Origin of the sequence: Streptomyces sp. NBC_00989, assembly GCF_045162655.1 — a bacterium.
GTDB lineage: Bacteria > Actinomycetota > Actinomycetes > Streptomycetales > Streptomycetaceae > Streptomyces.
The window spans coordinates 9,771,802-9,884,719 of sequence record NZ_CP108728.1; the positions used below are offsets into that span (position 1 = coordinate 9,771,802).

110 protein-coding genes, 4 pseudogenes and 1 riboswitch (1 of these 115 cut by a window edge) are annotated in these 112,918 nt (G+C 70.2%); of the genes and pseudogenes, 45 read left to right on the forward strand and 69 right to left on the reverse strand.

Translation table 11 applies throughout. From position 1 onward, the window contains the following. Positions 1-477: 477 nt before the first annotated feature. From OG714_RS43920 to OG714_RS43955, 8 genes are all read right to left on the reverse strand, one after another. Complete coding sequence (locus OG714_RS43920) at positions 478-2,256, reverse strand: IS1182 family transposase (protein WP_406129590.1); 1,779 nt, start codon at positions 2,254-2,256, stop codon at positions 478-480. Positions 2,257-2,603: 347 nt separating this feature from the next. Continuing rightward, positions 2,604-4,040, reverse strand: a complete 1,437-nt coding sequence (locus OG714_RS43925; RefSeq protein ID WP_406129592.1) for a flotillin family protein — start codon at positions 4,038-4,040, stop codon at positions 2,604-2,606. 116 nt (positions 4,041-4,156) lie between these two features. After that, on the reverse strand, positions 4,157-4,672 hold the full coding sequence (locus OG714_RS43930) for a hypothetical protein (protein WP_406129594.1): 516 nt from the start codon (positions 4,670-4,672) through the stop codon (positions 4,157-4,159). Positions 4,673-5,689: 1,017 nt separating this feature from the next. Further along, positions 5,690-6,013: a GNAT family N-acetyltransferase gene (locus OG714_RS43935; protein ID WP_406132152.1), complete on the reverse strand. Its 324-nt coding sequence runs from the start codon at positions 6,011-6,013 to the stop codon at positions 5,690-5,692. A 1,079-nt stretch (positions 6,014-7,092) separates the two neighbouring features. Continuing rightward, a complete protein-coding gene (locus OG714_RS43940; protein WP_406129596.1) occupies positions 7,093-7,893 on the reverse strand; it encodes a hypothetical protein in 801 nt (266 codons plus the stop codon). Beyond that, complete coding sequence (locus OG714_RS43945) at positions 7,880-8,539, reverse strand: ABC transporter ATP-binding protein (RefSeq protein ID WP_406129598.1); 660 nt, start codon at positions 8,537-8,539, stop codon at positions 7,880-7,882. Before OG714_RS43945 ends, OG714_RS43940 begins: the two co-directional genes overlap by 14 nt. Continuing rightward, positions 8,536-9,195, reverse strand: coding sequence for a TetR/AcrR family transcriptional regulator (locus tag OG714_RS43950; RefSeq protein WP_406129600.1), 660 nt, complete (start codon positions 9,193-9,195; stop codon positions 8,536-8,538). Before OG714_RS43950 ends, OG714_RS43945 begins: the two co-directional genes overlap by 4 nt. Before the next feature lie 547 nt (positions 9,196-9,742). Then, positions 9,743-10,249, reverse strand: coding sequence for a nitroreductase family deazaflavin-dependent oxidoreductase (locus OG714_RS43955; RefSeq protein WP_406129602.1), 507 nt, complete (start codon positions 10,247-10,249; stop codon positions 9,743-9,745). Positions 10,250-10,418: 169 nt separating this feature from the next. Between OG714_RS43955 and OG714_RS43960 the strand changes: the two genes are divergently transcribed. From OG714_RS43960 to OG714_RS43970, 3 genes are all read left to right on the forward strand, one after another. Then, a complete protein-coding gene (locus tag OG714_RS43960; protein ID WP_406129603.1) occupies positions 10,419-11,507 on the forward strand; it encodes a PP2C family protein-serine/threonine phosphatase in 1,089 nt (362 codons plus the stop codon). Between the two features lie 34 nt (positions 11,508-11,541). Next, positions 11,542-12,078: a MarR family winged helix-turn-helix transcriptional regulator gene (locus OG714_RS43965; protein WP_406129605.1), complete on the forward strand. Its 537-nt coding sequence runs from the start codon at positions 11,542-11,544 to the stop codon at positions 12,076-12,078. 252 nt (positions 12,079-12,330) lie between these two features. Continuing rightward, positions 12,331-13,011 carry a hypothetical protein gene (locus OG714_RS43970; protein ID WP_406129606.1) on the forward strand — a complete coding sequence of 227 codons (681 nt, stop codon included), beginning with the start codon at positions 12,331-12,333 and terminating at the stop codon, positions 13,009-13,011. Here the strand turns inward: OG714_RS43970 and OG714_RS43975 are convergent, their stop codons facing one another. The 8 genes and pseudogenes from OG714_RS43975 to OG714_RS44010 all read right to left on the reverse strand — a co-directional run bounded on the left by OG714_RS43975 (position 13,012) and on the right by OG714_RS44010 (position 20,670). After that, positions 13,012-13,752: a DUF4142 domain-containing protein gene (locus OG714_RS43975; RefSeq protein WP_406129608.1), complete on the reverse strand. Its 741-nt coding sequence runs from the start codon at positions 13,750-13,752 to the stop codon at positions 13,012-13,014. Positions 13,753-13,868: 116 nt separating this feature from the next. After that, positions 13,869-14,642: a DUF4142 domain-containing protein gene (locus OG714_RS43980; RefSeq protein ID WP_406129610.1), complete on the reverse strand. Its 774-nt coding sequence runs from the start codon at positions 14,640-14,642 to the stop codon at positions 13,869-13,871. Positions 14,643-14,759: 117 nt separating this feature from the next. Beyond that, positions 14,760-16,694, reverse strand: coding sequence for a kelch motif-containing protein (locus OG714_RS43985; protein WP_328934998.1), 1,935 nt, complete (start codon positions 16,692-16,694; stop codon positions 14,760-14,762). Positions 16,695-16,856: 162 nt separating this feature from the next. Next, on the reverse strand, positions 16,857-17,570 hold the full coding sequence (locus OG714_RS43990) for a DUF4396 domain-containing protein (protein ID WP_328934999.1): 714 nt from the start codon (positions 17,568-17,570) through the stop codon (positions 16,857-16,859). After that, a complete protein-coding gene (locus tag OG714_RS43995; RefSeq protein ID WP_328935000.1) occupies positions 17,567-17,812 on the reverse strand; it encodes a hypothetical protein in 246 nt (81 codons plus the stop codon). The genes OG714_RS43990 and OG714_RS43995 overlap by 4 nt, the downstream gene beginning before the upstream one ends. A gap of 109 nt (positions 17,813-17,921) precedes the next feature. Beyond that, positions 17,922-19,601 (reverse strand): chloride channel protein, encoded by a 1,680-nt coding sequence (locus tag OG714_RS44000; protein ID WP_328936199.1) that lies wholly within the window; start codon positions 19,599-19,601, stop codon positions 17,922-17,924. A 162-nt stretch (positions 19,602-19,763) separates the two neighbouring features. Further along, a pseudogene (locus OG714_RS44005) lies at positions 19,764-19,973 on the reverse strand (hypothetical protein); the annotation flags it as partial. A 58-nt stretch (positions 19,974-20,031) separates the two neighbouring features. Further along, positions 20,032-20,670 carry a class I SAM-dependent methyltransferase gene (locus tag OG714_RS44010; RefSeq protein WP_328935001.1) on the reverse strand — a complete coding sequence of 213 codons (639 nt, stop codon included), beginning with the start codon at positions 20,668-20,670 and terminating at the stop codon, positions 20,032-20,034. 89 nt (positions 20,671-20,759) lie between these two features. Between OG714_RS44010 and OG714_RS44015 the strand changes: the two are divergent. Further along, positions 20,760-21,361, forward strand: a pseudogene (locus OG714_RS44015) (helix-turn-helix domain-containing protein). Positions 21,362-21,412: 51 nt separating this feature from the next. Here OG714_RS44015 and OG714_RS44020 read toward each other — a convergent pair. After that, entirely contained in the window at positions 21,413-22,012 is a 600-nt protein-coding gene (locus tag OG714_RS44020) for a hypothetical protein (RefSeq protein WP_328935002.1), read from the reverse strand. Positions 22,013-22,345: 333 nt separating this feature from the next. On the opposite strand from OG714_RS44020, the pseudogene OG714_RS44025 reads away from it, so the two are divergent. Continuing rightward, positions 22,346-22,465 (forward strand): annotated as a pseudogene (locus OG714_RS44025) (universal stress protein); the annotation flags it as partial. 41 nt (positions 22,466-22,506) lie between these two features. On the opposite strand, the gene OG714_RS44030 reads toward OG714_RS44025, so the two are convergent. Further along, the gene (locus OG714_RS44030; protein ID WP_328935003.1) at positions 22,507-23,907 is read right to left on the reverse strand and encodes an amino acid permease; all 1,401 of its coding nucleotides are present in this window, start codon (positions 23,905-23,907) and stop codon (positions 22,507-22,509) included. 227 nt (positions 23,908-24,134) lie between these two features. Between OG714_RS44030 and OG714_RS44035 the strand changes: the two genes are divergently transcribed. Continuing rightward, the gene (locus tag OG714_RS44035) at positions 24,135-25,322 is read left to right on the forward strand and encodes an FAD-dependent monooxygenase (RefSeq protein ID WP_328935004.1); all 1,188 of its coding nucleotides are present in this window, start codon (positions 24,135-24,137) and stop codon (positions 25,320-25,322) included. Positions 25,323-25,409: 87 nt separating this feature from the next. After that, on the forward strand, positions 25,410-25,823 hold the full coding sequence (locus tag OG714_RS44040; RefSeq protein ID WP_328935005.1) for a hypothetical protein: 414 nt from the start codon (positions 25,410-25,412) through the stop codon (positions 25,821-25,823). 24 nt (positions 25,824-25,847) lie between these two features. Here OG714_RS44040 and OG714_RS44045 read toward each other — a convergent pair whose 3' ends face one another. The 11 genes and pseudogenes from OG714_RS44045 to OG714_RS44095 all read right to left on the reverse strand — a co-directional run bounded on the left by OG714_RS44045 (position 25,848) and on the right by OG714_RS44095 (position 35,544). Then, entirely contained in the window at positions 25,848-26,480 is a 633-nt protein-coding gene (locus OG714_RS44045) for a hypothetical protein (RefSeq protein WP_406129613.1), read from the reverse strand. A gap of 70 nt (positions 26,481-26,550) precedes the next feature. Beyond that, entirely contained in the window at positions 26,551-27,519 is a 969-nt protein-coding gene (locus OG714_RS44050) for a cytochrome c oxidase assembly protein (protein ID WP_405881749.1), read from the reverse strand. A gap of 10 nt (positions 27,520-27,529) precedes the next feature. Further along, a pseudogene (locus OG714_RS44055) lies at positions 27,530-27,787 on the reverse strand (deferrochelatase/peroxidase EfeB); the annotation flags it as partial. A gap of 262 nt (positions 27,788-28,049) precedes the next feature. Beyond that, positions 28,050-28,853, reverse strand: coding sequence for a hypothetical protein (locus OG714_RS44060; protein ID WP_406129614.1), 804 nt, complete (start codon positions 28,851-28,853; stop codon positions 28,050-28,052). 107 nt (positions 28,854-28,960) lie between these two features. Continuing rightward, positions 28,961-29,569: a copper resistance protein CopC gene (locus OG714_RS44065; protein ID WP_406129616.1), complete on the reverse strand. Its 609-nt coding sequence runs from the start codon at positions 29,567-29,569 to the stop codon at positions 28,961-28,963. After that, positions 29,548-30,162, reverse strand: coding sequence for a superoxide dismutase family protein (locus OG714_RS44070; RefSeq protein ID WP_406129618.1), 615 nt, complete (start codon positions 30,160-30,162; stop codon positions 29,548-29,550). The genes OG714_RS44065 and OG714_RS44070 overlap by 22 nt, the downstream gene beginning before the upstream one ends. A 161-nt stretch (positions 30,163-30,323) precedes the next feature. Continuing rightward, positions 30,324-31,106 carry a hypothetical protein gene (locus OG714_RS44075; protein WP_328935010.1) on the reverse strand — a complete coding sequence of 261 codons (783 nt, stop codon included), beginning with the start codon at positions 31,104-31,106 and terminating at the stop codon, positions 30,324-30,326. Positions 31,107-31,222: 116 nt separating this feature from the next. Beyond that, positions 31,223-33,007: a copper resistance CopC/CopD family protein gene (locus OG714_RS44080; RefSeq protein ID WP_406129620.1), complete on the reverse strand. Its 1,785-nt coding sequence runs from the start codon at positions 33,005-33,007 to the stop codon at positions 31,223-31,225. Positions 33,008-33,120: 113 nt separating this feature from the next. Beyond that, positions 33,121-33,495, reverse strand: coding sequence for a hypothetical protein (locus OG714_RS44085; RefSeq protein WP_406129621.1), 375 nt, complete (start codon positions 33,493-33,495; stop codon positions 33,121-33,123). 852 nt (positions 33,496-34,347) lie between these two features. Then, a complete protein-coding gene (locus OG714_RS44090) occupies positions 34,348-34,470 on the reverse strand; it encodes a hypothetical protein (RefSeq protein ID WP_328935013.1) in 123 nt (40 codons plus the stop codon). 45 nt (positions 34,471-34,515) lie between these two features. Further along, complete coding sequence (locus OG714_RS44095) at positions 34,516-35,544, reverse strand: DNA-directed RNA polymerase subunit alpha (RefSeq protein ID WP_406129623.1); 1,029 nt, start codon at positions 35,542-35,544, stop codon at positions 34,516-34,518. Between the two features lie 332 nt (positions 35,545-35,876). On the opposite strand from OG714_RS44095, the gene OG714_RS44100 reads away from it, so the two are divergent. The 18 genes from OG714_RS44100 to OG714_RS44185 all read left to right on the forward strand — a co-directional run bounded on the left by OG714_RS44100 (position 35,877) and on the right by OG714_RS44185 (position 56,027). Beyond that, on the forward strand, positions 35,877-36,140 hold the full coding sequence (locus tag OG714_RS44100; RefSeq protein ID WP_328935015.1) for a hypothetical protein: 264 nt from the start codon (positions 35,877-35,879) through the stop codon (positions 36,138-36,140). Further along, on the forward strand, positions 36,140-38,437 hold the full coding sequence (locus tag OG714_RS44105) for a heavy metal translocating P-type ATPase (protein ID WP_406129625.1): 2,298 nt from the start codon (positions 36,140-36,142) through the stop codon (positions 38,435-38,437). The genes OG714_RS44100 and OG714_RS44105 overlap by 1 nt, the downstream gene beginning before the upstream one ends. After that, the gene (locus OG714_RS44110) at positions 38,434-38,973 is read left to right on the forward strand and encodes a copper chaperone PCu(A)C (RefSeq protein WP_406129626.1); all 540 of its coding nucleotides are present in this window, start codon (positions 38,434-38,436) and stop codon (positions 38,971-38,973) included. Before OG714_RS44105 ends, OG714_RS44110 begins: the two co-directional genes overlap by 4 nt. A gap of 134 nt (positions 38,974-39,107) precedes the next feature. Continuing rightward, entirely contained in the window at positions 39,108-39,788 is a 681-nt protein-coding gene (locus tag OG714_RS44115; protein ID WP_406129628.1) for a hypothetical protein, read from the forward strand. Positions 39,789-40,000: 212 nt separating this feature from the next. Next, positions 40,001-40,609, forward strand: coding sequence for a sigma-70 family RNA polymerase sigma factor (locus tag OG714_RS44120; RefSeq protein WP_406129630.1), 609 nt, complete (start codon positions 40,001-40,003; stop codon positions 40,607-40,609). A 232-nt stretch (positions 40,610-40,841) separates the two neighbouring features. Further along, positions 40,842-41,471 carry an ATP-binding cassette domain-containing protein gene (locus tag OG714_RS44125; RefSeq protein ID WP_406129632.1) on the forward strand — a complete coding sequence of 210 codons (630 nt, stop codon included), beginning with the start codon at positions 40,842-40,844 and terminating at the stop codon, positions 41,469-41,471. Between the two features lie 95 nt (positions 41,472-41,566). Further along, the gene (locus OG714_RS44130) at positions 41,567-42,319 is read left to right on the forward strand and encodes an aspartyl/asparaginyl beta-hydroxylase domain-containing protein (RefSeq protein ID WP_406129634.1); all 753 of its coding nucleotides are present in this window, start codon (positions 41,567-41,569) and stop codon (positions 42,317-42,319) included. Between the two features lie 207 nt (positions 42,320-42,526). Beyond that, a complete protein-coding gene (locus tag OG714_RS44135; RefSeq protein WP_406129636.1) occupies positions 42,527-43,897 on the forward strand; it encodes an MFS transporter in 1,371 nt (456 codons plus the stop codon). 72 nt (positions 43,898-43,969) lie between these two features. After that, on the forward strand, positions 43,970-45,079 hold the full coding sequence (locus OG714_RS44140) for a beta-ketoacyl-ACP synthase III (RefSeq protein ID WP_406129637.1): 1,110 nt from the start codon (positions 43,970-43,972) through the stop codon (positions 45,077-45,079). Then, a complete protein-coding gene (locus OG714_RS44145; protein WP_019072994.1) occupies positions 45,076-45,315 on the forward strand; it encodes an acyl carrier protein in 240 nt (79 codons plus the stop codon). Before OG714_RS44140 ends, OG714_RS44145 begins: the two co-directional genes overlap by 4 nt. A gap of 70 nt (positions 45,316-45,385) precedes the next feature. Further along, positions 45,386-46,276, forward strand: coding sequence for a TauD/TfdA dioxygenase family protein (locus OG714_RS44150; protein WP_406129639.1), 891 nt, complete (start codon positions 45,386-45,388; stop codon positions 46,274-46,276). Beyond that, positions 46,273-46,830, forward strand: coding sequence for an FcoT family thioesterase (locus tag OG714_RS44155; RefSeq protein ID WP_406129640.1), 558 nt, complete (start codon positions 46,273-46,275; stop codon positions 46,828-46,830). Before OG714_RS44150 ends, OG714_RS44155 begins: the two co-directional genes overlap by 4 nt. A gap of 17 nt (positions 46,831-46,847) precedes the next feature. Then, positions 46,848-48,434 (forward strand): fatty acid--CoA ligase, encoded by a 1,587-nt coding sequence (locus OG714_RS44160; RefSeq protein WP_406129642.1) that lies wholly within the window; start codon positions 46,848-46,850, stop codon positions 48,432-48,434. A 63-nt stretch (positions 48,435-48,497) separates the two neighbouring features. Next, a complete protein-coding gene (locus OG714_RS44165; protein ID WP_406129643.1) occupies positions 48,498-48,755 on the forward strand; it encodes a phosphopantetheine-binding protein in 258 nt (85 codons plus the stop codon). Beyond that, positions 48,742-53,022 (forward strand): amino acid adenylation domain-containing protein, encoded by a 4,281-nt coding sequence (locus tag OG714_RS44170; RefSeq protein WP_406129645.1) that lies wholly within the window; start codon positions 48,742-48,744, stop codon positions 53,020-53,022. Before OG714_RS44165 ends, OG714_RS44170 begins: the two co-directional genes overlap by 14 nt. Positions 53,023-53,115: 93 nt before the next feature. Continuing rightward, a complete protein-coding gene (locus OG714_RS44175; protein ID WP_406129647.1) occupies positions 53,116-54,159 on the forward strand; it encodes an ABC transporter substrate-binding protein in 1,044 nt (347 codons plus the stop codon). Between the two features lie 65 nt (positions 54,160-54,224). After that, positions 54,225-55,190: an iron ABC transporter permease gene (locus OG714_RS44180; protein ID WP_026179484.1), complete on the forward strand. Its 966-nt coding sequence runs from the start codon at positions 54,225-54,227 to the stop codon at positions 55,188-55,190. A gap of 6 nt (positions 55,191-55,196) precedes the next feature. Then, positions 55,197-56,027 carry an ABC transporter ATP-binding protein gene (locus OG714_RS44185; protein ID WP_328935029.1) on the forward strand — a complete coding sequence of 277 codons (831 nt, stop codon included), beginning with the start codon at positions 55,197-55,199 and terminating at the stop codon, positions 56,025-56,027. Between the two features lie 8 nt (positions 56,028-56,035). On the opposite strand, the gene OG714_RS44190 is transcribed toward OG714_RS44185, so the two are convergent. Continuing rightward, complete coding sequence (locus tag OG714_RS44190; RefSeq protein ID WP_328935030.1) at positions 56,036-56,647, reverse strand: DJ-1/PfpI family protein; 612 nt, start codon at positions 56,645-56,647, stop codon at positions 56,036-56,038. Positions 56,648-56,753: 106 nt separating this feature from the next. Here OG714_RS44190 and OG714_RS44195 point away from each other — a divergent pair, with 106 nt between their 5' ends. The 3 genes from OG714_RS44195 to OG714_RS44205 all read left to right on the forward strand — a co-directional run bounded on the left by OG714_RS44195 (position 56,754) and on the right by OG714_RS44205 (position 58,141). Further along, positions 56,754-57,314 carry a DUF5134 domain-containing protein gene (locus tag OG714_RS44195; protein WP_328935031.1) on the forward strand — a complete coding sequence of 187 codons (561 nt, stop codon included), beginning with the start codon at positions 56,754-56,756 and terminating at the stop codon, positions 57,312-57,314. A gap of 332 nt (positions 57,315-57,646) precedes the next feature. After that, complete coding sequence (locus tag OG714_RS44200; RefSeq protein WP_328935032.1) at positions 57,647-57,862, forward strand: hypothetical protein; 216 nt, start codon at positions 57,647-57,649, stop codon at positions 57,860-57,862. A 3-nt stretch (positions 57,863-57,865) separates the two neighbouring features. Next, positions 57,866-58,141 carry a hypothetical protein gene (locus OG714_RS44205; protein ID WP_328935033.1) on the forward strand — a complete coding sequence of 92 codons (276 nt, stop codon included), beginning with the start codon at positions 57,866-57,868 and terminating at the stop codon, positions 58,139-58,141. 11 nt (positions 58,142-58,152) lie between these two features. On the opposite strand, the gene OG714_RS44210 is transcribed toward OG714_RS44205, so the two are convergent. Then, positions 58,153-58,560 (reverse strand): hypothetical protein, encoded by a 408-nt coding sequence (locus tag OG714_RS44210; protein WP_328935034.1) that lies wholly within the window; start codon positions 58,558-58,560, stop codon positions 58,153-58,155. A gap of 310 nt (positions 58,561-58,870) precedes the next feature. Between OG714_RS44210 and OG714_RS44215 the strand changes: the two genes are divergently transcribed. The 4 genes from OG714_RS44215 to OG714_RS44230 all read left to right on the forward strand — a co-directional run bounded on the left by OG714_RS44215 (position 58,871) and on the right by OG714_RS44230 (position 62,651). Next, positions 58,871-59,524 (forward strand): hypothetical protein, encoded by a 654-nt coding sequence (locus tag OG714_RS44215; protein WP_406129650.1) that lies wholly within the window; start codon positions 58,871-58,873, stop codon positions 59,522-59,524. 175 nt (positions 59,525-59,699) lie between these two features. After that, on the forward strand, positions 59,700-60,344 hold the full coding sequence (locus tag OG714_RS44220; protein ID WP_328935036.1) for a superoxide dismutase family protein: 645 nt from the start codon (positions 59,700-59,702) through the stop codon (positions 60,342-60,344). Then, a complete protein-coding gene (locus OG714_RS44225) occupies positions 60,323-60,910 on the forward strand; it encodes a copper resistance protein CopC (RefSeq protein WP_406129652.1) in 588 nt (195 codons plus the stop codon). Before OG714_RS44220 ends, OG714_RS44225 begins: the two co-directional genes overlap by 22 nt. Positions 60,911-61,187: 277 nt before the next feature. Beyond that, positions 61,188-62,651 (forward strand): PepSY-associated TM helix domain-containing protein, encoded by a 1,464-nt coding sequence (locus OG714_RS44230; protein ID WP_406129654.1) that lies wholly within the window; start codon positions 61,188-61,190, stop codon positions 62,649-62,651. Positions 62,652-63,207: 556 nt separating this feature from the next. Here the strand turns inward: OG714_RS44230 and OG714_RS44235 are convergent. Together OG714_RS44235 and OG714_RS44240 are read right to left on the reverse strand one after the other, a co-directional pair. After that, positions 63,208-63,924 (reverse strand): DUF5134 domain-containing protein, encoded by a 717-nt coding sequence (locus tag OG714_RS44235; RefSeq protein ID WP_328935039.1) that lies wholly within the window; start codon positions 63,922-63,924, stop codon positions 63,208-63,210. Between the two features lie 253 nt (positions 63,925-64,177). Further along, complete coding sequence (locus tag OG714_RS44240; RefSeq protein WP_019075006.1) at positions 64,178-64,543, reverse strand: helix-turn-helix transcriptional regulator; 366 nt, start codon at positions 64,541-64,543, stop codon at positions 64,178-64,180. Between the two features lie 81 nt (positions 64,544-64,624). Beyond that, a riboswitch (cobalamin riboswitch) is annotated at positions 64,625-64,854 on the forward strand. A gap of 35 nt (positions 64,855-64,889) precedes the next feature. Here OG714_RS44240 and OG714_RS44245 point away from each other — a divergent pair. The 5 genes from OG714_RS44245 to OG714_RS44265 all read left to right on the forward strand — a co-directional run bounded on the left by OG714_RS44245 (position 64,890) and on the right by OG714_RS44265 (position 69,461). Next, entirely contained in the window at positions 64,890-66,017 is a 1,128-nt protein-coding gene (locus tag OG714_RS44245) for a HoxN/HupN/NixA family nickel/cobalt transporter (protein ID WP_328935040.1), read from the forward strand. A gap of 240 nt (positions 66,018-66,257) precedes the next feature. After that, a complete protein-coding gene (locus OG714_RS44250) occupies positions 66,258-66,791 on the forward strand; it encodes a hypothetical protein (RefSeq protein WP_406132154.1) in 534 nt (177 codons plus the stop codon). Between the two features lie 39 nt (positions 66,792-66,830). After that, entirely contained in the window at positions 66,831-67,586 is a 756-nt protein-coding gene (locus OG714_RS44255) for a YcnI family protein (protein ID WP_406129657.1), read from the forward strand. A 484-nt stretch (positions 67,587-68,070) separates the two neighbouring features. Further along, positions 68,071-68,688 carry a hypothetical protein gene (locus OG714_RS44260; protein ID WP_328935041.1) on the forward strand — a complete coding sequence of 206 codons (618 nt, stop codon included), beginning with the start codon at positions 68,071-68,073 and terminating at the stop codon, positions 68,686-68,688. A gap of 155 nt (positions 68,689-68,843) precedes the next feature. Then, complete coding sequence (locus tag OG714_RS44265; RefSeq protein ID WP_328935042.1) at positions 68,844-69,461, forward strand: sigma-70 family RNA polymerase sigma factor; 618 nt, start codon at positions 68,844-68,846, stop codon at positions 69,459-69,461. Positions 69,462-69,921: 460 nt separating this feature from the next. Here the strand turns inward: OG714_RS44265 and OG714_RS44270 are convergent, their stop codons facing one another. From OG714_RS44270 to OG714_RS44335, 14 genes are all read right to left on the reverse strand, one after another. Next, entirely contained in the window at positions 69,922-70,137 is a 216-nt protein-coding gene (locus tag OG714_RS44270; RefSeq protein ID WP_328935043.1) for a heavy-metal-associated domain-containing protein, read from the reverse strand. A gap of 540 nt (positions 70,138-70,677) precedes the next feature. Beyond that, the gene (locus OG714_RS44275) at positions 70,678-71,859 is read right to left on the reverse strand and encodes a GTP-binding protein (protein WP_328935044.1); all 1,182 of its coding nucleotides are present in this window, start codon (positions 71,857-71,859) and stop codon (positions 70,678-70,680) included. A 5-nt stretch (positions 71,860-71,864) separates the two neighbouring features. Continuing rightward, entirely contained in the window at positions 71,865-72,035 is a 171-nt protein-coding gene (gene rpmF / locus OG714_RS44280) for a 50S ribosomal protein L32 (protein WP_019065309.1), read from the reverse strand. A 283-nt stretch (positions 72,036-72,318) separates the two neighbouring features. Next, positions 72,319-72,741 carry a hypothetical protein gene (locus OG714_RS44285; protein WP_406129659.1) on the reverse strand — a complete coding sequence of 141 codons (423 nt, stop codon included), beginning with the start codon at positions 72,739-72,741 and terminating at the stop codon, positions 72,319-72,321. Positions 72,742-72,839: 98 nt separating this feature from the next. Next, a complete protein-coding gene (locus OG714_RS44290; protein WP_328935046.1) occupies positions 72,840-74,411 on the reverse strand; it encodes an ATP-binding cassette domain-containing protein in 1,572 nt (523 codons plus the stop codon). Beyond that, a complete protein-coding gene (locus tag OG714_RS44295; RefSeq protein WP_328935047.1) occupies positions 74,408-75,268 on the reverse strand; it encodes an ABC transporter permease subunit in 861 nt (286 codons plus the stop codon). The genes OG714_RS44290 and OG714_RS44295 overlap by 4 nt, the downstream gene beginning before the upstream one ends. Beyond that, the gene (locus OG714_RS44300) at positions 75,265-76,218 is read right to left on the reverse strand and encodes an ABC transporter permease (RefSeq protein ID WP_328935048.1); all 954 of its coding nucleotides are present in this window, start codon (positions 76,216-76,218) and stop codon (positions 75,265-75,267) included. Before OG714_RS44300 ends, OG714_RS44295 begins: the two co-directional genes overlap by 4 nt. Then, the gene (locus tag OG714_RS44305; RefSeq protein ID WP_406129662.1) at positions 76,215-77,798 is read right to left on the reverse strand and encodes an ABC transporter substrate-binding protein; all 1,584 of its coding nucleotides are present in this window, start codon (positions 77,796-77,798) and stop codon (positions 76,215-76,217) included. Before OG714_RS44305 ends, OG714_RS44300 begins: the two co-directional genes overlap by 4 nt. Positions 77,799-77,821: 23 nt before the next feature. Continuing rightward, positions 77,822-78,625 carry a class I SAM-dependent methyltransferase gene (locus OG714_RS44310; protein WP_328935050.1) on the reverse strand — a complete coding sequence of 268 codons (804 nt, stop codon included), beginning with the start codon at positions 78,623-78,625 and terminating at the stop codon, positions 77,822-77,824. Between the two features lie 13 nt (positions 78,626-78,638). Continuing rightward, positions 78,639-79,904, reverse strand: coding sequence for an MFS transporter (locus OG714_RS44315; protein ID WP_328935051.1), 1,266 nt, complete (start codon positions 79,902-79,904; stop codon positions 78,639-78,641). After that, entirely contained in the window at positions 79,888-80,946 is a 1,059-nt protein-coding gene (locus tag OG714_RS44320; RefSeq protein WP_328935052.1) for a dipeptide epimerase, read from the reverse strand. The genes OG714_RS44315 and OG714_RS44320 overlap by 17 nt, the downstream gene beginning before the upstream one ends. Continuing rightward, a complete protein-coding gene (locus OG714_RS44325; RefSeq protein WP_328935053.1) occupies positions 80,943-82,031 on the reverse strand; it encodes a pyridoxal-phosphate dependent enzyme in 1,089 nt (362 codons plus the stop codon). Before OG714_RS44325 ends, OG714_RS44320 begins: the two co-directional genes overlap by 4 nt. Beyond that, entirely contained in the window at positions 82,028-82,891 is an 864-nt protein-coding gene (locus tag OG714_RS44330; RefSeq protein WP_328935054.1) for a Rossmann-like domain-containing protein, read from the reverse strand. The genes OG714_RS44325 and OG714_RS44330 overlap by 4 nt, the downstream gene beginning before the upstream one ends. After that, a complete protein-coding gene (locus OG714_RS44335) occupies positions 82,888-84,144 on the reverse strand; it encodes an ATP-grasp domain-containing protein (RefSeq protein WP_328935055.1) in 1,257 nt (418 codons plus the stop codon). The genes OG714_RS44330 and OG714_RS44335 overlap by 4 nt, the downstream gene beginning before the upstream one ends. 147 nt (positions 84,145-84,291) lie before the next feature. Between OG714_RS44335 and OG714_RS44340 the strand changes: the two genes are divergently transcribed. After that, positions 84,292-85,776: an alpha/beta hydrolase gene (locus OG714_RS44340; protein WP_328935056.1), complete on the forward strand. Its 1,485-nt coding sequence runs from the start codon at positions 84,292-84,294 to the stop codon at positions 85,774-85,776. A 51-nt stretch (positions 85,777-85,827) separates the two neighbouring features. On the opposite strand, the gene OG714_RS44345 is transcribed toward OG714_RS44340, so the two are convergent. The 6 genes from OG714_RS44345 to OG714_RS44370 all read right to left on the reverse strand — a co-directional run bounded on the left by OG714_RS44345 (position 85,828) and on the right by OG714_RS44370 (position 90,883). After that, positions 85,828-86,706, reverse strand: a complete 879-nt coding sequence (locus tag OG714_RS44345) for a metal ABC transporter permease (RefSeq protein ID WP_328935057.1) — start codon at positions 86,704-86,706, stop codon at positions 85,828-85,830. Further along, complete coding sequence (locus OG714_RS44350) at positions 86,703-87,509, reverse strand: metal ABC transporter ATP-binding protein (protein ID WP_328936203.1); 807 nt, start codon at positions 87,507-87,509, stop codon at positions 86,703-86,705. The genes OG714_RS44345 and OG714_RS44350 overlap by 4 nt, the downstream gene beginning before the upstream one ends. An 86-nt stretch (positions 87,510-87,595) precedes the next feature. Next, the gene (locus OG714_RS44355) at positions 87,596-88,537 is read right to left on the reverse strand and encodes a metal ABC transporter solute-binding protein, Zn/Mn family (protein ID WP_406129666.1); all 942 of its coding nucleotides are present in this window, start codon (positions 88,535-88,537) and stop codon (positions 87,596-87,598) included. Between the two features lie 153 nt (positions 88,538-88,690). Next, entirely contained in the window at positions 88,691-89,134 is a 444-nt protein-coding gene (locus OG714_RS44360) for a transcriptional repressor (RefSeq protein ID WP_328935059.1), read from the reverse strand. A gap of 326 nt (positions 89,135-89,460) precedes the next feature. Further along, positions 89,461-89,853: an SCO5389 family protein gene (locus OG714_RS44365; protein WP_328935060.1), complete on the reverse strand. Its 393-nt coding sequence runs from the start codon at positions 89,851-89,853 to the stop codon at positions 89,461-89,463. A gap of 70 nt (positions 89,854-89,923) precedes the next feature. After that, on the reverse strand, positions 89,924-90,883 hold the full coding sequence (locus OG714_RS44370; RefSeq protein WP_406129668.1) for an ATP-binding protein: 960 nt from the start codon (positions 90,881-90,883) through the stop codon (positions 89,924-89,926). Between the two features lie 370 nt (positions 90,884-91,253). On the opposite strand from OG714_RS44370, the gene OG714_RS44375 reads away from it, so the two are divergent. After that, on the forward strand, positions 91,254-91,394 hold the full coding sequence (locus OG714_RS44375; RefSeq protein WP_328935062.1) for a hypothetical protein: 141 nt from the start codon (positions 91,254-91,256) through the stop codon (positions 91,392-91,394). Positions 91,395-91,398: 4 nt separating this feature from the next. Here OG714_RS44375 and OG714_RS44380 read toward each other — a convergent pair whose 3' ends face one another. Both OG714_RS44380 and OG714_RS44385 read right to left on the reverse strand, forming a co-directional pair. Continuing rightward, positions 91,399-91,719, reverse strand: coding sequence for a helix-turn-helix transcriptional regulator (locus tag OG714_RS44380; RefSeq protein ID WP_019063700.1), 321 nt, complete (start codon positions 91,717-91,719; stop codon positions 91,399-91,401). Positions 91,720-91,779: 60 nt separating this feature from the next. Continuing rightward, a complete protein-coding gene (locus tag OG714_RS44385; protein WP_328935063.1) occupies positions 91,780-92,082 on the reverse strand; it encodes a hypothetical protein in 303 nt (100 codons plus the stop codon). A 144-nt stretch (positions 92,083-92,226) separates the two neighbouring features. On the opposite strand from OG714_RS44385, the gene OG714_RS44390 reads away from it, so the two are divergent. Both OG714_RS44390 and OG714_RS44395 read left to right on the forward strand, forming a co-directional pair. After that, entirely contained in the window at positions 92,227-92,832 is a 606-nt protein-coding gene (locus OG714_RS44390) for an MFS transporter (protein ID WP_328935064.1), read from the forward strand. A 27-nt stretch (positions 92,833-92,859) separates the two neighbouring features. Beyond that, positions 92,860-93,453 (forward strand): hypothetical protein, encoded by a 594-nt coding sequence (locus OG714_RS44395; protein WP_406129671.1) that lies wholly within the window; start codon positions 92,860-92,862, stop codon positions 93,451-93,453. 309 nt (positions 93,454-93,762) lie between these two features. Here the strand turns inward: OG714_RS44395 and OG714_RS44400 are convergent, their stop codons facing one another. The 11 genes from OG714_RS44400 to tsaD form a co-directional block, all read right to left on the reverse strand. Next, on the reverse strand, positions 93,763-94,185 hold the full coding sequence (locus OG714_RS44400; RefSeq protein WP_406129672.1) for a hypothetical protein: 423 nt from the start codon (positions 94,183-94,185) through the stop codon (positions 93,763-93,765). Positions 94,186-94,216: 31 nt separating this feature from the next. Next, the gene (locus tag OG714_RS44405; protein WP_406129674.1) at positions 94,217-94,903 is read right to left on the reverse strand and encodes a hypothetical protein; all 687 of its coding nucleotides are present in this window, start codon (positions 94,901-94,903) and stop codon (positions 94,217-94,219) included. A 96-nt stretch (positions 94,904-94,999) separates the two neighbouring features. Further along, a complete protein-coding gene (locus tag OG714_RS44410) occupies positions 95,000-95,425 on the reverse strand; it encodes a hypothetical protein (protein WP_406129676.1) in 426 nt (141 codons plus the stop codon). 93 nt (positions 95,426-95,518) lie between these two features. Beyond that, positions 95,519-95,965 carry a hypothetical protein gene (locus OG714_RS44415; RefSeq protein ID WP_406129678.1) on the reverse strand — a complete coding sequence of 149 codons (447 nt, stop codon included), beginning with the start codon at positions 95,963-95,965 and terminating at the stop codon, positions 95,519-95,521. A 341-nt stretch (positions 95,966-96,306) separates the two neighbouring features. Continuing rightward, complete coding sequence (gene atzF / locus OG714_RS44420; RefSeq protein ID WP_406129680.1) at positions 96,307-98,049, reverse strand: allophanate hydrolase; 1,743 nt, start codon at positions 98,047-98,049, stop codon at positions 96,307-96,309. Next, on the reverse strand, positions 98,046-101,630 hold the full coding sequence (gene uca / locus OG714_RS44425) for an urea carboxylase (protein WP_406129682.1): 3,585 nt from the start codon (positions 101,628-101,630) through the stop codon (positions 98,046-98,048). The genes atzF and uca overlap by 4 nt, the downstream gene beginning before the upstream one ends. A gap of 62 nt (positions 101,631-101,692) precedes the next feature. Beyond that, complete coding sequence (locus OG714_RS44430) at positions 101,693-103,348, reverse strand: purine-cytosine permease family protein (RefSeq protein WP_406129683.1); 1,656 nt, start codon at positions 103,346-103,348, stop codon at positions 101,693-101,695. A gap of 112 nt (positions 103,349-103,460) precedes the next feature. Further along, on the reverse strand, positions 103,461-104,219 hold the full coding sequence (locus OG714_RS44435; RefSeq protein ID WP_406129685.1) for a GntR family transcriptional regulator: 759 nt from the start codon (positions 104,217-104,219) through the stop codon (positions 103,461-103,463). A gap of 104 nt (positions 104,220-104,323) precedes the next feature. Next, entirely contained in the window at positions 104,324-104,656 is a 333-nt protein-coding gene (locus tag OG714_RS44440) for an antibiotic biosynthesis monooxygenase family protein (RefSeq protein ID WP_406129687.1), read from the reverse strand. A 121-nt stretch (positions 104,657-104,777) separates the two neighbouring features. Next, a complete protein-coding gene (locus OG714_RS44445) occupies positions 104,778-105,344 on the reverse strand; it encodes a GNAT family N-acetyltransferase (RefSeq protein WP_406129689.1) in 567 nt (188 codons plus the stop codon). Beyond that, entirely contained in the window at positions 105,344-106,393 is a 1,050-nt protein-coding gene (gene tsaD / locus OG714_RS44450; RefSeq protein ID WP_406129691.1) for a tRNA (adenosine(37)-N6)-threonylcarbamoyltransferase complex transferase subunit TsaD, read from the reverse strand. Before tsaD ends, OG714_RS44445 begins: the two co-directional genes overlap by 1 nt. 152 nt (positions 106,394-106,545) lie before the next feature. Between tsaD and cbiE the strand changes: the two genes are divergently transcribed. Beyond that, a complete protein-coding gene (cbiE, locus tag OG714_RS44455; protein ID WP_406129693.1) occupies positions 106,546-107,808 on the forward strand; it encodes a precorrin-6y C5,15-methyltransferase (decarboxylating) subunit CbiE in 1,263 nt (420 codons plus the stop codon). Next, on the forward strand, positions 107,805-108,554 hold the full coding sequence (gene cobM / locus OG714_RS44460; RefSeq protein ID WP_406129695.1) for a precorrin-4 C(11)-methyltransferase: 750 nt from the start codon (positions 107,805-107,807) through the stop codon (positions 108,552-108,554). Before cbiE ends, cobM begins: the two co-directional genes overlap by 4 nt. A 36-nt stretch (positions 108,555-108,590) precedes the next feature. On the opposite strand, the gene OG714_RS44465 is transcribed toward cobM, so the two are convergent. Then, complete coding sequence (locus OG714_RS44465) at positions 108,591-109,115, reverse strand: cupin domain-containing protein (RefSeq protein WP_406129697.1); 525 nt, start codon at positions 109,113-109,115, stop codon at positions 108,591-108,593. Between the two features lie 132 nt (positions 109,116-109,247). Then, positions 109,248-110,384: a cobalt-precorrin-5B (C(1))-methyltransferase gene (locus OG714_RS44470; protein ID WP_406129699.1), complete on the reverse strand. Its 1,137-nt coding sequence runs from the start codon at positions 110,382-110,384 to the stop codon at positions 109,248-109,250. Between the two features lie 18 nt (positions 110,385-110,402). On the opposite strand from OG714_RS44470, the gene OG714_RS44475 reads away from it, so the two are divergent. Continuing rightward, positions 110,403-111,167 carry a cobalt-precorrin-6A reductase gene (locus OG714_RS44475; RefSeq protein WP_406129701.1) on the forward strand — a complete coding sequence of 255 codons (765 nt, stop codon included), beginning with the start codon at positions 110,403-110,405 and terminating at the stop codon, positions 111,165-111,167. 110 nt (positions 111,168-111,277) lie between these two features. After that, entirely contained in the window at positions 111,278-112,441 is a 1,164-nt protein-coding gene (locus OG714_RS44480; protein WP_406129702.1) for a HoxN/HupN/NixA family nickel/cobalt transporter, read from the forward strand. A gap of 47 nt (positions 112,442-112,488) precedes the next feature. Here OG714_RS44480 and OG714_RS44485 read toward each other — a convergent pair whose 3' ends face one another. After that, positions 112,489-112,918: the final stretch of a precorrin-2 C(20)-methyltransferase gene (locus OG714_RS44485; protein WP_406129704.1), read on the reverse strand. It continues 1,058 nt past the right edge of the window; only the last 430 of its 1,488 coding nucleotides appear in the window; its start codon lies off the right edge, out of view — the gene reads right to left on this strand; the stop codon is at positions 112,489-112,491.

Sequence of the window (112,918 nt, forward strand, 5' to 3'; positions counted from 1 at the left end):
CTGGAGCCGGGTCGCTACTAGGATCCTCGCCTGAAGTCGATCCCCCGGCTGAACTGGACGACATAAGCCCTCCTCCACGGACGGTCGTTCCGGGATACAGCCCGGTATTCCGTCCAAGCTTCAGCCGGTAGTGGGGATTCCGCGGAACCGTGTCTGGGGCGCGCAGCAGCGCGTAGGGGCGCACAGTCACAAGCCGTGCAGGAGACGCGGGACTTGTGGGGCACCTCTTCCCTGAATCTCGCGAGACAACGAAGCATTTCCTGTTGCAGTGCGGCCCAGGATTTATCGGCGGGACGGGTGGGGAAGACGCGTTGACCGCCACGGTCAGCCAGCTTCCCCGCTCTGTGCCGCCGGGGGTGAAAGGGACTCGGCGAATCACAGTACGAGGGGCGAGAGGCGACCTACGAAAAGACCGTCAGTCGAACACCGCAGTGGCCCTCCGCGACCGCTCCCCAAGATCGATGCTGTTGGTGATCTTCACCGATCGCGTGTGGTGCTGAACATCAGCTTTCGGCAGAGGAGTTGGAATGGGCTGGTGGGTCGGGTTGGTCGTGACGGTGCAGCGCCGGGTGGGAAGCAGTCGCTGAGCCTGATGATGTTGGTTCCGACGGCGGTCAGAACGTGTTGCACATGCGTCTTGGCGATTCCCCGGTAGCGGCAGTTGCGCAGGCCGTGAGCATGGACGGTCTCGGAGACCGTGGCCTCGCAGCCGGCCCGCATCGCATATCGCTCGCGCCAGGCGCTCGTCTCCTGCTCCTGGCGCGCCTGATTCTGGATCTCCTCCAGGGGGCGCGGAAGGAGCATGACGTGTCGGCCTCTGTTGACCGTGTTGCCTGTGCACAATGCGCGGTCCTCGCAGGCTCGGCAGACAGCCGTCGGGAAGCGCACCGAGTACTGCGGACGGCCGTCCAGATAGGTCTCATTCCAGGGAGAGCTGGTTTCGCCGCGCGGGCAGGTGAGGGTGTGCTGCTCCCAGTTGGGGCGGAAGTCGCGTTTGTCGAAGCCGGGATGCTCTCGATTGCTGGACACCGTGCGAATGGGTCCGGTGAGCCTGATTCCGTATCCGGTGAGCGCCGTGTGAATGGTAGAGGGACTGATGTAACCTCCGTCGACCAGATGCTCCACGGGGCGGAACCCGCCGGCCGCCAGGCCCTCATGGATCCGCGGGAGAGCATCGATGTCCTGCTCCGGCGCGGGAGCCGTGACAACCTGGACGATCACGTTCGGGCCGGTGCCGTCACACGTCTCCGTCTGGTGATCGCGGTAGCCGATCCACGATCGGGCCCCGGATGAGACGACCTTCCGGCTGAAGCGGGCCTCGGCGTCATGCGGGGTAATGATCTCCACGCTGGCCCATGGCACCCGCGCGACCGCGGGATCCGGCCGCCCCTGGGCCTCCGCGACGGTAGAGCGGCGTGGAGTCTCCCGCCTGGACCGCCGGTCATGTGTGGACTTCGGCTCACGCCAGCGCAGTTGCCCCTCTTCGTCGAACCAATACTGCTGTAACCACACCTGCCTCAGGACCTGCACCGCTGGCAATTCCCGCAGCCGGTGTGGCGCATCATCGCCGTACACGGCGCTCAACAGCTGGACGCCGTCTGCACCAACCTGAAGGGCGTACTCCAGGCGGTCCTCCGCGCTGCGCGGTAGCCGCTCGTAGCGCACCGGCCGTCCATAACGTCGCGCCCAGTCCGCGGTGACCAGCGGTGCAAGCCAGTCCTCACCGGCCTCGCTGAGTTCCTCCAGCCCGCTGCGCATCGTCTCACCGACCAACTCGACTCGGTTCAGCGTGCGCACGGCGGCCAGCACATGCGTCGAGTCGGTCCGAACTCGGCCGCGCCGCCCCACCAGACCGGCGGCCACCAGCCGGTCGACCACCACCGCCAGGAGGCGATCCGCCCGATCGCCCTGGGCCATCCGGTCCCGAAACTCGCTGAGCACCGAATGATCGAACCCCGGGTCGTCCAACTCCATGCTCAGGCAGTACTTCCAGTCCAGCCTGCAGCGGACCGCCTCGGCTGCCTGCCGATCAGTGAGATTCTCCGCATACTGCAACACCGAAACCATGGCCAGACGGGCCGGCGACAGCCCCCGTCGGCCGTTGCCCGGGTACCAGTCGGCGAAGTCATCGTCCGTGAAGAGCTCGTCGAGCCGGTCGCGTACCCACATCGCCGCCGTGCCCCGCGGGTTACTCGCCCGCGCCACCCGCACCGTCAACGCCGGGATCACCCGCCCCGAACTCACGCCCATAGCCATCGCGGTCCCCCTTCGACCGCCGAAGCCGCCCCGCTCCCACCAGCGGAGCACAACCCCCAGCGCAGTAGGAGCAGCACCCGAACGATTCACCTCTCCGGATGAAGATCACCAACAGCATCCAAGATCTGTGCCAGAGCCCAAAACTAGGGAACATCACCCCTCACGACACCAACCCGCCTCCCGCACCCACCAACAAACGCCTCCCCCACTCACGTACATAGCCAGAGGTACACACAGGCGGCTGACGGACGTGCACCTTCTTGCGCACCCACTGGAGAGTCGCGTGTGCGGGAGCCCGGGCAGCGCGCTCCCTGCCCGGGCTCTGTGCTGGTAGGAACCGAAGAGGGTCAGCCGGCGATTTCGATCTTCCCGTTGGCTTCGGCGGGCGCCGGGGCCGAGGGAGCTTGGACGGACCCCTTGCCGGCGGTGATGCCCTTCAGGAGTTCGGCGAGGTCGACTCCCGTGGTGGAGTTGAGGAGTTCGACGCCCTGGGCGACGTTGTCCGCGACGGTGCGTGAGAGCTGGCTCGCGCCGTCTGTGGAGATGACCGTCATCTTGTCGATGGCGCTCAGCGGCTCGGATGCCTTGGCGACGACCTGCGGCAGTACCTCGACGAGCATCTGCAGCATGGCCGCGTCGCCGTACTGGCTGAAGGCATCGGCCTTCTTACGCATGGCCTCGGCCTCGGCGGCACCCTTCGCGCCGATCGCGGCGGCCTCCGCCTCGCCCTCGATACGGACGGCGTCGGCGAGCGCGGCGCGGTGCGCCTTCTCACCCTCACCGGTCAGCCGGGACCGCTGGGCGTCCGCCTCGGCCTGCTTGACCAAGCCGATACGGCGGGCCTCGGCCTCCTGCTCGGCCTGGTAGCGGGCCGCGTCCGCGGGCTTGCGGACCTTGGTGTCCAACTCGCGGTCGGTCAGCGCCGCCTGACGCTCCGCAACCTTCTCCTGCTCACTCAGCACGTCCTGCTGCCTGGCCGCCTCGGCGAGCGGCCCCGCGGCATTTGCCTGGGCGGCGGCCTGGTCCGTCTCGGCCTTGATCTCCGCCTGCTTCAGCGCAAACGTCCGCTGCGCAATCGCGATCTCCTCCTCGGCCTTCAGCCGGGCCTGCTCGGAAGCACGCCGGGCCACGGCCTCGGCGATGTCGGCTTCCTGCTTGGCCCGCGCGGCTTCCGGCCGGCCCAGGTCTTCCAGGTAGGAGCCCTCGGTGGTGATGTCCTGGATCTGGAAGGCGTCCAGTACCAGGCCCTGCCCGGACAGGCTGGCCTCGGCCTCCTCGGCGACCTGACCGGCGAACGCGGCTCGGTCGCGGATGATGTCCTCCACCGACATGCGGCCCACGATGGAGCGCAGCGCGCCGGAGAGGACTTCCTGGGTGAAGCCGACGATGCCGTTCTGCTGCATCAAAAACCGCTGGGCCGCGGCCCGGATGGAGTCCTCGCTGCCGCCGACCTTGACGATGGCGACACCTTCGAGGTGCGCTTTCACTCCGCGCAGGGTGACCGCACCGCGTACCGCGACCGGGATGTGCCGCGAGGACAGGTCGAGGCTGAACTTCTGCTGCACGAACGGCACGACGAACACGCCGCCCCCGACCACGACCTTCTGGCCGCTGTTGTCGGTGAAGACCCGGCCGGTCTCCGGGTCGGTGGCCTTCTTGCCGCGCCGCCCGGTGACGATGAACGCCTCGCTCGGGCCGGCGACCTTGTAACGCGTGATGACGACCAGCGCGAGCAGGACGAGGAGTACGACGACTCCTATTACGGCGATGACAACCGAGCTCATGGTGTTTTCCCCTCAGCCCTCCCGGGGGACGGCAGATCGATACGGGTCATGTGGACGAGAAAGGGCGGGTAGGAATCGACGGGGGCGGTGCCGGGCGGGGTGAGCGGAGCGGCCGGTCAGCGTTCCACCGGACGGACGGAGACTGCCGTGTGCGACAGCGTCTCCTGCACCCAGATCTCCGCGCCGCGTGCCACAGGGACCGGGCTCTTCGCCGCGAGCTTGACCGGCTGCCCGGCCAGGTGAACCAGCACCTCGCCAAAGCCGTCGGCCGGGATGGCGGTCACCACGGACCCCGGGGCGCCGATCAGGTCGTCGTTGCGTGGGGCGGCGCCGGACCGGTCGTCCATCAGCGCGCGGCTGAGGCGATAGGCGAGCCAGCCCGTGGCGACTCCGGCAGGCACCCCGACCGCAGTGGCGCCGACGGCGCCCAGATCGGTGGTGCCCATGACGATCGCGCCGGAGAAGCCGAGCATCGACACGAACCCGGCGATGACCGGCAGCGACAACAGGCCGTCAAAGAGACCCTCCAGAACGCCGACGCCGTCGAAGAGCCCCTCAAGGACTCCGTCGAGGACCAGCGACAGGACAAGGAGGACGACCCCCGCGATGCCGAGCCCCAGAAACCAGGTCATTCCCAGTCACCGCCTCTCCCCGTTGCCACTCGTCGTTGCACCGGCATGCTCACACGTCCACGCCGTACGGAACATTGCCTGATCCTGGCAATCTTTACGAAGATTTGATGCCGCCCTCCTCCCCAGTCGGCCATTCGTACTGCTCCGGTCCCGGGGAACATGGGAGCGAAGTCATGCCATGCGCAGGACAACCGCAGCAAGAGACCTTCACTCTTACTATTCAAAAACCGACTGTGCGCATTGCTCTCCCCACGGCTCCGCCTCCCCCGTAGGCGAAGCCGCCACCTAGCTCACCGCCCACAGCCCCTGTCTCGGCGCAGTCTCCGGGCGCTGGGGCCTCGTGCGCATCCACGCAACGACACGAGCACCCACGTCTGTTGACCAGCGGCGCGTCCCGAGCCGGAGCAGCCAGGGCCAGATGACTCTCATCAAGAACCCGGTGCTCCGCGCTACCTTGGCGGCGACCTCAGCCGCCCCGAAAACGGTGAGGCCACCGCACCGGCCCCAGTCCCGTACCTCTGTACGCTGCCGTGCCGGGTCCCGCCGTCTCTGGCGGCCGGGCCTTCGACGGGCCCAACCCGTTCGTGTGTCCGTTGCACAACCGAGGCATCCTGGGCCGCGCTGGCCAGAAAGGGGTCACTCCGTGGTCGGACGCTGCAGGTGCTGAGCCAGATGGGGCAGGCCGGAGGAAGTTGACCCAGTTGTATGGCGACGCTGTGGTCGCAGGACGGGGATGATCGGCGCTGTCCTCAGCGGCGGCTTGGCACCGGCCTGGGAGTTCTGGGTGACCTGGAGGCTCGGCAGTCAGCTGGCCTTCGCTGGAACCCGGACTCGTCCTGCGGCCATCAGGGCGAAGGGCAGCACGGCGAGCACCGTCACGCGGCGGATTTCTCCTTCCCACCCCAGCCCTCCTCGGCACGTCGAGACCCGTGCAAGCGCTGTCCTTCGTTGCAAGCGTCCCTATGGGCCCCGTCGGCAGATCGGCTCAGCGGTTCGAGTGTGTCTGCCCCTGCCGGGTCACAACGAAGCGCTTCGTCTCATCATGTGGTGCCAGAGCCGACTCGGCCATCCCCTGAGATGGGAGCAGAGCGGACCGCCGGGTGGGAGGTCCGTGGTCGTCTCCTGGGTCATTGCCAAAAGGAACGCACGCCCCGGTCGGGACTGCGTGGTAGTGGTCCACCGGTAGTTCGGACAGCGAGTCAGCAAGCAGCAGAGGGCCTCGCGCCCCAGCCCCTGGCGTTGACGCGCCTCACTGACCCAGATGTCCAGGATCTGGCCCGTACGGCAGGGGGAACAGACCCGGAAGCGCAGCCGTCCGACCACCTTCTGCTCGCCGTCCATGAGGACGATCTCGAACGGCCGACCGGTGTCCTGCGGGTCGCTGGGGGCTGATCGCACCGCCAGGTTCCTCTGCACACCATCACACTAGGACCGGGTCGTACCCGACCGCTCTTGTTCGTCCGTATCCGGCCATCGCACGGCATCGCCGGGCGTGGAACCGCCACACGGGCCAGCTGCCGTGGGCGGCAGGCATCCCGCCCACTCCCACGCGAACGCATTGCCGCATCCTGGCCGTCGCGGCGGGCGGGCGGGACGACAGCCACCGCGCTGACGCCGAGCCCGACAGCGCTCGTGACGGAACTCACCAGAATCCTCCGAGGCAGGACAATACGACGCGGCACAGCTACCGCGCTCGCGCCGGATCGTAGCCGCCCGCGTGCCCCGTCGGACCAAGAGCAGGCGTCCGGCGCTGGCTGCGCGGCACTCGCGAGCCGGGGATCGCAGACGGCGTAGACGCAGGCGGCGACAACTGCTCCAGTCCCACAATCCGCTGTTCTTGCCCCACGGGGCTGAATGCACCCACTCCAGCCGCCGGGCTCCCCAGCTCCGCGCCCGCTTCTCGCTCCTGTCGCGGCGTTCCCCTCACACGCTGTTCCCCGTAATGCAGGCTCAGCTACCAGTCTCCACATTCACCCGCTGCAGTCCGCCGGACCTGTGTGAATCTCCCACGCGTTTCCGAGTTGGAGAAGGCCCGTTCATGGGACGACATGAGATAAGGCCCTGACCTGCGGGTTCGTAATTGCCCGCGAGGTCCGGCAGGGCGGGTCGGTGGAGTCGACCGGGTGACGGCCGCTGGTGATCCAGGCGGCCGGTTCGTGGATGAGGATCTGGGGCAGAGCGCGTCCGGAGTCCATGACGGCTTCGGCGTGGGCGTCTTCGGAGCCCCACGGGCGCGTCGATGGGGCGTTGGCCAATGCTGTGGTGTCCTGCTGGGTCGAGAACGCCCGCGAGGGCGAAGACCTCGATGAGAGTCATGGCTTGCCCGATCGGGCGGGCCGTCGGGGTGGTCGTACGGGAGGAGCGGGTTGGGGTTGCTCCGAGGGGAGTGCAGGGCTACTGCGGCGGGAGTACGGCGGTCCTCAGCCACCGGTGCGCGTGCGGTTGCGGGTCCTGATCCGGAAGATCACCAGTCCGACCGCTGCGAACCCGGCCGCCCAGCTCAGGCCGAGCGCGAGGTGACCCCACAGCAGGGTGTGGCCGAAGGAGCCGCCGACGGCGAACTGCATGGGCCCGAAGGAGGGGAACCATGCCAGCACGGGCTTGTTGGCGAGTGGGTTGCCCAGTGGGTTTTGCAGGAAGGTGTCCATCAGCCCGCCCATGATGATGAGGAAGAAGCCTTCCAGGTCGTGCTTGACCAGGACGCCGAGGAGCAGGCCGAGCGCGCCGTAGGTGAGTGCGATGGCGGTGAAGCCGGCCAGCACGGCGAACCAGCCGCCGGGATCCGGACGCCAGAAGGGAAGCATCGCGAGCGCGGTGTAGAGGGCGATCGCGCTGGCGACTGCGGCGATGGACAGGGACTTGGCGCCGATGAGGGTGCTCTGCCGGTAGCCGGCGAACACCAGGCGGCGGTCGAAGGTGAGGGCCTTGCGGACGGCGTCGAAGACGACGAACCCGGCGATCATCGTGACGGAGTTGAGGCCGGCTGAGATCAGGGTCAGCTGGCCGCCGTCGACGTGCAGGACCCGGCCGGTGGCGTAGAGCTTGAAGTCCAGTGGCGTGTGTCCGGCCAGGGCGTCCATCATCAGGTACCAGGCGGGGACGAAGAGGACGAGCAGCAGTGCGGCGAGCCGGTTGCGGGTCTGGTCGCGCACGCAGAAACGCAGGGCGGTGGGGAACTGGCCGTACAGCGGCCGAAGTCGGAGTGCGTCAGGCGCCGACATGGTGGTCCTCCCTCGACGTCGTGCGCGGGGTGAGTCGGCCGTCGGTGAGGTCGGCCAGCAGGTCGAAGCGCTCCTGCTCGAAGACGAGGTGGGTGATGACCACGATGGCCTTGCCACGGGCGCGCAGGTCCTCGACCAGGTCCCAGAAGCGCAGGTAGGTCTCCCAGTCGAAGCCCTGGTACGGCTCGTCGAGGAGGAGGACGTCCGGGTCGTGCAGGAGAGCCAGGGTGAGGTTGAGCTTCTGCCGTGTGCCGCCGGACAGTTCGCCGGCGGGGGACGCTCCGTACTGCTCGTAGCCGAGGAGGCGGACGAGTTCACGGCCGCGGTCCAGTTCGGGCAGGCGGTGGGCGGCGGCGAAGTAGCGCAGGTGCTGATCGACGGTGAGGCTCGCGTTCAGGACGGGCTCCTGCGGGCAGTAGCCGAGGGCGCCGGACAGCGTCACCTCGCCGCTGTCGGCGGGCAGACTGCCGGCCAGGATCTTCAGCAGGGTCGACTTTCCGGCGCCGTTCTCCCCGACGACGGCGACAAGCTGGCCGGGCGTGACGGTGAGGTCGGCGCCGCGCAGGACGGGGTGCTTGCCGTAGGACTTGCGGATGTCGCGGGCCTGAAGTGCGGGTGCTGGTACGGGGGTTGATCCTGGCGTCATGTGCGGTCTCCCTGGGGGGTGTCTCCTTGTGGTTCTGGTGGGGGCGCGTTCAGTCCGCCGGCGTAGATGCTGAGCATCTCCGGTGCCCAGCGGGCCATGCCGTCGGCTGACAGCGGGTCCGTGTCCAGGACTTCGGTGAGCCGGTCGCGCAGCAGGAACAGGGCGAGATCGTTGGCGAGGAGGAAGGCGGCGCGCACCGCCGGATCCCTTCCGGGGGCGGCCAGTCCCGCTGCCGCCAGACTGTCCAGCGCGGCCCTGCTCAGTTCGTACAGGCGCCGGAACAGCAGCTGCGCGGCGTCCGTGTCGGACAGCAGGAGTCGGCGCAGGTAGCTGGGCAGCGGTGAGTCGTCGGGAAGGTGCCGGGCGAACAGCTCGCTCAGCGAACTCGCCCCGGCCCCGGGATCGAGCAGCTCCGCCCCGCCGCCACCTGTCAGCTCACCGAGCATGGCCTCGAAGACGTCCAGGACGTACTGGTCGACCTCCTCTCGCAGGCCCTCCTTCGACCCGAAGTGGTGCATGACCAGCCCTGGCGACACGTCGGCGGCTGTGGCGATCTGCCGCATCGTCACCGCCTCCCATCCGCTCGCGGAGAACAGGCGCAGGGCCTCGTCACGGATGACTGCGCGGGTGGTCCGGTCGTCACGGATTGAACGCATGTACAGGATACTAAACGAGCGTTCAATCGCCGTCGAGGGGGAGGCGGAACTCCCTGTGTCTACGGGCGTATCACCCGGTCCGGCGCCTCGGCGGGGGCGCGCCTGCGTAGGCCGGAGTGGCCGGATGGGCGTTCGCGGTGGGTGCGCCGTCCGGCAGCACCTCATCGGACACCACATGGTGCGCGGGGTGGGCGGAACACCAACCCCTCGTCCGGTGTTCCGCCCTGGCCTGGGTCTTCAGCGGCCATGGCCCCCGTCCTGCTCGTTCCTTTTCGGCCGGGTCCATTCCGCGGGCCGCAGTGGACCGCGCGGATCGGTGGAGAGGGTGCGCAGTGCGCGCATCTCCGAGAGCCGAGTGGTGGGGGACCTGTCGGCGGTCGGTGTGTCGCCCCCACTCCGGATAGCGTGCCGATCACTCCTGGGCGCTGGGCGACCCCGACCGCCGACCCGGTCCCCGAGCGCAAGTTTTGCATAGTGCAAAATGTGTCGCCAGGGCTTTGGCGTGGTCTTGGTCTGGAGTTGAACCGGCGCGGTGTCCGGACAGGCTTTACGGCAGCCGGCTTCCTGGGCCGGCGTCCAGGCGTACGAAGGGGATGTTCCGGCCGGCCTCGCGGAATCCGGCATCGGTGCCGTCGGGCGGGAGGCCCATGAACGCGCAGAGGCGTTGTGCGGTCCGTGGGCGGCGTCGGGCGTAGCGGGCCATGACCTCGGCACCGTCGTCCGGTGTGAGGAAGCGGGCCGTGACGGCGTGATGGCGGGTGCCCACCACGATCAGGGTCTTCGGCTGTGCGCGCAGATTGCGGTACCAGGCCGCCTGCGGACCGAAGCCGGACGCGATGGTCCAGCTGCTCTCGTCCGCTGCGCACTCCACCACCTCCAGGACCACGTGGCGGTCGACTCCGGTGATGCGGCCCACATGATGGAGCAGGAGCAGCCGGCCGCCGAAGATCCACCCCAGCCCGCAGCGGAAGAGGGGTATCGGCAGGCGGGCGAGGAGCCGCCGCCAGCCGACGGGGAGTTGAGGCATTTCCGGTGGAGCCTGTCTGTGGGGCATCTTCGCCTTCCGACGTCGGACTTGTCGGCTCCCGGCCTCTATTGGGTAAAAGGCTGGGTCGTGAGCCTCTTCCTCGCAGGAACCTTTGCATAGTCTAAATCCGGGGAGGGGTGTCTGTGCCACAAGCGGTCAGACGGCTCTCATGCGCTGGAACATCTCTGGAGGACGCATGAACGGGCAGAAGCCGACGCAGGGTTCTGCTGTGCTGTCCTGGATGCCGGTGGCGGCCATGGCCGTGGTGGCCGCGGTGGACGTCGTCGCCGGTCCCGGGGTGGGGCTCCTGCCGCTGGTCTCGCTCGGACCGGCGTTCTCCGGGCTGGTCGGCGGGTGGCGGCGTACGACGCTGATCGGTGTGCTGGCTCTGCTCGTGTGCGTGGCGCTCGGGATGTACGACGGGCTCTTCGAGGAGCGGCGGGGGTTCACCGCCATGGCATCGGTGGCGGGCGTGACAGGGGTGGGTATCGCGGCGGCCGTGACACGCTCGCGCCGGGAGGCGGAGCTGGCCAGTGTGCGGTCGATCGCGGAGGTCGCCCAGAGGGTGCTGCTGCGGCCGGTGCCGCGCACTGCGGGCCCCTTACAGGCGGCGGTGTCGTACACCTCGGCGGTCGCGGAGGCGCGTATCGGCGGTGACCTGTACGAGATGGTGGCCTCGCCGCACGGGATCCGGGTGATCGTGGGGGATGTGCAGGGCAAGGGGCTGGCAGCGGTGGAGACGGCTGCCGTGGTGCTTGGCGCCTTCCGGGAGGCGGCGCACGACGAAGCCGACCTGGTCGGGTTGGGGGAGCGCCTGGAGCGCAGTGTGGCCCGGGAGCTGGAGGGCGAGAAGTTCGTCACCGCGGTTCTTGCCGAGATCGGTGCGGAGGGTGAGGTCGTCTTCCTCAACTACGGTCACCCGGCTCCCATGGTCGTACGCCAGGACGGCACGGTCGACTTCCCGCAGCCGCCTGTGTACGCCCTCCCCCTGGGACTCGGTGCCCACGGCACCGAAGGGCCGAAGCCCTACCGGGTGGACTTCGCCCCCGGCGAGCAACTGCTCTTGTATACCGACGGGGTCACCGAGGCCCGGGACGCGGGCGACTCCTTCTACCCCCTCGGCGAGAGGGCGGACCTGCTCAAGGAACCGGACACCGGCCGCGCCCTGGAGGCGCTGCGCGAGGACCTGGTGCGCCATGTCGCCGGGCCGCTGCACGACGACGCCGCGATGCTCCTGCTGCGCTACCACGGTCATGGGGAAGGAAAATCTGTTCCCATCAGGTGAGGGGGCACCACCTTCGGCAAGGTAGAAAGGACGCATGCAGGAGCGTGAGAACCCCGCGGGGACGATGGACGACGTCGATGCGGTCACCCGGGCGGTGCTGACCGCGTCCCGGCTGCTGGTGGCGGTCTCGGCCCGCTCGCTCGCCGAGGTCGAGGAAGGGGTGACCCTGCCGCAGTTCCGGATGCTGGTCGTGCTGTCCACTCGCGGTGCCACCAAGCTGGTGACTCTGGCCGACCTGCTGCAGGTGGCGCCGTCCACGGCGATGCGGATGGTGGACCGGCTGATCGCGGCAGGTCTCGCCGACCGGCAGACCAATCCCGGCAACCGTCGCGAAACGATGTTGCAGCTCACCGAGGAGGGTCGGCGCACGGTCGAGGACGTCACCGCCCGGCGCCGCTCCGAGATCGTCGCCATTGTCGAGCGGCTCTCCCCGATTCAGCGCCTGGCGCTCGTCGAGGCCCTGGGTGCCTTCAACAAGGCCGGAGGCGAGCCTCCTGCCCCCGCACTGGACGACCCTGAACCGCACCCTCTCGGCTGGGTCGTCGACGGAGTGATGGCCCACGACGCCTGACGGCTCCCGACCGCTCGTCACGATTCCCGGACGGCACTTTTCCGACCCCGGAATATTTTGCATAATGCAAGGGAATTGTGAACGTCAGCCGCGTGGTCCTGCCGCGGCAACACGCGCGACGTGCGGTCGTCCTGTCGCGGGGTGCTCCTCCGGGCGGCGGAATGAACGGCCGCCGACGGACGGGAAAGATACGGGGGTGTGAGAGGCGTGCGCCTGAGGGGTTACCACTCGTCCTCGTCCGAGCCTCACCTGATGGCGTACATGCGCACCATGGTGTGGGGCCCGGCGGAGTTCGTCGGGCGGCCACCCTGGTGGCTCGTGGCGGAGGGGCTCCTGGCCGGGGGCCTCGGTGCCGGGGCGATCGTCGGCACCGTGCTCTTCGGGGCCTGGACGGGGAAACCCTCGCTGGCCGACGGCGAGGCGGGCCTGGTGTGTACGGGGGCATTGACTGTATATCTGTCCGTCGTGGGGGCCGGACGTGCACTGATCGGCATCGTCGCGCTGCTCGGTGTGTGTCTTGCGCTCCAGGCCCCGCAAGCAGCGGCCGGGGTGGTGCTTGCCGAACGAGGGCAGCTGCAGTCCGTGGTGGTGACCTCGGTCGAAGACGGCCGCGCGGCCGAAGGCGGGCACGCCCGCTACCTGTGTTCGGTGGCGGACCGCGACGGCGTCCCCCTCAAGGTCCGCATCTGGCGTGGCTGCGGAGCGGCCACCCGGCCCGGAGACGCGCTCGCAGTCGTGTCCGACCCCGAGGGACGGGTATCCCCGCGCGGTGCGCAGACGGGGGCCGGTGTGCCGGGGCCGCTGCGTGACCTGGCTCCGTGGACCATTGCCCTCGTGGCCGCGAGCGTGATCGCCGTCGTCCGCTCCTACCGGCTCTCCGCGCCTTCCACAGCCTTGGCGTCTCCCGGGCGGGGCGTTACCACACATCGTTGATCATCCGGCCGTGGGGCTGGGGGTGGGCGAGGCGGTGTTGACGTTCAGGTCGGGGCGGGGAGTGAGGGCGACGAGGGGTGCGCCGGCCTGCGGAGGGGGCGGGGTGACCTGGTCCTTGGGGAGCTTGGGCGGGGTGCTCTGCTGGAAGTTGACCTGGTCGAAGTTGACCACGCCGGTCTTCTCCAGCACGGTGATGTGGTCCAGGACGGTGTCGTTGGCCAGGTCGGCGAGTGCGCGGACCATGGTGTTCGTGGTGGTGGCGCGGATCTTGGCGATGGTCGGGAAGATCTGGCCGTGGGTGACGCGCATGATGTTGGCGGCCGTCGTGTCGAACTGTGTGCCCGACTGGGCCGCCGAGGTCGCCACGAACTGCTGCTGCTGAGGGCTGGCCTGGTTGGGCAGGGTGATGTTCAGCTCGGGCGCGATCTTGCGGCACAGCTCGTCGAGGCCGGCGTGCCCGACGATCAGGTGCCGGCCGGCCTCCCTCATCTCCTCCGTGGAGCCCTTCTTGAGCGCCAGTTCGCCCAGGGGGTACTCCCACAGTCCGGCGGCGCGGACCTTGACGACGAAGTCGCGGTCGGCTTCGGTCAGCGGGCCGTAGCGGGTGTTGGCGATGATGCGTGAGGGGTTGCCGGAGGTGTTCTGCACGCCGAGCATCGCGGGATAGGCGAGGGCGCTGAGGGTCAGGCCCAGGGCGCCGACCACGAAGACGGTTCCTGCCATGTTGCGGGAGAGGGGCATGCGGCCTCCAGGTGTGAGCGGCTCGTATGCCAGGGGGTACGGACAGGTCGGAGGATCCGATCATTGCGCTGGGTAAATTTTGCATGCTGGGGTATGGCGTGCGTCACATAGATGGGTCATCCGGTGGTGGGGGAGGCGGACGGGGAGGGTGTCGCGGCAGGGTCCGCCGGGCCTGTGGGTACTCCGTCGGTCGGCAGTCCGGGGGGCACGGTGAGGGCGACCATGGGCGCTCCCGGTTGCGGCACCGGTGGTGTGACCTGGCTGGCGGGCAGCTTCGGCGGGGTCGTCTCCTGGAAGTTGACCTGGTCGAAGTTGACCAGTCCGGTCTTCTCCATCTGGGTGATGTGGTCCAGGACCACGTCGTTGGCCTGGTCGGCCAGCGCGCGCACGAGGGTGTTCTCGGTGGTGGAGCGGATCTTGGCGATGGTGTTGAAGATCGAGCCGTGGGTGATGCGCAGGGTGTTGGCGAAGTCGGTGTCGAACTGCTTGCCGGTGTCCGACTTGAACTTGTCCAGGAAGCCCTGCTGCTGCGGGGTGGGCTGGTTGGGGATGGTGATGTTCAGCTCGGGGGCGATCTTGCGGCAGGAGGCGTCGAGTGCGGCGTGCCCGATGACCAGGTGCCGGCCGGCCTCGCGCACGGCCGCGGTCGTGCCCTTCTTCATGGCCAGGTCTCCGGAGGGGCCCTCCCATAGTCCGGCGGAGCGGACGAAGACGACGAAGTTGCGGTCGGCTTCGGTGAGCGGACCCCACTGGGTGCTGGCGATGATGCGGGACGGATTGCTGGACGCGTTCTGCACCCCGAGCATGCTCGGGTAGGCCAGGGCAGCGAGCGTGACGCTCAGGGCTCCGCCCACGAAGACGGTTCCGAGCGTGCTGCGCGAGATGGGCATCGTGCCTCCTGGAGCGGACAGCCGGTACGCCGGCAGGTACGGGCCCGCTATGGAAAGAGAACCCTTGCTACAGGTAAAGATTGCACTATGCCATCCTGTGCCTGGCGATGGTGGCACCTAGCGGATGTGCAGCCACACGGCCTTCGACGGAGTGCCTCGGCCGTCCGTGGCGATGGTCATGTACCAGCCTGACGGCACGAGCGACGGGTCGTCGGGGATCCGGACGGTCAGCGACCTGCCGGTGCGGCGGATCAGGTCGAGGGCGACGGAGCGCTGGTCGAAGTCGGTGACGTGGGTGGCCGATCCGGGCCGCATGAGCCGGATGTGGGTGATGCGGGCGGCGTCCGTGGAGTCGAACGTGACCTCCTTGCCCCGCTCGGCCTCGGTGCTGCCGCCGTGGGTGAGGGCGGGCCGTGTGCCGTGGAAGAGGGAGGGCGGTGAGTAGACCTCGACGCGCTGTTCGAAGTGGCCGGGGCGGGTGTCGGCTTTGTCGGCGAAGAGGGGGTCGGAGCCGAAGACGGCGACGCGGCCGTCGGGCAGGAGCAGGGCCTCGGTGTGGTAGTTGCGGCCGACGGTGGGGTCGGCGGCGGGTTTGAAGGCGTTGGTGGCGGGATCGTAGAACTGGGCCGTGAGGAGGTCGCTGGCGCCCTTGCCGCGGTAGCGGCTGCTGCCGCCGGTGGTGAACACGGTGTCGTCCGGCATGATCACGCTGTTCAGGTAGCGGGTGTTCGCCGGCAGACGGGGGCCCGGAGTGAAGGCGGGGCGTGCCGCGTCCAGGTCGGCGATCGCGGTGCGGGAGGTCGCCGCGCGTGACTCGCCGACGCCTCCGCCGCCCAGGACCATGACCTTCCTGTCCTGCGCGGGCGGCAGCAGCACCGAGGACGAGGTTTCCAGGATGTCCGAGTCCGTGAGGCCCGTGACGGGGGTGAAGGTGTTCGTTCCCAGGTTCCACAGGCCGGGCTCGCGGCCTTTGTCGGCCGGCCCGTAACCGGCGTTGGAGCCGGAGTAGGAGACCCTCTCCTTGCCGGTGAGGAAGAGGGAGGGGTAGGTGGGGAAGTAGCGGGTCGGCGCCTTGGACCAGGTTCGGGTCTTCGGGTCGTAGATCTCGTTCTTGCCCGGCACGACCTGCCCGATGTCGTCGAGGCCGGAGACGGCCAGGACGCGGCCGTCGGAGAGCGTGGTCAGCGTGGGGTACCAGCGGGCCTCCGTCATGGAGCCGACCTTGGTGTATTTCTCGGTGGCCGGGTCGAACTCGTAGGCGTCCTTGATGCCTTGGAAGTCCTTCTTGTCGAGGCCGAGCTTGTTGGCGATGCCGTAGAGGTTGTTCGCGTCCGTGCCCTTCAGGCCCTGGATCTCGTACTGCTCGGTGGTGTTGGTGATGCTCAGGGGGCCTTCTTCCACCGCCTCGACGAAGACGCGGGCCTGGCTTGCGGTGACCGTGACGTTGCCGCCGCGGCCGGTGGGTGTCTTCTTCGCGGCGGGCACGCGCACGGGGAACTGGGAGCGGTACTCCACGCCCGCGGGGGAGCGGAAGACGGTGCCCTTGGGGAAGATGTGCGGATGGTCGGGGTTCTCGTTCTTGATCAGCATGGCGCCGCCCGCCCGCTTCACGTCGCCCCTGAGGACTTCGTAGCGGGCGGTGCCGCCGGCGATCAGGATCTTGCCGTCGGGGAGCTGGGTGTGGCCGCTGCAGAACAGGTCCGCCGGGGTGTCGATCTTTTTGAAGGCGTCGGTGGCCGGGTCCCACAGGGTGCTTTTGAAGGCGCCGCCGTTGAAGTGCTCGACGTTGTTGCCGGAGCCGGCGATCAGCAGCACCTTGCCGGTGCGGAGCAGGATCGCGTGGATGGAGTTGGGCTCGTAGCCGTCCGGCAACGCGGCAAGGGCCCAGTGGCCGTACTTCGCCCTGTACGCGGGCTGGTTGATCTCGTAGTGGCGGTAGGCGTGCTGGGCGAAGCCGGCCACGGCAGGCGCGTTGAGCACGGCGAGGGCGACGATGGCCGCGGTACCGAGCAGGGTCTTGCGGGTCGTGACGCGTGAGGGTCGCTTGGCCATCGGGACGTGCCTCCGTGGGGACGGGGCGGGTGTGGACGTACCGACGACTACCGCACCCGCTACGGAGGATTGTGGCGACACACTTGTTTGCACTGTGCAAAATGGCCCGATGTGAGCAATGTGCTCGCCCTTACAGGGGGTGCATCGCCCAGAGGGGTTGAGTTACATCCGCTCCTTCCAGCCGGCGCGGACCAGCCAGCCGTTGACCGGCCAGGCCGTGGAGAGGCCGACGATCATGGCGAGCTGCATCAGCAGCCAGTACGAGGCCGTGGTCTTCGCCAGTCCTGGGGTGAAGAGGATCGCCTGGTAGTCCCACATGCCCGCGAACATGCCGATCTGGAAGGCGACGATGGAGAACGTGTCGGCCTTCACCGCCGCCCACAGGCCCTGGGTAGGCCCGATGTCACGCATGGGGGCGATGGTGAAGTACTGGAACCCGATGCCCAGCAGCCAGGCGAAGGTGAAGTCCAACAGGAAGTCGGCGTACAGGGCTTTGCCCGCGATCGTCAGGCCGGTCGCCCGCACCAGCCACTCGCCGCCGACGTCGCCCAGGACGCATCCCGCGCCGCAGTGGCTGACGGCCTTGGCGGACGTGACCCACTCGGGCAGTTTCTCCGCATCAGGCTCGCCCTCCCGCTCGATCACCGGACGGGAGGTGCGCCGACCGTGACGGACGTAGAACCACAGGGCGGCCGGACCCCAGTACAGGGCCGTGACCGGGTACACCAGATGCATGATCCACATCCGCTGGCGGTATCCACGCAGTGCCATGTCGGCTGCGATCGCCACAGCGCTCGCCCCGGCCGCGGCCAGGCCGGCCCAGCCGAGCATCTCCAGCCAGACCGGAGGGTTGTGGTGGGGTTCCACGATGGTCACGTCTCGTGGAGGCGGGCGGTCGCCACGCGTCCGGGCCGCATGATGCGAATCTTGCGGCCCTCGCAGGCGGGGCAGCAGGGTGACTGCAGTGGTGACGGCACCCGCCTGCCGTCGAGGCGGTAGACGGCGCTGATCCGCGCATGCTCGTCCACGGTCACGTCGATGTCGTAGGTGTCCTCCCAGCCGTGGCCGCAGTCGAGGCACACGAACGAGTAGGAGCGCTGGACATGGTTTGTACGCATGGCCCACCTCTTGGGGAACGATCCGGGCGTCCAGCCCCCGCGTACCCAGTTTTGCATAGTGCAAAAGTGTGCGCCGGGTTCGGTCAGGGAGGGGCGGGGCGGGGCGTCCTCAGGGGGCCGGGTGCACCGCGCGCAGCGCGCTCTGGTGACTGAGCCAGCCGACCGGCTTGCCGTGCTCCGAGTCGAGGACCGGAACGCCGGTTCCCGCGGCCGACAGCAGCGCGTGCAGGGCCTGGGCCAAGGGCTGGTCGGCGGTGACGGGGGCGGGAGGCTCGGCGAGCTGTCCGACCTGGGTCGGCGCGTCTTCGGGCTGTTCGGCGAGGGCCTCGGCCACCGCCTGCGCGGTGACGACCCCTGCGTAGGCACCTGAGTCGTCGATCACCGGAAGGGCGCCGTGCCCGGACAGGCTCAGCAGGTCGGCTGCGTCCGCCAGTGCAGTGGAGGTGGCCAGGGGGGAGGGCAGCGGCTCCATCACGGCGCCGACGTGCTGGGTGCCGATCCGGGCGCCGGGTGCGGGGCCTTCGAGGTCGATGCCTCGCCGGCGCAGCTTCAGGGTGTAGATGGTGTCCCGGGTCAGCAGGCGGCTGGTGGCGGTGGCCAGGACGATCGCCAGCATCAGCGGCAGGATGATCGAGTACTCGCCGGTGAGCTCGAAGAGGATGACCACGGCGGTGATCGGTGCGCGGGCGGCGCCGGCGAACACGGCACCCATGCCGACCAGTGCGTACGCGCCCACCGCGCCGGCGGAGTGGGGCAGCAGGTGGTGGACACCGATGCCGTACGCCGAGCCCAGCATCGCCCCGATGAACAGGCTGGGGGCGAACACTCCGCCCGAGCCGCCGATCCCGATGGTCAGGCTGGTCGCCAGCATCTTCCCTACCAGCAGCAGGAGCAGGAAGCCGACGGCGTAATGGCTTTCGGTCGCCTTCTGCAGCACGGGGTAGCCGACACCGTACATCTGCGGCAGGGCCAGCAGGAGCAGGCCGAGCGCGAGGCCGCCGACGGCCGGGCGCAGCCACTCAGGGCCGCGCCAGACCCAGTCGCAGGCGTCCTCGATCAGGTACAGGAACCGCGAGAAGCCCACCCCCACCACGGCGGCGCCGACGCCGAGCGCGGCGAACAGACCGTACTGGGCGAGGTGGTCGACGTGGAAGTCGGGGAGGCTCAGGAAGGCGGCGTTGCCGAACGCGGCCCGTCCGATGACGCTCGCGGTCACGCTGGCCAGCACGGTGGCGCCGAAGGCTTCAGCGGTGAAGGTGCCCAGGATCAGCTCCATGGCGAAGAACACGCCGGCCAGCGGTGCGTTGAAGGTGGCGGCGATGCCGCCCGCCGCACCGCATGCGACCAGCAGTTTCATCCGGCCCTCGGTCACCTTCGTCACCCGGCCGAGGGTGGAGCCGAGCGCCGAACCGATCTGCACGATCGGCCCCTCGCGGCCGACCGAGCCGCCGGAGCCGATGCACAGAGCGGAGGCGAGGGTCTTGACGACGGCGACCTTGGGGCTGATCCGCCCGCCGCGCTGGGCGACGGCCAGCATCACCTCGGGCACCCCGTGCCCGCGTGCCTCCTTGGCGAACCGGTTCACCAGCGGCCCGTACAGCAGACCACCTACCACCGGCGCCAGGAGTACGAAGTACGGGCCCAGCCACGGCACGTGCGGATTGTCCGCGCCGGGGGAGGCCGCGTAGTCGGCGTGACCGGAAAGAAGGTGCGTGAAGGTCTTGATACACCAGCGGAAGACGACCGAGCCCGCTCCGGCTCCGGCGCCGACCACGACGGCCAGGGCCATCAGGCCCCAGGGGGCGTTCCGTAGTCCCGCGAGACTCGGTGCGGGGGTGAAACCACTGGTTGTGCTGCTGGACACGTGCTTCCCGTCAGTCGCTGCCGGTATGGCGCTCATCGCCTCCCCTTCCTCACCTTTGCATTATGCAAAGCGAGTCAAGGGTGTGCGTCACAGGCCGGCGTCTGCCGATCTGGGCTGAAGGGCCTCCTGCGCGGAATGACTTGCAGGATCGTTAACACGGTTGATGGGTGGCTGGCCATCGAGCGCGATGCGGCCGTGGTGATGGTTGTAGATGTAGAGGAAGCGCGCGAGGGTTTCGGTGCGTTGGGCGGTGCTGGAGTGCGGGCGCACGTAACCCCATTCGTCTCGCTCCGTTCGCCAGTGTGCGGCGGGCGTTCTTCAGCAGGACTTCGATGACGAAGAGGCGAAGGGGCGCTCACGGCAGGTGCAGTGCTCGCAGGACGGTGTCGTGGGTGTGGTGTGTGCCGACGGGTGCCTGGGCGGCACGGGGGCGGGTCTCGTTGACCAGGACGTTCCAGGTGGGGTCGAGGAGTTGGGCGATGTCGTCGGGCTGGTAGTAGTCGGCGGGGTCGAAGTCCTGGCGCAGGGTCAGGCCCGAGGGGGCGTGGGTGGCGAACAGCAGCGTGCCGCCGGGGGCGACCGCGTCCAGCAGGCCGCACAGCGTGGCGTGGTGGGGACGGTGCATGAGTGGGAAGTAGTGGAGGGAGACCAGGTCGAAGGCTCCCGCTGGGGGCGGCGTGGTGGTGAGGTCGGCCCGTGTCCACGTCACGCGGTCTTTGAGGTCAGTGGCAGCGGCGGCGGCATGGCGCAGGGCGGTCTCGGAGATGTCGACCGCGGTGACCTGCCAGCCGCGCCGGGCGAGCCAGAGCGCGTCGGCGCCTTCACCGCACCCGACGTCGAGCGCCCGGCCCGGTGGCAGGTCGATGGTCTCGGCGACGAGCACTCCGTTGGGGTTGCCGCTGAATATCTGGTCCCGGCCGCGATACATCTCGTCCCAGCGTTGGGCTGCGGCGTACTGATCGTCGCTGCTGTCGACCTGGGGATTTCCGGTCATCATGACCACCTCCGACGCCAAAGTGCGCCCACATTGGCAATCGGGCAAAGTTCTTTGCAGGAAATGCAAAACGCGGGCACGGTAAGCGCGTGAGCGATGACGTCGATGCGGTGCTGGCCGCAGTCGGGCCCCGGCTGCGTGCGTTGCGCCGTCGCCGTGGCGTCACCCTGACCGCTCTGTCGCAGACCACCGGCATTCCGATCAGTACGCTGTCCCGACTGGAGTCCGGGCACCGTAGACCGGGCCTGGAACTCCTGCTGCCCCTGGTCAGGGCCCACCAGGTGCCGGTCGACGAGCTGATCGGCGCTCCGGCCGATCTCGACCCCCGGGTGTATCCGCAGCCGTTCACCCAAAACGGCATGACCGTCGTGCCGCTGACGCGTAAACCCGGCGGACTGCAGGCGTTCAGCACATCCTGCCCGCCGGTCTGACCGACGGCCGCGAACCCGACCCCCGCTCACACGAGGGCTACCACTGGCTGTACGTCCTGCGCGGCCACCTCCGCGTCGTCCTCGGTGGCGAGGACTTCGTCCTCGCCGAGGGTGAGGTCGCCGAGTTCGACACCCACCTCCCGCACTGGTTCGGCAACGCCGACGAACACCCCGTGGAATTCCTCAGCATCCTCGGCCCTCAGGGCGAACGCGTCCACATCAAAGCCCGCTACCGCCCCGACGACCCCCACCCCCTCTGAACAACCCCGCTGGGATGTACCACCTAGGGCGGGACCACAGTTCACTGGGACTCACTGAGAACTGCGTCGCTGGAGCCGGGCCTGCATGAGGTGTTGCCGTTCGGATTCGGCGTCTGTGACGTGTTCCTTCGGGGGTGCTGGCCTGCCGGGCTGGCCGCGTAGTTGAGCGCCGTAGCGGTCGGTCTGCTTGTGGACCTGGTCGGGGCGAAGCTCATCGGGCCACACGATGAGCAGATAGTCCTCGCCGGGATCGACGACGTGGCCGTCGGGCGCCGTGTCGCGGCCTCGGGCGTGCACCCGAACGCGGTAGGAGCCCGGCCCGAACGGTGTCAGCGGGGGCAGTTCCGGCGGATCGTCCATCACGCAGGTGACACGCAAGTGGCCTGTGCGAGTTTCGACGCTGTGGTCGACGACTTCGTCCCAGGCGCCGGTATCCGCCCGTTCGGGCGGATACCGGCGCAACTGGATGCTGACGTTGACCGGGCCGCTGTTGATGCCGGTGCAGATGACGGCGTGTCCGGGTCGGGAGAAGACCAGTCCGTTCGAGGTGTCGAAACCCATCGGCACACGCACGTCGGAGTCTGTGAGTTCGAATGTGTGGTAGTCGACGTGGACCGGGCTGGAAGCCGTTGTGGGCGCTGGCTCAGTCATGCGGCCATGCTATGAGCGCGAGATGTGGAGCGGCTGGGTCAGGTGTGGATGCGTGAAGTGTTGCCCTGGCCGATGATCTACGCCATGGCCATCGGCCGCCGACCGGCACGAGTACTCACCTCGCCATTCACGCCAGACCTGCGACCTGTGACCTTACGATGCACGCCGCTCACTCACCGGACAGCTCGCCTGCGGGACAACGTTCGTGGTCAATGCACCTAGGGTGCGTGTTGGCTCGCGGGAGAGTGGGGGAACGCGCGGAGTGCGGAGGTGAGCAGTGATCGTTGTGGGACCGGCGGGTCCGAGACGAGCCGGGTGGCCCTGTGCGCGGTCGTGCCCTGTGCAGGTGCGGCGGCTGCCGGCGATCTACGGAATGCCCGGCGCGGACCCTTCGCCGGGATGTTCCTCGGATCGGTCAGCCAGCGCTGCGTGCATCACGCCACCTGCCCGGTCCTCGTCGTCAGGGCCGACAGTTCCCGGCCCTCCCGAGGGTGTCAGTTCGCTTCGGCATGCGTCTCGACGTCTTCGATGCCGCTGGGGCGCCCGGCCCGTGTCCACCGGATGTACAGTCCGGCCGCGATGAGCAGGGTGGCGGCCAGGGAGAGCATGGGCCAGCCGCGCAGCAGGTTCACTGCGAGGGTGAAGGCGACGGCCGCGGCGGCCAGGCCGTTGACCCAGGCCAGGGCCGCCTTCTGTTCCCGGGTGGCGAAGCGGGCCATGGCCATCAGCCCCACCAGGAAGCTGACGAACACGGCGACGGCGTAGAACAGGACAAGTTCCTGTTCCTGGCCCGCGGCCGCGACGATGATCAGCGCGGCCGCGGCGAGGTAGACGACGACCGACCAGTACGGGGTGTGGTGCCGGTTGGTCCGGCCGAGTACCGGGGGCAGAACACCGGGCTGTTCGGCCGTGCCCGACAGCGCCTTCAGCAGCCCGGGTCCGGCTTGGAAGGAGGAGCTGGCGGCGGCGAGCAGCAGCAGTGAGCTGGTCAGCTGGAAGGCGCCGTAGAGCCAGCCCGGTCCGGCGGCGGCGTGCGCGATGTCGGCGATCTGGGTGGAGTCGGCGCCGGGAATGCCGATGTGCAGTTGGACGGCGAGCGCGGTCAGGGCCAGGGTCAGGCCGCCGACGATCACGACCAGCAGGGCGAGGGTGCCGCGGCCGAAGCGGCGGCGGTGGGTGTCGTCGAGCTGGCCGAGCTGGGCGATGGCGGTCGACGGTGCCTCGATGCCGGTGGCCAGGGCCATCGCGACTGGGAAGGCCAGGACCACCGCGAGTACCGCCGAGTGGCCCGGGTCTGTGGCAGTAGCGGCGTGACCGGTTGCGTGGGGAGAGACGAAGCCCAGGATCAGCACGGCTACGGAGATGACGACGAAGGCGACGGTCATGACGGCGAACAGCAGGCGTCCGCCGTGCCCGAACCAGGTCAGGCCGGCCACCACGACCAGCAGGACCAGGGCCAGCGGGATGCGCCACGCGGCCAGGCCCGGGAACAGGGCGATCACCGCGCTGGTCGCCGCCGAGATCGAGATACCGATGGTCAGCACGAAGTCGACGACGAGTGCGCCGATGGGCAGGAAGGTCCAGCGCGCGCCGAACGCCCGCCCGGCCGCGGCTGCCGCGCCTCCGCCCTTGGGGAAGCGCCGCACCAACTGCCAGTAGTTCGCGGTGACGACCACCACGAGTCCGATGACCAGGCTCATCGTCGGCAGCAGCAGCGCGAGGTCGCCGTGCAGGGCGCGCAGCGCGGCCTCGATGGCGTACGCGACCGAGGAGACCGGATCCGCGATCACCGCGAAGGCGAACGCGAAGAAGAGAACAGACCGGCGCGGGCCACGGCCGCGCACGGCGAAGGACGGGGCTGCCGCGACGGCGGCAGCCGGCTTTGACGAGGTCACGCGAAGACCTTCCTGGGATGGTTCGTTCAGGACACACTTCGCCGACCCGTCTTCCCGGCACACCGCTCATGAAGATACGTCAGGAGACCATCAGTGAGGCGTTAGGGAAGTATCAAGATTCCCCGCCTCCGGGTGGCCCGGACAGGACCTTCTTGCCCTGAGCTTTGCATAATGCAAAAGTGGTGGAAGGGATGTACGCCCGGGGAGTGGAGAGGCGAAACACACCGATGAGAGCAGTGATCTGCGGAGCCGGTATCGCCGGGCTGTCGCTGGCCGGCCGCCTGCACAACGTGCTCGGCTGGGAGGTCGTGGTCCTGGAGAAGGCTCCGCAGCCCCGCACCGAGGGATACATGATCGACTTCTTCGGGCCGGGCTACGACGCGGCCGAGGCTATGGGTGTGCTGCCCTGGCTCGAGGAGCTGGCCTATCCGGTCTCCGAGGCGGCCTTCCTCGACAACGACGGCCAGTGTCGCGCGCGGCTCGATTACGGCCGGTTCGCCCGCTCCCTGAACGGGCGCCTGCTCAGCATCATGCGGCCGGACCTGGAACTCGCCCTGCGGGAACGGCTGTCCTTCGCCGTCAGCCTGCGCTTCGGCGTCGGCCCGGCGCGCATCGACCCGAGTCCCTACGGCGTCCACGTCACCCTCACCGACGGCACTTCCCTCGACGCCGACCTCCTCGTCGGGGCCGACGGACTGCACTCCACCGTGCGGGCCATGGTCTTCGGCGAGGAGCAGCGGTGCGTGCGCTATCTCGGCTACCACACCGCCGCGTTCACCTTCGACGACCCCCACGTCCACGCGGAACTCGGCGACCGGTTCTGCCTCACCGACACCGCAGGGCGGCAGATGGGCCTGTACGCGCTCAGGGACGGCACTGTCGCCGCCTTCGCCGTCCACCGCAGTGCCGATCCCCGCCGTCCAGAGGACGCGCGGGCCGCCCTCTACCGCGAGTACGGCTCCCTCGGCTGGCTCGTACCCCGCGCCCTGGCCGGGTGCCCGCCCTCCTCGCGGGTCTACTACGACCAGGTCGCTCAGACGGATCTGCCCCGGTGGAGCCGCGGGCGGGTGGTGCTGCTGGGTGATGCCTGCCAGGCCGTGTCCCTGCTTGGCGGGCAGGGCGCCTCCCCGGCGGTTGCGGGGGCCTATGTCCTGGCCGACCAGCTCGCCGGTACGCGTCGCATCGAGGACGCGCTGCACGGCTACGAACGCCTGTGGCGCCCGGTCATCAGGGACAGGCAGCGCGCCGCCCGGAGAACGGCCGGCTGGTTCGTCCCCGGCTCGGAGCGGCGGCTGCGCGTCCGCCGAGCCGCCCTGCGCTTCGCCGGCCTGCCGGGCGTGAGCCGCCTCGCCGGCACCTCGCTGGCCGGGAAGCAGCGGCCCGCGCTGCGGCAACTCGCCGCAGTGCCCGTCTAGTTGGACCGGGGCGGTACCGCTCAGAGTGCCGTGATCTCTCGGACAGAGGAACCACTCGCCGGCACTTCGCACACTTGGGAGACCCGCATGTCACCACGTTCCCGGCCCGGTCCCGGTGCCCTGACCGCTCGGCTGCGCGAAGCCCTGGACACCGCCGACTGCCGGTCGCTGGCCGACGTCCTGCACCCTTACGTGTGCTGGACCCCGTCCGACTCAGGCGGGAGGGGCTGTCACACCCGCTCCCACGTCCTCAGCCGGTGCGCCCGCCTGCACGCTCTCGGGCTGTGGGCCCAGACAGAGGAGACCTTCACCTACCCGGCGGCTGTGGTCCTCGGCCTGCGGATCCACGGCACCGTGCCTCCGGCCGATCCGCAGACCGTCGTGTACCACGTGTTCGACATCTCCGACGGACTCGTCACCCGCATCACCGGCTATACCGACCGATCGCAGGCCCTCGACGCGGCCTTCCCCGGCGCCACGGCGGCGGGCCCGGGGCACTGACCCGCCCGGGAAGCGGCGGTCAGGTCAGGACGAAGCCACACGTACCTGGAGGCGGACCAGCCCGGCCACTGCGAACTGGAGGGACACCGGCAGCGTGTGTCCGGCGGTGATGCCGCGGACGGGATGCAGTTCCACGCGCGGCCTCTTGCCGTGGAAGGCGACAGTGGTGCCGGACAGCAGCAGGATGCCCGCGGTGGACAGCGACCCGTTGCCCTCGGCGGACCGCCTGCCCACCAGGACACCCCGTCCCTCGTCCGGAGTCGCGACCATACCGAGGTGCTCGGGCACCGCACCGCCGTTGCGCACCGACATCGAGAGCGTGCCGTCGCCGGAACGGTCGAGGTGCACGACGGCACTCGTGATCGTCAAGTCGATGTCGGCGGTGTGCACGCTGAGCCGGCCAAGGGCCGAGGTGACGCCTGGCGTTGCGGCACGGGACGTGCCGCTCCCGGGGCTGCTGGGGTGGCCGGCGCTGCCGCAGCCCGCGGCCAGAACGATGAGCGCCGCGGAGAGGGCGGCTGCCAGAGCGGTGCGGTGGCGCGTGGCCGGTCCCTTGATCCTTGCGTTGCGCCAAGGCCGGTTGCGGTTCTGCTGTCGGCCGCGCGCACGGGACAGACGGTGCACGGGGTGGAGCCTGCTGAGTTCGCATGTGTTCACGTGAGTTGTTCCTCCAGGGTGAGTCAACGAGTCGGTCGGGGTGCGGCACGGGCGCGAGGACCGCCGGGTCTCAGGCGGGGTGGTCGCGGGCGGCGAGGCGGGCGAGGTAGGCGTTGTAGGCGGCGAGTTCGGCGTCGTGGTCCCGGTCGGCCTGGCGGTCGGTGCGGGCGGCGGTGCGGCGATCGCTGCCAGCCCACTGGACGAGCACGGCCATCAGCACGAGCAGGGTGGGGATTTCGCTGAAGGCCCAGGCGATGCCGCCGCCGGTGTTCTGGTCGGCCAGGGGGCTGAGGTGCCAGGCGGCCGGAGGGTGTGCGAAGAACGCGGCGACCAGGGTGGTCGACATCATCACGGCGATGCCGAAGAAGGCGTGGAAGGGCATGCCGATGAACAGTTCCAGCATCCGCAACAGGTGTGAGGGGCGCCGGGGTGACGGGTCGACGCCGAGGATGGGCCAGAAGAACAGCAGACCGGTCATCAGGAAGTGGGCCAGCATCCACTCGTGGCTGAGCCAGCTGCCCATCAGGAGATCGAACAGAGGCGTGAAGTACAGGCCGTAGAGGCTGGCGATGAACAGGGGCAGGGTGAACAGCGGCGAGGAGAACACCCGCGCCGCGCGGCTGTGCAGGAACAGGGTGAGCAGTTCCCGGGGGCCGGTGCGGCCACGTGCGGCGGTGGGCAGGGCCCGCAGAGCGAGCGTGACCGGCGCTCCGAGCAGCAGCAGGATCGGGGAGAGCATGGACAGCACCATGTGCTGCACCATGTGGACACTGAACATCTCCATGCCGTAGCCGCCCACGCCGGTGCAGGTGACCGCCCCGGCCGTGAGCACGCCCGCGGTCCACCACAGGGTGCGGGCGAGCGGCCAGCCGTCGCCGCGCCGCCGCAGCCGCCATACACCCAGACCGTAGGCGGCCAGTGCGAGGAGACAGGCGAGGGGCTCCACCGGCAGCGGCTGGGGATGCCAGGCCAGCAGCCGTCCCAGGGTCGGTGGAGCGGTCGGCATCCACATCGGACCGGTCATGTTCATGTGCTGCATTCCTGTCATGTCATCCCTCCAGCAGGCTCTGGCCGACGTACTCGCCCGGTGCGGCGCCGCCCGGCACGGCGAAGACGGCACTGGTCTCGTGGCGGATGAAACGGGTGAGGTGGTCGGCGCCGTCGAGTTCCGTCTGGACCTTGATGAAGGCGGCTGGGTCGGCCTGCCAGACGATGAACAGCAGCCCCGCGTCCGGCTGTCCGTCTGCGCCGTAGCCGTCGTGGTAGGAGAAGCCGCGGCGGAGCATTGCCGCTCCAGGCGACGCGGCGCGCGGAAAAGACGTGCATGAGGGGCCCCTGCGTGTGAAGCGGCGGGCATACGGCGCTCTCCGGACAGGGCAGAGCGGCGTACACACGGGTGGGAGAGGCGAGACGCCCTCGCCGTGCCGACGCTTTGCGAGCAGCCGGACGGCATACGTACGGGGTGGAGTCCGAGGCCGTCACCGACAGCCGGACTGTCCGCCGTGGGGGATCTCACCCGATGGCACCGGGACGGCCTCGCCCGCCCCGCCTGTTGGACGCGAGGGAGGTTCAGGCCGCCGGGACCACCGTGGGCGGACCACGCCGGACGACGCACGCCGACAGGAGCGAGGAAAGCAACCGGCGGATGTCGGCCCGCACGGCGGATGCGGCGAGCGCGCGCCGTATCCGCCTCAGCAGCGCGGCGAGCGGAACCAGGACCGAAGGGGCGGTGACGAGCAGGACGCACAGCGTCCACAGCAGGACGCGGCAGGCCATCTGCCACGCTGTCACCGCCGGGAGCCGGACGGTCTGCCACACGGCGATCTCACTGCGGCGCAGCACCCACCCCGTCACGACGACCGCGGCCACGTGCGCGGCGAGCATCGGAGGTGTGAGCATCGAGCCCAGCGTCATCGCGTGCCCGCTGTGACCGGTCATCCCCGCCATGGCCGGCACACCGTGTGCGGCGCGGGCCGGATCGATCCGTGCCTGCCGCAGGATCCGTGCCGCCCGCTCCGGCGTGAGCTGTACCGCTCCGGCGCCGCACAGCAACCGTTGGGCCAGAGCCACCACCTGAGCGGACCGGTCGGCGGGAGCCGGCGCCATGGAACCCTGGCCCAGGGAGAAGAGCAGGTGAAGACCGGTCTCACCGGCGAGCAGGCTGAGCGCGATGCCGGGCAGCGAGCGTTCCCGACCGGCCAGCGGGCCCACCACGCACACCACGCCGACCCAGCCGGCGGCCAGGGACCACATCGGGATCGCGGCGCCGGAGACCAGCGCGTGCCCGCTCGCGGACAGCGCCACGCACACCGCCGAGAACACCGCGGCCCTCAGCAGTCTCAGATCGGTGGCAGCCCGTACCGGGACGTTCATGGCGCACGCCACTATTCCAGCCGCCCGCGCGGCGGCGAACGCCGGGGGTGTTCTGTGTCGGCGGGCGGTGGCCCGGCGCGGCTGTCCGCCGCGCCGGGCCCGGTGGTTCACCCGGTGGCTCGTCTCCTTCCTGTCGGACGTGTCCCGCGCGTCCTGCGTACGGCGACGAGGCCCCCGCCCACGACCGTGACGGCGACCGCCATCAGGACGACGAGCGCGGTGGTGCGACCGAGCCCGAGGATCGTGTCGTCCGGGTCCGGGTCCGTGCTCGTCGCTGTGACCGGCGCGGCCAGGGTCAGGCCCTTGCAGGCGGTGGGAGTGGTCGCCGCCCGGGCGCTGTCGGTGACCTGGTACTGGAACGCGTTCGTCTGGGTGTCGCCGTCGGTGGCGGTGACGGTGTAGGTGAGGGTGTTCACCCCCGTCTGCAGGGGGCTGACGGCGGCGCAGGTGACGGAGCCGTCGGCCACCACGGGCGGCCCGACCGGCACCACGGTGCCGGTCGGGCCGATCAGGCTGACCTTCGGGGTGGTGCCCGGCTGCAGCTGGGCGAAGGTCAGCTCGACGACGCTGGTGCCGGTGCCGACCGTGGAGCCGGGTGCCGGTGTCGCGTCCTTCAGCGCGGTGTGGGCGTAGGCGGGCGTGCCGCCGGACAGCAGCAGCACGCCCAGACACCCCAGCAGGGCGGCCGGCGCCCTCAGAAGTCGAAGTCCGCGCATGCGATCCGGTTGTCCATCGCTTCCATGGGGTGGACGACGAGGGCGACCGCGCCCTTGCCGGTCTTCTTCGCGTTGTTCACCGTCGTCATGCCCATACCGGACTTGTCGGCGGTGAAGGTAAGCCACACCTCGTTCGGCGGCTTGGCGGGCCCACTCTTGGTGAACTGGAAGTGCTCGCCTCCGTCGGCGGCGGAGCAGTGCTGGGCGTGGAGATGGGCCATGTAGTGGTGGCCGGGCTTCAGGCCGGTCAGGGACACCGTCACCGTGGTGCCCTTGGAGCCCTGGGCCAGCCAGGCGGTGCCCTTGACGTCGTCCATGCCGGGCGGACGGGTGTCCAGCAGCTTGAACGCGCCCTTCACCACGGAGGCTCCGGACACCTTGTAGGCGGGGGTGGCCTTCGGGTCCCCGTACGACATGTTCATGTCGGACATGCTCTGGGAGGGGGACATCGAGGACGAGGCGGCGGCCTTCTGCGACGTGCTGCCCGAGGAGTCGCCTCCGCAGCCGGAGAGCAGGGCGGCCGTCGAGGCCACGGTGACGCAGCAGGTGACGAGACGGGCGAAGACGCGGCCCGTGTGTGGGTACGTGGACATGGAACTCCTGATCGATGGCGGGCGGGGCCGTGGCCTGCATCGGCACGTCGAAACGGCCGACATCAGGACCCGGCCCGGGCCGGAGCTGGAGAGAAGGGGGCCGACGGCATACGGGCACGTCGACCATCCGCCTGTCCCCAGGCCCCCGCGGCCCGCCGGATTCAGACCGGGATCACGGTCCTACGGCGAGCAGGGATCGGGAGGGAGACGGGCGGCTGACTGCCGAACAGGCCCGGCGGCGGACCTCGGCGCACGACCGCGTACCTCAACGAGGCGGGCGTCGGCCGACAGCGCTCCTCACCGCCGGAGGCGGGCCCGCACGACGAGGGCCCGGGCTCGGGCACCGTACGGAAGAGGACCCGGCAGACCCGGCGCAGCGGCGCGAACACGACCGCCGCGAGAGCACCGCCGATGCGGTGGGCCGCCGTCTCACCCCGCCACAGCCACAGCCCGCAGACTGCGGCGGCCAGCAGGTGCGCCAGAAGCATCCCGGTGGAGCCCAGGCGAGGCAGACCGGACGCGAGCGGTGAGCCGGAGGGCATCGTCATGGATGCGGAGGGCATTCCCATGGACCCCGAGTGGTGCATCGCCGTGTCCATGTGGAGGGATGCCGCGTCGGGGGCGTGGGCCAACTGGTGGGCGAGGGCGAACAGCAGGTGCAGCAGCCCCTGGGCGACGACCGTGGCGCCGACCACCGCTGCGGCGCCCCGCTCCCGCCCGGTCAGCCACCAGGCGCCCGAGACCGTTCCGGCGAACGCGTAGGCGATGGCCCACCAGGGCAGCGTGTCCCCGGACATGAGCGCGTGGCCCAGCGAGGTCGTGGTCACGCAGACGGCCGCGAACATCGCGGCCCGCATCAGCCGCGGGACGTCGACGGCACCTCCGCCGGCAGTGGACGCACCCGGCCCGGGGCTCGGTCCGCCGCGGCGGCTCCCCTGGGGCATCCGGTCACTCCTCGACATCAACGGCCTTGTTCCGGCTCGCCGTTACGTACGGACGGCCGGGCGGTCGTGTTCACGCGGCGCTACCAGGACACCCCGCGTGCTGAGGTGCCGGTGGGTCACCGGGCGACCTTCACGGTCTTCGACACGGTGACCTGGTCGATGTCGGAGACGCGGACCGTGGCCTTCATGGTCCAGGTGCCGGCGATCGGGAGGTTGAGGGAGTCGCTGCCCCAGTAGCCGCGTTCGTCGACGAGGTGGGCGTCCAGCGGGCCGATGTGCTGGTCGGCGAGAGTGAAGGTCAGCCGTAGTTCGGGGATGGAGACGGGACTGTCGTCGGCGCCGTAGACGATCGCCTCCACCACGTTCCGGCCGACCCGGCCCGGTTCCAGCGTGACCTGCACCTTGCCGCGTCCGGACAGGGTGTTCTTTCCGGTGTCGTACGGGATCAGGGTCAGGGACACCTCGGGCTGCCCGGCCACCGAAGCGGCAGAGGCGGTCTCGGTGGCACGGCCCGTCTCGGTGCCGGTCAGCGCCGTCGTCAGCACGAGAACCAGCACACCGACCGCCACCTCGGCCAGGACGGACCTGCGCAGACCGCGCCGCTGCGTCTGCGGTCCGGCGGAACCGTCGTCGCCCCCGTGAGCGGTGGGAAGGCTCTCGCCGTGTCCCACGGCCACCAGCACCCGCTCCTGCTGCGGAGCGTGAAGGAGGCGGGCGGTCCAGCGCCGCGAGTACGAGGCCGCCAGCAGCATCACCAGCACGCCCCAGATCTTGAAGACGAGGATCCTGCCGTAGGTCGTGGAGAACGCGTCCCAGGAGCCCAGCCCGCGCCAGGACTGGTAGACACCGGTGACGGCCAGCACGGCCACCGAGACCAGGGCGATGCGGGAGAAGCGGGCGACGGCAGCGGGCGGGAGGGGATCGTCGTCCGGCGCCCGGTACAGCGCGAGCAGGAGCGCGGCCAGCCCTCCGAGCCATACCGCCATGGCCAGCAGATGCAGCACGGCGGAGGCCACGGCCACGGGTACCTGGATCCCGACGGACGCGTGCTCGGCCGCCGCCCACGTGGCGGCCAGGCCCAGGACGAGCACGCCAGCACCGGCGAGGGTGCTGCGGCCGGGCATCTGCTCCACCCGCCGGTTCCGCACCGCCACGGCCACCACCACAAGCAGCATCAACCGGGCCAGCAGCGCGAGTCCGGGCCGGCTGTCTGCCGTCTGCCGCAGCGCGCCCGGGTCGAACACGCCGCTCAGCCCGTCACCGCTGTCGTAGGGCCCGCGCAACAGCACCAGCAGCACCGTGGACACGGACAGCGTCCACCAGCCGATCAGGAACGGGCGGCGCACCACGCGCGCGGCCGTGGCCGAACGCCAGCAGGCCACGACGAACACGGCGAGACCGATCAGCAGCGCCAGCCCGGCGTAGGCGACGTAGCGGCCGACGCCGTACAACGCGCCGACGGTGGGATCCACGGCCGGCGGGGGAGTGGCGGCGGCGCGGGTCGCCGACGGCTTGCCGACGGAGAAGGTGAAAGCACCGGACACCGCGTGGCTGTCCGCCGACACCACCCGCCAGGACGCCGTGTACGTGCCCTGCGCCAGTCCGCTCACCAGCGGCACGCTGTCTGTGTTGCCCCGCCCGCCCGCGTGCCGGGGATCGCCGTCCGTCACCGGCCGGTTGTCGGGGTCGAGCACCCGCAGGGAGTCCTCCACGAGGGCGACCGACTCGTCGAATGTCACGGTGATCTGCCTCGGCGCGGACTTCAGCACGCTGTTCTCGCGAGGGTCGCTTCCGGTCAGCACCGCGTGCGCCGAGGCGGGAGCCGCACCTTGGAGGAGGGTACAGACAAGGACGGCGACCACCACCAGGAGAGAGCCGAACGTGCGCCGTCGGTTGGTCACTTGTCCTTGCACCACGCCATGTCTCCGGGGCCGGTTGCTGTGTCACGGATACGTACGCAGGTGTATGGCGCCACGCTCACTTCGGCGATGCCCGACCAGCGGGCATTCTGCGCTCATGTGCGGTGACGGTCCGGCGAGCCTGGTTCCCGACTGCGCGCGGGTCGGTCGCGCCGCGCTCGCGTTACCCGCCTGGCGACCTTGAACGCGAGCGCCGGGGAGCCGACGAGAAGGGCCGACGCCGCCAAGGTGTGCCAGGGACCAGGGAGCCCGACGCCGCGCAGGATGAGCGAGCCCGAAACGCAGAGGAACCAGGACGTGCCCACGAGGGCGGACGAGGCCGCAACCACCGGGAGGCTCAGGGCGTCGTACGAACTGTCGCGTCCGGCCGTACCCAGTAGCACCAGCAGCCACAACCCCACCAGCACCACGAGCACGGCGGTGAACACGGCGGTGGGGAAGCCGACCGCGATGTCGGCGATCTCGCGCACTGGTCAACTCCGAACTGCCCGGGCTCCCGTCGTTGACGCACCGATCGTGCCTCCGACACCGGCACGATTGCACCTTCAAGAGCCGACGGCGCTTAACGAGTGGCCATCCGGCCTGCTGGACGCTATGCGCAGCAGCCATCGACAGGCCCGGGGACACCGGTGGAAACCTGAGGATTGCCTGAGGAAGGCATGAGCCCGCCCATCCCGCACACACCGTCGTGCAGCAGCCACCGCCGCGAGGGAACTGACTTCCCCAATGCCCCGACACCCACGGCGACGGGCGGCTCGACCTCTGGACCGAGTTGGACGAGTCGGTCGACGATGGACGGTCACTGCCGCACCGCTCCCTGCCGGAATCCTCACCGGTCCTGGTGGGAGGCGGTGCGCGTCGCGCAATGGGGGTGGAGGCTCTGGCATGAGTGGCGGGAGCCTGGAACATGATCGATTGCGTGATGCAGGCCGGGCCGCTGGAGCGTGCATGATGGCCGCCGAGGCGAGACCGTCTCCACAGCGGCTGATGCGCTCAGGATCGGGTCCCCTTCGCATTCCGGCACGCTTCAAGATCATTTGATGGATCCTTGTTGTCCATCTGCTTCACCACGCCAACCAGTGCTTGAACGGAGGTGACGAACTGACCTGCCGTGCCCACTGCGCACGCCAGGTCCTTGCTCGTCCCGGCAATGGCGTTCGCTCGCCCTCCTCGCCGACGCGGCCCCGGCCTCCGCCCACTCCGGTGCACCTGCCTGACGACAGCGGGAGGTCCGGGGCATGCCGGTGCTGCCCGTGTCCCGCCGTTCGGAGGGCTGGGTCATGGCACCGGCACGGTCTCCTGGCGGGTGGTGACCCGGTGGGTCACCCCATCAGTCCCTCGGTGCTGCTTGCGGCCTTGCCCTTGTCGGTGCGGGCGGTCTTGGTCGGGGAGCCGACGAGCGTCGTGCGGAAGTAGTGGTGGGAAAAGTCGCCCCACTTGCTCATCCTCTAAGGCGCCACCAAGCATCATCGACGTGACAAAGTGCCCATTCAGTACTTCTCGGTCTCAAGGAAGTCCGTGTCCGTATCGTCACCGGGACTCAGGGCAGTACTACCGAAGGCAGCGCGCGGGTCGAATCCGGGGGGGCTGTCTTTGAAAGCCAGGCCCATGCCGGCCAGCTTCGCCTTGACCTCGTCGATGGACTTCGCACCGAAGTTGCGGATGTCCAGGAGGTCGGCCTCGGAACGCGCCACGAGCTCACCCACGGAGTGGATGCCCTCGCGCTTGAGGCAGTTGTAGGAGCGGACGGTGAGTTCCAGCTCCTCGATCGGCAGGGCGAGATCAGCGGCTAGGGCGGTGTCCACGGGGGACGGGCCCATGTCGATGCCCTCGGCGTCGATGTTCAGCTCGCGGGCGAGACCGAACAGCTCGACCAGGGTCTTGCCGGCCGACGCCATGGCGTCGCGCGGCCGCATGGCCTGCTTGGTCTCGACGTCGACGATGAGCTTGTCGAAGTCGGTGCGCTGCTCGACACGCGTGGCCTCGACCTTGTACGTGACCTTCAGCACGGGCGAGTAGATCGAGTCGACCGGGATGCGCCCGATCTCCTGACCGACCTGCTTGTTCTGCACGGCGGAGACGTAGCCGCGACCGCGCTCGACGGTCAGCTCCATCTCCAGCTTGCCCTTGCTGTTGAGCGTGGCGAGGACGAGGTCGGGGTTGTGTACCTCGACACCGGCCGGGGGCGCGATGTCGGCGGCGGTGACCAGACCCGGGCCCTGCTTGCGCAGGTACATCACGACCGGCTCGTCGTGCTCCGAGGAGACGACCAGCTGCTTGATGTTGAGGATCAGGTCGGTGACGTCCTCCTTGACGCCCGGCACGGTGGTGAACTCGTGCAGGACACCGTCGATCCGGATGCTGGTGACAGCAGCGCCGGGGATCGAGGAGAGGAGCGTACGACGCAGGGAGTTGCCGAGGGTGTAGCCGAAGCCCGGCTCCAGCGGCTCGATGACGAACCGGGATCGGAACTCGTCGACGACCTCTTCGGTGAGGGACGGACGCTGAGCGATCAGCACGTGGTGTTGCCTCCATTTTCGGCGCCCGCTATTTGACGCCGTAGACACCACGAAGGGTACGTCCGCCGCCTCCGACAGCAGTGACTGCACCACGCGCGGCCTCGGGATCGCAGGCTTGATCGTGGGTGCGCCGGGGTTGGCCGCAGCCGCGTTGGCCGTGGTGCGCGTGGGTTCGATCCGAGGGGCGGGGCGAGCGGAGCAATCGCCGCTGGTGTGACGTACGCCATGGTTAGACGCCGGAACTTGGTGCTTCGCCCTGCCGACTATTGGAGCGGAAGGGCTTCAACTGCCTTGTTTAGCAGGACGGTTCGATGCGACTAGGAAGGCTGGGCATGGCCGAGTTCCGACGGTCTTTGCGTCTCGTGGGTGTGATGCCCCGCAGGCTGCTGCCGCCGCCCGCGCTCTGCGGCTTCGTGCTGTTGCTCGTGCTGGTGTTCTCGGTGTCGTACGCCGTCGGATCGGCCGCCGGGCCGGTGGCGCCCGGTATGCGTGGCGCCGGGAGCGCTGGGACGGGCACCGGGGGAGACGGCGGCACCGGTGGCGGTAGCAGTGGTGGCATGGAAGACATGCCGGGGATGCACGGGAGCGGTGAGTGATGGCGGGCGAACCGGTGACGAGCCTGGTGGTCACGACGGACATCACCGTCGGCGGGATGACCTGCGCGGCCTGCGTCCGGCGGGTGGAGAAGAAGCTCGCCAAGCTGGAGGGTGTCACCGCGACGGTGAACCTGGCCACCGGGCTTGCCCGGGTCAGCCATCCCGAGAGTGTTCCGGTGGAGGACCTCGTCGCCGCGGTCGAGCAGGCCGGATACCAGGCCGCCCTGCCCCCGCCGCCCGCGCGAGAGGACGAGCCGACGGCTGTGGACGGCACTGACGGCGCCGATACCGCTGCCCGGCAGGAGCGCGAGCGGCTCATCGTCACTGCCCTGCTCGCGGTGCCAGTCCTGGTGCTGTCGATGGTGCCGGCCCTGCAGTTCCGCAACTGGCAGTGGCTGTGCTTCGCGCTGGCCTCCCCGGTCGCGGTGTGGAGCGCCTGGCCCTTCCACACCCGTGCGGTACGGGGGCTGCGTCATTCCACGGCCACCATGGACACGCTCGTCTCGCTGGGCGTCGTGGCGTCCTTCTCCTGGTCGGCGTACGCGCTGTTCCTCGGGGGAGCGGGCGATCCCGGGATGCGGATGCCGTTCAGTCTGCTGCCGTCCGCGTCGGTCGGGACGGCGCACGTCTATCTCGAAGCGGCGGTGAGCGTACCGCTGTTCGTGCTGACCGGGCGGTTTCTGGAGGCGCGCGCACGGCGCGGCACCGGCGCGGCCCTGCGGTCGCTGGCGGAACTGGCGGCCAAGGAGGTGTCCGTCCGTGACGAGCGCGGTGAGCGTGCCATCCCCATCGAACAACTGCGGGTCGGGCAGGTCTTCGTCGTGCGGCCGGGTGAGCGGGTGGCCACCGACGGGTGTGTGACGGAGGGCAGTTCCGCCGTGGACTTGTCGCTGGTCACAGGGGAGAGCGAGCCCGTCGAGGTGAGTCCAGGTTCGGCGCTGGTCGGCGGGGCCGTCAACGCCGGCGGGCTGCTGCTGGTGCGAGCCACCGCAGTCGGCGCGGACACCCAACTCGCCAGGATCACACGGCTGGTCACCGACGCGCAGGCGGGCAAGGCCCGCGCGCAGAGGCTTGCCGACGCGGTGGCCGGAGTTTTCGTACCCGTCGTGCTGAGCATCGCGGTGACCGTCCTCGGCTTCTGGCTCGGCGCCGGAGCCGACCCGCAGGCGGCGCTCACCGCCTGCGTGGCCGTCCTCGTGGTGGCCTGCCCGTGCGCGCTGGGTCTGGCCACGCCGACGGCGCTGATGGCAGCCACTGGACGCGGGGCCCAATTGGGCGTGCTGGTGAGCGGTCCTCAGACGCTGGAGGCGCTCCAACACGTGGACATGGCCGTGCTGGACAAGACCGGGACCTTGACCTCCGGCCACATGAGCGTTGCTCAAGTCACCGCGGCATCCGATGAGTTGGGGCAGGAGGACGTGCTGCGGCTGGCCGGGGCGGTAGAGCAGGGGTCCGAGCATCCGCTCGGCCGGGCGATCACCGCGTACGCGCGCCGCTCGGTGGGAGACGAACCGCTGCCCCCGGTGCGGGACTTCGTGGCCACACCGGGCCAGGGCGTCGAGGGCCTGGTGGACGGCCGTACGGTCGAAGTGGTCGTGCCGGACGGCGAGTTGCCCCATGTGCTGGCCGAGGCCCTGACGGCGGCCGAGGGCGCCGCGCACACGCCCGTCCTCGTGCGCGTCGACGGCCACGCCACTGCCCTGATCGCGGTTGGCGACCTCGTACGGCCCGGAAGCTACCGTGCCGTGGAGCAGCTTCGGCGCCTTGGTATCCGCCCGGTGCTCGCCACCGGCGACCGCAAGGCGCCCGCTCAGGCGGTGGCCGCCGCCCTCGGTATCGAGGACGTGCACGCCCGTTGTTCTCCCGAGGACAAGGCCGCTCTGGTACGGCAGTTGCAGGAGGAGGGCTACCGGGTCGCGGTCGTGGGTGACGGCGTGAACGACGCCGCCGCGCTCGCCGGCGCCGACCTGGGTATCGCCATGGGCACCGGCACGGACGTGGCCATCGGCGCCGCCGACCTGACCCTGGTGCGCGGGGATATCGAGGCGCTCGCCGACGCCGTACGGCTGGCCCGGCGCACTCTCGGCACGATCCGCGCCAACCTTGTGTGGGCCTTCGGCTACAACGTCGTCACCGTGCCGCTCGCTATGGTCGGGTTGCTCAACCCCATGGTCGCCGCCGCCGCGATGTCCGCCAGTTCCGTGCTCGTGGTGTGCAACAGCCTGCGGCTGCGCGCCTGGCAGCCCTCTCCCGCACGCGGACGCGGGGCCCGATCGAGGAAGACCGGTGCCCGATGAGGCGGATCCTGACCCGGGTGTCGTCGCGGCTCGGCGACCGGCGGAAGCTGAGAGACGCCGCGCTGGCCGCCCTCGTGCCCGTCGCCGCGTGCAGTGTGGCTCTGGCGGGTCTGACCGCGTGGACGGGCACGGGCAAGGCCGGTACTCCGGCGCGCATACGCGTCACCGAGGGACGTCTCCTGCTGCCGTCCGCCGGCGCCGAGGAGACGGCGGCGTTCTTCCGCGTAGCCAACGAGGGCGGCTCGGCCGACCGCCTCATACGGGTCACCTCACCCCGCGCCCCCGGTGGCATCGCCCTCTCCCGGCACCGTATGACCGAGGGGAACGGGGCCTACAGCACCGCGGTCGACTCCGTCGACATTCCGGCGGGCGCGAGCCTCGCTATGTCGCCGACCGGAGTCGACCTGACGGTCTCTTCGGCCTCGGGCAAGTGGCGCTCGGGCGATCTCGTGCCCTTCACCTTGGAGTTCCGGCGCAGCGGGCGGATCACGGTGCTCGCCGTAGTCGTGCGTCCCGGCACCATCTCGTTCCAGTAGTCGTCCGGCATGGCCATCGAGTTCCCAGCGCTGTCATGTGACATGAGTCACTGCTTCTGGGGTGAGTAGAGAGCCCGGTGTGCGCCCGTACCCCCTGATGACGATCAGACGTCGGGTGCAAAGATGGGCGCGCTATGACTGTCGGAGGGTGGTTCCGCACGCTGCGGGCGGGTGTGTTCGCCGCCGCCTGCGTGCTGCTGGCCGCCCTCGGTCACGTGATGATGTCCGGCACTCCCGTCCCCTGGTGGACCATGGGCGGCGGCGCCGCCGCGACCGGCATGGCCGGCTGGTTCCTGGCCGGCCGTGAGCGCGGGCGCGGGCTGATCGTCACGGTCGTGGTCGCCGCCCAGACGGTGCTCCACGAGACGTTCTCCCTGGGCCAGAACCTGATGCCCGGGAGTGGTAACGCGCCGGCAGGCATGGGCGGAATGGACATGGGTTCCTCGGACACCATGTCCATGGATTCCATGGACATGAGCGGCATGGCTCACATGGCGCACGGCTCGGGCGGAATGGGGCACGCGCACACGATGACGGGCAGTGCCTCGCTCGGCATGCTCGCCGCGCACCTCCTCGCCGCTGTCCTGTGCGGGCTGTGGCTCGCGTACGGCGAACGCGCCGTCTTCCGCGTCCTGCGGGCGGCGGCTGCACGGCTGGTGGCTCCCCTGCGGATGCTGCTGGCGCTGCCGGTACCGGCTCGTCGCCCGTCCGTGCGCAGGCGCCGCACCGCCGCGTACCGGTCGTCTCTGGCCCATTTCCTTCTCTGCTACTCCGTCACCTCCCGGGGACCGCCCACGGGCCCCGCTGTCGTCTGAGACAGCCGGACCCACCGGGGGCTCACCCGCTCCTCGTCATACCGCGCTCCGGCGCGGATCTCCCCAGGGCTGCACACCTCTTCGTGCGGCCGACGAGCGCGCGACGAGCCCCAGGCATCGCCGTACCCATCGCGTACGGCCGCACCCCATGTGCCGGAGAGCCGTGCCCCATTGCGGGACGTCGGCCCCGGACGACCCGAGAAGGACACCACGTGATCACTTCTGTGCTGCCCCCTCCCCGCCGGGCGGAGCGTGCCGAGGCGGACGCCTCGGCCACCGCCTGGGCGCTTGCCGCCCGAAACGGCGATCCCCACGCGACCGAGCACTTCGTCCGTGCGCTCCATGGCGACGTACTGCGCTACGTCGCCCATCTCAGCGGCGACCCCCAGACCGCGCACGACCTCACCCAGGACACGTTCGTACGGGCCCTCGACAGCCTCCCGGGTTTCGAGGGCCGCGCCTCGGCCCGCACCTGGCTGCTGTCCATCGCCCGTCGCGCCGTGGCCGACAGTTTCCGCCGGGCCGCGGTCCGCCCGCGCCTGGCCGACGCGCACGACTGGCAACTGGCCCTGGAACGCACCCAGCCCTGCGACCTACCGGGCTTCGACGACGGCATCGCGCTCCTCGACCTGCTGGAGGCGCTGCCCGACGAGCGACGTGAGGCGTTCGTACTGACCCAGGTGGTCGGTCTGCCGTACGAGGAGGCGGCACGCTTCATCGGCTGCCCCGTCGGCACGATCCGATCCCGGGTCGCCCGGGCGCGGACCACCCTGGAACGCCTGCTGCGCGAAGCCGAGACCCAGGCCGTCCAGGCGGCGTGACGTGAAGGCCGGCGCCTCCCGGCAGGCGCCGGCCCTCACATGATCCTGTCGGCGATGCGGATACCAACGTGCTCACGGGAACTCGACAGATCGGCAGCACGACTACTGGGACGTGCGACAGAACAGAAGGCGATCCCCACGGCTCGCACCGACGTACACGGTGTCGCCGTACGACGTACCCGCGTTGGACGTACATCTCAGGGCGGTGATCTGGGCGCCGAACGTGCCGAGCGTGTCTCTTGACGTACCTGCCGGAGAGCGGGTGGCGCTGTCCGGTACGGCCGCCGGGACGCTTACGGCGCTGCTGCGCGCGGTGACCGGCCTGCACCCCGTGACCGGCGGAGTGATCACGGTGGGCGGTCGGGACACCCGGACGCCCGCCGAGCGGGCGTGGCGGAGCAGGGCGTGCGCGTGGCTGCCGAGTGACCCTGGCGTGACCGGGCGCACGGTGCCGGCCGCCACCGTACTGGCGCGCAGCGCACACCCGGCCGCGGCTGCGCAGGCCGCCGAACGGCTGGGAGTGGGGAGGCTCGTGGCCCGCCCGCTGCGCAGTCTCACGCGACGTCAGGTGAAGCTGCTGCACCTGGCGCGTGTCATCGGCTGTGTGGCTCTGGGCGCGGGCGTACTGCTGGCGGACGATCCGACCGCCGGGCTGACCGCGGCCGACCGGGAGACACTGGCGGATCTGCTCGCAGGGCTGCCCGTGACCCTGATGGTGTCGACCGACGACCCGGTACTCACCGTGCTGTGCGGCCTTCGGGTGGACATCGCCATGCCGCTACCGGCGCAGGGCACCGCGCCGCCCGTCCCGTGTGCCGAGCCACCCGGAACTACCAACTCCCTTTCATTTCAGTTGAGTTGATGGAAAGTTGCGGGAACTCATCCCGCCCCGCCCCCGACTACTAGTGCGACGGCTCGACCCCGCGCAGGGCCGTGGCACCGGTCAGGGAGGTCCGTATGACGCCAGAGATAGAGGACGCCTTCGCGGCGATCAGAGCCGAGCACGGCGCGGACGCGATCACCCGCGTCGAGCGCATGCTGGAGCCCGGCGGAGGCGGACCGCGGCACCCGCTCCAGAAGGGCGCCAAGTGGATCATGCCGGGACTGTCTCAGGCTCCGTGGCACGACCCCTACGCCTATCCCGAACTGCTCCCGGTGGTCGAGGCACTGGAATCGGCCCACCCGGCCGTCAAGGAAGAACTGAACTCCGCCTGGACGGTCCGGCGTGAGGTGTTCTCCGACTACGAGCACTACCTGACCCGGCAGGAGGACTGGCAGGCCCTCTACCTCTACCGGGGTGGAAACCTGGTCGAGGAATCGGCCGACACGGTGCCGACCGCGTACAAGGTGCTCAAAGAGTTCGCCGTCGACACCGGGACGATCTGCCCACTACTGGAATCCCATTTCTCCACACTGCTGCCCGGGGCTTCGATCGCCCCGCATTGCGACCTGTGGAACTTCAGCATCAACCTGCATCTCGCCGTCGACATTCCGGACGGGTGCAGCATCACCGTGGCAGGTCAGACCCGCACCTGGCGGGAAGGCTGCTGCCTGCTCTTCGACTACTCCTTCGAGCATGAGGCGCGCAATGACGGGAAAAGACCGCGGACGTGCCTGCTCGTCGACCTGTGGCACCCGGAAACGACCCTTCCCGAACGGCAGGCTCTGGTTGCTCTCATCACGGAGATAAGGCGCCTGATGGGGGAGTGACAGATACCTGAAAAGGCTCAGGAAAAGCAACCGGCAGTTCTGTGCTGCTGGTTCGGAGTGCTGCCCGAAAGGCAAATCAATGCCTCTCTGTGACTTTCCATTTCGGCCATTCTCAAGCCTTCTTCCGGCTGTTATCGTGGCCGAAATTCCTCGACGCATTCGATATGCGTCGGCGTTTTCCATCCATGCCTGGGGAGGGATCGACTGATGCACGCCCGGCTGTCCCTGCTCGTGCTGGCACTGGCCCAGCTGGTCATCGCGCTCGACTACAACATCGTCTATGTGGCGCTCCCCGAGATAGGCGCGGGCCTCGACTTCTCCGCCCATGACCTGCAATGGGTGGTGAGCGCCTACGTCGTGACGACGGGTGGCTTCCTGCTGCTGGGCGGACGGGCGGCGGATCTGCTCGGCCGCCGTCGGACGTTCGTCACGGCGGCGCTGATCTATGCGGGCTCCTCCCTGGTGGGAGGGTTCACGGAGTCCCCCGGCGCGCTCGTCGCCGTCCGGGCCGTGCAGGGCATCGGCGGATCGCTGCTGTTCCCGGCCACGCTCTCCCTGATCAACACGATCTACGAGGAGGGGCCCGCCCGGAACCGCGCTCTGGCGGTGTGGGGCGCGGCGGGGGCCGGCGGCCTGTGTTTCGGATCCCTGCTCGGCGGTGTGCTCGTGGAAGCGTTCGGCTGGCCGTCGGTGTTCTTCGTCAACGTCCCCATCGCGGTGGGCATCGCCTGGGCAGGACGGGCCCTGTTCCCCGCGGACGCAGTGCGGACCGCCACTCGGCGGTTCGACGTGGCGGGCGCTCTGGCCGCGACCGGCGGCATCACCCTTCTGGTGTTCCTGCTGGTGCACGCGCCGGAAGCCGGCTGGACCAGTACGCCCGCCCTGGTGAGCGCCGGTCTCTCGCTCACCCTGCTGTGCTGCTTCGCTGTCGTCGAGACCCGCTCGCGCGATCCACTGGTCCCGGCGAGGCTGTTCGCCCACCGGGGTCTGTTCTCCGCGATGGCCGTCACCGCGCTCTACAGCGCGACCTTCAGTTCACTGCCGTACTTCCTGACCCTCTACTTCCAGACCGTGCGCGGCTACAGCGCGCTCCTGACCGGGCTCGCCTTCCTCGTCCCGGCCGTGGTGACCGCCATCGGCACCCAGGTCGGCGAACGGGCGGTGGCGCTGATCGGCGTGCGCCGCATGCTGGCCGCCGGCATGGCCCTGGGGGCGGCCGGGGCCGTCGCGCTCGGACTCGCACTCACCGGCGAGGGCTCGTACCCGCTGCTGCTGCCCGGCATCGTGCTGCTGGGCCTCGGCCAGGGGGCCGCGTGGACCGGCATGTGGATCGTCGCCGCGTCCGGGGTCGCGCCCGAGGACCAGGGCGTGGCGTCCGGGCTGGCCTCCACCAGTCTCCAGGTGGGCGGCGCGGTTGGCCTCGCCCTGCTCGTGGCGCTCGCGGGCGGCGTCGGACAGAGCCCGCCCGGTGACGCCCTGCTGAACGGGATCCGGATCGCCGTGTTCGCGATAGCGGCCGGTATCGGCTGCGGCGTGCTGCTGACCTTCGCCCTGCGCAGAACGGCTCCGGCCGGATAGGCCGAGTCCGCCCCTCGACATCCCGGGGCCGACGGCCCGTCACCCCCGTACCGCACACTCAGGAGAACCGTTGTGCCCGTACACACCTCCAGCACGTCCGCTCCGGCCGCCGTCCTGTGCGGAGTGGCCGGATGGGTGCCGCCCCGTGTCGTCACCAACGACGAACTCGCCGAACGGCTGGACACCGACGACACCTGGATCCGCACCCGCACAGGGATCCGCTGTCGCCACATTGCCAAACCGGGCCAGGCCACCTCCGACCTGGCCGTCGAGGCCGGCCGACTGGCCCTGCGCAACGCCGGACTCGACCCGGCCGAGACGAACCGTGGTGGGACGGATCCGGTCGACGCCGTGATCGTCACCACGACCACACCCGACCGCCCCTGCCCGGCTACCGCGCCCGCGGTCGCCGCGCGACTCGGTCTGAACGGGGTGGCGGCCTTCGATGTCGGCGCGGTGTGCACCGGATTCGTCTACGGCCTCGCCACGGCGGCAGGGCTGATCGCCTCCGGTGTCGCGGCACGGGTCCTGCTGATCGGTGCCGACACCTACTCCACCATCGTGGACCCGCTGGACCGGGCCAACGCGATCATCTTCGGGGACGGCGCCGGAGCCGTCGTCCTGCGCGCCGGAGACGAAGACGAACCGGGCGCCATAGGCCACTTCGACCTCGGCAGTGACGGCACGCACGAGGACCTGATCATGGTCGCAGCGGGGGGCTCCCGCGGGCGCTCCGCCGAAGGCGAACCCACCCGCGCGGAGCGGCACTTCGCGATGCGCGGCAACGAGGTCTACCGGCACGCGGTGACCCGCATGGCCGCCTCCGCCCGCGCCACCCTGACCAGCGCCGGGTGGAAGACCGACGACGTCGACCACTTCGTGCCCCACCAGGCCAACCTGCGCATCCTGCACTCAGTCGCCGACGACCTCGGCCTGCCCCGGGAACGCTGCGTCGCCAACGTCGACGCCGTGGGCAACACCGGTGCCGCCTCCATCCCGCTCGCCCTCGCCGACGCCGCCGCCCGGCGCGTGCTCCGCCCCGGCGACCGGCTCCTCCTCACCGCCTTCGGCGGCGGACTCACTTGGGGCTCTTGCCTGCTGACCTGGCCGGAACTGCCGCCGCCCATCCGAACCCACGACCCCTTCGTCCCGCATCACACAGGAGATGACACCCTGTCATGAGTGCTACCACCTATGACCAGTTGGTCGAGATCATCACCAGACTCCACGACACCTCGGCCGACCGGTTCACGCCCGAGGCGACCTTCGCCGACCTCGACGTCGACTCGCTGACGATGGTCGAGATCAGCATCCGCATCGAGCGCGACCTCGGCGTCACCGTCCACGACAGCGAACTGCGGCCCACCCTCACCCTCGCGGACACAGCGGAGTTGATCGACGCGAGACAGACCGTCTGACCCCCCGACACAGGTCGCCCGAACCACTCCGACCTCCTACGACCACCATGCACCCGAAAGGCACCCTCACGTGAAGATCACCGACCAGCCCGGCACGTTTCTCGGCGCGAGCGTCGAGGGCTTCGACCACGCCACCGCCTCCGACGTCGACGTCGAGTGGCTCAAGCAGACCGTCTACACGAAGAAGATCGCGGTCCTGAAGGGCCAGGACCTGACTCCCGAGCAGTTCCTGGCGCTCGGTGAGCGCCTCGGCCGCCCCGAGACCTACTACGAGCCCATGTACCAGCACCCGGAGGTCCCGGAGATATTCGTCTCCTCCAACGTGCCGGAGAACGGCAAGCAGATAGGCGTGCCGAAGACCGGCAAGTTCTGGCACGCCGACTACCAGTTCATGCCCGACCCCTTCGGCCTCACCCTCATCCACCCGCAGGTCGTCCCGGAGAAGAACCGCGGCACGTACTTCATCGACATGGGCCGGGCGTACGAGAAGCTGCCGGTCGAGCTGAAGAGGGACATCGAGGGCACCTTCTGCCGGCACTCCGTCCGCAAGTACTTCAAGATCCGCCCGCACGACGTCTACCGCCCGATCTCCGAGATCATCGAGGAGGTCGAGACCAAGACCCCGGCCGTCCGCCAGCCCACCACCTTCACCCACCCCCTCACCGGCGAGACCGTCCTCTACATCAGCGAGGGCTTCACCGTCGGCATCGAGGACACGGACGGCAACCCGCTCGACGACGAACTCCTCAAGCGCCTGTTCGACGCCACGGGCCAGCTCGACGAGACCTTCGAGCACGACAACATCCACCTGCAGAGCTTCGAGAAGGGCGACCTGCTGGTCTGGGACAACCGCAGCCTCATCCACCGCGCCCGCCACACCACCACACCCGAGCCGACCGTCTCGTACCGCGTCACCGTCCACGACGACCGCAAGCTGCACGACGGGATCCAGGCCGCGTGAGCGCGCCCGCCGCCGACCGCACCGGGACCGCCTCGCCGCGGCGCTCGTACCCCACGGACGAGGAGCTGCTGACCCGCGTGCTCGTGCCCTACAAGGCGCACTGCAAGTACCTGAAGAGCGCCCTCGTCACGGCGGGAGCAGGAGCCGGACTCGCCTCGGCGCGCTGCGAGTTCGCGATCCCGGAGTCCTGTTACATCGACGACACCGGCCACCTGAACTCGGTCGAGGCCAACATCGCCTACAACCAGATGATGTATTACCTGGTCGCCAAGTCCGTAGGGGAAGGACTCCTGACCGGGTTCGAGACCTGGACCCTGGACGACTTCTGGCGCCACCAGCTCCCGGACATCCTCATCGCCCGTTTCGCCGGCACCTTCCGCCGCCCGGTCACCCCCCGTTCTTTCCAAGGGGAGTTGGCGTTCCGCTCCGTCACCCGGCGTGCCCCCGGTGGCGCCAGCCCGTTCCTGCACGCCGAGACGTCGTACCGCTACTGGGACGCCGACGGCGGCCGGAGCGACGGCGAGGCGACCCTCGCCTTCGTCAACATCCCCTGAACACCGAAGGACTGCCCATGGAGACATCCACGGCGACACAGCCGCCGGCGGCCGACCGGATCCATCACCCCGAACTGCGCACCCTCGTCCAGACCGCCCGCTTCCACGCCGAGCACCAACCCGACATCCTCGCCGTGCTCTGCGAGGGCCGCAGCCTGACGTACGGCGATCTGCACCGCGAGAGCAACCGCATCGCCCGCGCTCTGCAGGCCGCCGGACTCGCACCGGGCGACCGGGTCGCCTACCTGGGCAAGGAGTCCGAGCACTACTACGAGATCCTCTTCGCCTGCGCCAAGAGCGGCACCGTGCTCGTGCCCGTCAACTGGCGGCTCACCGCGCCAGAGGTCAGCCACATCCTCCAGGACTCCGGCACCCGACTCCTCTTCCTGGAGGACGAGTTCAGACCGGTCGTGGCGGGTATGCCGACCGCGCCACCTGAAACGGTCGTACCGCTCGGGGAGTTGGAGCAGTGGCGTCAGCAACACCCGGTCGATAAAGCGGAGTTCGATCCGACTCCCGACACTCCTGTTGCCCAGCTCTACACCAGCGGCACCACCGGCCTGCCCAAGGGGGTGGTGCTCGCGCACCGTAGCTTCTTCGCGATCCGTGACGCCCTGGCGAGCGAGGGTCTCGACTGGATCGACTGGCGTTCCGGAGACATCGCCTTGGTCGGCATCCCTGGCTTCCACGTCGGCGGCCTGTGGTGGGCCACCCAGAACTTCAACGCGGGCACGACCGTCGTCGCGATGCGCGCGTTCGCCGCCCGCCCGGCCGTCGACCTCATCCGCGACCTCGGCATCACCACCGCCTGTGTCGTCCCGGCCATGCTCCGCATGATGCTCACCGAACCGGGCGTCAGCGCCGAGGACTTCGCCACGCTCCGCAAGACGGTCTACGGCGGCTCCCCGATCTCCGAGGCGCTGCTGGAGCAGAGCCTCGCCGTCCTGGACTGCGAGTTCGCCCAGATCTACGGCCTGACGGAGACCGGCAACACCGCCGTCTGCCTGCCCCCGGCCGCCCATGTCCCCGGCGGTCCTCTCATGCAGGCCGCCGGTCACCCCTACCCCGGCGTGCGCTCCAAAGTCATCGACGACCAAGGGCGCGAACTCCCGCCGGGCCAGGTCGGCGAGGTGTGCCTGCACACCCCCGCCCGCATGGTGGAGTACTGGGGCCTGCCCGAGAAAACGGCGGACACCCTCGTCGACGGCTGGATCCACACCGGAGACGCGGGATATGTCGACGAGGACGGTTACGTCTTCATCCGCGACCGGATCAAGGACGCCATCCTCGTCGCCGGCGAGAACGTGTACCCGGCCGAGATCGAGAACGTACTGGAAGGCCACCCCGGCGTCGCGGAGGCCGTCGTCGTCGGCGCCCCCGACGAACGCTGGGGCGAGTACGTGCACGCCTTCATCGTCCCGGCCCCTGACCAACAGCCCAGCCCCCGGGACCTGCACACCTTCCTCGTCCCGCAGCTCGCGAACTTCAAGCTGCCCGCCCGCTACGAGTTCATCGACAGCGTCCCGCGCAACCCCAGCGGCAAGATCCTCCGCCGCGAACTGCGCGACCGCCTCTGGACGGACGCCGACCGCAAGGTCAACTGACGTGCCGCACAACGCCCGTTCCTCACCCCCGCGCCCTCGTCGAGCCACCGAGAGAGAACCCGCATGCCTGAACCCCTCACCCCGGACAGCTTCCGCGCGGACCTGGCGGAGTGCCTGTTCCTGCCGCCCGACGAAATCGACCTGGAGGAGAGCCCGTTGGACGCGGGTCTGGACTCCCTGCGCATCGTCACCCTGCTGGAGCGGTGGCAGGCCGCCGGCGCCGACGTGACCTTCATCGACCTCGCCGAACGGACCTCCTTCGCCCAGTGGTGGCAACTGCTGGAAGAACGCCGGAAAGGAGCAGCACGTGCCGACACCTGACAGCACGTCAGCCGCCGGGCGTCACCCACTGCTGGCCGCCCAGGAGGGCATCTGGACAGGCCAGCAACTCGACGCGGACAGCCCCGCCTACAACACCGCCGAATACGTACGCATCGACGGGCCCGTGGACAGGGCGGTCTTCGACACCGCCCTGCACCACGTCGTCGCCGAGACCGAGGCCCTGAACGTCACCTTCGTCACCGACGACACCGGCCACCCCTGGCAGCTCGACACCCCGGCCGGCGACTGGCGCACCCACATCGCCGACCTCACCACCGAACCCGATCCCCACGCCGCGGCCCTGGCCTGGATGGACCAGGACATGGCCCGCCCCGTCGACCTCACCCGCGGCCCGGTCTTCGGCCACGCCCTGCTCAGAACCGGGCAGGAGCAGTACCTGTGGTACCACCGTGTCCACCACATCGCCCTCGACGGCTTCGGCCTCTCCCTGGTGGCCCGCCGCGTGGCCCAGGTCTACACGGCCCTCGTGGCGGGTGAACCCGTCCCGGACAGCGGCTTCGGCACCCTGGAGTCCGTCCGCGCCGAAGAGCTGGCCCACCGCGCGTCCGCCCGCCACACCAAGGACCGCGCCCACTGGACCGACCGTTACGCCGACCGCCCGCCGGTGGCCAGCCCGGCCGGCCGCTCCGCCCTCCCCGCCCGCACCTTCCACCGCCACGTCACCGACCTCGACGCGGCCTGGTCCGCCACCCTGCGCACGGTCGCCCGCGACCTGTCGGTGACGTGGTCCGAGGTGGTGCTCGCGGCGACCGTCGCCCACCTGCACCAGGTCACCGGCGCCCCGGAAATCGTCCTGAGCCTGCCCGCGATGGGCCGCCTCGGCTCGGTCTCCCTGCGTGTCCCCTGCATGGTGCGCAACATCCTGCCCCTGCGCGTGCCCGTCACCCCCGACGACACTCTGCGCGACCTTGCGCGCCGCGTCTCCCGCGAACTGCGCGCCGGACTGCCCCACCAGCGTTACCGCTACGAGCAGTTGCGGCGCGACCTGAAGCTCGTGGGCGGTCAGCGCCGACTGTCCGGGCCCGGCGTGAACATCATGCCGTTCGAGTACGACCTGCGGTTCGCCGGCCACCGCAGCACCGTCCACAACGTGTCGGCGGGACCGGTCGACGACCTGGCCGTCAACGTCTACGACCGCTCCGACGGCACCGGCCTGCGCATCGCCCTGGACGCCAATCCCGACCTGTATACCAGGACCGAGGTGGCCGGTTTCCAGGAGGGCCTGCTCGCTCTTCTCGACGGGGCGGTCGCCGCCCCCGACCGGCCGCTTCGAGAACTGGCGGGCACCTCCGCCGCCGGAGCCGTCCGCGTCCTGACCGGGGACCCGCTGCCCGCCCCCGCCCGCCCGGTGCTGAGCCTCATCGCCGACCACGCCGCCCGCCGGGGCACGGCCGTCGCCCTGGAGCACGCCGGGGACACCCTCACGTACGCCCAACTCTTCGGCACCGCACGGGACATGGCTCGCCGCGTGGCCGCCCGGGGCGTCGGCCGGGGCGATGTGGTGGCGGTGGCCCTGCCCCGGGGAATCGACGCCGTCACCGCCATCCTGGGCGTCCTGCTGTCGGGCGCCGCTTACTGCCCCCTCGACCCGAAGGCCCCCGCCGACCGCACGGCCCACCTCCTGGCCGACGCCGCTCCGGCGCTCGTGGTGACGACCGGCGACCGCGTGGCCAGCTTCCCGGAGCAGACCGTACTCGCCCTGGAACAGCCGGATTCCGAGCCCGCCACACCCACAGTGCCGTCGGCGCCCGAACTCGCGGACCTGGCGTACGTGCTGCACACCTCGGGATCCACCGGCCGCCCCAAGGGAGTGGAGATCGGCCACGACGCGCTGGCGCACTTCGTCGCGGCGGCCACGCACCGATACGGGATCCAACGGGGCGACCGCGTCCTGCAGTTCGCCCCACTGCACTTCGACGCCAGTGTGGAGGAACTCTTCCTCACCCTGTGCGCCGGCGGCACGCTGGTGATCCGCGCCGACGACATGACCGAGTCCGTGCCGCGCTTCCTGGACGAGTGCGCCCGCCTGCGCGTCAGCGTGCTGGACCTGCCCACCGCCTACTGGCACGAACTGGCCTACGCGCTCTCGACCGGCGCCGCCGAGCTGCCGGAGAACGTGCGGACCGTCGTCATCGGCGGCGAGGCGGCCCTGCCCGAACGGGTCGACCGCTGGCGCAAGGCCGTCGGCACGTCTGTCGCGCTGCTGAACACCTACGGACCGACCGAGGCCACTGTGGTCGCCACCGTCGCCGACCTGCACGACCCCACCCTCCCCCCGGGCGACGTACCCATCGGCCTGCCGCTGCCGGGCACCCGGGCAGCCGTCGTCAGCGGCGAGCTGTACCTGCTGGGCGCCGCCCTGGCCCGTGGCTACCGGGGCGAAGTACCGGACAGCTCCCGCTTCGCACCTCTCACCGCGCTTCCCGGCGCCCCCCGCGCCTACTGCACCGGCGACCTGGTTGACATCGGTGAGGACGGCCAACTCCGCTTCCTGGGGCGGGCGGACGACGAGTTCAAGATCAGCGGCCACCGGATCCAGCCCGCCGAGATCGAGAGCGCCCTGCTCACCCACCCCCGCGTCCGGGAGGCCGCCGTGGTGGGCCAGACCCTGCCCGACGGCACCCGGCGCCTGGCCGCTCATGTGGTCGCCGAGTCACCGGCGCCATCCGCGTCCGAGGTCAGGGAACACCTGCGGACCAGGCTGCCCGCCGCAATGATCCCCTCCGCGATCGAACTCCTCGACCGGCTGCCCCGCACGAGCTCAGGCAAGATCGACCGGGCCGCCCTGACCCGGACATCAGTGCCCCGACTCCCCACCACCGGCAGCCCCCTTGAGCGGAACGTCACTGCCGTCTGGCGACAGATCCTCGGCACGGACACCCTCGCCGTGGACGACGACGTGTTCGACCTGGGAGCCCAGTCCCTCCAGGCCATCCAGGCGGCCAACCGCCTCGGCGTCGAACTCGGCCGCGAGATACGGGTCGCGTGGCTCTTCCAGTACCCCACCGCCGCTGGGCTGGCCGGCTTCCTCGGCGAGAACGCCCAACCATCGTTCACACCGGCAGGACTCCCGCCGACCCTCCTCGCCGAAACCGCCCTCGACCCGGGCATCCGCCCCGGCATCAGCCGCGCCCCAGACGCCGCCCTCCGCCGCATCCTCCTCACCGGCGCGACCGGCTTCGTAGGCGTACACCTGCTGGCGCAACTGCTCACCGACACGTCGGCCGAGATCGTCTGCACGGTGCGGGCGAACGATCAAGCAGCAGCAACTACCCGCATCCGCAAGGCACTTGAACGTCACGGCATCGCCCTCGACGAGCGGGCACGCCACCGTGTCACCGCCCTCCCCGCCGACCTCGCCCGCCCCGACTTCGGCCTGACCCGCGACACGCTCGCCGACCTCGCCGCCACCTGCGACGCGATCTTCCACAACGCCGCGACCGTCAGCATCATGCGCGACTACGCCACCCTGCGCGCCGCCAACACCGAGTCCACCCGCCAACTGCTGCGCCTGGCCGCCGTACGCACGACACCCCTCCACTACGTCTCCACCCTGTCCGTAGCCCCGCCCGCGAGCCACAGCCCCGAGGTGCCGGAGGCATTCCTGCCGCCGCACGAGGGACTCCGCTACGGCTACCAGCAGTCGAAGTGGGCCTCGGAACGGCTGCTGGAGCAGGCGGCCGAGCGCGGTCTGCCGGTGACCGTGCACCGCCTGGGCCGGGTGGTCGGCCCGTCCGGCACGGGATACGTCAACGAGCGGGACTTCCTGTGGAGCGTGCTGCGGGCCGGCATCCCCGCCGGGATCGTCCCCGACCTGTTCGAGGACGAGGTCTGGACGCCCGTTGACTTCGTGGCCCGCTCCCTCGTCCACCTCTGCCTCACCCCCGGCCGTGCAGCCGGTCCGGTCTTCCACCACGCGACCCTGCCCCGGGTGCGGCTCGGTGACGTCTACGACTGGGTTCAGGAATACGGCTATCCGCTACGGCGACTGCCGCTGGCGCGCTGGCGCGAGCAACTGCCCCGCACGGCCGACGTCGCCGCCACGACGCTGGCCTTCTTCGATTCCGCCGACCGGGCCGCGCCGACCGACCTGCGCCTCGGCCACGTCCGGGCCGACAACGTCCGTGTCGGCCTGGAAGGCAGTGGCATCACCAGCCCGCCGGCCGACCGGGACCTTGTCTTCGGCTACCTGGACCACTGCGTCGCCGCGGGTGTGCTGCCCACTCCGGCAACAGCCGCCAAATAAGCGGGACTTGCCGGGAACTCGCAACCACCTCGCCCCGACTACTGCAACAGAACCCCTCAGCCCATGAGTAGACCCCGTACGCAAGGAGCCCGCATGTCGATCAACCGGCCGGCCGTCACCGCCCTGGCCGCAGCCCTCTGCCTCCTCACGGCGGCATGCGGCGACTCCTCGGACAGCGACACGGCGAGCGGCACGACGACCGAGGCCGCCGTGTCGAAGACCGGCTACCCGGTGACGCTGAAGAACTGCGGACAGTCCGAGACCTTCAAGAAGGCCCCCAGCCGGGTCGTCGTCATGAACGGCGCCTCCGTCGCCGAGGTCTCCACCCTCCTCGCCCTCGGCCTCCAGGACAAGATCGTCGCCAACCAGCAGACCTACGGCATGTCCGAGGTCGCGGGCCGCACCGCCGCCATCAAGGCCCTGCCCACAGGGAACGTGAAGCTCAACGACGCCTACGACATCCCCCGCGAGGCCATGCTCGGCCTGCGCCCCGATCTCGTCCTGTCGACCACCTCGTACGGCTTCGACGAGAAGAACGGCTTCGCTACCAGGGACCAGTTGAAGACCGTCGGCGCCAACAGCTATGTCTCCCCGCAGGGATGCGACCAGGACACCGCGAAGATGACCATCGCAGACAGCTACACGCTGCTGCGCGACATGGGCAAGGTCTTCAACGTCACTGACAAGGCGGAGGAGTTGATCGCCGCCTCCGAGAAGAACATCGCGGCCGTCTCGGCGAAGGTCAAGGGGGAGACGAAGACCCCCAAGGTCATGGTGCTGTTCTCCAACATGTCCATGGGCGGCAACGACTTCAGCTCGGTCGTCGCCAAGGGCATCTACAACGACATCCTCGCCAAAGCCGGCGGCTCCAACGCCTTCGAGAACGCCTCCGAGACCTCCTTCGCTGACCTGAGCAAGGAGAAGGTGGCCGCCACCGATGTCGACGCCCTCGTCGTCATCGCCTACAACGACCCGAACCCGGCGGCCTACGCCAAGAAACTGCTGAAGGAGTTCCCCCAGTGGCCGGCCGCCAAGAACAACACGTACGTGACGCTGTCCGACTCGATGTACCTCGGCCCCAGCAACGACCTGGCCGTGGAGAAGATCGCCAAGGCACTGCACCCGGACGCCTTCTGAGCCGACCCGGCCGGCTGAAGATCACCCTCGCGTTCACCCTGCTGCCCGTCGCCCTGACCGCCACGATGATCGTGGCGATCAGCATCGGCGCGGTCACCATCCCGCTCGGTGACGTGTGGGCGATCGTCCTGCACCACGTCACCGGCGCGGGGAAGCCACCGAGTGATCCGGCGCTCGACCAGATCGTCTGGAACTTCCGCACGCCCCGGGTGGTGTTGGCCGCCCTGGTCGGCGCGGCCCTGGCCGTGTCGGGCGCGGTGCTGCAGACCGTGGTGTCCAACCCGCTGGCCGACCCCATCGTGCTGGGCTTCTCCTACGGCGCCACGCTCGGCGCGGTCCTCGTCATCACCCTGGGCGGCGGTGCCGCGCTGGCCGGGCTCGGGGTGTCGGCGGCGGCCTTCATCGGCGCGGTGGTGGCGGGCGCGCTGGTCTTCGCCCTCGGACAGCGACAAGGCCGACTCGCGCCGACCCGGCTGGTGTTGGCGGGGGTCGCCGTCGGCTATGTCTTCCTCTCGGCGACCAGTTTCGTCCAACTCCAGGCGACGCCAACCGAGTTGCGCACGGTCATGTTCTGGATGCTGGGCAGTGTGGCCGGCGCCCAGTGGGACCAACTCCCCACGGTCACGGTGGTCGTGCTGGTCACCACCGCGCTCCTGACGCTCTTCGGGCGGCGGCTCAACGTCCTGTTGGCAGGCGATGAGTCCGCCACCGCGCTCGGCGTCGACGTCAACCGGCTGCGCGCCGTGCTCCTGGTGCTCAGCGCGCTGTTGACCGGAACCGTCATCGCCGTCGCCGGCAGTATCGGCTTCGTCGGCCTGATGATCCCGCACCTCGTCCGCCTCACCACCGGCGCGGACCATCGCCGACTCCTGCCCCTGACAGCCCTGTTGGGCTCGGTCTACCTGGTCCTCGTCGACCTGCTCTCCCGTACCCTCAACCGCCCCAACGAACTGCCGCTCGGCATCCTCACCGCCCTCCTCGGCGCCCCCTTCTTCCTGTGGCTGCTGCGCCACAACAAGGGTCTGGACTGAAGCCTCGTGAAACTGACCGTCGACCGGCTCCGCATCACCCTGGACCGCAGTCCGATCCTGCACGGCGTGAGCCTTGAGGCCCGCAAGGGCGACATCGTCGGCCTCGTCGGCCCCAACGGCAGCGGCAAATCGACCCTGCTGCGCGCCGTCTACCGCTCGCTCCGCCCGGCGGACGGTGTCGTCAAGGTCGGCGAGGACGACGTATGGACGCTGTCCGCCCGCGCCGCGGCCCGCCGCACGGCCGCGGTCCTCCAGGACGCCACCGGCAACACCACCGGCCTGACCGTGGCGGAGATCGTCGCCCTGGGCCGCGCCCCGCACCACGGCCTGCTGGGACGCGACGGCGCCGAGGACCACAGGGCCGTAGAGGAAGCCATCGACCACTGCGGCGTACGACCGTACGCGGACCGCGACTACGCCTCCCTGTCCGGCGGCGAACGCCAACGCGTCCTGCTGGCAAGGGCGTTGGCACAGAGTGCCCAACTCCTCGTCCTGGACGAACTCACCAACCACCTCGACATCCGCGCCCGGTTCGAGCTCCTTGACCTGATCCGCGCCACCGGCATCACCACGCTCGCGGTCCTGCACGACCTCGACCTCGCCGCCCGACTCTGCGACCACCTCGTCGTCCTGCACGAGGGAGCGGTGGTGTCCGCCGGGCCGGTCCTGGACGTACTGACTCCGCAGATCCTCAGGGACGTCTTCGGCGTACGGGCGAGCGCCGAGCGGCACGCCGACGGCGTCATCCGCATCACCTACGATGCCCAGCCGCTCGCCCGCGACGAGATGGCGGAGGCTCAGGTCGACCCAACTGCCGCAGAGCCCGCCGCACGCTGACCCGCCGGTCAGGCCCCGGAATCCGCCACGGGCTCCGGGGCCTCGTACTGGATCCCGGCCCGGGTCAACTCGCCCGCCTCGGCCCCGCCGTAGCGTGCGACGAGATGTAGAGCCATGTCGATGCCGGCCGACACCCCGGCGCTGGTGACGATGTCGCCGTCGTCCACGTAGCGGTCCCGCGTCCGTACGTCGACCGACGGGTCGATCTTCGCGAGCCTGTCGAGGTAGTCCCGGTGCGTGGTCGCCGGGCGGCCCGCCAGCAGACCGGCGGCGGCGAGCACCAGCGAACCGGTGCACACGCTGGCCAGCACGGTGCCCTGCGTATGAAGGTGCCGCAGCCACTCCAGGTGCGCCGAATCCTTGACCAGGGCGCGCGTGCCGTTGCCGCCGGGGTGGACGAGGACATCGAACGCCGGCACGTCGGTCGCGGTGTGGTCGGCGATGAGCCCCAGCCCCTTCGAACCGCGCACCACCCCGGCCTCCGGCCCAACGGCCAGCATGCGCACGGGAGTTGACGCGATGTGGGACGCCCAGAATCCGAGAACCTCCCACGGGCCGACCACGTCGAGTTCCTCGACATCGTCGAACAGCAGCACACCGATGGTCAGAGTGTCGCTCACGCCCCCACCCTAGCCTCCACCGCGACGGCCGACCGGGGTTCCTTCGCGGTGGCTTCGGGCAGCCTCAACACGTCCTGCTTTCCCGGCCGGTGAAGGAGGAACAGCCGTGGACCTCGGGCCGATCGCATGGGTGGCCGCGGGCATGGCGCTCGTGATGGGCGCCTCCGAGCTGCCTCGCCTCGCGGGCCACCACACCTTCTCACGGCCCGGCGTGGCGGCCGACGTACTGATGAGCGCGTGCATGGCCGCGATGGTGTGCCCCGCGACCGAGGGCATGTTCATCGCGGTGGGCTGGTGGCCGGTCCTGTTCGTGCTCGCGGGAGTGGCGTGCGCGGCGGCCGGAGCGCGCCAGGCCGTGCGCCCGGACCACCGGCACGGGGGAGCGCACTGGTTCCAGCACGCGGTGGCCTGCGGAGCAATGGTGTGCATGGTGTTGGCCATGCGGTCCGCGAACCCGGTCCACGCGCACCCGGGCATGACGATGGCCGGGACGGTCTCCGGATGGGCGATCGCCTGCGCCGCCCTGGCGCTCTACTTCATCCTGTCCATGGCCGTCATCCTGTGGCGGCAGGTGGTCTCGGACGGATCGTCGCGCGCAGAGGCTGTTCCGGTGGTCCGCATCGCCATGGCGGGCATCACCGCTGTGATGCTCCTGACGATGGTGTGAACAGCCGTGTGACGGTGGTGGTGACGTGGCCTCGGGCGGCCTGCTGCTCGGTGACTGCGTAACCGGCCTCATGGCGTCCGCACCACGCCTCGTCAGCGAATCGAATGACACCTCCTCACGTAGTCGTAGAGGCAGCGGAATCGGTTCCCGAGACGCGCGATGAAACGGAAGCATCGGGAGTGAACAGGCGCATGTCAGCACAGGACCGAGCCTCCGTCCCTCTGCGCGCGGGCGCGTCGCGTCGTGCGCCCGGGGGTATGCCCAGGGCTGTACCGGGCCCCAGGTAATCGACACGCCTTCGGCCGCCCGAATCCCCCGAAAGGCAGTGCACGATGAGCGACATCAACGGCCTGGAACCGCTGGCGACCTTTTGCGGAAACTGCAACTGCGGCTGCCCGCAACTGTTCGTCGACCCGAGCGCACCCGCGGAGCGCCGCGTTCTCCTCACCGACGACTTCGGCCAGCGCGTCCAGATGAGCGTCGAGCAGTTCGCCTCCCTGGTGGAGGAGGCGAAGGCCGGCAAGCTGGACGGCATAGCCATCGCCTGAGCGATGCCACGCATCCGGCGGAACGGGCCGCACGCGGTGTGGCCCTGGGACCAGGAATCAGGCAGAGGCAGGACAGGGAGCGGCGGCTCGGCGTGGCTGCTGCCTGCCGCCACCCTGGCGGTGCTGGCAGGAGGCTACGGCTGGTTGGGCGAGGTGATCGCGGGCATGGTCGGTGCCGTCGTCGGCTTCCTGTTCGGCCTCGTGGTCAGCGGGCTGCTGTACCTGCTGGTGGAGCGGGCGGTGTCCGGGCGCCCGCCGTCACCACCCTCGCGGGACTGACCTCACGGGCTTCAGGTACGTACGGCGTTGAGTACGTCCTGGCAGGCGTCGGCGGCGTGGCCGGTGGCCTCGGCGCAGATACGGCAGTGCTCGTGGTGCTCGGCGTGTCCGCCGCACAGGTCGTGGCTGCGCTGACAGACGATGAGACAGGCTTCGACCTGGGCGGTGAGCAGCGCCGGGTCGTGGCTGCTGTGGCGGGTCAGGATCCGGCGGGTCGTGGCGGTGACGTCGGCGCAGTCCAGGTCCTGGTCGATGGCCGTGCGCAGCCCGTCGGCGTCCTTCTCGGCGAGCATGCCCGTCGCGCATGCGGTGACGGCTGTCTCGCAGGCGGCGAGTACGTCGATGGCCTCGGCCAGCACCTCGCCGCCGAGGATGCTCTCGCTGGTGACACTTTCGATGAGTTCACGGGTGTGGATCATGACAACCCCAAGGATGAGGGAAAAGCGGGGTGTACTCCGCCGACGCTAGTACCGCTCGTGCCGTTGTGAAAGAGACGAACTCCGAGGTGTGAACTCCCAGGTGTGAACGCCTGGTTGCTCCCGCCCGTAAGGAACCGAGAAGCCCATCGGTTCGAGGAGTTGTGCGATGCCCCGGAGGTGCCGCGGCGGCGGAACACGCCGGGGGACCCGCACGGTATGGACCGCGGAGAGCGTAGGCACTCTGCGTCCGTTGCGGGCGGCCGTCTTCGCGGCTGTCTGCGTGGTGACTACGGCACTGGGGCACGCCGTCATGTCCGGTGATCTCCCGCCGTGGTGGACGCTGGTCCTGGCGTTCACCGGGACGGCGACGGGCGCCTGGTGGCTGACCGGCCGCGAACGCGGTGCCATAACTGTGGTCGGGGCGACGGCCGTTGCTCAGGGGCTGCTGCATCTGCTGTTCGACGCGGCCCACTCGCTCGTCGGCATATTGGGGACGGAAGCGGCTCCTGGCATGGACCACGGGATGGGGTTCTCCCCTTCCGGCATGGTGATGGACATGGGTCACTCGGGTTCGGGCATGGTGATGCAGGGCGCCGGGACAAAGGGCACGGCGGGCATGCTGCCGCTGGAGTCCGTCATGGCGCGGCACGGCTCCACCGGGATGTTCCTGGCCCATCTGCTGGCCGCTGTCGTATGCGGACTCTGGCTCTGGCGCGGTGAGACGGCGGCCTACCGGCTCGGCCGAGCCTTGGCCGTGGCGCTGTTCGCGCCGCTTCGGCGTGTCCGTCGCATGCTGGCGCGCACGGTGCGCGAAGTCCGCAACCTCGTGGGTCGAACCGCGGTGGGCGTGGCGGAAGTTCAGCCGACTGTTTCCGCCGTACTGAAACACGCCGTCATCCGCAGAGGGCCACCCAGGGCCAGTTCGGCGCTCCCGCGCCTGTCACCCGGCCCGCTGTTCGTCTAACGCCCCCGAACTCCCCTGTGGATTTTCGGCGTTGGCCAGGGCCGGTTCATTCCCTGGATCGGCGTACGCGCTTGCGTATGCCGGCTCCTCCACCCGGCCCGGAGCACGCCCGTCTGCCTGCTTGTACCGCAGCGACGGCGCATGCTCTCCGCTCCGCTGATCGATCGGGAATCCCATGCACCACAACAGACTTGTCCGCGCATCCACGTCGGGCGACGCGCTGACGCCCCGAACCACCCACCGCAGGAACCGACTTACCGCTTGCGCTGCCCTGGTAGCTGCCGCGACGGCCCTCGCCACCGGCTGCGGAGGCCATACGGCCGACCACACCTCCGCCAAGACCGCGTCGTCCTCCGCCCACGGCATGGACGGGATGTCCGGCATGGCGATGGGGGACCCCTCGGCCACGCCCGCCTACAAGATCTCCGGCGCGAGCGTGGTGAAGGGCACCTTCAAGATGCTCGACACCCGCCCGCCGGGCATGGACAACGTCAAGGGCACGGCCTGGCTGGCCCAGGGCTCCAAGGGCACCACGGTCACCGTCTCCCTGACCGGCCTCAAGCCCGGCCACGTCTACATGGCGCACCTTCACGCCCAGCACTGCTCCGCCGACAACGGAGGGGAGCACTTCCAGTTCGAGAAGGGCGGGGCGGCCATGCCCCCGAACGAGATCCACCTCATGTTCACCGCCGACAAGTCGGGTACGGGCATGACGACGGTCAACAACTCCCGCAAGACCGGCAAGGGCGCGGTCGCAATCGTGATCCACCCCAACGAGGCACAGGACAACCGGATCGCATGCGCCGACTTCGACTTCTGAAAGCGACGGCCGCGCCGCTCGGCTGGGCGGGTGTACTGCTGCTCCTGTGCGGCACACCCGCTTACGCCCACACCGGGCTGAAGGACGCGGCACCAGCCCCCGGCGCGAAGGTCGGCGCGGGCACCAGCGTGGTCCGGCTGACCTTCAACAACCTGACAGTCGGGATCGCGCCCAAGATCAGCATGGTCGGACCCGACGGCGAGGCGATACCCGTGGGACAGCCTGTCGTCACCGACACGACCACGGCCTGCGCCGCCGTGTCCCCGCTGCCCGCGGGGATCATTACCCTGACCTACTCGATCACCGCGGGCGACGGCGACGCCCAGACCAACTCCTTCCAGTTCGAGGCCGTCGCCAGCACCAAGCCCGCCGGAACTCCTTCCGTCTGCTCGCACTTGAGCCTGTCGGCCCCGGATACGGGGACGTCCGAGACCTTCCTCGGCCTCGGCCGCACCACGGGGGTGACCGTCCTGGCGGGTGGCGCCGCCGTGGTGGCGGGCGGCGGGTTCCTCACCATCCGTGGCCTGCGCCGCCGGAGAGTCCTGGAGGAGAGCGGCACCGAATGAGGTGAGGCCCGTTCTTGGGCCGCCGGGCCGGAGAGGGGGTCCCCGGTCCGGTTCGACGCATGCCCTCGCGCGGCCGGCTGTCAGAGGAACTGGGCGTCCACGCCGCCAAATTCACGGAGCGGGCGGGAACTCAAAGGCCCGCCCATCCGACTGTTTCAACGCAGCGGCCGAAAGCGGGCCGTGGAGCGATGCCGCGGGGACTCACATCGAGCGGGCGTCGATTCCTGCACGGATCCCGGTGCCTCGCGCACCGCCGACACCGCACGAGGTGGGATTGATGTCCGTCAACTCCGATACCCCCGACCTGTCCGAACCAGGCGGAGCGATCAAAGAGAAACCAGCGGCAGCGCCGATCACGACCGTCACCGAGACCGCCGCCCCGGCACGCCGGCAGGGCGGCTTCGGCGCACTGCTGGTGCGGCTGCACTTCTACGCCGGCGTCCTGGTGGCGCCGTTCCTGCTCGTCGCGGCCGTGACCGGCCTGCTCTACACGTTCACGCCCCAGCTGGACTCGTTCGTCTACGGCAAGGAGCTGCACGTCTCCCACGCCGGTGGCAGTGTCCGCCCCCTGTCGGAGCAGGTGGCCGCCGCACGGGCGGAACATCCGACGGGGACCCTGACCGCCGTACGCCCCGGCAGCGGCGACGACACCACCCAGGTGGACTTCGCCCTGCCCCAGCTCGGGGAGAACGCGCACACCGTCTACGTCGATCCGTACACGGGCAAGGTGCGCGGGCAGTTGACCACCTGGTACGCCGACACGCCCGTCAAGACATGGCTTGACGCCTTCCACCGCAACCTGCACCTGGGAACGATCGGCCGGTACTACTCCGAGATCGCCGCGAGCTGGCTGTGGGTCCTCGTCCTCGGCGGCCTGATCCTGTGGTGGCGCCGTCAGCGCGGCAACCGGACCGCGCGGCGCCTGCTCCTGCCGGAACGGGGCACGAAGAAGGGCGTACGGCGCACACGCAACTGGCACGCCGTGACCGGTGTGTGGCTCGCCATCGGTCTGCTGGGTCTCTCCGCCACCGGTCTGACCTGGTCCCGCTACGCCGGCGCGAACTTCGGCGAGGCCCTGGACGCGCTGCGCTCCGGCACGCCCGGGGTGTCCACCACCCTGACCGAGGCGAAGGGTTCCGCCGCCGCCAAGAGCGTCGACCCGAGCGAGATCGACGGCGTGCTCAAAGCGGCCCGTGACGACGGTCTGAGCGGCACGGTGGAGATAGCCGTACCGGCGGACGGCACCACCGCCTGGACCGTGACGCAGACCCGCAACCTGTGGCCGGTCGGCCGGGACAGTGTCGCGGTCGACGCCTCGACCGACACCGTGGTCGACCGGGTGGACTTCGCCGACTGGCCGGTGCTGTCCAAAGTGACCCGCTGGGGCATCAACGCCCACATGGGCACCCTGTTCGGCATCTTCAACCAGATCGCACTGGCCCTCCTGGCCATCGGCCTGATCTCCGTCATCCTCTGGGGCTACCGCATGTGGTGGCAGCGCCGCCCCACCCGTGCCGACCGCCGCGCCCTCCTCGGCACCCCGCCCGCGCGCGGCGCCTGGCGCGGCCTGCCCTCCCGGACCGTGGCGATCGGCATCGTCGTGGTGGCCGCGGTCGGCTGGGTGATCCCGCTCTTCGGCATCCCGCTCGCCATCTTCCTGGTCGTCGACCTCGCCGTCGGCGCCAACCGGCACCGCCGCACGCCCACTTCGCAGACGACCGCGACCACCTCCGGAAGCTGACCGGCACGAGCCCCCGTTGTCCTCCCCGGAGGCGGCAGATCAGGTGACGGAGCCGCTGCCGCCTCCAGGTGTCCGTACCGTCGTGGGGCGGCCGGGCAGTCCTGGCCCGGCAGGACGCCGACCACGCGGACCCGACACCGCTCGGCTGACGAGCAGGTGCAGCAAGGTGCTCGTCGAAAGTCCCGCGACGGCACCGAGCGGCGCCCCCGCTGTGCCTCCGGCGATGAACCCCAGCCAGGCGTACCCACTGGCGAGCAGCCCCGTGGTCAGCACCGACAAGGACCACGCTTCGCTCAGAAGTCGTCGTGCAGTGCGTAGTCTCCGGTTTTCGGTGACGGGGTGCTCCCAGGGCCATGCCCCATCCGCAGTGCTCCTGGACGTCCCGAGTATCTCGGACATTGCCCCACCCCTCTTGACGCCGCGCGCTCCGCCAGCCGCCCCTACGGCTATGGGCGGGCCCTCGATTCCTCCCCACCCGGAGTCGACGAAAACAACGGAAGCGCGGGACGGAGCCGTGGGGTCCGTCCCGCGCCCCACGGGCAGTTGCCGTGTGACGTCACACGAGCAGGGCGAACATGACGGCCATCCCCAACGCCATCGCGGCATGGCACGCCGGGGACAGGGCCCCGCCCTGGCTTACCGCCTCCAACGCGGCCCCGCCGTCCGGCTGTTCACGTTCTGAGACGGTGCCTCTTTCCCTGGTCCGGTCGAGAGCATGGGTCAGCCAGGACAGGCCAAGACCCCCAAGGACCACCGCGAACAGCACCGCCGTCACTCGCGGCCCTGTCCCGGTCAGACTCATGGCGGCCAGACCGGAACTGCCCGACATGTCCATTCCCGCCATGTCATGCGCACCGGCCGCCTCCGTGTGCCCGGACATACCGCCTGAGGACTCCATCGCCGCCACCATCCAGGCCATGGCGCCCATCATCACCACATGGGGCAGGGCGGCGAGTACCGCTCGGCGCCTTGTACGGTCACCGGTTCGGAAGGGGGCCGCCGCCAGGAACCACAACCCGCCCACCGAGAACAACACCACCTGCGGAAGCGCCGCCAGGTCCATGCCCCAGGGCCAGGCCATGGCGATCATCAGCACCCCCATCGCCGCGTGCCACAAGTGATCCGCCCGCTCGGCCAGCCCCGTGGCGGGCAGAACCATCCGCCACACCCCGTACAGGACCGGCATGGCGAACATCAGGCTCAGGATCCAGCGCAGTCCGCTCGCGGCGATCACGAAACCCCCAACTCCGGGACGCCGTGAGGCATCCGTCATCCGATTCACGACGGGGTCGCATCAGCAGAGGAGAGGCGAAGGGCGCGGTCGCCGACCAACTGGATGGACGCAACAGGAGTCGGAGCGGCGCAGGAGTGAGTTCCCAAGGCGCCATGTGAGTACGGTCACTTGGGCGGCGGGCGGCGGGCGGCGGGCCGCGAACGCACCACGAAGCGGACCGCGGCCGACCGTCCGTACGACCTGCACGGCGGCTCGATGAACGGGTGGTCGGCGCGGGTCAGTTGAAGACGACTCAGGCCGCAGGCTCCGGCGGAAGCGAGGAGTCCAGCAGCGCCGCCATGCCGGGATCGGTCAGCCGGTAACGGACGACGCGCCCGTCCTTGTCGGCGGTGACGGTGCCCGAGGCCCGTAGCAGGCGCAGGATCTGGGAGACGGACGTGTCGCTGATTCCCGTGGCCAGCGCCAGATCCGATACGGCGATGGGCCCGGCCCGGTGCACGGCCAGCAGCACGGACAGCCTGTTCGGCTCGCCCAGCAGGGAGAAACGGGCGGCCCACTCGTTGACGCGGGCGGCATCGCCGATGCCCTCGATGGCCTCGCAGACGGTGTGCTCATCGATCGCACGGCGATGCGCGCGACTCTCCGGAACCAGATGCATGCACCCATCCTCACCCCTGCCCCCGCGTGATGCACAACACCTGCGCAATTGCGCAGACTTGTGGATGACCAGGTGCCGCACCTAGCCTGATCCGGCCGTGGTGTTCGGGAAGACCGGTGCACCGTGTCCGATCAGGTTCGGGCACGGGAGTCCGGAGCGGCCCTCGCCACTGTGATCGGGAAGTCTCCGCACCATCCCCGCTCCCACCAGGGACCGGGCGGCCACTGGGCGCACGTCGCGCCCGGGAAGGCCGGGCGGCGCAGACGTTCGACCCGTCAGCCAGGAGACCGGCCACGGCACCGTACGACGACCCCGTCCACGAGGTGCTGGAGAGGCTGCCCCGAACATGACCCTGCCCGAAAACCCCGCCCCGCCGACCATCGCCACCGGGACACCGGCCGCGCAGCCACTGCGCTGGGAACGCCGGGACTGGCTCCGCACCGGCGCCCTGCTCGCCGTCATCGCGGCCCTGCACGTTGTGGCCTTCATGATTCTGATCGCCATGGTCGCCCCGAACCACTACACCGTCGGCCATCAGGTCTTCGGCGTGGGACTCGGCATCACCGCCTACACCCTCGGCATGCGGCACGCCTTCGACGCCGACCACATCGCGGCCATCGACAACACCACCCGCAAGCTCATGGCCGACGGCAAGCGTCCGGTGTCGGTCGGCTTCTGGTTCGCGCTGGGCCACTCGACGATCGTGGTCGCGATGGCCTCGCTCATCGCCGCCGGCGCAAAGGTGACCGGCACCCTGCTCAACGAGGACTCCGACTCCCGTGTGACCCTCGGCCTGATCGGCACCACCGTCTCCGGCACCTTTCTCTACCTGATCGCAGCACTCAACCTGGTCGCCCTCACCGGGATCTACCGGGTCTTCAAGGCCATGCGCGCCGGCCAGTTCGACGAGCACGAGCTGGAGAAGCACCTCGCCAACCGCGGCTTCATGAACCGCATCCTGGGCCGGCTGACGAGGTCCATCACCCGGCCGGGCCAGATGTACCCCGTCGGCGTCCTGTTCGGCCTGGGCTTCGACACCGCCACCGAAGTCACCCTGATGGTCATGGCCGGCTCCGGCGCCGCCGCCGGCCTGCCCTGGTACGCGATCCTGTGCCTGCCCCTGCTGTTCGCCGCGGGCATGAGCTTGTTCGACACCCTCGACGGCTGCTTCATGAACTTCGCCTACCACTGGGCGTTCTCCAACCCGGTCCGCAAGGTCTACTACAACCTCACCATCACCGGCCTGTCCATCGCGGTCGCCTTCATCATCGGCACGATCGAACTCGTCAGCGTCCTGCACGACAACCTCGGCCTCCAGGACGGCATTACCGACTGGATCTCCGGCATCGACCTCGACAACGTCGGCTACATCATCGTCGGCCTCTTCGTCGTCGTATGGGCCTGCGCCATCGCCTACTGGCGCCTGGCCAACGTCGAACACCGCTGGAACACGAAGACCGCCAACGCGGACTGACACCTCGGTCGCGGGGCGGTCGGAGGCTCCGCCCACCCGCGCTCCCGCCCGCATCGAATTCATCGGCCGAGCCGGGAACTGAACGGGACCCGCATCCGACTCGTAAGGAAGACGAAGGGCTGACCAGGTAGTACGTGGACGGTGATGCGCATGCGCGGGCAAGGGGAGAGATCCTCGAACCGCACGGCCGCACCGGCGAACGTGAGCGCGTCCCCAGCGGTACGAAGCTTGCGTGCGGCGGTGTTCGCCGTGCTGTGCGTGCTGCTCGCCGCCGGAGGACACGCACTGGCCATGGGCGCGGCACCACCCGTGTGGATACAGGCCGCCGCAGTCCTGCCGATCTTCGCGGTCGGCTTTCTCCTGGGCGGCCGAGAACGCTCGTTGACCGGCATCGGCGGCGCGACGCTGGCAACCCAGGGCGGCCTGCACCTCGCCTTCGACGCCGCACGCCCTCGTACTGCGATGGCCATGCCCGGCATGTCCATGAACCACGCGCACGCGATGACACCGCACGCCACCGCCGCCCACGTCGGAGCGGCCCTCGTGCTCACCTGGTGGCTGCGGCGCGGTGAGGCCGCGCTGTGGTCACTGTTGCGGTGGGCAGTCAACTTCCTGCCGGGGCTTGCCGCTTGGTGGCAGGTAGCGCGCGGGACGCAGGGCGGGGCGAACGCGCCGCGCCCGACGGCGCGGCCCGCCGGTGTCACCCGGCAGGTGCGGCTGCGGTACGCCGTTCACCGACGCGGACCGCCGACGGGGATGTCGTACGCAAACTGAGCCCGACATCCCTTCACGAGTACGGAGATCCACTCAGCCATGTCCGCACACCGCACCGCCCTGCGCCGCGCAGGCACCGTCGCCGCCCTCGCCACCGCCGGAGTCCTGGCCGCCGCCGGGGTCGCCTCCGCGCACGTCACCGTCCACCCCGAGAGCTACGCCAAGGGAGCCACGGACGGCGTCATCACCTTCCGCGTCCCCAACGAAGAGGACAAGGCCAGCACCACCAAGGTCCAGGTCTACCTGCCCACCGACCACCCCGTCCTCGGCGTGCTCGTCTCCCCGCAGGACGGCTGGACCGCGAAGGTCACGAGCACCAAACTGAAGACCCCGATCAAGACCGACGACGGCACCATCACCGACGCCGTCTCCGAGATCACCTGGACCGGCGGGAAGATCGGCGCCGGCCACTACGAGGACTTCAACGTAGCCTTCGGCCAACTGCCCGACGACACCGACCAGCTGGCCTTCAAGGCGCTGCAGACCTACTCCGACGGCAACGTCGTCCGCTGGATCGAGGAGAGCACGGGCGGCGAGGAGCCGGAGAACCCGGCGCCGGTCCTCAAGCTCACCGCCAAGGGCGCGGACGCCGAGGGGAGCAGTACTTCGGCCGCCTCGGCGACGGCTTCCAAGAGTTCCGGCGGCAGTGCCGACACTTCCAAGTCGACCGCGTCCGACAGCGACTCCACGGCCCGCGGGCTCGGCATCGCCGGGCTCATCGTGGGTGTGCTGGGGCTGGCGGCGGGGGCGTTCGCCGTAGTGCGCAGCCGCTCCGCCGGATCTCGGGCCGAGTGATTCGGGTTGCCCTGCCGGTGGAGACCTGCGGGTGGGGCAACCCCGTGGACCCCGACCTGTGCCGTACGACGGGACTGGAGAGGGGTATTGCATGAGCCCCAAGCATTGCCGCCACGGCCATGCCGACGGCCAGTTCGGTACTGGAAAGGCAGGCGCCTGGCTAATGGGTCGAACCCCACCTTGTGCTTCGACGTCGCCAACCTCGTTGGCGCGGACGACGGTTGGTCGCCATGACGTCCTCGGCCACGGGCGAGGGAAGTTCCCGTGTCCCGAGCGGGGTGTCCACCACAAGGCAGAGGAGAAAGGGGTATTGCACCGACGCCGCCCGCATTGAGGGCCACTCCAACAGAAGTCGGACAGGAATCACTTTGAGTTCCGGCCTATTGGTGTGGCCTGGGTCACATGCTGTGGATCGAGTGTGATGGGCTATGGGTTTGCTTACCCGCACATGACAGAAGGTGCCCCGGTGCCAGGATGAGGCGCCATGAGGCCAGGGTGGTGTTCTCGCGCGATGCGGGCCGCGATGTTCGCGGCCGTCTGCGTGGTGCTCGCTTCCCTGGGCCACGTCATGATGTCCGGGGACTACGTGCCCGCGTGGGCACTGGCCACCGGACTGGTCGTCACCGGCGTTCCGGGCTGGTGTTTGGCGGATCGTGAACGTGGGCTCCCGCTCATCGTGACGGTCGTGGTCGCCGCCCAGGCGGTGCTGCATTCGGCGTTCCTGCTTGCCCAGCCGACGGCTGGTGATTCGGTCTCCCCGGATACCACCATGAACATGGCCTCGATGCGGACGGGCTCCATGCACATGGCCAACTCGTCGGCCGGTGGTACGTCGTCGGCCGGCATGCTCGTCGCCCACCTGCTGGCCGCGCTGCTGTGCGGGCTCTGGCTGGCCCACGGCGAGAAGGCCGCATTCCGCATCCTGCGCGCTCTGGCCGGGCGACTGGCGGCTCCGCTACGACTGCTGCTCGTCCTGCCCGCGCCCACGGACCGCCCGCGCATCCGCAGGAGCCACCTCTACCCGGACCGGGCGCCGCGCCTTCTCCTCCTCGTCCACGCGATCACCTCCCGGGGACCGCCGGCTCGGACCGCTGTCGTCTGAGGACAGCCGGTATCCCGAGGCGGCCTGCGAGGTGTGCCCCGGGCCACGGCCGTACGTCCGCGCAAGCGCCGTAGGGCCGTCCCACCCCACTCACCGGACCGCCCGCGATCTCGCGCGCCTCGGTCCGGATCGCGGATGACTGAGAAGGACTCCAGGTGATCACTCCTGCCCTGCCCGTTTCGAGCGGCACAGGCGAGAAGAAGCCGGCAGCTCTCGACGAGGCGATCACCGCGTGGGCGCTCGCGGCCCGGGGTGGTGACGCGGACGCGGTCGACCACTTCGTCCGCGCCCTGCAACGCGATGTCCAGCGGTACGTGGCTCATCTCTGCGGCGATCCGCAGGCAGCCGACGACCTGGTGCAGGACACGTTTCTGCGCGCGCTCGGCAGCCTGCACCGCTTCGAGGGCCGCTCCTCGGCGCGTACCTGGCTGCTGTCGATCGCCCGCCGGGCCGTCATCGACAGCTACCGCTACGCCGCCGCGAGACCCCGTCTGTCCGACGTACCGGACTGGCAGTTGGCGATCGAACTGGCCCAGCCGATCGACCTCCCCGGCTTCGAGGACGGCGTCGCTCTCCTCGACCTCCTGGCGTTGCTGCCGGACGAGCGCCGCGAAGCCTTCGTCCTGACCCAGATGCTGGGCCTGCCGTACGTGGAAGCCGCCGAGGCGAGCCACTGCCCGATCGGCACGGTCCGCTCCCGCGTCGCGCGCGCCCGGGCGACCTTGACCGACCTGCTCGCGGAGGCGGAGGAACCCGCCGTAGCGGCGGTCTGAGTGCTGCGCTTGTCGGCGCCCGATGGGGGATGCGTGACGGTGATGACATGTCGCGTGCGTCGGGCGTGGCAGGCGAGCGTCTGGTGGCGGCCGGGAGCGAGCGCACCGTCCGGCTGGGGCGAATGGCCGTGGTGAGTCCATCCCCGTATCGGCGTCTGCTGACATCAACAACCCATCACTGGACGGGTGTTGCCTGGCTTGTCGTCCGTCTCCGCGAGGTGACCGACCGTGAAGTCGTCGTCATGAGGCGCGCTCCGTACGGCCGGGCTGTCGGGGGCGAGGAGGTCACCGATCGGGACGTCGTCCGTGCCCTGGCCGGAGAATCGGCATCGGCACGGTCGGCCGCCCCCGGACGTCACTCACCGCCGTGTCGGGCGTTCGCGCGGGCAGGACGGCGGGGGTGGTGCCGTCCTGCCCGGACCTGGCCTCGGGACGCTCTCGACCGGATGGACCGGCTCGGTCAGGCGGCGACCGAGTCTGCGACGGCGTACCCGGCCTCGACGATGGCCGCCCGCAGCCGCGCGTCGTCGAGGTCGGTGCCGTGCACGGTGACGGAGTTCGCGGCGACGTCGACCACGACATCGCTCACGCCCGCCACCGCCGACACTTCTTCTTTGACGCTTGCCGCGCAGTGGGCACAGGTCATGCCGGTGACGTTGTACTGCTTCTGAGCCATGGGGAACTCCTGGTGCTTTGAGGGCTTTTGATGGGATACGGACCCGCAGGTGCGGATGTTCAGGCAGGGACCATCGGTTCAGTAGTCGGCCGAGCGGGGCGCGGAGTTCCCTGTGAAGTTCCGCGGGTTTCGGTGCCGAGGCGGGGAAGGATTCCCGAGCAATGGGAGTCCGGCGCGGGTGGAGGACAGCCGGATGGCGTTTCTACGGCGCCAGCTCCCCGGCAGGGCGCAGGCCGTGTAGCCCTGCGACCGCCGACGCAGCAGGACCCGGCACATCCGGACGCGGATCAGCAGTGGGAGCCTGGCCGCTGCTCGCGGCCACGGTCGCCGATCATCGGGTCAACAACCCGGCTTCCTGCAGGGCCCTGATCGGGTCAGGGGAGTTTCAATACGTGTCCGGAGGGCGGTTTGATCTGGGACCGGGTGGCAGGGACCAGAGAAGATATGAGGGGCTGCGGCTTCTCCTTATTGCCCCTACGGATCGGTGTCCATGCCGGGCTGGGCGGCGCCGTGGCTGCGTTCGCCGCCCGGCCCGGGGCCTCAGGTCCCCGCTACGAGTGCGGGGTGTTCGTGCTCGCAGGTGTCGTCGATGCCGTAGGTGTCCCAGGCGGGGAAGGGGTCGACGGGCGGGAGGTTCTCGCTGTCGGTCATGAGGCAGTTGGTCAGTGCCGCGTGCAGGGCGTTCGGGTGCAGGTGTGTGCCGATGAAGACCAGTTCCTGGCCCTCGGGGCTGTCGGGGTTGCTCGCGGCAGAGGGTTCGAAGCGGGCGACGGAGCCGGCCTGGGGCCACAGGCCCGTCACCCGCGGGCGGCTGGCCAGCGTGAAGAAGCCCTTGGAGCGCAGGATCTGTCCGTGTGCGCCGCTGTCGAGTTCCTCGGTCACGAACGTCCACAACCGGCCGGGATGGAAGGGCAGTTCGGAGCGGAAGACGGTCGAGGAGATGCCGTACTCCTCGGTCTCGGGGACGTGGTCGCCGTTGAGCTCCCGCACCCAGCCGGGGGCCTGTTGGGCGCGTTCCAGGTCGAAGAGCCCGGTGCCCAGGACGTCGCCGACTTTCACACGGCCATGGACGGCCGGGACGACGCGCGCGGCCGGGTTGAGGCGGGTGAGGGTGGCCCGCAGCCGGTGTGCCGACTCCTCGTCGACGAGGTCGAGTTTGTTGAGGACGATGACGTCGGCGAACTCGATCTGGTCCATGAGCAGGTCGCTGACGGTGCGTTCGTCGTCCTCGTACTGGTCCAGGCCGCGTTCGGCGAGTTCGTCGCCGCCGGTCAGTTCGGGCAGGAAGTTGGCGGCGTCGACGATGGTGACCATGGTGTCCAGGCGGGCGATCTCCTCGAGGGTGGCGCCGTCGTCGCGGGCGAAGGCGAAGGTCGCGGCCACCGGCATGGGTTCGGAGATGCCGGACGACTCGATGAGGAGGTAGTCGAAGCGGTCCTCGCGGGCCAGCTTGTCGATCTCCTCCAGCAGGTCGTCGCGCAGGGTGCAGCAGATACAGCCGTTGGTCATCTCGACCAGGCGTTCCTCGGTGCGGGACAGGGCCGCCTCGCCGCCGCGCACGAGGGCGGCGTCGATGTTGACCTCGCTCATGTCGTTGACGATGACGGCGACGCGCAGTCCCTCGCGGTTGCCGAGGACGTGGTTGAGGAGAGTGGTCTTGCCCGCCCCGAGGAATCCGGACAGGACGGTTACAGGCAGTCGGTCGTGAGAGCCGTAGGACATGAAGGTCAGCCCTCGGGGCGCAGCAGCCCGCGCTCGTACGCCTTCGCCAACCGCTGGGGCACCAGGTACGGGACGCCGTCGATGGTGATCGGCACGAGCGTCGGCGTGGCCGCCTTCCACTGGGCGCGGCGGTGACGGGTGTTGCTGCGGGACATCTTCCGCTTGGGAACGGCCATGGAGTCCTCCTGGACGAGCGGGCAGGGGCCAGGAGACGGACGCTACATGAAAATGGATCCCATTACTAATAGAGTCCTGCTGTCCCGGGCGCCCGAGACGGCGCTCAGCGCACGGCCACCAGGACGTGACTGTTGCCGAACTGCCAGACCGTTCCCACGTCGTTGAATCCGGCGTCGCGCAGCAGGCCGACATGGTCCGCCAGGGTCAGGCCGTCGTTCTCGCAGGGGGATGGCGGCGCTCGCCCTGCCGTGCGAGTCCGGGATCGGCCTAAATGCCGGACCATCAGGACTGCCAGTCCTCGTGGGCGGACGTCAGGTGCCGCTCGGCGTGACGGCGCCCGACATCGAGCGCGAGGCCGCGGATCGTCGCCGAGTCCGGGCTCATGTGGTCCCCGTTGACGAACACGCCCCCGGGGCGCAGGCACTTGGCGATGTCCTGGTACACGCCGCGCAGGGTGCTCTTGGTCAGGTAGTGCAGGGCGGTGGTGGACACGGCCGCGTCCACTGGGCGGTCCACGCCGAGTGCGTCGAGCCAGCCGGGCTCACCGATCAGGGCCTCGACATAACGCTCTTCCTCGCCCCTGTACAAGAGCCGGGCAGTCGACGGGTTCGGCATCCTCACCGGCCGGACCGTCGCCGGCGACACCCCGCAGATGTCCTGGCCGCTGGGCACCTCCGCCCTGGTCCTCAACGCGCTCGCGGTCATATGGCGGCCGCCGGCCTTCGCCGGCGCGGACCCCGAGGCGGGATCCTGCCCGCTCTGGGCAGCGCATTCCCAGCGGTCCGAGGCCCTCCCTGAATCGGTCAGCGTCCCGCTCCCGCCCCCAGACGTGTCGTGGTCTCCAGGAGCGCCGCGGTGAACGGGTGGCCCGGCGCGGTGAGTACGCGCCGGGACGGGCCCTGTTCGACGAGTTCGCCGGCGTCCAGGACGGCGATGCGGTGGGCCAGGGCCGCGGTGTCCAGGTTGTGCGTGATCAGGACCAGGGACAGGTCGTCGCGATCGCGGAGCAGGGTCACGAGGGTGTCGAGGATGCCGCGGCGGGTGACCGCGTCCAGACCGGAGGTGATCTCGTCGCAGAGGAGAACGCGCGGCCGGGCGAGGAGCGCGCGGGCGAGGGCCGCGCGCTGGAGTTCGCCGCCGGACAGCTCTCCGGGGTGCCTTCGCACCGATTCCTCCGGGAGGCCGAGGCAGGTCAGGATGGCCAGGGCCTCGGTCTCGGCGGCGTGGTTGCCGGTGCCGCGCAGCCGGACCGCGGTGCGGGCGACCTGGTGCAGCACGGGGCGGTGTTCGTCGAAGGCGGCGCGCGCGTCCTGGAAGACGTACTGGACGGCCGCCAGCTGTGCGCGGTCGCGGTCGCGGAGGCTGCGCGGCAGTGGTGTGCCGTCGAGGAGGATCTCTCCGTCGTGGTCGCGGTGGAGTCCGGCCAGGCAGCGGGCGAGGGTGGTCTTGCCGCTTCCGGATCGGCCGACGACGGCCAGACTTTCGCCCGCGCGCAGGTCGAGTTCGGTCAGCCGCAGTATCTCGGTCGTACCGCGGGTGCTGTCGCGGTGGCGGGCGGTCAGGCCGCGGGTCCGCAGGACGGGACGGCCGGTGCCGGTAGCGCCTTCCGGTCGCGTGAACTCCGGTTGCCCGCAGAGCAGTTCGCGGGTCCGTTCGTGCCGGGGCGTGAGCAGCAGACGCCGCGCCGGGCCTGACTCCACGACCTGGCCCGCGCGCATGACGATCACCTCGTCGGCGAGCGCCCGTACGACGTCCAGGTCGTGGCTGAGCAGGACGACGGCGATGCCACGGGCCGCGACGGCCGCCAACTGGTCGACCACACGACTCTTGGTCAGGGCGTCCTGACCGGTGGTGGGCTCGTCGGCGACGACGACCCGGGCGCCCAGCAGCAGGGCTTGGGCGAGGACGACGCGTTGCTGCTGGCCGCCGGAGAGCTGGTGCGGGTAGCGACGCAACATGGCTTCGGCGTCAGGGAGTTGGGCTTGGGTGAGGGCGTGCAGGACGCGTTCGCGGGCCGCTGACCGGCGCCGGCCGCGGGGCAGGTGGCGTACCTGCGCGCGGGCGATGTCCGTCAGGAGGGCGGAGACGCGGCGGGCGGGGTTGAGGGCGGCGGCCGGGTGCTGGGGAATGTAGCCGACCAGGCCGTCGGCCGCCAGGCGTACGTCGCCGGTGACGTAGGCGCCGGGCGGGTACTCGCCGAGCAGGGCGAGGCCGGTGGTGGTCTTGCCGCTGCCGGAGGCGCCGATCAGGGCGGTGACCTTGCCGGGGAGGGCCTTGAGGCTCACTCCGTCGACGATCGCCCTGCCGCCGACCTCGACCCGCAGGTTCCGGATCTCGGCTAGGGGCTCGTCGGCGGTGGCGTTCTCGTGGTTCACGGGTGTGCTTCCTTCTCGGTCCGGCGCCGGATGCCGCCGGCTGTGCCGCGGGCGCGCATGCCCGGCCTCTCGCCCTGGCCCAGCGCGGCGTCGAAGAGGAGATTGGTGCCCATCGTCAGGGCGACGATCAGAAGGGCGGGGACGACCACGGCCCATGGCTGGACGAAGAGGCCGGTGCGGTTGCGGTCTACCATGACCGCCCAGTCGGCGGCGTCCGGCGCGACCCCGACACCGAGGAACGCGGCCGTGGCCACCAGGTACAGCACGCCGGTCAGCCGGGTTCCCGCGTCGGCGGCCAGGGTGCGCAGCATGGAACGGCCGACGTAGCCGACGGCCATGCGCCACCAGGTCTCGCCCTGCATACGCAGCGCCTCGACGGCGGGACGGGCGGCGGCCTCCGCGGCGGCGGCGCGTACGAGCCGGGCCGCGTCGGGCACGTTCGCCAGCGCCACCAGCAGGGCCAGCCCGACGGGGCCGGGGGAGAACACGGTGGCGGCCAGCAGGATCAGCAGCAGCGACGGAACGGCGAGCAGGACGTCCAGGGGACGCAACAGCAGTTCGTCCAGCCAGCGGCGATGGGTGAGCGCCGCGAGCAGGCCGACGGGGAGCGCGACGAGATACGACAGGGCGGTGGCGGCGAGGGCGGTCAGCGCGACCGGCCGGCCGCCGTGCAGCACCTGCCGCCACACGTCCCGGCCCACGAAGTCGGTGCCGAGCCAGTGGCCGTCGCCGAGCGTGAAGGACGCCGTCCGTGGCCCCGGCTCGCCCGCGAAGAGCGGGCCCAGCAGCGCGAGCACGAGGGGTACGGCGACGACCGTGACGCCGAGAGCGAAGCGGCCGGTCCGCGGCTTCTTCACGCGGCGACCCCCGCCCTGGGCGCGAGACGGTAGGCGACGAGGTCCGCGCCCAGGTTCAGTACGACGGTCAGCACGCCGAACACCACGGCGAGACCCTGCACCACCGGCACGTCGCGTTCGGCGACGGCGTTGAGCAGGACGGTGCCGAGGCCGGGGATCGCGTAGAGCGCCTCCACGACGATGACACCGCACAGCAACCAGTCGATGGTGCGCGCGAGTTGCTGGGCGGCGGGGGCGAGAGCGGTGGGCAGGGCGTGGGTGTAGCGGATGCGGGCGCCGGAGATGCCGTAGCGGCGGGCCTGGGCCACGTAGGGCGAGGCGAGCGCGTCGATCATGCCGGCCCGCACCAGGCGGGACAGGGAACAGACCGGCCGGGACAGCAGGACCAGCACGGGCAGGACGAGCGCGGCCGGGTGGCCGAGCAGGTCGGTGCCGTAACCGACTGCGGTCGGCGGCAGCCAGCGCAGTTGCAGGGCGAACACGGTGACCAGCAGAACCCCGAGGGCGAACTCGGGCACCGCGTACACGGCGAGCGTGACCGAGCTGATCAGCCGGTCGGCGAGGCGCCCTTCACGGCGGGCGGCGACCACGCCGAGGCCGAAGCCGAGCGGGACGAGCAGAACCACGGTGAGCGTGGCCAGCAGAAGGGTCGGGCCGAAGCCGTCGGCGAGGAACTGGCCGACCGGGCGGCCGGAGGTCAGGGAGGTGCCGAGATCGCCGTGGAGCAGGCCCGTCGCCCAGTCGGCCAGCCGCTCGTACGCGGGCCGGTCGAGGTGCATGGTCTCGCGGATGGCGGCGATCCGGGCGGGGTCTGGCTGGTCGCCCGCCAGGGCGACGGCGGCGTCGCCCGGCAGCGCTTCGGTGAGCGTGAAGACCAGCAGCACGACGGCCACGGTCTGCGCGATGCCGAGGAGCAGCCGCCGGACGACGAAGGAACGCAGTCCGCTCACGCGAGCCAGACCTTGTCGAAACGGGCCCAGTCGAGCGTGTTGGCGGGGGCCTCGGTCTCAACTCCCTTCACATTGCGGGCGGTTCCGAGGATCCAGTCGGCGAATCCCCAGATGAGGAATCCGCCTTCGGTGTACAGGCGGCGCTGCATCCGGTCGTAGACGGCGGTCCGTTCGGTCGTGTCGCGGGTGGACTGGGCCTGCCGGTAGAGGGCGTCGAAGTCCTTGTGCTGCCACTTGGTGGCGTTGGTGGTGGAGTCGGTGAGCAGGCGCTGGGAGATGTGGGCCTCGATGGGCATGGCGCCGGAGCGATAGCAGCACAGGGTGCCGTTGTCGAGGATGTCGGCCCAGTAGGTGTCCTTGCTGCCCATCTTCACGTCGATGGTGACGCCCGCCTTCTTCGCCTGGTCGCGGAAGATGGAGGCGGCCTCGGTGAAGCCCGCGGCGACGGCCGAGGTGTCGAGGGTGACCTTCAGGTTCTCGGCGCCGGCCTGCTTGAGGAGGGCGCGGGCCTTGTCGAGGTCCTGTTCGCGCTGGGGGAGGGCGTCGGCGTAGTACTCGTAGCCCTTGCCGAACAGGTCGTTGCCGATCACACCCGCGCCGGACAGGGCGCCGTCGACGAGTTCCTTGCGGTCGGCGATGAGGAAGAACGCCTCACGTACTCGCCTGTCGTCGAAGGGGGCCCGGTCGGTCTTCATCGCGAAGCCCTGCATGGCGCTGCCCCGCAGCCGCACGATCTCGATCTGTCCCTTGCCCTCGTGGGCGCGGGCGGTGGTGGGGTCGAGTTCGTGGGCGTACTCGACCTGTCCGCCGAGGAGTGCGTTGACGCGGGCGGACTCCTCGTTGGCGACGACGAATTCGAGCTCGTCGAGGTGCGGGGCGCCCTCCCAGTAGTCGTCGTAGCGGCGGAAGACGGCCGAGCGGCCGGGGGCGAAGGAGACGAATCGGAAGGGGCCGGAGCCGATCGGCTTCGTGTCGAAGTCGGATGTCTCCCCCGCGTTCGCCGGGACGATGTACGCGCCGAACGCGGCCAGGGCGTTGGGGAATTCGGCGGTGGGCCGCTTGAGGACGAATTCGATGCTCCGTTCGCCGGTGGCGCGGCTGGCGTCGAGGTCGAGGGGCTCCAGGGACGCCTTGGCGCGGAACGCCTGCTTGGGATCGGCGATACGGCGGTAGCTGTAGAGAACGTCCGCGGCGGTGACCGGCTTGCCGTCGTGGAAGGTCGCCTTGCGAAGGGTCACCTGCCAGCGGTCCAGGGTCTTGTTCGCCTCCCACTTCTCGGCGAGGCGGGGCCGGGCGGAGAGGTCGGCGCCGTAGTCGGCGAGTTTGTCGTACAGCGCCTTGGCGCGGGCGGCGTCGGCGAAGAGGTTGGCCAGGTGCGGGTCGAGGGTCTCGCTGGCGCCGCCGCCCGCGAACACGGCGCGCAGCCGCCCGCCTCGCTTCGGAGTGCCGTCGCCCTTGGCGTCGGAGTCCTCGCTGCCGGAGCCGCCGCATCCCGCGAGAGCGAGCGCGCCGAGTGAGGCGGCGCCCGCGGCGGCGAGGAAGCCGCGGCGGCGCAGGCCGGGGAAGCGTTCGTCGTACATGGTCGATCCTTCGGGTGCGAGTGTCAGGGGGTGGTGTTCAGGCGTGCGACGACGTGCAGTCGGTCCGCGTCCGTCGTGTCGCCGGGCAGCCGGCCCTCCTGCCACGGCGGTTCGGTGCGCGGGCCGGGCCCGTCGTGGAGTTCGAGGACCTCGAAGCCGTGCGCGGTCAGCAGGTGCCGCAGCTCCTGCGGAAACAGCAGCCGCCACGCGGAACGCTGCTCGACCGGCTCAAGTCCGTCGTCGGCGGTCCACACCCGCTTACGGCACAGGAGTTGGGCCGTACGGTCCACGGTGAGCGTGGTGGTGGACCGGTAGGTGACGTCCTGCCAGGTGAAGGAACTGACGGCGGGCGCGTCCAGCAGGTCGGTACGGCCGAGGAAGTAGGCGCCGTTGCGCATCTCCGCCACCAGCAGACCGCCGGGAGTCAGGGCGCGGCGGCAGGACTTCAGGAACGCGTCGATCTCGTCGTTGGTATGGCAGTACAGCAGGGCGCTGTCCAGGCACACGACGGCGTCGAACTCGCCCCGGCCCAGGTCGAAGCCGTGCAGGTCGGCACGGACGTACTCGGGTCCGGGGTGGTGGGTGCGGGCGTGGGCGAGCATCGCCTCGGAGAGGTCGGCGCCGGTCACGCCGCGGCCGGCGCCGTGGAGGTGGGCGGCGTCGCGTCCGGTGCCGCAGCCCGTGTCGAGCACGCGCGGTCCCGCGCCGTACCGCCGCAGACAGTCCTCCGTCCAGCGCCCGGCCAGCCGGTCGGGATCCGGGAAGCGGGCCTCGTACAACTCGGGGTTGTCGGTGAGCAGGTTGTGCGGAATCGTCGTAGACGTCATGCCGTGTCCCTTCTCAGACCGTCGTCGCGGATACGGCGGGCCGCGTCGGCGTCGGCAGCGACCCGAGCCGGTGCAGCCAGGCCACGCCCAGCGCGGAGGCGAACCCGAACAGGGCGCAGCACGCCCACGGCAGCCAGCCGGCGTCGCCCCGCTCTCCGGTGTCCATGGCCCAGCCGACGACGGCGTTGCCGACGGCGGCGGCGATGCCGGAGACGACGTAGAAGATGCCGAAGTAGGTGCCGGTCAGCTCGGAGCGGCCGAAGCCGGGGACCAGTTCCATCACGAACGGTTGGGCGACCATCACCCCGAGGTAGAGCAGCAGGGCGCCGACCAGGACGGGCAGGGCGCGCAGTGCCGCGTCGGCCGCGCCGTCCGGGCCGCCGGAACCGACCGTCACCACGGCGGGCGGCAGGAACGCCAGCGCCATGAGACCCAGGCCCGTCGCGATCCAACGGGCCCGGTCCCCACGCTCCTTGAGGGCACGGGTGATGCGCAGTTGAAGCGCCAGGTTGGTGACGGTGCCGACGAGGAAGACGAGTCCGGCGGCGCCGTCCCAGCCGGTGGCCTGCCGGGCTCCGTCGGGCAGCAGCAGGTACAGCTGGTTCTCCAGGGTGAACATCCCGACCATGGCGAGCGCGAAGGCGAGGAAGGTGCGGTTGCCCAGGACCTCGCGCCAGTCCGCGAGCACCGTGCCCTTGCTCGGCTCGACTCTCCGGGCGGGCAGCACCAGGGCCTGCGCGACGGTGAGGACGGCGAAGATCCCGGCGGCGGTCAGCGCGGACGTGCGGAAGTCCACGAGCAGGAGTGCGCTGCCCAGCAGCGGGCCGACCAGGGCGCCGGTGGTAGCGAACACGTTGAACAGGGCGAACGCCTCGGCCCTGCGCTCGCTGGCCTCCTGGGCGATGTAGGTGCGCACGGCGGGGTTGAACAGCGCCCCGGCGAGTCCGCTGAGCACGGACGCGGCGAGCAGTACGGCCAGGTCGTCGCCGAGCGCGAACAGGGCGAACCCGACGGTGCGCAGGGCGCAGCCGGCGATGATGACGCCGCGCGCGCCGAGCCGGTCGGAGGCGGAGCCGCCGATGATGAACAGCCCCTGCTGGCTGAGGTTGCGCACGCCGAGGACGATGCCGACGACGGCCGCCGACATGCCCAGGTTCTCGGTGAGGTGGGTGGCGAGGTAGGGGATGAGGAGGTAGAAGCCGGTGTTGACACCGAGCTGGTTGACCAGCAGGAGCTGGATGGCGAGTGGGAAACGGCGCATCTCACGCCACGTCCTCACAGACCCCCACCTCCTGAACTCCCAGGCCGGGCAGGCCACTTGCGTGTACGACGCCGTCCTCGCCGCCGATGCCGGTCCACGGGTCGTGGGCGAGCAGCAGGTGTCCGTCGAGGTCGGCCCAGCGGGCCTGGTCGGCGAGGTGCACGGCGGGCGCGAGGCCGAGGCTGCTGGCGGTCAGGCAGCCCAGCATCAGCTCCGTGCCACTGCCGTCGATCAACTCGGCGATGCGCAGGGCCGCGTGCACCCCACCGCACTTGGCGAGCTTGACGTTGACGCCCTGGACGCGTCCGGCCAGGCGGCGCACGTCCTCCAGGTTCACGGCGTCCTCGTCGGCGATGACCGGCAGCGGTGAGCGTTCGGCGAGGGCGCCCAGCGCCGCGGGGTCGCCGGGTGCGAGGGGCTGCTCGACAGCCTCGACGCCGAGGTCGGCGTACCGGGACAGCAGCCGCTCGGACTGCGCCACCGTCCAGGCGCCGTTGGGGTCGAGGAGGATCCGGGCCCGTGGCGCGGCGTCGCGGATGACGCGTACGCGCTCCACGTCGTCCTCCGGATCGGGGGCACCTGCCTTGACCTTGATGACCTCGAAACCGCTCGCCGCGAGACAGCGGGCCTGGGCTGCCGCGTGGGCGAGGGAGGTGATGCCGATGGTGCGGGCGGTCGCCGCGACCGGAGGTGCGTCGCCACCGAGCAGCCGGTGCACGGGGCTGCCCGCCCGCTTGCCGACGAGGTCGAGCAGCGCGGCCTCGACGGCGGAGGCCACCGCCGGGGGAGTGCCCCGGCCCGCCGACTCGCCCGCCCGCCGGGCCTCCAGAGCGCTCTCGGGGTCGGGGAAGCGGCGCAGGCTCGCTCCGGCGGCGGTCAGCAGCCGTTGCAGGGTTTCGGTGTCGAGCCGGTAGTAGACGCTGGTGACGGCCTCGCCGTGGCCAGCGAGACCGTCGTGTTCGACGGTCAGCCAGACGGCGTCGCGGGCGGTCATGACGGAGCGGGAGATGCGCAGAGGCTCGGTGAGTTCGAGGCGTACGGTGCGCAGGCTGGCCTTCACAGGGTCCTTTCCGGGTGGGGGGCGGCCTTCAACGGGTCGGTGACGCGGGTACAGCGCACCCAGCCGGTGGCCTCGGCCGCGTACGGGTGCGGGATTTCCACGGGCCGGATTGCCGCGGTGGCGGGGTCGAGGGCGTGGGCCGTGGCGAAGTCGTCGTCGTAGACGGTGCCGAGGTAACGGTGCGGGCCGTCGGGGAACACGGTGGCCACGACCGCGCCGGGGTGAACGAGGGCGGCCCAGGCGGCGACGCGGGCGGCGGCGCCCGTGCTCCAGCCGCCGCTGACGAAGCTGCCGCGGGCCAGCCGACGGCAGCTGTCCACGGCCTCGGCCGGGCCGACCCAGTGGACCTCGTCGAAGGCGTCGTAGGCGACGTTGCGCGGGTGGATGCTGCTGCCCAGGCCGCGCATCAGCCTCGGCCGGGCGGGCTGGCCGAAGATGGTGGAGCCGGTCGAGTCGACGCCGATCAGCCGCAGCGCGGGCCAACGGCGCCGCAGTGGACCGATGATGCCCGCGCTGTGGCCGCCGGTGCCCACGCTGCACACCAGCATGTCCAAGTGGTCGAGCCGGTCGATGAGTTCGGCGGCCAGCGAGGCGTAACCGGCGCTGTTGTCAGGGTTGTTGTACTGGTCCGGCCAGTACGCGTCGGGCAGCACGGTGAGCAGTTCCCGCAGCCGGCCCAGCCGCGCCGCCTGCCAGCCGCCCCGGGGCGCCGGGCGGTCCACGATCTCCAGCCGCACTCCGTGGGCGCGCAGCAACTGCCGCATGGACGGCTCCAGTTCACTGTCGCCGACCAGTACGACGGGATGGCCGAGGGCCTGGCCCGCGAAGGCGAGCCCGATGCCGAGGGTGCCGGAGGTGGACTCCACCACCGGCGCGCCGGGCCGCAGTTCGCCGCGCTCACGGGCGCCAAGGAGCATCGACACCGCGGCCCGTGCCTTCATGCCGCCCGCCGCGAGTCCCTCCAACTTGGCCCAGAAACCGGGCTGTGGGCCGGGCAGGTCGGCAGTGACACGGACCAGGGGCGTGCGACCGAGCAGGGTGAGCAACTCCGGGCGGGCGACAGCGTGTACGACCGTCGTGGTCATCGTCCGTCCTCCGGGCGCGGGCCGCCGTAGCGGTGCACGGTGCCGGGACCGCCGTCGAGCCAGAAGAAGGGGTACGGCTCGGCGCACACCGCGCTCACCCCGTGGCCGAGGAAGCGGGGCAGTACGGCGCTGCCGGTCTGGGCGAACGCCACCAACTGCTTGCCGTGCGCCAGCGCATGCCGCCGCAGCGGCTCGAAGGTCCCGTTGCCCAACGTCATCCCGGACACCAGCAGGGCATCGCAGCGGCCGGCCTCGGCAGGCGCGTCGGTCACGACCGCCTCGCCCCACTCGGTCAGCCCGCCCTTGAGATCACACGGCACATAGCTCAGCCCACGCGAACGCAGCGCCTCCAGAAGGGAGTTGACCACCCCCACCACCAGCACGGTCGCGCCCGTCGGCAGATCGAGCAGCTCGGCGACGGCCTTCGCCCGGGCCCGGGACTTCTCCAGCGACGTCCCCGCGGGCAGCGGGACGGGCCGTGCCCCGTTGACCGGTGTGTGCGGAGCGACGTGCATCAGATAGGCGTCCAGCGCGGCCACCCGCACAGGCAGCAACGGATGCTCCAGCAGCCGGGCCACGTCGGCGCCCACACACTCCTCCACCGCGCTGTCGGGCAGGGCCCCGGGCTCGACCGCGCACGAGCCGACCGCTTCGCCCAGACGGAGACTGAGGACCTCGTTGCGGTAGCCGGTGCCGCGCCCGTCATGCCGTACGGCCTGTCGCGTGGTGAAGGCGACGGCGATCCGCTGCGCGGCCGGATCCGGACCCAGATCACCGGCGCGGACGCGCGTCACGAGCTCGTCGTACGACTCGTACGTCTCACCCGTCGTCGTACGGGATATGCCGGTAGGGGCGCTCATCGGATGACCAGCCCGGACCGCAACTCGCCGAGCAGCGCCTCGACACGTTCGCGGGCGCCCAGCCCGTCGGCGTCACCCGCCATGATGTGTCCGAGGTACTCGTTGTTGCTGCCCGCCGCCCTCACCTGCCTTCCGGGCTCGGCGAGTTGAACCTCCAGCACGTTCGGCGCGTCCTGGAGTCCGCCGCCGTCCAGCGAGGCGAGCGTGCCCGAGGTCTCCGGTACGAGGAAGCCGACGGCCGCGCTGCGCAGTCCGGTGTCACTGGGCCGCAGATCGGGCGCGCGGCCGAGGGACACCTCCACGAAGGCGGCGGCCAGGTCGATTCCGGTCACGTGGCGGACCAGCTCGGTGATGCGGTTCCCGGCGGGGCGCGGGTTGACCTCGACCACGCGCGGTCCGGCCGAGGTCAGCTTGATCTCGGTGTGCGCCACCACGCCGTCCGTCAGGCCGAGCGCCTTGAGCGCGGCGAGGGCGGTCTGCTCGGCCGCCTCGGTGTCGGCGCCGGGCAGGGCGGCGGGGAACATGTGCCCGGTCTCGATGAACGCGGGTGCCCCGCCGACGCTCTTGTCGGTCACACCCACCACGTGGACCGCGCCCGCGTGCGACACCGTCTCGACGCTCACCTCGGGGCCGTCCAGCAGTTCCTCCAGCAGGACGGTGGGCTCCCGCCGCTGCCCCCGGGCGTTGACCGGGAAGTCGGCCAGCGCCCTTACGGCGGCGGCGAGTTGCTCCTCGTCGTCCACGCGCCTGACGTACATGCCCGCGCACAGGTCGACCGGCTTGACGACCAGTGGGTAGCCGATCTCCCGCGCTGCCCGGGTGACATCAGCCCACTCCTCGTGCACGGCGAAGCGCGGCCCGGGGACCCCCGCGTCGGCGAGAACTCGGCGGGTGGCGTCCTTGCGGCAGGCGTTCTCGACCGCCTCCGGGGCCGAGCCCGGCAGGCACAGACGCCTGGCGATCCGCGCCACCGTCGGCAGGTAGTAGTCGCAGGAGGTGATCACGCCGTCGAAGCGCAGCACCGAGTGCAGCCGCTCGACCTCCGGCAGCAGGGCGTCGGTGTCGTTGGTGTCCGCGGTGATCACGTTGCGGGCGCCGAGCAGCGGATGCGCCGCCCCCTCGGGCGCCGAGCGGAGGTAGTGGTGCAGGTCGCGGGTGAGGAACGTGAACTCGTGCCCACCCTCCCGGATCGCCCGTGGCAGCAGCCTGCTCATCGACCCGACCCAGCTCTCGACCATCAGCAGATGACCCACAACTCCCCTTTTCATGCGATCGGTTCAGGCGCCGGAGCAGCCCGGAGAGCCCTCGGACAGGAGGGGCCGGGTGTTGCGCACGGACAAGCTATCGATAATCATTTTCATTTACCAGCCCCTTACCGAAGCCCGTCGGGAGTCAGCCCCTTGTCCCGTCCCAGCGCCGTCCTGTGCGCCCTCGCCGCCGCCGCGGCCCTCCTGCCCGCCACCGAGGCCCAGGCCGCCACCCCCGAAACGCCGGCCCTGCACTTCGGCGCCTGCCCCGACTCCGTGCCGCGGCCCGCGGCCCCTGACCGCGTCGAATGCGGGCGCATCAGCGTCCCGCTCGACTGGAACCGCCCTCAGGGACCGCGCATCGAGGTGGCGGTCTCGCGCGTCGCCGCCTCCGGCACCCCCGGCGAGCGCCGAGGCGTGCTGCTGGTCAACCCCGGCGGCCCGGGCGGCTCCGGCCTGCCCTACGCGGTCACCAAGCGCGCCAAGCTCCCCGAGAGCGTGCGGCGTTCGTACGACGTCATCGGCTTCGACCCGCGCGGCGTCGGCCGGAGCACACCGGCCGACTGCGGCGCGATGGGCGGTCTCTTCGACAGTCCGGGCGCCGACCCCGTCCCCGTCGGACCGGCGGTGGAACGCACCTACCTGGCGTCGCTGCGGAGCATGGCCGACGACTGCGCGACGGGTGCGGGCGACCTACTGCCGTACCTGTCGACCGAGCAGACCGTCCGGGACATGGACGCGATGCGCACGGCACTCGGCGAAGCGCGGACGAACTTCCTCGGCGTCTCCTACGGCACCTATCTCGGCGCGGCCTACGCCGCCGCCTTCCCGTACCGCACCGGCCGCATGGTCCTCGACAGTGTCGTCGGCCCCTGGGACTGGTACGACTTCGACGTCGTCCAGAGCCGGGCACTGCTGCGCCAGCGCGACACGTTCTTCGCCTGGACCGCCGTCCATCGGGACCGCTTCGCGCTGGGCGGCAGCGCCGAGGCGGTACGCCGGGCCTACCTGCGCGTCCGCGAAGGGCTCACCGCCCGGCCGGTCGCCGGCTTCGGCCCCGCGGAGTTCGACCGCGCCGTCTACCGCGCCCTGGGCCGCACCGAACGCTGGACCGGCCTCGCCGACGGCCTGCGCACCTACCTGCGCGACGGCAGCCCCGACGCCCTGCGCCCCGCGACAGCCTTCGACGACCCCGACTCACGTACCTACGAAGCCGCCAACCGCATCGTCAAGTGCGCCGACGCCCCCGCACCGACCGTCCACCGGATCCTGGCGGACGTCCGCCGCACCCGGCACCTCGACCCCCAGCCCGTCCTGACCGGCATGGAGGCGTCCACCTGCGCCTACTGGCACCACCGCCCCGCCCGCCGCACCCCGCTCGGCAGCCCCGACGCCCCACCCCTCCTGCTGGTGGCCTCCGCCCACGACCCCGTAACCCCCATCGAGGGAGCACACGAGCTGCGCCGAGTCCTGCCCGGCTCCCGCCTGGTCACGCTCGACAACGACTACTCGCACGGCGTCTTCGCCAGCCGCGGCAACGCCTGCGTGGACGACGCGGTGGCCGCGTACCTCGTCGCCGGGACGGTGCCGACGGTTGACGTGCGCTGTGCGGGACCTGGACTGCCCGCAGTGCGGTGACACTCGCCGAGGGCCTTTGAAGGCGCCTCGGCCGACCGCTGTGTCGGGGAGTCAGGCGGGTTGGAGAGTCGCCCTTCTGGCTCCCCACCGGTGGGCGCGGTATGTGCCGAGGAGCCGGCAGGCGACGTAGATGGTGAACGAGACCGTCGTGACGTAGGGGCTGATGGGGATGCTGCTGCCGAGGGCGAGCAGGATGCCGCCCTCGATCGAGACCACGGCGAAGACCACACTGAGCAGGGGCAGGAGCACCGGGGACGCGGTGACGCGGGAGGCTGCCGCCGCCGGGGTGACGACGAGGGTGAGGACCAGCAGGGCGCCGACGACCTGGACGGACAGGGCGACCGCGAGGCCGAGCACGATCATGAAGGCGAAGGAGAGTCCCCGCACCGGAACGCCGCGCGCCTCGGCGACGTCCGGGTCGGCACTGGCGAAGGTCAGTGGCCGCCACATGACCGCCAGGGCGATGAGGACGACGGCGGAGGTGCTCAGCAGCCAGGCCATCTGCGGGGTGTCGACGGCGACGATCTGCCCGGTGAGCAGGCCGAACTTGTTGGCCGCCCGGCCCTTGTAGAGGGCGAGGAAGAGCACCCCGAGTCCCAGTCCGAACGGCATGAGGATGCCGATCGCCGAGTTGCGGTCCCGGGCGCGCGCCCCCAGGACGCCGATCGCTCCGGCCGCGACGATTGAGCCGATGATGGAGCCCGCCACGACGTTGGTCCCCAGCAGGAGCGCCGCCGACGCGCCCGCGAAGGACAGTTCACTGATGCCGTGCACCGCGAAGGGCAGGTCGCGCATGATGACGAACACTCCGGCCAGGCCGCCGATCAGGCCGAGGGCGGCTCCCGCGATGAGGGAGTTGCGGACCAGGGCGAGGAGTTCCCCGTAGTTGTCGTAGGCGAAGATCTGGTGCCAGACGCCGTCGGCTGTCATGGGCGTACTCCTTCCTTCTCGTCGGCATGGTGCGGTGGTGTCGCCGGTTCGTCGGGGGCTCCGACGACCACGACCCGGCCGTGGACGCGGACGACGTCGACCTGGGTGCCGTAGAGCCGGGACAGCGATTCGGAGGTCAGGACCTCCTCCGGGGTACCGACCCGGTGGGCGCCCGGTGCCAGGTAGAGCACGCGGTCCACCAGGTCGAGCACCGGGTTGATCTCGTGGGTCACGAAGACCACCGCCGTGCGGTGGGTGCGGCGACGGGCGTCGATGAGTTCGGTGACGGCCCGCTGGTGGTTCAGGTCGAGGGAGAGCAGGGGTTCGTCGCAGAGCAGGATGCGGGGGTCGGTGGCCAGGGCCTGCGCGATGCGCACGCGCTGGCGTTCGCCGCCGGAGAGTTGGCCGAGGGGGATGTCGGCGTAGGCGGTGGCCCCGACGGCTTCGAGGATCTCGTCCACCCGGCCGCGTACGGCCCGCGTGCGCAGCCCCGGTCCGAAGCGGTGCCCGTCGATCCCGAAGCGCACCAGGTCGCGGGCGCGCAGCATCGCCTGCGCGGAGAGCGTCGCCTGCTGGGGGACGTAGCCGATGTGCCGGCTCGCCTCGCGGGCCGGCACATCCAGGACGGTGATCGTGCCGGCGGACGGCTGCTGCCGGCCCAGCAGCGCCTTCACGAGGCTGGTCTTGCCCGACCCGTTCGGTCCGAGCACGGCGAGGAACTCCCCGGGCCGTACGTCGAGGTCGAGTCCCTGCCACACGGTGCGCGCCCCGTAGGACAGGGCGGCTCCGCGCAGGCTGATCACCGGGCCGGCGCCGGCGTCGGCACCGCCCGTCCCGGTCCCGGCCCTGCCCTGGCGGGCCTGCGGTACGGAGGCCACGACCGGCCCCCTCACTTGTCCAGCGCGCTCGCGAGCGCGTCGACGTTGGCGGTCATCCAGCCGAGGTAGTCCTTGCCCTCCGGCAGGGTCTCTGTCACGGGCACGACGGCGACTCCGGCCGCCTTCGCCGCGGCCTTGACCTTCTCCGTCTGCGGGCCGGAGGTCTGCGCGTTGTAGACCAGCGCCTTGACCTGCTTGCCGCTGTACAGCGCGAGGGTCTCCTGGAGGATCTTCGGGGAGACGTCGTCGCCTTCCTCGATGGCCGCGCTGAACTCCGCCGGGGTCTTGTTCACCAGGCCGCTCGCCGCGGTCATGTACAGCGGCACGGGCTCGGTGATGCCGATGCCCTCGCCGCCGTGGGCCGTCTTGATGGCCGCTTCCTTGGTCTCCAGCGGCGTGAGCTTGGCCTTGAAGGTCTCGGCGTTCTTGGTGAAGGTGGCGGCGTTCGCGGGCTCGGCCTTGCCCAGGGCTGCGGCGATGCTGTCGGCGATCTTGGCGACGGTGGGGAAGTCGTACCAGACGTGCTCGTTGAGTTCGCCGCCCTTGGGGGCGGTCTTGCCGGAGATCTTGACGGCGTTGATCACCTCGGCGGACGAATTGTTGCTGCTCTTCAGCATCTTGTCGATGAAGTCGTCGTAGCCGCCGCCGTTCTCGATGACGACCTTGGCCTTGGACAGGGCCAGCTGGTTCTGGGTGTTGGCCTCGTAGGAGTGCGGGTCCTGATCGGGGTCGCTGATGATCGAGGTGATGTCGACCTTGTCGCCGCCGATCTGCTTCGTGATGTCGCCGTAGACGTTCGTCGAGGCGACCACGGGGACGACGGAGGCGGAAACGGGGGTTGCCGAGGCGTTCCCGTCGCTTCCGGAGTCCGATGAACTGCCGCAGCCTGCCAGCAGGGCCAGGGAGGCGCCGGATATCAGCGCCGTCAGGCGACGGGACGGGAACGCGGGCATGGATCCTCCACGACGGGATTGCTCGGAAGTGTTCAGGAGCAGGCGGTTCGCCCGGATCTGGTCCGGACAGGAACCACGCTAGATGGGAATGAATGTCAAGACCATACCCGGTCGCGGCGATATGAAAATCGTTGCCAAGAGTTGACGTGCCCGCTATGGATGCGGCGCGCTCCGGTCCGGCCCCGACCGGCACTGGTCGCAGATGCCCGTGAGTTCCACGGTGTGCTCCACCTCGGAGAACCCGGTGTCCGCGGCCACACCCTCGGCCCAGCGCTCTACGGCCTCCGCCTCCACCGGCCGGCTCAGGCCGCAATGGCGGCAGACCAGATAATGGCGGTGCCCATCGGCGGGCTGGGGGCGGTAGAGGCGTTCCCCGCCTTTGTCCCGTACGACGTCGACGTGGCCGTCCCGTTCCAGTATCCGGAGGGTGCGGTACACCGTGGTGAGCCCCACGGTGCTCCCTTCGGCGGTGAGCGCCGCGTGCAGCTCCCGCGCGGAGACGAACTCGGGGGAGCCGTGCAGCATGCGCAGCACGGCGTTCCGCTGCCTGGTCCAACGCCAGTCCGGCGGTCGCTCCCTGGTCGGCGAACCCTGCATGGCGCATGCCTCCCGCGTCGCTGGGGACCGGTTCGGTGCACCAGGCTAGTTGAACATGAATTCCATGACTACCGTGGCGTGTGCCCCATGTCAGCCCCGGCCGTGGGCCGTTGCTTGTCGGGAAAGGGCCGTGTCCGGACCGGCCCCTGCTCGTCGGCCTCGGCCGCCCCTGGACAAGCCCTGTTGCAGTCCGGCGGTGCCCTCGTCAACGGCGGCCACCTCCGGCAAGGCGACGCCGTAGCCGCCCGGGTCGTGAGGTGTGTCGGACGCCGTCGGGTCGAGCGGCAGCCGCGTCGCCGCGGGCCGCTGTGCCCGCGGCAGCGGTGTCAGCAGTTGCGGAACTCCGGGGACTGGTTGAGGATCTGGGCGCGCAGAGAGGTGAAGCGGGTGTACGTCTCGCCGCCGCGGCCCTCGGGGCGGAAGGCTGCCACCCGGTGGCAGTTCTGGAAGGCGAGGGTGATGCCGAAGTGCCGCTCCAGGCTGCCGCGGATCGCGTCGCTGGACAGGGCGCGCAGCAGCTGGCCGCGTTCCTTCTCGGAGGGGGGCGGGGTCTGGTTGTCGGTGAACTCGGCCGTGCCGGACAGTAGTTCGCTGACCAGGCGGTCGACGAGGTTGTAGGCGTACGGCAGGGATGTACGGACCGTTTCCACGAAGTCCTCTTCCCGCACCTCACCGTTCTCGGCGTCGGCGAGCAGCTGCGGGGAGACGTCGAGCGACATGTAGGGAAGTCCTTGTCTCTTGGGGCTTGTTGCGGCTTGCGGGGTCTGTTGCGGAGCTGGTTCTGCCGGGTCAGGCGAAGGTGGCCAGGGCCGCGGGGCCGTGCCGGAAGTCGGGGTCGACCTGGGTGGTGAGGTCGTGGCCCGTGGCCTCGTTGGCCCAGGCGGAGGCGTTGCGCAGGTGGAAGTCGACGGCGTGCCGCTGGAAGGCGGTCCAGTCCTTGGGGCGGGCGTCGACGGCCTCGCGCAGCCGGTCGAGGGTGCGCGCGTTGTGGGGCTCCAGCTCGCCGGGGGCGCGGCCCTGCTCCTGGGCGCGGACGAACGAGGACTGTTCGCAGTGGGCGACGAGGTCGGCGCCGACGTGCTCCCGGAGGAAGGCGAGGTCGTCCTCCCCGGTGACCTTGTTGCCGACGACGCCGATCGGCACGCCGAACTCGGCGGCGTGGTCGCGGTACTGGCGGTAGACGGAGACGCTCTTCCGGGTCGGTTCGACGACCAGGAAGGTCATGTCGAAGCGGGTGAACAGGCCGGAGGCGAAGGCGTCGGCGCCGGCCGTCATGTCGACGACCACGTACTCGCCGGGTCCGTCGACGAGGTGGTTGAGGTACAGCTCGACCGCGCCGAGCTTGGAGTGGTAGCAGGACACCCCGAGGTCGCTCTCGTCGAAGGCCCCGGTGACCATCAGCGCCACCCCGCCGACGTCCTGGACGTGGTGGGCGTGGATCTCGTCGTCGCCCAGCAGTCGCAGCAGGCGGGAGCCGCGTCCGGGCGGGGTCGTCTTGACCATGGCGGCGCGGGAGCTGATCCGCGGGTTCGTGCCGCGGAGGTAGTCCTTGATCTCGCCGGTTCGCGCACTGAGCGGCAGCGCGGTGAAGAACTCGTCCTCGTCGAGACCGAGCGCGTAGGCGAGGTGCTGGTTGATGTCGCCGTCGACGGCGACGACCGGTGCTCCGGAGCGGGCCAGGTGGCGGGAGAAGAGAGCGGACAGGGTCGTCTTGCCGCTGCCGCCCTTGCCGACGAATGCCACGCGCATGTCTAGCCACCTCTGTTGGAAATGGATTTCATGACCATAGAGTGGGGAGGTGGCTGTGCGGTGTCAAATCATTCGCCGCCAAATGGCTTGCTGCCGGAGTGAGTTGAGCCCGAATCCGAAGGAGGGCACGGAGATGAGCGACGCGGGTCGCGGCCACCGGAGCCACCCGTTCACCCTTGTCGTCTGCTCATCCTGCCGAGTCGCGGCGGACCAGGTGATGGACGTGCTGCGCCGGGCCGTTCGAGACTGCCCGCACGGGGTCATGGTCTCCACCGGATGTCTGGAGAGAGTTCTGCACTGCCGTCGCGACCGCGGAGTGCATGCAGCGATGCAACCGTGCGGGGCGGACCGCAGGCCCACCGGGGGCGTCGTGCGTATCGGGCCGGTCGTCACCGTCGCCGACGCCGAAACGGTCGGGGTGTGGCTGCGGGGCGGGATGCCCGACGACGGCACGCTGCCCGAGCGGCTCCGCGCGGCCCCCGCTCCATGGCAGGTCGCCCGCCTCAACTGAGGGGCTACTCCTGCGCGTGCCGGATGGCGTCCAGCACGATGTGGGCGACGTGGTCGTCGGTGAGGCCGTACTGGATCTCGCGGGCCTGCCGACGGGCGGTCACGATGCGGGAGTTGCGCAGAACGCGCAGGTGCTGGGAGACCAGCGGCTGGCTCACCCCGAGGGCGGCGACCAGTTCGTGGACGTACTTTCCGCCCCCGGACAGCTCCCGCACGATGCCGAGGCGGACGGGCGAGGCCAGCGCCTTGAGGAGGTCACTCGCGGCCTCCAGGGCGCGTATCGGCTCGTCTGCGGGAGCTGTCGGGGAGGGGGGAGTCGTCGTCACATGCATACATTAGCAAGTGACAATGATTTTCGATCTGGGCGAGGGCCGCCCGGGGATGGGTCAGTGATCGTCCCAGTGGCCCTCGTGGGCGGCGTGGCGGTGGCCGTCGTGCACGTAGTCGACGTGGTCCTCGTGCGGTACGGCGACATGGCCGCACCCCTCGCCGTGCAGGTGGTCGTGCCCTTCGTGGGCGCTGTGGCCGGCGCTCGCGCACTCGTCGACATGGTCCTCGTGGACCTTGTGGAGGTGGCCGTCGTGCGCATAGTCGGTGTGGTCGCCGTGCGGGACGGCGACGTGGCCGCAGCCCTCGCCGTGGACGTGCGTGTGGCTGTCGTGCGTGCGGTGCTCGGTGGCGCTGGTCATGTCGTACTCCTGCTTCCGCTTCTACTTCTGCTTTGAGGGTGCCTGCGGCTGCGTCCCGCAGGCGATGCATGGTGACATTAACATATAGCGATCCATGCATGTGTGGATTGATGTGCGGCACCTGGTGCCTGCTTCGATGCACGGGTGTCCGGACCTCAACGCGTCCTCGCCGCCTCCAACTTCGTCTACACGATCGGCAGCGGTCTCTGTCTGACGGCCGAAGCGCTGTACTTCACCGAGGGCGTCCGTCTCCCGGCTGGCCAGGTGGGGCTCGGGGTCGGCATCGCCGGATGCGCCTCGTTGGCCCTGGGTATCGCCGTCGGTCATCTCGCGGACCGGCGCGGCGTGCGGGGCGTCTACGCGGCCACCCTGCTGGTCCAGGCGCTGGCGACGGCCGGTTTTCTGCTGGCGGACAGTTTCTGGCCGTTCGTTCTCGTGGTGTGCGTGGCCGGCGGCGCGAAGGTGGGCGGGCTTGCTGCGCGCAGTCCGCTGATCAGGCTCTATGGCGGGGACCGGCCGCAGGAGTTCCGCGCCTACCTGAGAGCTGTGACCAACATCGGCATCTCGTTCGGTGCTCTGCTGGCTGGGTGGGCTGTTCAGGTCGGCACCCACACGTCGTACCAACTCCTCGTTGTCGGCAACGCCGTTGGCCTCGCGGCTGCCGTGCTGCCGCTGATCGCGCTGCCGGCTGTCGAGTCCGCCGCCGAGGTCGTGGGCCCGCGCTGGATCGCGCTGCGGGATCGCCCCTAGCTCCTGTTGACCGCTCTCGACGGCGTCATGGCTGTCCAGTTCAAGGTGCTCACCGTCGCTGTCCCGCTCTGGTTGATCGGCTCCACGGACGCCCCGCACTGGCTGGTCTCGGGGACGATGCTCACCGGTACCGTCATCGTCGTCGCGTTCCAGGTACGGGCCAGCCGTGGGGTCGACTCCCCGGCGGCCGGTGGACGTGCCTACCGTCGTGCCGGAGCGGCATTCTTCATCGCGTGTGCGCTGATCCCGTTGTCGGCGGGGGTATCGCCGTGGGCCGCCACAGCGGTGCTGCTGATCGCGGTGGTGATCCACACGGTGGGTGAACTGTGGCACTCCGCCGGGGGGTTCGAGGTGTCCTTCGCACTCGCCCCGGAGCGTGCGACCGGCCAGTACCTCGGGGTGTTCGGTCTTGGCGCCGGTCTGGCCGAGGCTCTAGGGCCGGGTCTGCTGATCGCGCTGTGCATCACCTGGGGCCGTCCCGGGTGGTATGTCGTGGGAACCCTGTTCGTCGTGACCGGACTTGCTGTTCCCCGAGCGGTCCGCTGGGCCCAGCGTCAACAGGACCGGCAGTTGGCTCGGCAGAGCCTCCCGGAAGTCGCGGGGGAGGTGCGGAAGGTCTGAGCCCCTGGACCGGGGCCCCAAGCCGTCCTCTTCCGTTGCCGCTTGGCGGGCCGGCGAAAACGGGCCATGGCCACAGACGGATTCCGTCGTCGGGGCAGCGGGTTGCCGGGCGCCATGCGGTATCGCGCAGGTCCATCCAAATTATCCTGCGTGGCGGTTGATCAGGGGCCGGACGCCCACCCGACCGCTTTCGTCTTCGGGTGGCGGCTGACGGCGGTGACGATGCCGTGGATCAGGTGTCGGATCGTGTAGGTCCGCCTTTTGAACCGCGCCGACACGACGTTCCGTGGTCGTCGCATACGTGTCGGTTCAGTGCTTGATGGCAATGCCTTGGCCGCCAGCGATGGTGCACATGCGTTCGCGGGCGAGGCGGCGCTCTTCGCGGAGTTCGCGGAACTCCTTGAAGCCGAACAGGGCCGAAATGGCAGCGAGGACGGCGATGAAGGGGCCGGCTGTGATGGCGTCGGGCATGACCACGAAGCCGGGACGTTCGTACCGGCCTGCGTCGCGCTCCGCGAGGACGGTGCAGGACAGCACCTTGGCGGTGCCTTGGTAGATCTTGACCTTGCCGGCGTTGCCGGGGCAGTGAAGGACCGGGTGGTCGATGGTGCGTTGCTGGTTGCGGCCTTCGGTGACAGTGACGGAGTCGTAGGCGAAGGCCAGGTGGGCAACGTGGCCGGCGAGCGAGCCGACGAGTACGACCCCGGACTTCGGATCTGGCTGAGTGGTCACGTCAGGCTGCTCCCCGTGCATGGGTTGGGTGTCAGATGGCGCCGGGAGCCTTGGGCAGGTCGAATCGCGCCGTCAAGTCCGGGTGAATGGCGGTCTCGTGTGCGAGGAAGCCGGACAACTGGCCGGAGTCGAGCATGTCCAGGTGCAGCGGCTCGCCACGCTGGAACCCGTAGCCGGTGGTGTCATCGAGCGCGGCTAGGCGGCGCTCGGGGGGAACTGGTCCGTGCCCGTGGACGATGACGGTACGGCCCTTGTGCGAGGGCAGCAGCACCGTCCACCAGCCGGCGAACGTCCATAGCTTTCCGGTGATCGGTGTGATCTCACCATCCTGATCCTGGAACCGCCATTCCTGGGACGGCCAGACGTCGACATGCTCGGCTTCGTGCTCGGCTACGGCGGCCGTCTGCCGAGCGATGGTCTCGCGAGACACTGGATCGTCGACCTGTTGGAGGCAGAGATTGAGATGGGCGAAGGCGGCTGCGAAGGCGAGATCTTGACGGGAGTCCGCGGGTTGCATCTGCTCGTTGTGGAGAGCGTCCTCGACGGTGCGAACGACCACTACTGTCCCCGTACGGGGGTCCTCGTGGCCGAGCCACACACACCAGGCCGGATACCCGGGGCTCCCTTCAAAGAATTCAAGCCATCTCCGCCCCTGCCAATTGGGGTCGAGACCGTATGGGAAGAATCCGAGCGCTGGGTGGCCCGTCGGTGTCTTCATGCTTTTCATCCTGCCACAAGGCTATCTTCGGGTAACTGTGCCTACGAAATGGCGGACGGGTGCCCCAGAGCGCTGGGGGCACCCGTCGCGCCTATGTCAGCTGTGGACCGTCTCGCAGGCCGGCCCGCCGGGCTTGTCCCACCCGCTGTCTGTGTGGGCGTACAGGCAGACCTTGGATCCGTTGGGGTAGTTGGCGTTCGGGCTCACCGAATAGTCGTAGGGAGTAACGGCGTTGGCGCAGCCTTTCGGGGAGGTCTTGTCGTAGTAGGTGTTTCCGCCGGAGGTGATGGTTATCTCGACGTTTCCGCACCACTTGTGGTTCTGCGCGACGCCGCCGGAGACTGCGACACCTCCCGAGACTTTGTCGACGTGCAGCCCGGAGCCGACGACGTTGATGCACACGGTCTCGCCGGTGCAGCCGCTTGCGGACTTCGGGGTGACGACTGAGGGGCTGGCCGAGGCCGGGACGGCGCCGAGGGCGACGACGGCGAGTGCGGCGAGCGGGATGACACGACGGAGCATGAGGTCCTTCCTTGGGGTGGGGAGGGCCGGCGCATGGCGCACTGGTCCCCCCAGGAGATCTGCTGGTTGGACTGCGGCAGTGCGATGCGGTGCTTACACCTCGTGATTGAACTGGGTGGTGCAGGCTTCGTAGTTGCCCTTGTAGATCTCCACCTCGACGTATCCGGTCTTGCCGGAGGAGATGGTCACCGAGATGACGCCGGTCCGCGCTCCCGCGGTCGGAGAGGCGTTGACGCTGCCGGTCACCTGGTTCGAACCGCCGAGGACCCCGGCTTGGTAGTCCATCGTGCCGTAGCTTTTGCCGAGCCACGGTTCCAAGTCGACTCCCACGATCTTGAAGGTCCACTTCCCACCCGAGTACTGCTGGCTGGTGAGGTAGACGCTTCCGCCGCAGTCGGGCCGAGGCTCCTTGGGCGAGACGTTGGCGGGTGCTGCGGCCCCCGCCGGTATGGCGCCGATCAGGGTGAGGGCTGCCGCGCTGAAAGCCAGGGCAGCAGCCCGGCCAGCGCGGGAAGCCGAAAAACGGGACAGGTTGCGCATGAATGTTCCCCCAGAACATTGATTTCCCCCGCCCGCCTGGTCAGAGGCAGGGCGCAAACGTCAGCAGGCCCAATAGAATTGGGTACACAAACTCACGAAGAACGCGGAGAGCGTTCCGCGAAAAAATGGTGCACGGTCCCATCGCGCGCCAGTGTTTCGGTCGCGGCGCGTGATGTCCTGCGAACGACGATCATCCTAAGCATGTTCCGCGGTCGCAATGGAGCAAGTATTCGCAAAGAGCTAGTAACGGGACCCTGTTGGAGTCGGCCAGTCGGACGTGACGAGTACGGCTCTTCGAATGCTCGCGAGGTGTGAAGAAACCAGTTGCGAATCGTGTGCGTCTAAATATCGGCGCTGAACTCGCCGTTGCTGCCGCTTGCCGAGGCGGTGGTTTCCAAGTAGGTGCGCCAACCGCCGTGATGGCTGATGTCGCCGCCGGTGGCCGCGGAGTCCGGGTCGCACTGGAAGCCAAGTACCCAGGTTCCGTCGGCGAGTTCGACGCGGCCGAGGGACATGGGCGCGGGCAGCGCGGCGAGGAAGTGGCCGAGGGCGGCGGGGGAGAGGGTCCAGCGTTCTCCGGTGATCTCGGCACCGCTCGACGGGGCGACGCGGATCAGGCCGGGTTTTGCGGGCGTCGTGTCGAGCGCGAAGAGGCGGTAGGCGGCGGTCGTGGTGACCTCGCCGGCGTACCGGGCGCCCAGGTCGGTCAGCTGGGTGTTGAGGGGCTGGCCGCGCAGGTGGGCGCCGAAGACGGCCAGGTCGACTCCCGTGTCGGGCAGGGCAGTTGGTGCCTGTTCGCCGGTGAGGAGGGCCGCGATGTCGATGCCCGTCTGGTCCTCGAAGGCGCGGGTGATGACGCTGACGCCGAAGGGGCTGCCGTCGGCCTCGCCCGATGGGACGGCGACGGCGGCCATGTCCAGGAGGTTGACGAAGTTGGTGTAGGTGCCCAGGCGGGTGTTGATGGCGACCGGGTCGGCCTGGACCGCGGTGATGTCGGGGTGCTCGGTCGTGGTCGGCAGGAGGAGCGCGTCGAAGTCGGACAGTAGGCGGCGGGCGGTCGCCTTGTGGTGGTCCAGGCGTTCCAGGTCGGCGACCAGCGCGTGGGCGGGGATCTCGGCGGCGGCCAGGATGATGGCGGCCACCGTCGGGTCGACCGCCGAGGGCGCGCGGGTGACGAAGTCGCCCACAGCGGCGTGCCGTTCGGCGACGAGCGCACCGTCGTAGAGCAGTTGGGCGGCCTGGAGCAGCGGTGAGATGTCCACGGTCGTCGTCTCGGCGCCAACTGCCTCCAATTGCTTGACCGTTGCCTTGAAAGCGGCCCGGGCTTCCGTCGAAAGCGGGGTGAGGTCCTTGTTCCTCGGTACTGCGACGCGCGGATGCTCCGGTGCGGCCAGGCGTACGTCCTCCGGCCAGGTGCGGCTGCGGGGGTCACCGTCGTCCGGGCCGGTCATGACGGCGAGCGCCTGCTGGGCTTCGGTGAGGGTGCGGGCGAAGACCGTTACCGCGTCGTAGGAGCGGGCGGCCGGGACCACGCCCGTGGTGGGGACCAGGCCCAGCGTGGGCTTGATGCCGACGATTCCGTTGAGCGCGGCCGGGACGCGGCCGGAGCCCGCCGTGTCCGTGCCCAGGGCGATGTCCGCGATGCCCAGGGCGACGGCGACGGCCGAGCCGGAGCTGGAGCCGCCGGAGATCTTCTCGGGGCGCAGTGCGTTGCGGACCGGGCCGTGGGGGCTGCGGGTGCCGACCAGGCCGGTGGCGAACTGGTCCATGTTCGTCTTGCCGAGCACGATCGCGCCCGCGTCCAGCAGTCGTCGCACCGCTGGTGCGGAGATCTCAGGTGTGTAGGCGTACGCCGGGCAGGTGGCCGTCGTCGGCAGGCCGGCCACGTCGATGTTGTCCTTGACGGCCAGCAGCCTTCCCAGGAGCGGGAGTTCGGCGTAGTCCGCTGTCGCTCGGTCGTCGAGGGTCTGTGCTTCCGCCAGGACGTCCGCCTCGTCCCGCAGGGTGATCCAGACCTCCGGGCGGTCGGTCTCGGCGATCCGGCGGTACGCGGCGGCGACGCGCTCGGCACAGCTCTGGGTCACGCTGCTTCCTCTCGTACGACTACGGCCAGCGGGGTGCCGGCGTCGATCTGTTCTCCGGTGGTGACGAGGACGTCGGTGACGACGCCGTGGGCGGGTGCCCGGATGACGACCTCCATCTTCATGGCCTCCAGGACGAGGAGGGGCTGGCCGGGTTGGACCCGGGTGCCGGGCCCGGCCTCGACCTTCCACACGGTGGAGCTGAGGGGTGCCTCGACGAGGCTGCCGCCGGGCGGGAGGGAGAGGGGAGCGGAGTTGGCCGTACGGGGTTCGGGCGCCGGGCGGGGCGCGAACTCGCCTGCCCTCTCCCATGCTTGGCGTTCCGTCTCGAAGGCGGCCGCCTGGCGGGTGCGGAAGGCGGCGATGCTGTCGGCGTTCTCGCTCAGGAAGGTCTCGTGCTCGGTGAGGGAGAAGGTGCCGGGGCGGATGTCGAGGGAGGTCCGTTCGGCGGCCAAGTCGGCGCGGATGTCGAGGAGTTCCTCGGCACTCACCGGGTGCCAGACGATGCGGTCGAAGAAGCGCAGCAGCCAGGGCGCGCCGTCGGCGAAGGAGCGGGGTGGGCGCAGGCCGCCCCAGACGGGGACGGTGCGGCCGATGAGTTGGTAGCCGCCGGGGCTCTCCATGCCGTAGATGCACAGGTAGGCGCCGCCGATACCGACGCCGGCCTCAGCGGTCCAGGTGCGGGCCGGGTTGTACTTGGTGGTCACCAGGCGGTGGCGTGGGTCGAGCGGGGTGGCGGCGGGGGCGCCGAGGTAGACGTCGCCGAGTCCGAGGACGAGGTACTGGGCGTCGAAGACCGTACGGCGTACGTCCTCCACGCTGTCCAGGCCGTTGATGCGGCGGATGAACTCGATGTTGGAGGGGTTCCAGGGCGCGTCGTCGCGGACGGACGCCGTGTAGCGGGCGATGGCCTCGTCGACGGTGGGGTCGTCCCAGGACAGCGGGAGGTGGATCTCCCTGCTGGGGACGGTCAGTTCGACGGTCGCGGGCAAGTGGTCCTCGGCCTCCTGGAGCAGGGCGAGGAGGGTGCGCAGGGGGAGGGCGTCGGGGTCGGTGTGCAGGTGCAGGGAGCGGACGCCGGGTGTGGAGTCCACGAGGCCGCGGGGCCGCAGCGCGGCCAGGTGCTGGGCGAGGGCGTGGACGCGCATCCGCAGGGCGAGGTCGAGGGTCATCGGGCCGTACTCGACGAGGATGTTGTCGTCGGCGCCGCGCCGGTAGGTGACCTCGGGAGTGGTCCCGGTGGCAGGGCGGCGGGCGAGGACGCCGTCGTCGCCGTCCGTACCGCCAGTGACGAGGAGGGCGGGGGTGCGGCGCAGGGCGTCGGCGGTCGTCTCCGTGACGGGGACGAAGCGGACGGTGTCGCCCGGGCGTAACTGGCCGGCCTTCCAGCGGTCGGCGCGTACGACGGTGACCGGGCAGGCGAAGCCGCCGAGGCTCGGGCCGTCGGGGCCGAGGATCGCCGGAGTGTCGCCCGTGAAGTTGACCGCGCCGACGGAGTACGCGGTGTCGTGGACGTTGGAGGGGTGCAGCCCGGCCTCGCCGCCGTCGGGGCGGGCCCATTCGGGGCGGGGGCCGATGAGGCGTACGCCGGTGCGGGCCGACTGGGCGGAGACCTTCCAGTCGGTCGCGTACACGGCCTTGATGCCGTCGCGGGTGAGGAAGTCCGGTGCGGGGTGCGGGCCTGCGCTCACCGCGAGGCGCCAGTGGGTGGCGAAGTGCGGGCGGTCGGCGACGGGTACGGGGGCGGGCGCGGAGGCGTCGGCCGCGGCAGGGCGCAGTACGTCGCCGGTGCGCAGGGCACGGCCGCCGTGGCCACCGAAAGCGCCGAGGGTGAAGGTGGCGGTGCTGCCCAGGTAGTCGGGGATGTCGAGGCCGCCGCGGATCAGGACGTACGTCCGCATGCCGGGGCCTTCGGGTGTGCCGACGTCCAGCAGCTGGCCGGCCGCCAGTTCCAGCGGCTGCCACTGGGCGGCGGCGCGGCCGTCGACGGTGACCTCGGCGGGGGCCCCGGTGACGCAGACGACCGCCGGGTGGGAGAAGCGCAGGGCCGGGCCCTCCAGGGTGCACTCCAGGCCGGGGGTGCCCTCGGGGTTTCCTACGGCGGTGTTGCCGAGGCGGAAGGAGCGGTCGTCCATCGGGCCGCCGGGGGGTATGCCGACCTCCCAGTACCCGGTGCGGCCGGGCCAGTCCTGGACGGTGGTCTGCGCGCCGCCGCGCACGATGTCGACGCGCGGGCGCGGGTCGGTGAGGCCGGTGAGGGTGGCGGTGGTGTGGCGGGCGTCGAGCACCTCGGGCGCGCGGCAGGCGGTGCGCAGCAGGCCGAGGTTGGTCTCCACGCCGTCGACGCGTGTGTCGGCCAGGGCCCGGTCGAGCTTGGCGAGGGCCTCCGCGCGGTCCCGGCCGGTCGCGATGATCTTCGCGAGCATCGGGTCGTAGGCGGTGGAGACGGGCTGCCCGGTCTCGGCCCAGCCGTCCACGCGGACGCCGTCGGGGAAGTGGACGCGGGTGAGGGTTCCGGCGCTCGGGCGGTGGTCGCGGGAGGGGTCCTCGGCGTAGATACGGGCCTCGACGGCGTGGCCCTGCGGGACCGGTTCGTGCAGGAAGCCGCTCTCGCCCCGGGCCAGCCGCAGCATCCACGCGACCAGATCGACGCCGTAGATCTCCTCGGTGACCGGATGTTCCACCTGGAGACGGGTGTTGACCTCCAGGAAGTACGCTTCCTCGCGCTCCGGGTCGTAGACGAACTCGACCGTGCCCGCGGATCGGTAGTCCACGGAGGCGCACAAGTCCCGTGCCGCAGCACGCAGTTGGGAGCGGACGCGGGCGGGGAGGGCGGGTGCCGGAGCCTCCTCCAGCACCTTCTGGTTGCGGCGCTGGAGGGAGCAGTCGCGGTCGCCGAGTACGGCGATCCTGCCGGCTCCGTCGCCGAAGACCTGCACCTCGACGTGGCGCGCGCGCTCGACGTACCGCTCCAGGAAGACTCCGCCGTCGCCGAAGCTGCCCCGCGCGAGACGTGTCACCTGGGCGAACGCCTCCTGGAGTTCCCCGGGCCCGGCGCAGGCGCGCATGCCGATGCCGCCTCCGCCGCCGGTCGCCTTGAGCATCACCGGGTAGTCGGTCTCCTCCGCCGCGCGCAGCGCCGCCTCCTCGTCGGGCAGCAGTCCGCTGCCGGGAAGCAGTCCGCTGCCGGGAAGCAGTGGCACCCGGGCCCTGAGCGCGGCGGCACGGGCGGTGTGCTTGGCGCCGAAGACCTCCAGCTGGGCCGGGGTCGGGCCGACGAAGACCAGGCCGGCCGCTTCCACCGCCGTGGCGAAGGAGGCGTTCTCGGAGAGGAAGCCGTAGCCGGGGTGGACCGCTCCGGCGCCGGTGGCCGACGCGGCCTCCAGGACCAGGTCGGCGCGCAGATAGCTGTCGGCGGCGGGCGCCGGGCCCAGGCGTACGGCCTTGTCGGCCATCCGGACGTGCGGTGCGGTGCTGTCGGCGTCGGAGTACACGGCGACGGTCCGCAGGCCGAGCGCGTGTGCGCTGCGGATGACGCGGCAGGCGATCTCTCCGCGGTTGGCGACGAGCAGGGTGTCGAACACGACGGCAGCTCCTCAGGGAGGGGTGGGGCCGGGGGCTCTTGTTCGCCGCCCGGCCCCGGGTGTCAGGCGGCCGACGGCTGCGCGGGCAGCACGTGGTCGCCGACCTTGTCGGTGCTCAGGCACAGCGAGCAGACCACCGCGTCGTGGGTGGCGCAGGCGGCCAGGTCCGGGCGCTCGTAGGGCTGGTGGCACACGTGGCAGTCGAGGGTGACCGCGCTCGGGTTGCCTTCGGCGTCGAGCAGCGGCTCGTCGATGCCGTCGTCGGTGCGGCGCAGGTAGTACTTGCCCTTGGTGACGATCGCCATCAGCGGGGTGAGGGCGAAGGCGATGACGGCGGCGGCGACGGGGGAGTACGGCTGGAGGGTGTCGCCGAGGGCGTGGAAGTACATGGCGATCGACAGGCCGGAGGCGGCGACGAACGCCACGACGCCCACGGGGTTGACGGCGTAGAGCATGCCGCGGCGGAACTCCGGCTGGAGCGGGGAGAGTTTGAGCAGGTACTTGTTGACGCCGATGTCCGTCGCGACGGTGACGATCCAGGCGATCGCGCAGTTCGAGTAGAAACCCAGGATGTTGTTGAGGAAGCTGAACATGTCGGCTTCCATCAGGGCCAGCGCGAAGCCCAGGTTGACCAGGACGAAGACCATGCGGCCGGGATAGTGCCTGGTGACGCGGGTGAAGGAGTTGGTCCACGCGAGGGAGCCGGAGTACGCGTTCGTCACGTTGATCTTGATCTGGCTGATCACGACGAGGGCGACGGCCAGCGGGAGGACCAGCCAGGACGGCATCATCGCGTCGAAGGCGCCCTTGAACTGCTGGATCGGCTCGGGCGCGACGTCCGGGCCGACCTTGGCCAGGATGTAGACGGCGAGGAAGACGCCGATGACCTGCTTGAGTGCGCCGAGCACGACCCAGCCGGGTCCGGCCATGATCACCGCGGTCCACCAAGTGCGCTTGTTCGCCTCGGTCTTGGGCGGCATGAAGCGCAGGTAGTCGATCTGCTCACCGATCTGCGCGATGAGGGACAGGCACACGCCGGCGCCGAGGAGTACGGAGGCGGTGTTGACGCCGCCGTCGCCGTCGGTGCCCGCGTAGTCGAGGAAGCGGTCGACGGTGCCGGGGTCGTTGGAGATGAGGTAGACCAGCGGGGCGACCATCAGCACGAGCCAGACCGGGGTGGTCCACACCTGGAGCCTGCTGAGCGCCTTCATGCCGTAGATCACCAGCGGGATCACCATCAGCGTGGAGACCAAGTAGCCCAGCCAGAGCGGGAGTCCGAGGCCCAGCTTGAGGCCCTGGGCCATGATCGAGCCTTCGAGGGCGAAGAAGATGAAGGTGAAACTGGCGAAGATGACGCTGGTCAGCACCGAGCCGTAGTAGCCGAAGCCGGAGCCTCGGGTGATCAGGTCCAGGTCGATGTTGAAGCGGGCGCCGTAGTAGGCGAGGGGGAAGCCCGTGACGAAGATGACGACGGCGGCCACGGCGATCGCCACGAGCGCGTTGCCGGTGCCGTGGGCCAGGCCGATGCCGGCGCCTATGGAGAAGTCGGCCATGTACGCGATGCCGCCGAGGGCCGTGGTCGCCACGACCATCGGGGTCCAGCGGCGGTAACTACGGGGCGCGAAGCGGAGGGTGTAGTCCTCCAGCGTTTCCTTGGTCGCCTGGCTGGTTGGGGAGACCGGCTCTGCGGCTGTCTGTGGGGACTCGGTGGTGCTCATGGTCAGCCCTTCGGGGGTGCGGGGGTGGGGATGCGGTGAGCGGTGGGGCACCCCCGGGTGGCGGCGTCGGCAGCCGGGGAGTTGAGGGGCCGGGGCGGGAAACCCCGGGGTTTCAGAGGCGGTCGGCGTGCAGGGCCATCTGCGTCATGGCGCGCTGGGCGCGTTCCATCACCACGGCCATCGAGTCGCCGACGTGGGCGTGCAGGGCCCGGTAGCCCTCGTCGAGCCGTCCGTCGCGGACGAGTTCCATGATCTCGATGTGCTCGGTGATCGTCGTCTGCACCCGGTCCTGGGTGAGGAAGTCGTACATCCGCACGCGGCGGATGCGCTCGCTGACTGTCACGAGGGCATCGGTGAGGGCGGGGTTGCCGGAGGCGCGGGAGAGTTCGGCGTGGAACGTCTCGTCCTGGACGACGAACCGGGGGTCTGGTGTGGGCGGGTGCTCGCGCATCGCGTACCAGCGGTCCAACTCGGCGGTGAGGATCGCCGTGTCGTGCCGTATGGAGGAGTCCTCGATGGCGCGTGCGATGCCGCGCAGTTCCAGGGTGACGCGGAGTTCGTAGAAGTCCTTGAGCTGGGTGAGGTTGGGGATGGTGACGTAGAAACCGCCGTCGCCCCGCTCGATCAGCCCGTCGGACGCCAGCCGCGCCAGCGACTCGCGCACCGGGGTCCGCGACACCCCGAACCGCGCGGCCAGCCGCATCTCGGCCAGCCGCTCCCGCGGACCGAACTCGCCGTCGAGCACGGCCGCCCGGAGCTTGGTGTAGACCGCCTCGCGCAGTGAGGAAACCGCTGACGGCACGGCCGGTGCGCCGGGGGCGACCGGCTGTGCGCCAACTGTGTCCGACTGCGTATACAGCTCTGAATCCATGAGCGGACACGCTAGAAACCGCTTGTTTCCCGCAACGCCCGCACGTTGTGAACTGCTCGTTTCCGGGATCTCACCGCGATTGCGGAGGGGGCGGGTCTTCGGTTCTAACGGCGGTGGGTCGACTCGACCCGGAAGAGCCGGGGCTGCGCGTCGGTGGCGATGGTGGCCGCCTGGTCCATGTGGACGCGGGCCTCGGGGTTGGCGAGCATCGCGCGGTAGTGCTCCTCGGACTCCCATTGGGCGTAGTTGATGACGCGTTCGCCGTCCTGGGAGGCGTGGAAGTTGGCGCAGATGAAGCCGGGTTGGCGCTTCATCGTCTCTTCCGTCGCGTGGGCGAGCAGGGCGATGAGTTCGGCCTGGCGGTCGGGGGCGACGGTGAAGACGTTGATGAGCGTCGCCACCGGGCGGGTCGTATCGATGTGTGTGGTAACGGTCATGGCTCCATTTATCTCCTTACGGAGAGGTGGGGAGAGCGGGTGTGGGTCCGGATTCCCCCGATCGGACGCGTACCCGCACGTCGTGCCAACTGTGGCTGTGCGGCAGGTTCCTGACGTAGCGTCACAGAGGTGGGACGGTCAGAGCCCGGGCGGGATGGCGGGGGCCGAGGAAGACGACGATGCCTTTGCCGTCGGGGGCGGGATGCGTGGCCTGGACCCAGCCCTGGCCGCGGTAGAACGCCACCGCCCGGGACGACCCGACGGACGTGAGCAGCCAGGAACGGCCGTGCGGCGCGTCCTCGGTGACCGCTTCCAGCAGATCGGCGGCGAGGCCGGTGCCGCGAGCGGCGGGGCGGACCGCGAGCTCGTCGATCTCGCGAGCGCCGCACAGCCAGTCGACGGTGCGGTCGGGGCCGAGACCGGCGGCGGCCTGGGGGTAGCAGCGGTCCGTGGGGAAGGGGGAGAGAGTGGTCCAGGCGGTGGCGAACCCGGTAACCTCCTGACCGGAGAAGGCGAGCGCGGCCGTGAATCCCGGACGTCGTACGTTGGCCGGGAGCCGCCCTACGAACTCGACCGCCCGCTCCGCGTCCTCGTTCCAGGGCGGGGCGCAGAAGGCGTCGATGTAGACGGAGTACAGGGCGGCGCTGTGGGTGAGGAGGTCGGCGCCCTTGAAGACCCAGATGCCCATCAGACGGCACCCGCCAGGGATGCCGCCGGGTGCAGGGAGGCGTACTCCAGCGGCGCCGACGGATCGATCGACAGGTCCAGCGGCGCGGGCTCGGCCCCGGCGCGCACGAGAAGGTCACCGACGGCCGCGATCATCGCGCCGTTGTCCGTGCACAGCCCCAGCGGCGGCACTCGCAGCTCGATGCCGGCTGCCCGGCACCGCTCCTCGGCCAGCGACCGCACCCGCGAGTTCGCGGCGACCCCGCCGACCACGACCAGCGTGCCGACGCCGTGCTCGCGACAGGCCGCCACCGCCTTGCGGGTGAGTACGTCCGCGACCGCCTCCTGCAGCGAGGCCGCGCCGTCGGCCACCGGCAGCTCACGGCCCGCGTGCCCCTCCGCCCAACGCGCGGCTGCCGTCTTCAGCCCCGAGAACGAGAAGTCGTACGAGCCGGGGAGCGGCCGAGGAAAGAGGACAGCGCGCGGATCCCCCGCGCGCGCCGCCCGGTCGATGGCCGGACCGCCGGGATACGGCAGCCCGAAGACTCGCGCGACCTTGTCGAAGCACTCCCCGGCCGCGTCGTCGAGCGTGTCGCCGAGGTGCAGGATCGGATCGCGGGCCAGGTCGCGGACGAGGAGAAGGGAGGTGTGGCCCCCGGAGACGATGAGCACCATGCAGGGATCGGGCAGCGGCCCGTGCTCCAGGGTGTCGGCGGCGACATGTCCGGCGAGGTGGTGCACGCCGTACAGGGGGACGCCCAGCGCGTACGCGATCCCCTTCGCCCCGGCGAGCCCCACCTGGAGCGCCCCCGACAGGCCGGGTCCGGTGGTCACGGCGACCGCGCCGATGTCGGACAACCGCAGGCCCGCCTCCTCCAACGCCCGCTGGATCACCGGACGTACGGAGTGCACGTGCGCCCGGGCCGCGATCTCCGGCACCACACCGCCGTACCGGGCGTGCTCGTCCATGCTCGACGCCACGGCATGGCCCAGCAGCAGGCCGTCGCGCACCAGCCCGGCGCCGGTCTCGTCGCACGACGACTCGATACCGAGCACGATCGAAGAGCCCATGCCCACCCTCTCCTGCACTTCAGAAGCTATTGCAAGTAGTGTGCAATAAGAGAGGTGGTGATGTGTACCCGAACGCGGATGTGCAGGTCGCCGCCCAGTAAAGTGCGCCCCTGTCGCCCTGAGACCGTCCCCGAACCCCGAGGTACCGAGCAGTGATCCCCGCACGACCAGGACCGTCCCCCGCCCTCACCGTCGTCGGGATCGGGGCCGACGGCTGGCAGGGACTCCCGGACCCCTCCTGCACGGCACTGCGCGACGCCGAGATCCTGATCGGCGGCCCACACCAACTGGACCTGCTGCCACCGCAGTGCGCCGGCGAACGCATCGCCTGGCCCTCACCCCTGCGCCCCGCCGTCCCCCGCCTGCTCACCGAGCACACCGGCCGCCGGATCGCCGTACTGGCCGGCGGAGACCCGATGTTCTACGGGATCGGACGCACCCTCACCGAGGTGGTGGGCCCCGGCGCGCTGCGCGTGCTGCCGCACCCCTCCTCGATCTCCCACGCCGCCGCGCGTCTGGGCTGGCCGCTGGAGGACGTCGAAGTCGTCACGCTCGTCGACCGGCCCGTCGCCCGTCTCGCCGCCGCCCTGCACGAGGGCCGGCGGCTCCTCGTCCTCGGAGCGGACGCCACCACGCCCGGCGAGGTCGCCGCCCTCCTGCGCGACCGCGGCTTCGGGCCGAGCCGGATACGGGTCCTGGAGCAACTCGGCGGGGAGAAGGCACGCGTGACCGCCGAGTCCGCGGCTGCCGACTGGTCGGAGCCGCCCGGCGACCCCCTCAACGTCGTCGCCGTCGAATGCCGCCGCGCACCGGACGCGCTACGGCTCGGCGCCGTGCCGGGGCTTCCGGATGATGGGTACGAGCACGACGGCCAGCTCACCAAACGGCACGTCCGTGCCGCCACGCTCGGCGTGCTCGCCCCCGCACCCGGCGAACTGCTGTGGGACATCGGCGGCGGCTCCGGCTCGATCGCCATCGAGTGGATGCGCACCCACCCCTCGTGCCGGGCGGTCACCGTCGAACGCGATCCGGTGCGGGCCGAGCGCATCACCCGCAACGCAGACCGGCTCGGTGTGCCCGGACTGCGGGTCGTCACCGGTGCCGCGCCCGCCGTCCTGGCCGAACTCCCGCCACCCGACGCGGTGTTCGTCGGCGGCGGGCTCACCACCCCTGGCCTCCTTGGTGCCTGCTGGGAGGCGCTGCCCGCCGGAGGGCGGCTGGTCGCCAACACCGTGACGCTGGAGTCCGAAGCGGTACTCGCCGACAACTACCGTCGGTTCGGCGGGGAGTTGGTGCGGCTCGCGGTGGCGCACGCCGTGCCCGTGGGCGGCTTCACCGGGTGGCGGCAGGCGATGCCGGTGACCCAGTGGGCCGTAGAGAAGCCCGTCAACCCCCTTCCAGGAGACGACAGATGACCGTGTACTTCATCGGCGCCGGGCCCGGCGCCGCCGACCTGATCACGGTGCGCGGCGCCCGTACGCTCGCCGCCTGCCAGGTCTGCCTGTACGCGGGCAGCCTCGTCCCGCGCGAACTGCTCGCCGAATGCCCGCCGGACGCACGGCTGGTGGACACCGCGCAGCTCAACCTGGATGAAATCACCGCCGAGCTGATCCGAGCGCACGACGAAGGCCACGACGTGGCCCGGCTGCACTCCGGGGACCCGTCCGTGTTCAGTGCCGTCGCCGAACAGATGCGGCGGCTGGACGCGGCGGGGGTGCCGTACGAAGTCGTGCCGGGGGTCCCGGCCTTCGCCGCTGCCGCGGCTTCCCTGAAGCGGGAGTTGACCGTGCCGACCGTCGGCCAGACCGTCATCCTCACCCGTGTCGCCAACCGTGCCACCGCCATGCCCGAGGGCGAGGACCTGGCCACCCTCGGGCGCAGCGGCGCGCTGATCGTGCTGCACCTGGCCGCCAAGTACGTGGACCGCGTGGTCGGTGAACTGCTGCCGCACTACGGCGCCGACTGCCCCGTCGCGGTCGTCGCCTACGCCTCCCGCCCCGACGAGCTGATCATTCGGGGCACTCTCGATGAGATCGCCGGGAAGGTGAAGGGGGCGGGCGTGCTGCGGACGGCCGTGATTATGGTGGGGCGGACGCTGAGGGCGGAACAGTTCGGCGACAGTCATCTGTACTCGGCGGAGAGGGAACGGCACTTGTGCTGACCTACGGCTGTGAAGTGCTGTTAGCCGTAGGGGAGTTCACGCCGCGGGTGGCTCGAATCGCATGGGCGTGATCTGCTTGACGTCGTAACGGCTGCGCATGCTCTCCACCGCGTCAGCGTCGACAGCGCGGCCTGTCGACCAGATCTCCGCGATCTCCTCGAAGTAGAGCTCGTGATCGGGCGATGGGAAGCACTGGAACAGCATGCGCACCGGCTTGGCCGTGGCGTTCCTGAACGCATGTGGAGTGTCGGGCGGGACGAACATGCTGCTGCCCGCGCTCGCGCGGATGAGACGGTCGCCGTCGGCGGACTCCCAGTCGAGCCAGTCGTCGTCGGTGCGTTCGGTGGGCTCGAATGCCATGAGCTCCAACTCGCCTTCCAGGATGTAGAAGAACTCCTGGGAGTGCTCGTGGAAGTGTGCGCCGGTGTCGAATCCGGGAGGAACGACCACTTCGAAGATCGACACGGAGGAGCCCTGTGCTCCCGTGGCCTTGAAGGTCACTTGCTGTGCTTTGGTGACCAGTTTTCGCCCCTGCCCCGGCAGGGCGATGAGGTCGCTCATGCGATCAACTCCTTGAGGAGACGGCTGGCGATCACTGAGACCGTATGAACTTCTTCTTGAGGAACGCTTGAGAACTCGTCCACCAAGGCTGACGGGCGGAGCCCGCAGGACCCCACGCTCTTCAGGGGAGTCCTACCGGACCGTGCTGCGTCCCACGACCGTGCCCGCTCGGTCGATGCAGATGACGTCCACGGCGACCGGTGCGCCCCGCAGCTCGGCCAGCGCCTCGTCGCGGGCCGTTGTTGCGACCAGGTCACCGAGCGGCAGCCCTGCGGCCTGGCACGACTGGAGAGCGGCGAGCCCGGTGTTGGCGTCGGCGACCTCGGCGGCCAGCACCTCGTCCGCACCGGCGCGCCGGGCCAGTTCGGCGAGGAAGCCCTTGTCGACCTGGGAGCGGGCCGAGTGCAGGTCGAGATGGCCGGCGGCGAGCTTGGAGAGCTTTGCGAAGCCACCGCAGATCGTCAGCCGGTCGACGGGATGGCGGCGCACGTACTTCAGCACCGCGCCCGCGAAGTCGCCCATGTCGAGCAGCGCGTCCTCGGGCAGGTCGTACTCGGCGACGACGGTCTTCTCCGACGTCGACCCGGTGCACCCGGCGACATGCGTACGACCCGCAGCCCGCGCCACGTCCACACCGCGTCGGATGGAGTCGATCCATGCGGAGCAGGAGTACGGCACCACGATCCCCGTGGTGCCGAGGATGGACAGGCCGCCGAGGATGCCGAGCCGGGGGTTCCAGGTGGAGCGGGCGATCTCCTCCCCGTGGTCGACGGAGACGGTGATCTCGACGTCGCCGGTGCCACCGTGCCGGGCGGCGACCCGGGCGACGTGGTCCCGCATCATCTGGCGGGGGACCGGGTTGACGGCCGGTTCGCCGACGGGCAGGGGAAGGCCGGGGCGGGTGATCGTGCCCACACCGGGGCCCGCCCTGAAGACCACCCCGGCACCGGTCGGCAGCCGCCGTACCGTGGCGCGGATCAGTGCGCCGTGTGTGACGTCCGGGTCGTCGCCCGCGTCCTTCACGATCCCCGCCATCGCATGCCCGTCCGCGAGTTCCTCGGCCGCGAGAGCGAACGACGGCGTCTGCCCCTTGGGCAGCGTGATGGTCACCGGGTCGGGAAACTCCCCGGTCAGCAGGGCGGTGTACGCGGCTGTCGTGGCCGCTGTCGCGCAGGCGCCGGTGGTCCAGCCGGGCCGCAGGCCGGTGTGCTTGAGTTGGGCGCCGCGACCGCCCTTCGGCTCGCCGGCCCCTTGCGCTTCACTGCTCATGAACGGACCCGAACTTTCATGCACGTGCTGATACTCGGCGGAACCACGGAGGCCCGCCGCCTTGCCGAACTGCTGCACGGTACGCCCGGGTTGGAGCTGACGAGCTCCCTCGCCGGACGGGTCGCCAGTCCCCGGCTGCCTCCGGGCGAGGTCCGCGTCGGTGGCTTCGGCGGGGCTGCGGGGCTGGCGGAATGGCTGCGTGAGCACGCGGTCGACGCGCTCATCGACGCGACCCATCCGTTCGCCGGGACCATGAGCTTCCATGCTGCGCAGGCCGCTGCTACCGCCCACGTTCCCCTCCTCGCCCTGCGCCGACCCGGCTGGGTCCCGGTCGAGGGCGACGACTGGCACGAGGCCGGCTCGCTGGAAGACGCCGCCGGTCTGCTGCCCGGACTCGGGCGGCGGATCTTCCTCACCACCGGCCGGATGGGCCTCGCCGCCTTCGCGGACCTCACCGACCTGTGGTTCCTCGTGCGCTCCGTCGACGCGCCCGAGTCGCCGTATCCACCCCGCATGGAGGTGCTGCTTGACCGCGGCCCCTTCACCCTCGACGGCGAGCGTGAGCTGCTGCGCCGGCACCGCGTCGACGTCGTCGTGACGAAGGACAGCGGGGGAGCGGCCACCGCGCCGAAACTGGCCGCGGCCCGGGAGGCCGGGATGCCCGTGGTCGTGGTCCGACGCCCCGCGGCACCCGAGGGCGTCCCGATCGTGCCGGACCCGGAGCGGGCGGTCCGCTGGCTCGGGGAATGCCTCGGCCTGCGCATTTTTCTCCTGCCTGACTGAATCATGGCGTGGGCTTTACTGCGACCGACTTGTTCTTGCAACCTATTGGCAGAAGCCTGAAGGGTGCGGCTGAAAACAGCCACTCGCCCAGCAGTAAGGCCCACGTCCCCATGACCTCCGCTCCCGATTCCGCCTCCACCAGCCCGGCCGCTCCGGGCACCGGAGGCGGTTTCTCGTGGCACCGCATACGCACGTCCATGTCCCGCAAGGAATGGGCGAGCCTCGGCGGAATGGCCGCGTTCATCCTGGCGCTGCACGTCATCGGCTGGTTCACGCTCGTAGCGTTCGTCGTTCCTGAGCACTACAAGCTGGGGACGAAGACGTTCGGCATCGCCATCGGCGTCACGGCCTACACGCTCGGCATGCGGCACGCCTTCGACGCCGACCACATCGCCGCCATCGACAACACCACCCGAAAGCTGATGAACGAGGGGAAGCGACCGCTGTCCGTCGGCTTCTGGTTCTCCCTGGGCCACTCCTCGATCGTCTTCGCGCTCGCCTTCCTTCTCTCCCTGGGAGTGAAGGCACTCGCGGGACCGGTCGAGAACGACGACTCCACACTCCACAGCGTCACCGGCTGGATCGGTACGACCGTCTCCGGGACCTTCCTCTACATCATCGCGATCATCAACATCGTGATCATGGTCGGCATCTGGAAGGTCTTCCGCGCGATGCGCACCGGCCACTTCGACGAGGCCGCCCTGGAGGAGCAGCTCAACAACCGCGGCTTCATGAACCGCATCCTCGGCCGCGTGATGAAGTCGATCACCAAGCCGTGGCAGATGTACCCGGTGGGCCTGCTCTTCGGCCTTGGCTTCGACACCGCCACCGAGATCGCGCTCATGGTCCTCGCAGGCTCGGGAGCCGCCTCCGGCCTGCCCTGGTACGCGATCCTGTGCCTGCCGATCCTCTTCGCGGCGGGCATGTCGCTGCTGGACACGATCGACGGCTCGTTCATGAACTTCGCCTACGGCTGGGCCTTCTCCAAGCCGGTCCGCAAGGTCTACTACAACCTCACCATCACCGGCCTGTCCGTCGCCGTCGCCCTGATCATCGGCACGGTCGAGCTGCTGGGCCTGATCGCCGAGAAGGCGGATCTGCACGGCACGTTCTGGGACTGGGTATCCGGCCTTGACCTGAACATCATCGGCTACGTCATCGTCGGCCTCTTCTTCGCCACCTGGGCCGTCGCCCTGCTGGTGTGGAAGTTCGGCCGCATCGAGGCCAAGTGGACGGCCAACCTGGCCCAGCCCGCCGAACAGGGCGCCGAGTAGGACCGATTGCGGCGCCTCCGTCTCCCCGGCGGAGGCGCCGCACACGCTCACGCGTCCGGATACCGGCGAGGCGTCCAGACGATCTCCTCGCCGCCTCCCCGCCGTACGACCTGCGTCTGCGAGGAACCGACCAGCAGCACCGTGCGCATGTCGACCTCGGCCGGGTCCAGTTCGGCCAGCCGCACGATCCGCACGCGCTCGCCGGAGCCGCCCACGTCCCGCGCGACCACGACCGGAGTCTCCGCCGCCCGGTGCTCCAGGAGCAGATCGCGCGCCTTGCCCACCTGCCAAGTGCGGCTGCGTGAACCGGGGTTGTACAGCGCCAGCACCAGATCCGCCGAGGCCGCCGCGCGCAGCCGCGCGGCGATGACCTCCCACGGCTTGAGCCGGTCGGAGAGGGAGATGGTGGCGTAGTCGTGGCCGAGCGGGGCGCCGGCGCGCGCGGCGGCGGCGTTGGCGGCGGTCACGCCCGGCAGT

Excerpts from the sequence above, each read along its gene's own strand:
- OG714_RS44395 (WP_406129671.1), top strand. The coding sequence starts at position 92,860 with ATGGCTGTCCAGTTCAAGGTGCTCACCGTCGCTGTCCCGCTCTGGTTG.
- OG714_RS43955 (WP_406129602.1), bottom strand. The coding sequence starts at position 10,249 with ATGCCCCACAGACAGGCTCCACCGGAAATGCCTCAACTCCCCGTCGGC.
- OG714_RS44060 (WP_406129614.1), bottom strand. The coding sequence starts at position 28,853 with ATGAACGTCCCGGTACGGGCTGCCACCGATCTGAGACTGCTGAGGGCC.
- OG714_RS43930 (WP_406129594.1), bottom strand. The coding sequence starts at position 4,672 with ATGACCTGGTTTCTGGGGCTCGGCATCGCGGGGGTCGTCCTCCTTGTC.
- OG714_RS44230 (WP_406129654.1), top strand. The coding sequence starts at position 61,188 with ATGTCCGTCAACTCCGATACCCCCGACCTGTCCGAACCAGGCGGAGCG.
- OG714_RS43980 (WP_406129610.1), bottom strand. The coding sequence starts at position 14,642 with ATGCCCATCTCGCGCAGCACGCTCGGAACCGTCTTCGTGGGCGGAGCC.
- OG714_RS44100 (WP_328935015.1), top strand. The coding sequence starts at position 35,877 with ATGGCCGAGTTCCGACGGTCTTTGCGTCTCGTGGGTGTGATGCCCCGC.
- OG714_RS44135 (WP_406129636.1), top strand. The coding sequence starts at position 42,527 with ATGCACGCCCGGCTGTCCCTGCTCGTGCTGGCACTGGCCCAGCTGGTC.
- rpmF (WP_019065309.1), bottom strand. The coding sequence starts at position 72,035 with ATGGCCGTTCCCAAGCGGAAGATGTCCCGCAGCAACACCCGTCACCGC.
- OG714_RS43925 (WP_406129592.1), bottom strand. The coding sequence starts at position 4,040 with ATGAGCTCGGTTGTCATCGCCGTAATAGGAGTCGTCGTACTCCTCGTC.
- OG714_RS44285 (WP_406129659.1), bottom strand. The coding sequence starts at position 72,741 with ATGACCGCGAGCGCGTTGAGGACCAGGGCGGAGGTGCCCAGCGGCCAG.
- OG714_RS43995 (WP_328935000.1), bottom strand. The coding sequence starts at position 17,812 with ATGCGTACAAACCATGTCCAGCGCTCCTACTCGTTCGTGTGCCTCGAC.
- OG714_RS44330 (WP_328935054.1), bottom strand. The coding sequence starts at position 82,891 with ATGAGCGCCCCTACCGGCATATCCCGTACGACGACGGGTGAGACGTAC.
- OG714_RS44465 (WP_406129697.1), bottom strand. The coding sequence starts at position 109,115 with ATGAGCGACCTCATCGCCCTGCCGGGGCAGGGGCGAAAACTGGTCACC.
- OG714_RS44355 (WP_406129666.1), bottom strand. The coding sequence starts at position 88,537 with ATGCCCGCGTTCCCGTCCCGTCGCCTGACGGCGCTGATATCCGGCGCC.
- OG714_RS44475 (WP_406129701.1), top strand. The coding sequence starts at position 110,403 with ATGCACGTGCTGATACTCGGCGGAACCACGGAGGCCCGCCGCCTTGCC.
- OG714_RS43935 (WP_406132152.1), bottom strand. The coding sequence starts at position 6,013 with ATGGACGGCGAGCAGAAGGTGGTCGGACGGCTGCGCTTCCGGGTCTGT.
- OG714_RS44050 (WP_405881749.1), bottom strand. The coding sequence starts at position 27,519 with ATGCAGCACATGAACATGACCGGTCCGATGTGGATGCCGACCGCTCCA.
- OG714_RS43920 (WP_406129590.1), bottom strand. The coding sequence starts at position 2,256 with ATGGCTATGGGCGTGAGTTCGGGGCGGGTGATCCCGGCGTTGACGGTG.
- OG714_RS44035 (WP_328935004.1), top strand. The coding sequence starts at position 24,135 with ATGAGAGCAGTGATCTGCGGAGCCGGTATCGCCGGGCTGTCGCTGGCC.
- OG714_RS44210 (WP_328935034.1), bottom strand. The coding sequence starts at position 58,560 with ATGATCCACACCCGTGAACTCATCGAAAGTGTCACCAGCGAGAGCATC.
- OG714_RS44175 (WP_406129647.1), top strand. The coding sequence starts at position 53,116 with ATGTCGATCAACCGGCCGGCCGTCACCGCCCTGGCCGCAGCCCTCTGC.
- OG714_RS44435 (WP_406129685.1), bottom strand. The coding sequence starts at position 104,219 with ATGGATTCAGAGCTGTATACGCAGTCGGACACAGTTGGCGCACAGCCG.
- OG714_RS44445 (WP_406129689.1), bottom strand. The coding sequence starts at position 105,344 with ATGGGCATCTGGGTCTTCAAGGGCGCCGACCTCCTCACCCACAGCGCC.
- OG714_RS44235 (WP_328935039.1), bottom strand. The coding sequence starts at position 63,924 with ATGACGGATGCCTCACGGCGTCCCGGAGTTGGGGGTTTCGTGATCGCC.
- OG714_RS44365 (WP_328935060.1), bottom strand. The coding sequence starts at position 89,853 with ATGTCGCTCGACGTCTCCCCGCAGCTGCTCGCCGACGCCGAGAACGGT.
- OG714_RS44115 (WP_406129628.1), top strand. The coding sequence starts at position 39,108 with ATGACTGTCGGAGGGTGGTTCCGCACGCTGCGGGCGGGTGTGTTCGCC.
- OG714_RS43960 (WP_406129603.1), top strand. The coding sequence starts at position 10,419 with ATGAACGGGCAGAAGCCGACGCAGGGTTCTGCTGTGCTGTCCTGGATG.
- OG714_RS44260 (WP_328935041.1), top strand. The coding sequence starts at position 68,071 with ATGAGGCCAGGGTGGTGTTCTCGCGCGATGCGGGCCGCGATGTTCGCG.
- OG714_RS44240 (WP_019075006.1), bottom strand. The coding sequence starts at position 64,543 with ATGCATCTGGTTCCGGAGAGTCGCGCGCATCGCCGTGCGATCGATGAG.
- OG714_RS44010 (WP_328935001.1), bottom strand. The coding sequence starts at position 20,670 with ATGACCGGAAATCCCCAGGTCGACAGCAGCGACGATCAGTACGCCGCA.
- OG714_RS44040 (WP_328935005.1), top strand. The coding sequence starts at position 25,410 with ATGTCACCACGTTCCCGGCCCGGTCCCGGTGCCCTGACCGCTCGGCTG.
- OG714_RS44145 (WP_019072994.1), top strand. The coding sequence starts at position 45,076 with ATGAGTGCTACCACCTATGACCAGTTGGTCGAGATCATCACCAGACTC.
- OG714_RS44215 (WP_406129650.1), top strand. The coding sequence starts at position 58,871 with ATGTCCGGTGATCTCCCGCCGTGGTGGACGCTGGTCCTGGCGTTCACC.
- OG714_RS44440 (WP_406129687.1), bottom strand. The coding sequence starts at position 104,656 with ATGACCGTTACCACACACATCGATACGACCCGCCCGGTGGCGACGCTC.
- OG714_RS44220 (WP_328935036.1), top strand. The coding sequence starts at position 59,700 with ATGCACCACAACAGACTTGTCCGCGCATCCACGTCGGGCGACGCGCTG.
- OG714_RS44415 (WP_406129678.1), bottom strand. The coding sequence starts at position 95,965 with ATGCGCAACCTGTCCCGTTTTTCGGCTTCCCGCGCTGGCCGGGCTGCT.
- OG714_RS44255 (WP_406129657.1), top strand. The coding sequence starts at position 66,831 with ATGTCCGCACACCGCACCGCCCTGCGCCGCGCAGGCACCGTCGCCGCC.
- OG714_RS43970 (WP_406129606.1), top strand. The coding sequence starts at position 12,331 with ATGGCGTACATGCGCACCATGGTGTGGGGCCCGGCGGAGTTCGTCGGG.
- OG714_RS44225 (WP_406129652.1), top strand. The coding sequence starts at position 60,323 with ATGCGCCGACTTCGACTTCTGAAAGCGACGGCCGCGCCGCTCGGCTGG.
- OG714_RS44325 (WP_328935053.1), bottom strand. The coding sequence starts at position 82,031 with ATGACCACGACGGTCGTACACGCTGTCGCCCGCCCGGAGTTGCTCACC.
- OG714_RS44430 (WP_406129683.1), bottom strand. The coding sequence starts at position 103,348 with ATGAGCACCACCGAGTCCCCACAGACAGCCGCAGAGCCGGTCTCCCCA.
- OG714_RS44110 (WP_406129626.1), top strand. The coding sequence starts at position 38,434 with ATGAGGCGGATCCTGACCCGGGTGTCGTCGCGGCTCGGCGACCGGCGG.
- OG714_RS44270 (WP_328935043.1), bottom strand. The coding sequence starts at position 70,137 with ATGGCTCAGAAGCAGTACAACGTCACCGGCATGACCTGTGCCCACTGC.
- OG714_RS44205 (WP_328935033.1), top strand. The coding sequence starts at position 57,866 with ATGCCACGCATCCGGCGGAACGGGCCGCACGCGGTGTGGCCCTGGGAC.
- OG714_RS44245 (WP_328935040.1), top strand. The coding sequence starts at position 64,890 with ATGACCCTGCCCGAAAACCCCGCCCCGCCGACCATCGCCACCGGGACA.
- OG714_RS44020 (WP_328935002.1), bottom strand. The coding sequence starts at position 22,012 with ATGACTGAGCCAGCGCCCACAACGGCTTCCAGCCCGGTCCACGTCGAC.
- tsaD (WP_406129691.1), bottom strand. The coding sequence starts at position 106,393 with ATGGGCTCTTCGATCGTGCTCGGTATCGAGTCGTCGTGCGACGAGACC.
- OG714_RS43940 (WP_406129596.1), bottom strand. The coding sequence starts at position 7,893 with ATGTCGGCGCCTGACGCACTCCGACTTCGGCCGCTGTACGGCCAGTTC.
- OG714_RS44310 (WP_328935050.1), bottom strand. The coding sequence starts at position 78,625 with ATGACGTCTACGACGATTCCGCACAACCTGCTCACCGACAACCCCGAG.
- OG714_RS44160 (WP_406129642.1), top strand. The coding sequence starts at position 46,848 with ATGGAGACATCCACGGCGACACAGCCGCCGGCGGCCGACCGGATCCAT.
- OG714_RS44345 (WP_328935057.1), bottom strand. The coding sequence starts at position 86,706 with ATGACAGCCGACGGCGTCTGGCACCAGATCTTCGCCTACGACAACTAC.
- OG714_RS43965 (WP_406129605.1), top strand. The coding sequence starts at position 11,542 with ATGCAGGAGCGTGAGAACCCCGCGGGGACGATGGACGACGTCGATGCG.
- OG714_RS44200 (WP_328935032.1), top strand. The coding sequence starts at position 57,647 with ATGAGCGACATCAACGGCCTGGAACCGCTGGCGACCTTTTGCGGAAAC.
- OG714_RS44385 (WP_328935063.1), bottom strand. The coding sequence starts at position 92,082 with ATGACCAGCGCCACCGAGCACCGCACGCACGACAGCCACACGCACGTC.
- OG714_RS44090 (WP_328935013.1), bottom strand. The coding sequence starts at position 34,470 with ATGAGCAAGTGGGGCGACTTTTCCCACCACTACTTCCGCACGACGCTC.
- OG714_RS44410 (WP_406129676.1), bottom strand. The coding sequence starts at position 95,425 with ATGCTCCGTCGTGTCATCCCGCTCGCCGCACTCGCCGTCGTCGCCCTC.
- OG714_RS44305 (WP_406129662.1), bottom strand. The coding sequence starts at position 77,798 with ATGTACGACGAACGCTTCCCCGGCCTGCGCCGCCGCGGCTTCCTCGCC.
- OG714_RS44070 (WP_406129618.1), bottom strand. The coding sequence starts at position 30,162 with ATGTCCACGTACCCACACACGGGCCGCGTCTTCGCCCGTCTCGTCACC.
- OG714_RS43975 (WP_406129608.1), bottom strand. The coding sequence starts at position 13,752 with ATGCCCCTCTCCCGCAACATGGCAGGAACCGTCTTCGTGGTCGGCGCC.
- OG714_RS43985 (WP_328934998.1), bottom strand. The coding sequence starts at position 16,694 with ATGGCCAAGCGACCCTCACGCGTCACGACCCGCAAGACCCTGCTCGGT.
- OG714_RS44370 (WP_406129668.1), bottom strand. The coding sequence starts at position 90,883 with ATGCGCGTGGCATTCGTCGGCAAGGGCGGCAGCGGCAAGACGACCCTG.
- OG714_RS44480 (WP_406129702.1), top strand. The coding sequence starts at position 111,278 with ATGACCTCCGCTCCCGATTCCGCCTCCACCAGCCCGGCCGCTCCGGGC.
- OG714_RS44180 (WP_026179484.1), top strand. The coding sequence starts at position 54,225 with ATGATCGTGGCGATCAGCATCGGCGCGGTCACCATCCCGCTCGGTGAC.
- OG714_RS44075 (WP_328935010.1), bottom strand. The coding sequence starts at position 31,106 with ATGCCCCAGGGGAGCCGCCGCGGCGGACCGAGCCCCGGGCCGGGTGCG.
- OG714_RS44275 (WP_328935044.1), bottom strand. The coding sequence starts at position 71,859 with ATGTCCTACGGCTCTCACGACCGACTGCCTGTAACCGTCCTGTCCGGA.
- OG714_RS44130 (WP_406129634.1), top strand. The coding sequence starts at position 41,567 with ATGACGCCAGAGATAGAGGACGCCTTCGCGGCGATCAGAGCCGAGCAC.
- OG714_RS44105 (WP_406129625.1), top strand. The coding sequence starts at position 36,140 with ATGGCGGGCGAACCGGTGACGAGCCTGGTGGTCACGACGGACATCACC.
- OG714_RS44360 (WP_328935059.1), bottom strand. The coding sequence starts at position 89,134 with ATGCAGGGTTCGCCGACCAGGGAGCGACCGCCGGACTGGCGTTGGACC.
- cobM (WP_406129695.1), top strand. The coding sequence starts at position 107,805 with ATGACCGTGTACTTCATCGGCGCCGGGCCCGGCGCCGCCGACCTGATC.
- OG714_RS43945 (WP_406129598.1), bottom strand. The coding sequence starts at position 8,539 with ATGACGCCAGGATCAACCCCCGTACCAGCACCCGCACTTCAGGCCCGC.
- OG714_RS44000 (WP_328936199.1), bottom strand. The coding sequence starts at position 19,601 with ATGGCCCTGGCCGTCGTGGTCGGCGCCGGAGCCGGAGCGGGCTCGGTC.
- OG714_RS44470 (WP_406129699.1), bottom strand. The coding sequence starts at position 110,384 with ATGAGCAGTGAAGCGCAAGGGGCCGGCGAGCCGAAGGGCGGTCGCGGC.
- OG714_RS44065 (WP_406129616.1), bottom strand. The coding sequence starts at position 29,569 with ATGCGCGGACTTCGACTTCTGAGGGCGCCGGCCGCCCTGCTGGGGTGT.
- OG714_RS44405 (WP_406129674.1), bottom strand. The coding sequence starts at position 94,903 with ATGAAGACACCGACGGGCCACCCAGCGCTCGGATTCTTCCCATACGGT.
- OG714_RS43950 (WP_406129600.1), bottom strand. The coding sequence starts at position 9,195 with ATGCGTTCAATCCGTGACGACCGGACCACCCGCGCAGTCATCCGTGAC.
- OG714_RS44165 (WP_406129643.1), top strand. The coding sequence starts at position 48,498 with ATGCCTGAACCCCTCACCCCGGACAGCTTCCGCGCGGACCTGGCGGAG.